Here is a 115,085-nt window from a genome sequence, read left to right as displayed (position 1 = left end):
GATCAGGTCGATCCAGTGCTTGACCTGCTGCGGAACGCCGAAGTTGTACATGGGCACCGCGAAGATGTAGGCGTCCGACTCGAGGAGTTCGTCGACGAGCCGCGCGGCGAGCGCGCCGGCCGACCGTTGTTCGTCCGTGCGGGCGTCCTCGGGCGTGATGCGACCCGCCACCGCCGCGGGCCAGACCGACGGCAGCGGATGACGCCCCAGGTCACGCCGGATGAACGCGGCGGCCGGGTGGGTCCGGCTCCACTCCTTCTGCACGACATCGGCGAGCGCCCGGCTCACCGACCCGTCCACGTGCAGGCTGGAATCCAGTCTGAAGAATTTCATCGCCTCGTCCTTCGTGATGATCAGTGGAACGAGCACGAGAACGACCCGTCTGTAGACTCACGCATCGTCTCCTGTCCCGTTGCACTCCTCCTGGTCCGGTTCGTCGCCTCCTTGACGGATGCCGAACGGGAAAGGTGACCGATGCACGTTGACGAGGGGTTGGCGCCGCAGTTCGAGGCCCAGCGCGATCACCTGCGCGCTGTCGCCTACCGGATGCTCGGATCGCTGGACGAGGCGGACGACGCCGTACAACTCGCATGGCTGCGGGCCGATCGGGCCGACCACCGCGAGATCGAGAACCTGGCAGCCTGGCTGACCGCAGTGGTGGCCCGGGTGTGCCTCGACATGCTGCGCAAGCGCCGCAGCCGTGCCGAGCAGCCTCTGACGACGGCGACCGACGCGCTCGTGGAACAGCGGGGCGGCACGGAGCCCGAGCACGAGGCCGTGCTGGCGGAGTCGGTCGGCCTCGCCCTCATGGTCGTCCTGCAGCGGCTCACGCCGGCCGAACGAGTCGCGTTCGTCCTCCATGACATGTTCGCCGTGCCCTTCGACGAGATCGCGACCGTGGTGGGGCGGTCCACAGTGGCGAGCAAGAAGCTCGCCAGCCGTGCCCGCAGCCGGGTCCGTGGGGTGGCGGCGATCGACGAGGCCGATCTCGCCCGGCACCACGCCGTCGTCGAGGCGTTTCTCATCGCCTCCCGCAGCGGCGACCTGAACACGCTGGTCACGCTGCTGGCGCCGGATGTCGTCCGGCGGGCCGACCGCTTCGCGGTGCCGGCCGGCACCGCCACCGACGTCCACGGCGCCCGTGCCGTCTCGGAGGAGACCCGGGTATTCGCCCACCGGGCCCGGTCCGCTGAGGTGGCGCTCGTGAACGGGACGCCGGGGATCGTCGTCGCGCCTGGCGGGCGACTCGTCGTGGTGCTGCGTGTGACCATCGAGCACGACCGGATCACCGAGATCGAGGTGATCGGCGACCCCCGCCGTCACGGCACGCTCGACCTGGGCACGGGACGGAACTGACCGTCGTCACGGCCGTAGGTTGCGGGCGGCGCACTCGACCGTCCGTGCGATGCGGCGCTGCCTCGTCTCCGGTCGCTTGGCCCTGGCGATCCACTCCAGCGCGGCCCGCTTGGCCGACCAGGAGAACGCGTCGAAGTTGCGGGCCGCGACCTTGTCGGCGGCGAGCAGGTCGCGCAGGTCGTCCGGGATCACGCCGTTCTGCGCGTCGGCGAGCACTGACCACGTGCCGGTCCGCTTCGCAAGGTCGACCGCGGCCCGGCCGTGAGGCGTCATGAGTCCCTGCGCGGTCAGCCGGTCCACGAGCTCCCTGTTGACCTTGCTCCACGCGCTGCGCGGGTTGCGCGGGGTGAAGCGCTGGCACCATGACTCGGCGTCGCGCTTGCGGGCCAGGCTGTCGATCCAGCCGAAGCAGAGCGCCTCCTCGATCGCCTCGCGGTGGCGGACGCTCGGGGTGGCGCTGCGCACGTGGTGGATCACGAGCCACATCTCGTCCGCGGTCTCACAGTTGTCCCGCAGCCACGCCCGCCAGTGCGCGCGGTCCGGCGCGTGGAACGTGCGCACGGCGGTCACGCCGTGGTCCTGGCGGCGAGCACCTCGAGGTAGTGCGGGTTGTGCATGACGCCCAGGACGTTGCCGAACGGGTCGACCACCGAGGCGGTGACGAAACCGGACCCGTCCCCGTGGTGGGTGATCGGCTGGTACTCGGTGGCGCCCATCGCGAGCAGCTTCTGGACCGTGCCCGCGAGGTCGTCGACGTGCCAGTGCATCACCGCGCCGCCCGGAGCGTTGCCTGCGCCGGCGGGTGCGTACCTGCGGTCGATGAAACCGAGCTCGTCCGCGTCGTCGCCGATGCGGAACTCCAGGTAGGCAGGCGGGGCGGGCGCAGCCGGGTAGGCGTAGTACGGCTCCACACCGAGCAGCTCGGTGTACCAGTCCCGCGCCGCGGCCAGGTCGTCCGCGTAGAAGCTGATGGTGGCGAATCCTCGGAACATCGGTGCTCCCTGGAGATCGAGATGGTGCCGGGTGGTGTCTCCACCGCGGTGAACGCCGTCATCATGCGGGGGTGAAGTGCTCATATCATGAGCACTTTTCCTGAGACGATTGCTTCATGCGCGCAGACCGGCTGGTGGCCACCCTCCTGCTGATGCAGGCACGTGGCCGGGTGACCGCGGCCGAGGTGGCGTCGGAGCTCGAGGTGTCGGTTGCCACCGCCCGCCGGGACCTCGAGGCGCTGTCCGCAGCAGGCGTCCCCGTCTACCCGCAGCCGGGACGCGGCGGTGGGTGGTCACTCGTCGGCGGCGCCCGCACCGACCTCACCGGCCTCACCTCGACCGAGGCGAGGGCCCTGTTCCTGCTCGCGGGCCCCGCGGCGTCCGTCGCACCGCCGGTGCGGTCGGCGTTGCGCAAACTCGTCCGGGCGCTGCCCGACACGTTCCGGGCCGACGCGGAGGCCGCGGCCGATGCCGTCGTGGTCGACTCGACGGGGTGGGGCGACCGCAACCGCGTACGCCCCGCGTTGGTCGACACGCTCCAGGACGCCGTCGTCCGCCGCCGCAAGATCTCCCTGGAGTACGAGAACCGCGCCCACCAGCGGACGCGCCGCGTCGTCGAGCCGTGGGGTCTGGTCGACAAGGACGACGTCTGGTATCTCGTCGCCGGCACCGAGAAGGGACAGCGGACGTTCCGCGTCGACCGGATCGGCGAGATGACCGTGACCGACGAGGTCGCCGAGCGCCCGGCCGACTTCGATCTGTCGCGCGAATGGGAACGGGTGGTCGACGAGGTCGAGCAGCACCGTTCGCTCCTCTCGGCGACACTGCTCATCTCCACACGCCTGGTGCCGGTCCTGCGCGACCGGTTCGGCCGGCACTGCGAGCCCCTGGACACCCGCGAAGACGGGCGCGTCCGTGTCCGCGTCGCAGCGCCGATGGCCGTGTCGATCGCACAGGAGCTCGCCGGCTGGGGTGCCATCGTCGAGGTCCTCGAACCCGACTCCGTCAAGGCCGAGCTCGCCCGCCTCGGCTCCGAACTCGTGGAGCGTTACGCGCAGCGGTGACGGCCAGGGGCGATCACCGGGGAGTCCGGCCGGAGATCGACAACCCCTCGTCCGAGGTGCGCACGGCCACGTCGACGAATCCGTGCTCCCGCATGGTCGCCTCGACCGGAGCGCACAGCCGCTCGGCCGCCCGGGGACCACCGGAGTCGTAGCAGAGGTGCAGGGCCCCGCCGGGGCGCAGCGCCGCACGCAGGATCGTCAGCTCGCGGATGGGTGCCCTGGTCCAGAACAGGTTGACGTTGATCGAGAACGCCGAGTCCAGACCGGCGGCGGGCACGTCCAGCTCCTCCAGAGACAGCGTGCGGACGCGCAGCCGTCCGGCCTCGACGTGCGCGGCGTTGCGCTCGGCCGTGCGCCGCGTGGCATGCCCACCGCACCCGACCCGGCACGGCCGCCTTCGACGGGCTCAATCGCGCGCCCCTACTGCTGAACCACGTCCTGGACGATCTCCATGCCGTTGCCGTCCTGGTCGCGGAACGCGAACATCGGAGGGACGCCCGGCCAGTTCAGGAGTTCGCCGACGTCCACACCGGCGGCGGTCAGCTCCCTGTACAGGGCGGCCGCGTCCGGGGTGGTGAACCGGACGCCGCACTCGCCACCGCTGGGCAGGCCGTCGTGCGCCTGGACGAGCGCGATCGACACCGCACCACCTGCCGGCGCGACCTCGATCCAACGGGAGCCGAGCTGCGGAAGCGGCATGTCCATGCGCTTCTCGAAGCCGAGGGTGCCGACGTAGAAGCCGATGGCCTTGTCCTGGTCGGTGACCGGGACACCGATGGTGTGGATGCCGGTGATGCGGCCGGAGGGCTGCTCGCTCATGGGTGCTGTCCTGTTCGGTCGGGTCGCACTCTCCTGGGTCAGCATGTAGACCACGGCTCCGGCCCGGAGTCATCGCTGCCCGGGGAAGTTTCTCGGTTCGGCGCCATTCCGCGATGTCGAGGCGTACGAATCCGGGTCCGGTGAAACGAATACGTATGCCACCTCCGCGACGTCCCGAGCAGCGCGAATGGTCGAAAAGTTCGATCAGTAGCGACGCAGGAGACGCCAGGTTGTCCGGCCAAATCTCCCGATTCAATTCGAGTGGAACTCATCACGGTCCCCGGCCGACGCCTGCGCTGCCCGCGTAAGGTCGGATCACCGGGAGGCCGGTGTGGGCGATGGGTTGAACTGGTCGACCGAGTGGTCCACCAGCATCATGTGGATCGTCGGAGTTTTCGTGGCCACGGCAATCGGTTGTGCCGTGATTGCTGCAGTCGTCACCCGCATCACGGTGTGGGGTCGGCAGTTCCGGCGTCTTGCCTTCCCGTACTTCTCCCCGCGAGGCGAGGCCGGGTGGCGCCCACTGCTCAGCGTGCTTCTCCTGTTGCTGCTGACCATCACCTCAGTACGCCTGAACGTCCTGCTCTCGTACCAGTCGAACGGCATGTACACGGCCCTACAGCAACTCGACGCCGGGGCTTTCGCCCGGTTTCTGGGGATTTTCGCCATCCTCGCCACGATCTACGTCGTGCAGGTGCTGCTCAGCTATTTCATCCAACAGCTGATCGTCATCCGCTGGCGCGTGTGGCTCAACGACCGCATCATCGGCGACTGGCTCAGCGATCGGGCATATCACCGCGGCCGGTTCACCCGCTCTGCTGTGGACAACCCGGATCAGCGCATTCAGGAGGACGTCGCATCGTTCCCCGACGACTCTGCGACACTCGCCGTCGGTGCAGTCGGGGCGCTGGTGTCGCTGGTGTCGTTCACGATCATCCTCTGGCAGCTCTCCGGGCCGTTGACGCTCTTCGGCACCGAGATCCCCCGGGCGATGACGTTCATCGCGTACGTCTACGTGATCATCGCCTCGGTGATCGCGTTCCGGGTCGGGCGCCCGCTGATCCGGCTGAGCTTCCTCAACGAGGGGTTCAACGCCTCGTTCCGGTACGCACTGGTGCGCGTCCGGGACAATTCGGAGAATGTCGCCTTCCACCGTGGCGAGGAGGTCGAGGGCAACACCCTGTCGTCACGCTTTCGTCCCGTGATCGACAACATGTGGGCGATCGTGCTGCGGACCGTGAAGTTCCAGGGCTTCAACCTGGCCATCAGCCAGGCGGCCGAGGTGGCCCCCGTGCTCATCCAGGCCCCGCGCTACTTCGCCGGGCAGGTGACGCTAGGCGACGTCCAGCAGACCGCCACCGCCTTCGGGCAGGTGCACGACTCCCTGTCGTTCTTCCGCAACGCCTACGACCAGTTCGCGAGCTACCGCGCCGTCCTCGACCGCCTGACCGGCCTGCTCGACGCCGACGCCGAGGCCCGCGCGCTGCCGTCGGTGTGGATCGAGGAGGGCGACGGCCTGGAAGTGCACGACCTCACCGTGCGCCTGCCCGACGAGCGGCTCCTGGTCGACTCGCTCGATCTCACGTTGACCACGGGCGACGCGCTGCTGGTCACCGGAGCGTCCGGCAGCGGGAAGACCACCCTGCTGCGCAGCATGGCCGACCTGTGGCCCTACGCCACCGGCGCCGTACGCCGCCCGCTCGGCGACGGCGCCCTGTTCCTGTCGCAGCAGCCGTACGTGCCGCTCGGGGGGCTGTCTACCGCACTGGCCTACCCGCAGCCGGCGGATCGGATCGACGACGAGCAGGCAGTCCGGGTGCTACGTCAGGTGCAGCTCCCCCATCTCATCGACCGGCGGGGCGACGAGGTCGACTGGGCCCGGGAGCTCTCTCCCGGCGAGCAGCAGCGACTCGGGTTCGCCCGCATCCTGATCATGCGTCCGCGGGTGGCGTTCCTCGACGAGGCCACGTCGGCCCTCGACGAAGGTCTCGAAAACACTCTTTACACCCTGCTGCGCGACGAGTTGCCCGACTGCGTCCTCGTCAGCGTCGGGCACCGGAACACGCTCGGCCAGTTCCACAGCGAGCGGCTCGAACTGCTCGGCGACGGCCGCTGGCAGGTCACCGCGCTGCACCCGTAGCCGAGCCGGTGCGTCTCCTGCACGTTCAGACTCCCACCGGGTCGGTTCGCGGCATGCCGTGGAGGCGGGCCGCGTCGGCGCCAGGGGGCGCGCCGAACATCCGGCGGTACTCCCGGCTGAACTGCGACGGGCTCCCGTAGCCCACGGCGTGCCCGACCCCGGCGACGTCGTGCGGCTCGGCGATCAGCCGGGCTCGCGCCTCCTGCAGCCTGATCTGCTTCTGGTACTGGATCGGCGTCATCGTGGTGACCGCGCGGAAATGGCGGTGGAACGACGTCACGCTCATCCCGGCGACGCGGGAGGCGTCCTCGACCCGGAACGGGTCGGCGTAGTTCTGCCGGATCCAGCGGATCGCCCGGCTGATCTGCGCCAGGCGGCTGTCCGCCAGACCGATCTGCCGGACCATCGCACCCTGCGCGCCGGTGATCAGCCGCCAGACGATCTCGCGCTCGATCGCCGCGCCCAGCACCGGTATGTCGGCCGGGCGGTCCAGCAGTCGTATCAGCCGGACGACAGGATCGAGCAACTCCTCCGAGGCCGCGCTGACCGCGATGCCCGGCGTGTCGGCCTGCCCGCGATCACCCGCCGTCTCCAACAGCAGACCGGCGATCAGGGCCGGCTCCAGCCGCAGCCCGAGCGCCACGTACGGCGCTTCGCTGACGTGGGCGGTCACCGGCAGCTCGACCGAAACCACGAGGTATTCGCCCGCTTTGTAGTCGTATACGGTGTCGCCGCAGATCGCCCGCTTCGCGCCCTGTGCGATCAAGGCGAAGACCGGGTCGGCGACGGCGGGCATGGGCTCGGTGACCGTCTCCGACGCCTTCACCACCACCGACGGCAGCACCGTCTGGTCGGCGTGCCGGTGCAGCAGCCGCTGCAACTCGGGAAGGAGGCCCATACGCCCGATGCTTCCAAGATTGGCAGGATCAGGCAAGAGATTGGAAGCATTGGCCTACCTCGTTCGGCCCGCGCGAGCTGTACTCGAGTCATGCCTCTCGACTCTTATGTCTCCCTCGGCCGATCCGGTCTGCGGGTCAGCCCGTTCACGCTCGGCGCCATGACCTTCGGGGAGGACAACGGCTGGGGCTGCACGCCCGAGGAAGCCGACTCGATGATGAGCGAGTACCTCGGCCGCGGCGGCAACTTCATCGACACCGCGAACATCTACACCAACGGCCACTCCGAGAAGATCGTCGGCGACTTCTTCGCCGCCCGGCCCGGGCAGCGCGACCGGGTGGTGATCGGCACCAAGTTCCTCGGCAACCTCTGGCCCGGCGACCCCAACGGCGGCGGCGCCGGCCGCAAGGCCATCGTCCAGCAGGCCGAGGAGTCGTTGCGGCGCCTGCGGATGGACTACATCGACATCTACTGGCTGCACAACTGGGACCGCACCGCGCCGATCGAAGAGACCATGCGCGCCCTCGACGACCTGGTCACCGCCGGGAAGATCCGCTACATCGGGCTCTCGGACCTGCCGGCGTGGAAGGTCACCGAGGCTCAGATGATCGCCGACTTCCGCGGCTGGAACCCGGCGATCGCCCTGCAGGTCGAGTACTCGCTGCTCGCCCGCACCGTCGAGGGTGAGTACATCCCGATGGCGCAGCAGTTGGGCCTGGGCGTGATGCCGTGGAGCCCGCTGCGCAACGGCTTCCTCTCCGGGAAGTTCTCCCGCAGGAGCACCGGCGCCGTCGACGCCCTGCGCACCGTCTTGGTCGGCGAACCGATGGAAGCGGACTACGACGTCATCGACGTCCTGGAGACGGTCGCGGCCGAAGCCGGTGTCTCACCGGCCGCCGCGGCGCTGTCCTGGGTCCACAACCGACCCGGCGTCACGTCGACGCTGATCGGCGCGCGCCGGATGGACCAGCTGACGACCAACCTCGACGCCGTCGACGTACGCCTGACCGAATCCCAGACCGAGGCACTCGACAAGGTGTCGACGCCGAGGCTGAACTTCCCCGCCGGCTACGCCAAGCTCTCGCTCGATCTCGCCTTCGCCGGAACGACGGTGGACGGTGTTCCCTCCGAGATGAGTCATCTGCTCAAGCAGAGCGCGGTCCGCTACTGAGCCGGCCGGGCTGCCGTCCGGGGTGCCTCCGGGCGTGATGCCAGGATCCAGCGGTGATCACCTGGACATCCCCGGCCCCGTCGCCTGTCGCCGGGCCACTGACGGGCGAGGACCGGGCCATCCTGGAGGGCTGCCTGGCCGAACAGCGCGCGACCTTGCTCAACGTGTGCGCAGGCCTGACCGCTCCGCAGCTCGCCGCACGCCCCGTGCCGCCGTCGACCCTGTCGCTGCTGGGGCTGGTTCGCCACATGGCCAAGGTCGAACGGATCTGGCTCAGGCAGCGGGTGGCCGGCCAGGACATACCGTCGCTGCACGGCGGCCCGGGCGACGACACGGACTTCCACCAGGCCGACCCGGCACGCGCCGAACAGGAGGTGCAGGCCTTGCGCGAGGAGTGGCGGCTGGCGGACGAGGCGGTTGCGGGGGCCCCGTTCACCCACGAGATCGACCTCCGGGGCGACGCGATGTCCTTGCGGATGGTCTACGTGCACCTGATCAGCGAGTACTCGAGGCACAACGGTCATGCGGATCTGCTGCGCCAGGTGCTCGACGGTGCGACCGGCCGCTGAGTCCGGCACGGCCACGCCTCACAGTTCTGATCGGCTCCCCCGTGGGGAGGGAGCACATCCCTCCCGCGGGGGAGGTCTCACGCCGCGCACGGGCGGATCGTCCTATCCGTGACGTCGAACGCGGCACGTGCGGTGACGACGCCGGTACCGGCCAGGGCGTCGCGGCCGATCCACGCGCTGGCCTGGGTGATGGCCGCCTGGTGCCTCGGCTTCGCCGCGGTGAACATCGCCTTCCAGGTCACCGGGCGGTTCGCGAGTGGCCCGTACGCCGACATGGCCGCCGGGCTCGCGGTGATGGACTGGATCGTCGTGGCCCTGAAGCTGCTCGGCGCCGCCGTCGCCATCCGGTCGGTGGTCGCGCGGCCCCCGACCGCGGTGTGCACGGTGCTCGTCTGGGGAGCGTTCGCACTGCTCGGTCTCTACTCGGCGGGCAACGTCGTCGAGCTGGCCGGCATGGTGGTCTCCGATCCGGAACGGATCGAGGTTCGTTCGCTGGCCTACCTCATCTTCTTTCTGGCCGGGGCGGCCGGATACGGTGCACTCGCCGTGTCCTACTCGCGCCGCACGCACGCCAGGCGCAGCCACGCGGTGCTCGGTGTCCTCGGCGCGCCTCTCGCGCTCGCCGCGCTGCTGATCGCCGCACCCGCGGCACTGGCAGCAATGGGCCTGCTCCCGAGCCCGTGAACGGCAACGCCTGTGCGTGCCGCTCCACCGGATCGCCGTCGTGACCTGCAAAGATGCGTGCCCCATGCCTTCGGCGCCCCGGCGGCCACCTGGCGTTCTCTTCCCGGCCGAACACGAGGCCTCGAGCCGACACGCGCCCGATTCTTGAACTATTCCAGAAAATAGGCCAGACTCCGGGATGTGCCAACGACCTCGGACTTCGAGCGCATGTTGCGCGGGGCTGCTCTGCGTGTGACGCGTCCTCGGGTAGCGGTGCTCTCCGCGGTGCACGACCATCCGCACGCCGACACCGCCTCGATCATCGGAATCGTCCGTGACGATCTCGGTGAGGTGTCCCATCAAGCCGTCTACGACGTTCTGAGCGCGCTGACCACTGCGGGCCTGGTGCGGCGCATCCAGCCGCCGGGCTCCTTGGTGCGTTACGAGGCGCGGGTCGGGGACAACCACCACCACGTCGTGTGCCGGTCGTGCGGTGCCATCGCAGATGTCGATTGCGCCGTCGGCACCACACCCTGCTTGACCGCGTCCGATGACCACGGCTTCGCGATCGACGAGGCCGAGGTCGTCTACAGGGGCCTGTGCCCCGAGTGCTCCACCGCAGCCCCCACCCTGTGATCCCGGAAGGAAGTCCCTTGTCTGACGAGCACGTCACTGTCGAGAGCAAGATGAACAAGGAGGAGGCGGAGGGCTGCCCGGTCCACGCCGGACGCCTTGGGCACCCGACCGAAGGCGCAGGCAACACCGACTGGTGGCCGAACCAGCTCAACCTGAAGATCCTCCGCAAGCACTCCGACGTCGCCAACCCGATGGACGCGGACTTCGACTACGCCGCGGAGTTCCAGACCGTTGATCTGAACGAGCTGGCCAAGGACGTCGACGAGATGCTCACGACGTCGCAGGACTGGTGGCCTGCCGACTTCGGCCACTACGGCGGGTTCATGATCCGCATGGCGTGGCACAGCGCGGGTACGTACCGCGTCGACGACGGCCGCGGTGGTGCGGGCGCCGGTATGCAGCGCTTCGCCCCGCTGAACAGCTGGCCGGACAACGGCAACCTCGACAAGGCGCGCCGTCTGCTGTGGCCGGTCAAGAAGAAGTACGGCCGCAAGATCTCCTGGGCCGACCTGCTGATCTTCACGGGCAACCGTGCCCTGGAGACCATGGGCTTCACGACCTTCGGCTTCGCCGGTGGCCGCGCCGACGTCTGGGAGCCGGACGAGGACGTCTACTGGGGACCGGAGCGCACCTGGCTCGGCGACGAGCGCTACACCGGTGACCGGGAGCTCGAGAAGCCGCTCGGCGCCGTGCAGATGGGCCTCATCTACGTCAACCCGGAGGGCCCAAACGGCAACCCGGACCCGCTGGCCTCGGCCCGCGACATCCGCGAGACGTTCGGCCGGATGGCGATGAACGACGAGGAGACCGTCGCGCTGATCGCCGGCGGCCACACCTTCGGCAAGACCCACGGCGCAGCCGACCCGGACAAGTACGTGGGCGCCGAGCCCGAGGGTGCCCCCCTCGAGGAGCAGGGCCTGGGCTGGAAGCAGAGCTTCGGCACCGGCAAGGGCCGTGACGTGATCACCAGCGGTCTCGAGGTCACCTGGACGTCCACCCCGACGCGGTGGAGCAACGGCTTCTTCGACAACCTGTTCGGCTACGAGTGGGAGCTGACCAAGAGCCCCGCCGGGGCCTACCAGTGGCAGCCGAAGGACGGCGCAGGCGCCAACACCATCCCCGACCCGGAGGACGGCACGCTCAACCGTCCCCCGACGATGCTGACCTCGGACCTGGCGCTGCGGGTCGACCCGGTCTACGAGCAGATCTCGCGGCGTTTCCACGAGAACCCGGACCAGCTCGCTGACGCGTTCGCCCGGGCCTGGTACAAGCTGACGCACCGCGACATGGGCCCGATCCAGCGCTACCTCGGCCCGCTGGTCCCGCAGGAGGAGCTGCTCTGGCAGGACCCGGTCCCGGCCGTGGACCACGAGCTCGTCGACGCCTCGGACGTCGCCGCGCTCAAGCAGAAGATCCTCGACTCGGGCCTGTCGGTCTCGCAGCTCGTCTCCGCAGCATGGGCGTCGGCCTCGACGTTCCGCGGCAGCGATAAGCGCGGCGGGGCGAACGGTGGCCGCATCCGCCTCGAGCCCCAGCGCGAGTGGGAGGTCAACGACCCCGACCAGCTGGCTCAGGTACTGCGCGCTCTGGAGAGCATCCAGCAGGAGTTCAACTCCTCCGCGACCGGCGGCAAGAAGGTCTCCATCGCCGACCTCGTCGTGCTCGGTGGCGTCGCTGCGGTGGAGAAGGCCGCGAAGGACGCCGGCCACGACGTCCAGGTGCCGTTCACGCCGGGACGGACCGACGCGTCGCAGGAGAAGACCGATGTGGACTCCTTCTCCCACCTCGAGCCGACCGCCGACGGTTTCCGCAACTACCGCGGAAAGGGGCACCGCCTGCCGGGCGAGTACCTGCTCGTCGACCGGGCGAACCTGCTGAACCTGACCGCGCCCGAGATGACGGTGCTGGTGGGCGGCCTGCGGGTGCTCGGCGCGAACACCGGCCAGTCCACAGTGGGCGTCCTCACCGACAAGCCCGGCACGCTGACCAACGACTTCTTCACCAACCTGCTCGACATGGGCACGGAGTGGAAGTCGGTGGCGGGCGACGAGGACACCTTCGAGGCCCACGACCGCGCCACGGGCGCGGTCAAGTGGACCGGTAGCCGCGTCGACCTCGTCTTCGGCTCGAACTCCGAGCTGCGCGCGGTCGCCGAGGTCTACGCGAGCGACGACGCCAAGGAGAAGTTCGTGCGCGACTTCGTGGCCGCGTTCGACAAGGTCATGAACCTCGACCGCTACGACATCGCCTGATCTTCGGGTGATCTGCGAGGGGCCCTCAGGAGACTCTCCTGAGGGCCCTTCGCACGTTCACTAGTGATGAGTGTGTGGGTCGAAACCCTCGGGCGCACGGTCGAGGAACGAGGTGACGGAACTGATCAGGCCGTCCGCATCGATCACCATCACATCGGTCCCGGTGGCGAACGACTTCCCCTCGCCGGTGACGATCTCCCACTTCAGCCGGGCACGATCGTTGTGGGTCTGCGGATTCTCCCGAGCGTGGAACGTCGCTGGGCCGACGTGGTCGATGAACTGCGTACGGAAGCCCGTCAGCGCAGCCGGTCCGCTCAGAACGCCGACCGGCGCGGTGTACTGCACGTCGTCGATGAAGGTCATCGACGCGAGCCGCTGCTGGTCCTCCGCCGTATCGGCATTCCAGAACGCGACGTAACGCTCGACGGCCTGCTCGTTGCGAGTGCTGGATGCCACGGTCGTGTCGGTCATGTGATGTCTCCTCTGCCGAAGGTGCTCCTACGCGGCCGCAACCGCTCCATCGAGCGTGGAGCGACGATCGACGCCTGTCGATGACCTGCGAGATCATTGCCACGCAACGTCCCTGCGCGGCAGCCTGGCGGCATGACCGCCACCACCGAACCGGTCGGGACGTTGGTTCGCCGCTGGCGGGAACGTCGCCGTCGTTCACAGCTGGACCTGTCACTTGCGGCGAACGTCTCGGCCAGGCATCTGAGCTGCATCGAGACGGGACGCGCGAGCCCGAGCCGCGAGATGATCGCGCGACTCTGCGAGGAGCTCGACGTTCCGCTCCGAGATCGCAACGCGTTCTACCTGGCCGCAGGCTTCGCCCCGGTGTACGCCGAACGCGCCTTCGCCGACCTCGGCGAAGCACGTGCCGCGGTCGAGTACGTACTCGCCGGCCATGAACCCAACCCCGCACTCGCCGTGAACGTGCACTGGGAGCTGCTGGCCGCCAACCGCGCCGCGTCCGCATTCCTCGGTGATGTGGCGCCCGAGCTCACCACGCCGCCGATCAACGTCCTGAGGGCGACATTGCACCCTGGCGGGCTCTCCACACGGATCCGCAATCTCGCACAGTGGCGGGCCCACATTCTGCGTCGAGTCCGCCGGCAGCTGGAGCGGACGGCATCGCCCCGCCTCGCCGAGCTGTTGGCCGAGCTGGAGAGCTACCCCGTGCCGAACGGCGTTGCCGCCTCGGACGCAGGTAGGGGTCGGGCGGGTGACCTCGTGATGCCGATGCAGATCTCGTCCGAATACGGCGACCTCGCATTGCTGTACACGATGACGGTGTTCGGCTCACCGCGAGACGTGACCCTCGACGAGATCGCAATCGAGACCTTCTTCCCGGCCGACGCCGGCACCGCGGCCGCACTCCGGGCCATGGCCACGACGCGCGGATGACACGCGGAAACGGAGTTGGACATCCTCGGTTCGAGACGTCAGGTCTGGAGCTGCGTGCGAGAGCTGATGCCCAGCTTCCGGAACACCTTTTTCAGGTGCCACTCGACGGTACGAGCGCTGATGAAGAGCCGAGCAGCGATCTCGGGATTCGTCAGGCCCTGACGCACGAGGCGGGCGATCTGGGCTTCCTGGGCGGTGAGCTCGCTGCTGATCTCGAGATTCCGCTTGCGGACCTGCTCGCCCGTGGCCAGGAGTTCGCGTCCTGCGCGCGCGGCGAACGCCTCGGCACCCATCGTCGTGAACATCGCGTGGGCGGTGCGCAGCTGCTCGCGCGCATCCACCCGGCGATGCCCGCGGCGCAGCCATTCGCCGTAGAGGAGATGGGCGCGGGCGAGCTCGCTGCGGATGCGGGTGCGGCCCAGCCGCTCGATCGCCTCGCGGTAGTCGCTCTCGGCAGCCGCGCCGTCGAGCACCAGCGCCCGCGTGCGGGCCGCGAGACCCAGCGCCCAGTCTGCGCCGCACGCTCGGCTCAGGTCGCTGAGCCGTTGAAGAGCGGCGGTGGCGCGCTCGGCCTGCCCGCAGCGGACTGCTCCCTCGACGAGCTCGGCCAGCGTTCCCCGGATCAAGAACCCGTTCTCCCACGGACACGCCTCCGTGACCTTCGTGGCCAGTGCCAGCGCCTCCCCGGGCCGGCCCATGCTGTTGTGCAGCACGGCCGCTCCCCATGTCATGAAGCTCAGCCCGACTCCATCGCCCCGGCGAAGCACTCCCCCACGGGCCATGTTGATCAGGTCGTCCACCTCGGCCTCGCGGCCCTGCCATGCGGCGAGTACCGCGGCGCCGTGGGGAAAGAACGGGCTCCCCGTCGCGTCACTGACAGCCGCGAGCTCCGCGAGCAGCGACGCGGCTGCGGCCAGCTCGCCGGTGAGCACGTGCAAGAGGATGCGTGAGGTCAGCGCGATGGGAAGTTCGCTGAGCGCCCCGGCCTCCCGGGCGAGCTGAACGTGACGGGCAGCGAGCACGTCCCAGGTCTCATCGTCCCCCAACTCCCCAGCGGTCCATTGGGCGTGGACGAACCAGCGCAGCCCGTCCTCCTCGGCCGTGCCCGGGCGGCGGAAGGCGAGCAGCACCCGCTTCAGCTCCGAGACCCCGGCGGCGGGACCCTCGGTGTACCGCATCGCCAGGCCGTCGAGCAGAAGATCGGCCGGTCGAGGAGGCTGCGCAGCGGGAGGCGCCGACCGTGCCGCCTCGGCCACCTCACACAGACTGACGCCGGCCGATGGGCCGGCAAGCTTCGCGGCCCACAGCGCATCGAGGTAGGTGTCGCGTGCCAGCCGCACATCGAGCGGCTCGAGCTGTTTGGCGGCCTCGAGCAGCAGAAGGGGGACTTTGCTGTCGCGATTGGTCGTGAACGCGATCTGGGCACACAGCACGTCGGCGTGGGCGCGCTGCAGCCGGTCGAGCGGCCCCGCCATCGCGACGGACAGCAGCTCCAGGGCGACGTCAGCGGCCCCGGCCTGATGAGTGGCCTGCGCCGCGGCCAGCGCCCGGGCGGCCCGGCGGGCAGGCTCGATCGTCAGCTGGACGGCCCGTTCCAGGAAAGCGGCCGCAGCGGACAAGCCACCCCGTGCACGCGCCCTCCCGGCGGACCGCTCGAGATCCGCGGCGACGTCCTCGTCAGGCCCGGACGCCGCCTGGGCACGGTGCCAGGCACGGCGATCCGGGTCGGCGTCGGGATCGATCGCCTCGGCCAGCGCCCGGTGCGCGATGCGCCGCTCCTCGACGGAGGCCGTTCGGTAGATCGTCGAGCGCAGCAGCGGGTGCCGGAAGCGGGCTCGCGTGCCGATCTCGAAGAGTCCGGCCGCCGACGCCGGTCCCGCAGCCTCAGGATTGATGCCGAGCAGCTCGGTGGCCCGCCATACCAGCAACGGGTCGCCGAGCGGCTCCGCCGCCGCGACCAGCAACAGCATGCGGGTTTCGACCGGGAGCGGTGTCAGCTGTCTGTGGAAGCTCTCCTCGATCCGCCTCGGGAGCGGCGCAGCCGACCCGAACCCGCAGGTCAGCTCCGCGAGAGTCAACCCGCGTGGCAGCTCGAGCAGCGCCAGCGGGTTGCCTCGGGTTTCGGCGATGATCCGGTCTCGCACCCGCTCGTCCACGAGCCCTGGTAACGCGGAGCGCAGCAACTCCCGCGCCTCGACGTCGGGCAATCCCGCAACCACCAGCTCCGGCAGGGTGGACGACGGCTCCTCGTCCGGCGCTCCCCGTGACCCGAACACCAGCGCCACCGACTCGGCGACAAGCCGCCGTGCAACGAACGCAAACACCTGTGCAGAGGCGCGGTCGAGCCACTGCGCGTCGTCGACCACGCAGACCAGTGGCTGCTCCCTGGCGACCTCGGCAAGCAGCCCGAGCACTGCCAAACCGACGAGCAACCGGTCCGGCGCTCGCCCGGCCACCAGCCCGAACGTGATGCCGAGTGCCTCACGCTGCGGATCGGGCAACCGCCCGAGCCGATGCAGCATCGGTGCGCACAGCTGATGCAGCCCGGCGAAGGCCACCTCCATCTCCGACTGGACGCCGGCGGCGCGCTCCACCCGGCAGTCCACCGCCTGGGCGACCATGTAGTCCAGCAAAGCCGTCTTGCCCACGCCCGGCTCGCCACGGACCACCAACGCCCGGCTCTGACCTGCCCGAACGGCCATCAACAGCCGGTCGAGCACCTCACACTCGGCATGCCGGTTCCGCAGCATCGGACAGGACCTCGACTGTGCAGCTCGTCATCGCACCACCTCGACAGCGGCGGCCGCCGATCGGGCCGCCACAACCGAGCGTAAAGAGAATTCGCGCTGCAAGGCGCCGGTAATGCCAGGTGTATACCGACCTGCCGATTTGTCACCGACAATCGGTTGCTCGACAGCGATGAATCCACGGCCCGCCGGCGGTCAGTACTCCAGCGCACGTCCACTGACCCCCGGAGGAGTCCATGATCGACCTGACACCGGCCTGTCGCCGGATGATCGACCTGCTGGCAGGGGTCACCGACGACCAGCTCGGCCTTCCCAGCCCGTGCACCGAGTACACCGTCGGCGACCTCATCGAGCATGTCGACCAGGTGTCTCACGGCTTCAGCACGCTCGGGCATCACGGCACAGGCTCCGAGGCGGCGGCCACGCACTTCGGCCCCGGTTGGCGGGATGCCGTCGCACAGCACGTGCAGGAGCTCGGCAAGGCATGGGACGACCCGGTGGCCTGGCAGGGCAGCACCACCCTGTCGGGCCTGGAGCTGTCCAACGAGGTGTGGGGCAAGATCGCTCTCACCGAGCTGGTCGTGCACGGCTGGGACATCGCCAAGGCGACCGGCCGGCCCTTCGACCTGCCGGAACCCACGCTTCGAGCCTGCCTTGACCATGTGGCCGTATTCGTCCCGAAAGCGCCGGTCCCGGCCCTGTGGGATTCACCGGTGGACGTCGAGCCCGGCGCCACGCTGATCGAACGTATCGTGGCGATCACCGGCCGAACCCCGTAGTCCGCCACCGGCCATTCGCCCTAGGGTGCTCCCGCGCATCCTGGAACGCTGATCGCCACTGCGTGGTTGTAGCAGGTTCGGTACTACTGCCTGCACCACCTTCGCTTTCGATCCGCCGAATCCGATGGTGGGTAGTACGGAGATCTCCGACGAGGCCACCTCGTCGGGCTGTGCTGGACGTCGGCAAATGATAAGTAAGCTGCCACTGTGAGCCCCCTCTCTGACCCACAGGAAATTGACAAAAAGGGACGAACAACACGTCCGTTCCGATTCGGCGTCGGTGTACTGAAGCCCGGATCGCGGTCGGACTTCCAGGGCACGGCACGGCGGGCCGAGGAGCTCGGCTACGACATTCTGCAGATGCCCGACCACCTCGGAATGCCGGCGCCGTTCCCGGCCTTGGTGTCCGCTGCCGAGGTCACCTCGATCCGCCTGGGCACCTTCGTGCTCAACACCAGCTTCTACCGCCCCGCGTTGCTCGCACGAGACATCGCCGACACCGACCAGCTCACCGACGGGCGACTGGAACTCGGACTCGGCACCGGCTACCAGCAAGCCGAGTTCGAGGCGGCCGAGCTACCGTTCCCCAGCGGCGGAAAGCGCATCGACCACCTGGAACACACCATCCGGGAGCTTCGCCGCCTGTTCGCCTCGGACGACCACGTGCCCGCGGTCCGTCAGAAGCCGATTCCGCCACTACTGATCGCCGGCACCGGCGACCGCATGCTTCGCCTCGCGGCACGGGAAGCCGACATCGTCGGGTTTCCCCTCACCGCCGGTATCAAGCCGGGCACCGAGCCGGAGAAGGCCCTTGCCGAAAGGGTCGAGTTCCTCCGCGATGCCGCGGGTGAACGTGCCGACGACCTGGAGCTCAACCTGTTCATCGCCACTGTGACAGTGGCGCCTGACAAACCCGACCTCGCGCTGTTGCAGAAGGTTCTTCCCAGCTTCAGCGACGAGCAGATCCTGCAGCTGCCCAGCGTTCTCGTCGGCTCGGAACAGCAAATCGCGGAAAAGCTGCAGCACTATCGTGAGACCTACGGAATCAGCTATTTCGCGACCGTGGACGACAGCATGGAAGCGTTCGCCAAGGTGATCCCCCACGTGCGCTGACGACCGGCGGTGGGGCTGCCGCGTCTCACGGTGGCCCCCCGCCGCGACATCGATACGTGTCGGCGCCGGTGAGCTCCACCCGCTCAACGGCCCGGCGATGAACCCGGCCACGCGACGTCGTCGATCCCGAGCCACGGCGCGGCTGCCACGGCCGTGGGCGTGAGCCCGGCGAACTCCTTGACCTCGCGGTGGAGATGGGACTGGTCGACGTAGCCGCTCTCGGCGGCGACGTCGGCGGCGGCGTGACCCGCCGCAAGAAGGTGGGCGGCGCGGTCGAACCGCACCAGCCGGGCGGCGCGTTTGGGCGTGATGCCGAGCTGGGACCGGAATCGGGACCACAGGCGTTTGCGGCTCCAGCCGACCGCGTCCGCCAGGCCGTCGACCCGCACCCGGCCGCGGCTCGTGAGCGTCCGGTGCCATGTGTAGGCGACCTCTGGATCGACCGCTGCAGGGTTGCCCAGGCGTCGGGCGAGGATTTCCGTCGCGATCGTGAACCGCTCGTCCCACGAGGCGGCCGCGCACAGCCTCTCCTCGGCACGCCCGGCGTCGCGGCCCCAGACATCTTCCAGCGATACCACCATGCTGCTGAGCTCGGTGGTTGCGCCGAGCACCGTGGCCGCAACGGCCGGCTCCAGCCGGATCTGGAGACAGTCGACCCTCGCCCGGCCGCCTGCCCGAAGATCGCCCGGGAGGAGTCCGACGACGACGCTGCCGCGCTGCTGCCGGCCGTTGATGTCGTAGACGGGGCCTTCTCCCTGGCTCAGATCGATGAGAAGGGTGACGGACGGGTGCGCCACCATGGCGATGTTCCCGAACGCGGGGACCCGTTGGCGGAACCCTGCCATGCTGATCCCCGGCAGCCGAGCTGACGGGCGCGGAACTGCGACGTCCACGTCCGACCACGACCAGCCAGGTGGCGTCATGCTCGACAGCACATGGCCAGGTTAAGCGTCAGGGATCACGGGCAGGTGTCAGCGCTCGTTGCAGTGAAGCCCAGCAGCAGTGTGCTGGTGGTCTCGGGCTCTTCGAAGATGGGCACGTGCCCGACGCCGGGCAGCAGCTCGACCCGCGCGCCCGGCACCGCGTCGTACTGATGTGCCGAGGCCGGGTCCCAGCGCGGGTCGGCCATGCCGAAGAGCACCAGCACGGGGACGTCGAGGGCGGCGAGACGCGACGGCACGCTCCGCTCGGCGATGTACGCGCGGTTCCCCCGCAACACCGACCGCATCGCGCGGTACGTCGTGCCCCGCAGCTCGGCGACCACGTCGTCCGGGACATCCACCGGGCGGGCGCACGTCGCGTTGATTCCTCTGCGCGTCGTCGCGTCCGAACGCCTCGACCACAGCAGCGGACCGAGAGGCGGGGCCATCAGGGCCCGGAGGATGAGCGGTTGCGGGAGAATCGCATCGACACTCGGGCCGGTGCTGATCAGCGCGAGCGACGTCACCAGGTCGGGGCGCTGTTCGGCGAGAGCGGTGGCGACGTAGCCGCCGCTGGAATGCCCGACCACGGTGACGGGACGCAGACCGAGTCCGTCGAGGAGCGCCGCTACCCTGGCCGCCTGCGCCGGCACGTCATACGACGGCGGGGGCGGCGACTGGCCACAGCCCGGGAGGTCGACCCGGATGACGTGATGGTGGGCGGCGAGTGCCGGGACCACCGGTTTCCAGGAGCCGCTCGAGGCCCCCGATCCGTGGATGAGTAACAGCGGCGGCGCCTGCCGCGAGCCGTCGCGGACCACGTGCATCGCGTGCGAGTGCTCACCGTCGTGCTCAGCCATGCCGGAGAGGTTGCACGGGCTGCCGGCTATCGGTCTTGGACAAATGTCGTCGCGCGGGTTCCGCTCTGTTCAGTCCAGCAGCCGGAGTAAGCCGTGAGCGCGTTGATGGGCGTCGGGGAGTTGCTCGGGACACTCGGTGGCCGCGGCAAGAGCGGCGAGGACACGGTGGACCACGCAGGCCACGAAAGTCTCATGGCCGGCGGAGCTGATCGCGTGGTCCTTGAGCCGTTGGGCGATGGCCGGGTTGCCGTGAACGGGATGTGCGGGCGCCTGTAGCAGCGCGACGAGATCGATGACTCGGGTTCCTCTGCCGAAGCCTTCCAGGTCGATCACCGCCGAGAGTCCGTCTCGGCGGAACAACATGTTCCGGAGGGTGAGGTCGCCGTGCACGAAGTCGCCGGTGGGCAGCGCCGGCACCGGACGGGTGATCAACCCCAGAGCCTGACGCGCGAGGGGTAGCACGCTCGGGTGGAATGCGAACTCGGCGATGCCACCGTTGAGGAATGCGGTGATCATGGTCGACCAGTCGCGTACCGGCGCCGGATGCACCCGGGCGTGCAGGTCGACGGCGTCCAACACGTGCGGGAGGGTGTCGAGGTCGAGCGTTGTGCGAGGACGGCCGGCACGGAACTCGGTCAGTAGATAACTCCGGTCCCCGTCGAGGTGCCCGGTGGCCGGGATCGCAGGGGTGGGGTAACCCATGGCGCGCAGTCGCTCGACGACCTCGATCATCCGGGTCAGCTGGTCTGCCCACCACGCCCCACTCTTGATCTTGAGTACCGCCCGCGTCCCGGTCCGGCCGAGCAGATGCACCGGATCTCCGCCGCCGCCGGCCAGGTGCCCCAGCACGGTCCACTGTCCGCCGGTGTCGCGGCCCACGACGTCGAGATCGGCGGCGTCCACACGAGGTGACCGTTGGCCGTGGGCCGTCGGTGCGTGCACCTGAAGCAACCGGTAGCCCTGCTTGGCCGCGGCCCGCCGGGTCGGGTAGCCCGTGCCGTCGAGCCAGGTGTGCAACGAGTCGGCACCCATGGCCTGCTTGACCACCAGCCAGCCGGCACCCCCCGGGACCAGACGGGCCAGCCACTCCAGCAGGAACCGATGCAGCGCCTCCTTACCGACCTTGATAGGAGGGTTGCTGAACAGACCATCGAAACGCAGAGCGGCCGGCACTTGCTCCGGCGCCGCCGCGATCACGTTCGACACCCCGAGGGTGGCTGCGTTGAGGCGGGCCAACCCCAACGCCCGCTCGTTGATGTCGACCGCCCAGACCCCGGCCCGAGGTTGCCGGCGAGCCAACGTCACCGCGATCGGCCCATACCCTGCCCCCAGATCCACCACCGACGTGTGCGCCGCCGGGCGTGGTGCGTGCCGCAGCAGCACGAGGGTTCCCGGATCGACCCGCTGAGCACCGAAGACCCCGGTTGCGGTCGCCAACTCGGCCGTGATGTCCGGCAACCGAAGGTGCACCACACCTCGCCGCATCGGCGACGACGGCCGCCGTTCCCAGTACGCCCCACCCACGATGTGCTATTTCCCACGACGAACGGCGCTCCTGCAACCCAAAATCCGCGTCCCTCGTCGGGCACAGGCGCTAGTCGGCAGCCGAGCCGCGCATTTGTTTCACGGTGCCTCACGCCGAAAGCGGATCGGCAACGTCACGGGACCCGCGATTCCCGTCGCCGGCCGCCACGTCGGGTCGCCGTCGAGCTCGATCGGCCCGAGCCTGCGGGCCAGCAGCGGCAACGCCTCGGCCATCTCGACGCGGGTGAGGTGAGCCCCCAGGCAGTAGTGGATTCCCCCGCCGAACGTCAGCAGCGGCCGTCGGCTGGCGGTGATGTCGAACCGGTCCGCGTCGGCACCGAACACAGCCGGGTCCGTGTTACCGGCGGTCGCGAACAGCGACAGATGGCTGTCGGCCGGAATCGCGACGCCGTCGACCTCGAGATCCTCGGTCGCGATCCGGCTGTTGAGCGGGCTCGTCGGCGCGACCCGGATCACCTCGTCCACGGCCTGCGCGGCCAGCTCCGGCTGCCGGGCGAGCAGGGCCCATTGCTCGGGGTGGCGCAGGAACATCGCGATCGCGTTGCCGATCTGGTGGCTCGTGGTGTCCTGGCCGGCGAAGAGCAGCGCTGTCACCATCGTTCGCAGCTCTTCGGTGCTGAGGCGGCTGCCGTCGGCCTCCGCCGCGATCAGTGCGGACAGCAGGTCGCCCGTTGGCCGCGCGCGCCGTTCGGCGAGCAGCTCGTCGGTGGCCGCGTGCAGGCCGGCGAGCGCCGCCTCGATCCGCTCCAAGTTGTCCGCGACCGTGAAGCTGAAAGCCAGGCCGAGATCGTTGGCCCAGCCGCGGAACGCGTCGTGCTGCTCGCGCGGAACGCCGAGCAGCTCACAGATGACGCGGGCCGGGTACGGGTCGGCGAACGCCTCCATGAAGTCCACGCGCCCGGCGTCCAGGAAGCTGTCGACGAGCTCGTTGGCGATCTCGATCATCCGGGGCCGCAGCTCGGCGATCGCGCGTGGCGTGAACGCCCGGCTCACGAGGCGGCGCAGCCGGGTGTGATCGTCGCCCTCGACACTCAAGATGACGGAGTTCATCCACTCCACCAAGGGCCCCTCGGTGAGCCCCTGGGCGGTGAGGATCCGGTAGGTGCCCTGACGCAGCCGGCGGTCGGCGAGCAGCTCTGCGAGCTTGTCGTACCGCAGCACGGCGAAGCCGATCGGCGTTCGTGCGCACCAGTGCGCTGCGCGGGCCGCCGTGACCTCGGCGCCGTCCGGACGGAACGCCGGATCCATGATGTCGAGGTAGGGCAACACAGGCGAAACGGCGGGGGTCGTCAAAGTCGTGTCTCCTCACGCAATCATGATCTTGCGGACCGCCCGCATGCCCGTCCCCTCGGCGACGAACGTCGGCAGCGACCACTGCCCTCAGTGACGAGAAAACGGCAGTGGTCGGAGCGGCTTACGGCAGTGCAATGCCCGATTTCTCTCGCGCCGATCGAGGGGTGATCCCGATTTGTTCCATATCGCCGCGAGAAGTGGCGACGCTGCCACGGGTGGGGACACACCGGACGTCACGAGGTCCGCGCTTTCCGCGCCGGATGGTGCCGAGAACGTGACCGGTATGCCACCCTGAGCATACCCCGCTCCGAGGAAGCCCTCGGCCCGATTACCAGCGTGACTGCACATCATCGACCGCCCGTCCTGGCACGGAACTGACATTACCGGCGACATGAAAATGACCCCCGGACCGATCGTCCGGAGGCCATTTTCGCTGGTGGTAGAGGTAGGGCTCGAGCCCGACGACCTCGTGGTTATCAATACGAGACGCCCGTCTTCGACCCCTCGCTTTCACGTGTGCAGCCGATCGATCGGCACGGTTCGTCGCTTTTGCCGTCCAGGTCGTACCGCCCGGCGAACTGCAACCACCGCGGCTGGCGAATGAGCACGATCGTCAGGTATTCAGTTTGCAATGCCGCCCTCCAGCACCCTCGCACTGACCCGTACTCAGAGGTGAGGTGCAGCGGGATTCATCTGTCAACCGGTGCCACTCGTCATGTCCGCGAGCTGTTTTCGACGCGGGCGTGCCAGAGGTCGTCCTGGACACCGGCTTTTCCCCAAAGACGGGCGACTCCGTCCGGCCCGAGGTCGTCGAGCGGGATCAGGAGCCGCTCGTAGAGCACGTCGGCGAACTCCTCGACACTGCTGACCGTCCAGGACTCCCTGCTGTTTGCGCTGAGCCGCCGCACCGTGCGTGACAGCAGCAGGAGGGTGGCGTCCGCGACGGGACGAGCGGCGATCAGCGTGGTGACATAACCAGAGTCGGGCGATGTCGACAGCTCGTGCGAGCGGCCGGCGAACTCGGCGAGTTGGCGCGGGCGGAGCCTGAAGTCGTAGGACGCGACCGTGCGGCCGGGATGGTGGTGGAATCGCCAGGTGTCCGAGCCCAGCCGCTCCAGCCGATGCTGCAGGCTCTGCGGCGCTCGTCCGCCTAGCCGATTGCAGACTGATTGCACGAAAGCAGACGGCCGCCCCTTTCGGCCTGTGTCGTGAGCACGCTCCCGACGCGGGCGACCGGCCGTGGTGACCAGCTACGAGCCTGCACGACGCCCTCGACCGAGCGGTTGAGCCGCGAGAATGTCTCAGTGGGAACGGCACAAGATGTCAGTTGGCGGGCGCACCAACCTCCCTCCGAAACTCACAGCCCTGTCGTCAGATCAGTCGAACGAGAGCCGGCAACGGACCGACTCGCCCACTGCGGGCGAGCTGCTGTCATTCGAATGTCGATTCACACGGCAGGCCGTGGACCGACCGAATGGCCGATGACTACGGGCTGGCTTACGCCTACCGTGACCCTCTCACCCAGAACCCCTGTACGACGCCAGGGGGTAGCCATGCTGTTCGCTTTGTTCGTCATCAGCCTGATAGTTGCCGCCATCCACCTGTTCCGGGATACGCATCCCCGGACGTCGAGCCGCATCGCCGAGATCATTCTGCTGTGGCTCCTGGTCATCCTCGTCGGCGTAGGCGGCGTGCTCACCTTCGTCGCACACACCGTTTATGCCGACACCACCGCAGCATCAATCGGCTGGCCCGCCGGCAACCCCTTCCAGACCGAGGTGGCGGTGGCCAACCTCGCCATCGGCGTGCTGGGCATTCTCTGCTACTGGCTCCGTGAGCAGTTCTGGCTTGCCACCGTAATCGGTTGCGCCGTATGGCTGCTCGGCGACGCCGTCGTCCACATCCACCAGATCATCGTCGCCGACAACTGGGCCCCCAATAACGCCGGACCGGCGCTGTACACCGACATCGCCATCCCACTCATCCTCATCACGTTGCTGGTGATCGCACGGCGGCACGCTCGAAGCCAGGCAGGCGCCAGAGTCGGGTAGGAGCCGCCCACAGAGCTCCTGTCGCAGGTGTTCGCGTCGGAGGTCGGCACCGCCCTCGACGCGCCGAACGTCCCTCGCAGCTTCCGAAGGATCGCCGCCGCCGGCGGCCTCACGGCGAAGGAGCGGACGCCACGAGAGCCGCGGCACAGCTTTGTGTCACTCCTCTTCGACGACGGCATGCCGATCGGGCAGATCTCGCGGCTGGTCGGCCACAGCGGGTCAGCGCCGGTGCCTGGCGCCCGGATCGCGACGCTCAGGGCGGTGTCACGAACCGGCCTTGCGCAGTCCGGCTGGGCGGTTCATCAGCAGATACACCCCGAACCCCACGATGAGGCCGGCCACCCAGCTGTAGTCATAGACCGGCTTGAGGACCGGGATCAGCCCGCCGGAGGGGAACGGCCCACTGCCGGCCGCCGAGTAGGCCCCGCCGACCGCGACCACCGCGCCGACCACGGTGGCGACCACTGCGCGCAGGTCCCAGCCCGAGGTGAACCAGTAGCGTCCACTCTCGGAGTACAGCTCGGCGAGCTCGATCTGGCGGCGGTTGATCACCCAGTACCCCGCGATCAGCACCCCCGCGACCGACGCCAGCACACCGCCGTAGAAACCCAGCCAGGTGAAGATGTAGGTCTTCGGGTCCGACACCAGGTGCCACGGCTGAATCACGATGCCGATCACCCCGGTGAGCAGGCCCGCGGTGCGGAAGTTCAGCACCCGGGGTAGCGCGTTGGAGAAGTCGTAGGACGGGCTCACCACGTTCGCCGCGACGTTCGCCGAGATCGTCGCCAACACCGCCATGATCAGACCGATGATCACCGCGACCGGGCTGGTGAACTTGCTGGCCACCTCGACCGGATCCCAGATCGCCTGGCCGTAGAGCACGATCGTCCCGGACGTGACCACGATGGAGATCATCGAGATGAACGCCATCGTGGTGGGCAGGCCATAGAGCTGGCCAAGAGCCTGGGTGCGCTGACTGCCCCCGAAGCGGGTGAAGTCGGGCATGTTCAGCGACAGCGTGGCCCAGAACGCGATCATGCCCATGAGCGAGGGGGCGAAGACCGTCCAGAAGCCCGGACCCCAGCCGAGCCTGGACGGTTCGGCGAAGATCGGGCCGAATCCGCCGACCTTCACCACGACCCAGATCATCAACCCGAGGAAGCCCACCGACACCAGCGGTGCGGCCCAGTTCTCGAAGCGGCGGAGGGCATCGATTCCCCGCCAGATCAAGGCCATCTGCACGACCCAGAACACGGCGAAGGACAACCACATCGTCCACGGCTGACCACCGAACCCCGCGGCGTGCAACCACGAATCCCCGGCCAGTGCGCCGACGATCACGAAGATCGCCTGACCGCCGACCCAGGTCTGGATCCCGAACCAGCCACAGGCGATGAACGCCCGCAACAAGGCCGGCAGGTTCGCACCCCGCACCCCGTAGAACGCCCGGGCGAACACCGGGAACGGGATGCCGTACTTCGTGCCCGCGTGGCTGTTCAGCAGCATCGGCACCAGCACGATGAGGTTGGCCAGCGTGATCGTTCCGAACGCCTGCAACCAGTTCATCCCCAGCGCGACCAGCCCGGAGGCCAGCAGGTAGCTGGGGATGTTGTGCGCCATACCCATCCACAGCGCGGCGTAGTTGTAGGTCGTCCAGGTCCGCTTGGACAGCTCGGTGGGCAGTAGCTCGGAGTTCGCGTAGCGGCCTCCGGCCAGCGCGCTCCGGTCGGCGAGGTCAACCCGCCCATCCGGGTTGACGGCCTGCGATCCGAACACATCGGTCATAGCAATAGGACTCCTTGTCTCGCAGGGCTCGCCAAAGCGTTAGTTCCGCAGAGCACGCCGAAACTCCTTCCAGGCAGCGTTGCCATTCCGGTGGCAGAGCGCCATAGCCCGCGGGAAGGATCCGACACCGGAGGGTGCGTTCACACCGCTCAAACCAGTTGACATCCCACGGCGGTCGCGGCACCGGCACACAACACTCTTGCCAGGAATTTACCGCCCCACCACGCCTCTCAACTAGTTACTGAGGGATCTCAGCAAGTTGTTGCCAGAACCAAGGGCTTGGTCTCTGTGGCCGGATTATGGTGTTTCGGTGCGCCGCCCAAATCCTCGCCGAGGAGCCGCATACTCGGGGCACGTCAAGAAGCACGGACCGAGCCGGCGTTATCGCATTGAGCTCGGTCCCGACCCGCTGTCGGGGCGCCGGCTCACGAAGGGAAGTTTCCCGACCAAACGGGCCGCGCAGGGCAGCTGCGCCGAGGCGCGCTCTCGCTTGTCCAGCGCGGGCCGCTCGTCCGTTCGGCACGAAAGACCGTCGGGGACTTCCTGGAGGAATGGATTGCCTTCCGCCAGGTCGATATGAAGCCGCCAGCCTGGCGCGATTACCGGGATCACCTCGACGCCGATGCGCTACCCGTTGTCAGCGCGACGCCGCTACGCGAGCTGGACACGATCCGGCTCAACCTGCTCTGCGTGCACCTCCTGCAGCAAGGGCGGCGGCACGCCGATCGGGACGGGCTGATGTTCGCCTACTGCCGGGCCGAGCTGGCGGCCGGGCGTGAGCCGACGGCGAAGGCGGCCGCTGCGGCGGGCGGAATGACCTACGACGGCGGACGCAAGGCACTGACCCGATACCGCCGCGCGCAGGTTCCCCGCCAGCACGACGGCGGGTCGGCACCCAAGACCATCCGGAACGTGCACGTCATGCTGCACGGCGCCTTCGCCGATCCGTCCGTTGGAATCTGCTTCCACGCAACCCGGCGACCGACGCCCGCCCGCGGCGTGTACGGCGACGCAGGCCCCTGATCTGGTCAGCCGCGGAGCTACGCCGTTTCGTCGCCCACGCGCGCTCGGATCCGTAGTCAGCGCTGTGGCTGCTCGTCTGCACGACCGGGCCGGCGCAGCGAGCTGGCCCGGCGGCGCCGATCCGACCTCGATCTCGACGACGGACGGCTCAGCTCCAGAGAGACTCGGGTGGTGGTCGGCGGGTACGCCACGGACTCGGACGGCAAGTCCGACCACGGCCGGCGGACGCTCGCGCTCGACCCGGTCACGCTGGAGGCGCTGCGTGAGCACGTCCAGCGCTGGGAGGAGTGGAAGCGGGAGTTCGGCCACGACGGCGTGCACCTGTTCTGTCACCCCGACGGCCGCCGATCCATCCGGACACGGTCACCGCCTGGTTCGGCACAGTTACGCCACTGCCGCCCTGCGCGCCGGTCGTCGGGATGGCGGTCACCTTAACTGGGTGAGGCTCATTGCGGTCGGAACGGCTTCGGTGGCCGAGGGGCTATGTCTCATCCACGCCACGGTCGGCCCGTCGGCGCTACACGCTCCGCTCAAGCGGGCCGAGAACGCAGGCCAGAGTCGTCCACATGAGCTGGAGGAACGCGTGGCGGAATCAGCACAGCCGGGCGGAGTCGCCCCGCAGGCGGACGGGAAAACAGACGAAACCCAGGCAGCGAAAGCACCAATGTGGGGACCGCTGCTGATCGGCCTCCTCATCGCCCTCGTCATGGTGACCATCATGGCGACGACCTACATCTCGGCGAACCATGCTGTCGTCGCTCACAACCTGCCCTGGGGAGTCACCGGGTCGTCGCCGTTGACCACCGAGGTGCAGCAGAGCGTCAGTCTCGACATCCACCAGTACGCGAACCAGGGCGACCTGGAGAACGCAGCCAATCACGCCGAGATCTATGGCGGATTCGTCCCGCAAACCAACACTCTGATCATCAACGTCGCGGCGAGCCTGTGGGCTCCGTTCGTGATGCCCGAGGCATACCTGAAGGCGGCCGAGCAGCAGGGGGTGAAGCTACATGTGACGCCGATCAACCTTCTCCCTCCGGAAGACCCCGAGGGGGTAGTCCCCGGACTCGCCCTGTTCGTCCTGCTGGTGGCCGGCTACCTCGGGTCCACGTTTGCGATGCAGCGCACCAAGATGGCGACGGCCCACCGCCGCGTTACGGCACTGTTCGGCTACTCGATCGTGGTCGCTCTCGTCGTCGATCTGATCGCCGGCCCGATCCTCGGGGCATACCCAGATGTGGGCAGCAACTTTTGGAAGCTTTGGCCGGCGTTCGCGTTGATCTGCTTCGCCGTCGCGCTGCTTGCTGCAACGTTGCAGAGTCTGATCGGTCCGCTCGGCACGCTGGTGACAGTCATCGTCGTCGTCTTCGTCGGCAACCCCTCAACTGGCGGCGGGAACGGGGTCGCGTACCTGCCTCCGTTCTGGCAGGACATCGGGGTCGTGCTGCCGCCGCGAAACGGCCTCTACCTGATCCGCAACATCCTGTATTTCCACGGCAACAGCATCACGCAGCCGCTCATCGTCCTCGGAATCTATGTCCTGGTCGGAGCAGCGCTCGTGATCTTCTTCTCCTGGGGCAACGTGCTCTGGTGGCGAGGGGATGAGCGCAAGGGCGGCAAGAAACCACACGAGACCATCAGCCCACAGGAGGAGACCGGGACCGCCGCCATCCCGCCGGGCTGAGGGCCACGAAACGACCTGTAAGAACCGCCATGGTCGTGCGGCTGCACTGTCTGCAGCGCGAGGACCGGCCGGGTGGCCCTGTCCGACCGGTTCGCAGCGATGTGGTTGCTTGCTGCGACGACCGGCATGCGGCGCTCGGAATTGCCCGGCGCGGATCGGGAGCTGCTCGACCTCGACGGGGCAAACCTCGCGATCGAGGGACACCCGCGTGATGGTGGCCGGCCAGACGATCGACTCCGACGGCAAGTCGAATGCCGGGGTCCGGCAGATCTCCCTCGACCCGTACACCGTCAAACCGTCCGGAACGAGGTCTGCGAGTTCGTCGGAGACGTCATCCACCCGTCCGACCCGGGTCGGTGCATCAGCGCCCCGAGGCCTCTGGCACCTGGGCCGTGGCCCCGACTACCTGGCCGATGTTGCCCAAATTGTGTTGCTTCGCTCCGGTACAGCACACGTTCAAGATCGCCTGTAGACCTCCTGGTCACGGCCTCCGGCCAGAAGCCAACGAAGGTAGATCTCGTTCACCGCCTCGTACTTGGCTGGCGTGAGATAGATCGTTGAATTGCCGTCGGTGACTCGCACAATGTCGCCGTCGGCCCCCTCCGGCGCACGTTCGCCCATCGGGTTCTGCAAGAGTCTGTCGACATCGATCTGACTCATCTGTGTTCTGTACCTGTCCATGAGGGGGTCGGGTCGGGAGGCGACCGCAGGGGGCACAGCCGCCCCCGGCCCCGGTCGGCGATTGATGCAACGCTCAACATTCACAGTGCCGGAACGTGTCCGGCGGGGCAGTACCGACGAGGACGTCGTGGGTGCCTCTTGGGGACACGGGCCTACCCGGTCGCCGCCAGGCCCCGACTACCCGAACGTCCTAGTCGTCCGATTCGGTGGAGACTGTCCCCATGCGTTTGTGCGCGCGCTCCGCGTCGCTCCATGGTTACGTCGAGCTCGCTGGGTCACTCGGACTGGACCCCGCGCGCCTTCTGGCCGACGTCGGGCTGACCGTGGCCGATCTCGCCGTCCCGGACAGATGGGTACCCGCGGCCGCCGTCGCGAGGGTGCTGGAGCTGTCGGCCGCGGGGTCCCCTCGGCGGGATTTCGGCGTACGACTGGCTCAGCTGCGCCGGCTGTCGTCGCTCGGTCCGCTGAGCGTGGTGCTGCGCGAGGAGCCCAACCTGCGGAGCGCCCTGCACCTGCTGATCCGGTACGAGCACAGCTACAACGAGACGATCCGGGTCACCCTGACCGAGTCCGAGCGTCTGGCCACGCTGTCGCTGTGGCTGGAGATGGGGGAACCCGCACCGACCCGGCAGGCACTCGAGCTGGCGACGGCCGCACTGGTTCGCCTCGTCCGGTTGTTGAGGGAACCGCACTGGCAGGCGCTGGCCGTCTGCTTCACCCACCCGCCTCCTGCAGACACAACGACGCACCGGCGGCTGCTGGGCCCCACCCTGCGCTTCGATCACGAGTTCACCGGCCTCGTCTTCTCTGTGAGCGAACTGAACTCGACCAACGCGCTGGCCAGCCCGGACGATCCGCTCCTACGCACCTACACCCGCCGGTTGCTGCAGTTGATCCCGCGGCCGCGTAGCGCGGACCTCGTCGACCGGGTCCGGGAGCTGGTGCAGGTCCTGCTGCCGGTGGGACGGTGCACCATGCCGCAGGTCGCCCGCGAGCTCGGGATGACCAAGCGGACGCTGCACCGGCGCCTCGAGGCACAGGCGCTGAGCTTCGCCGACATCGTCACCAGCACGAGGCGAGGTCTGGCCGAGCGCTACCTTGCTGTCGGCCGCTACACCGTCACCGACGTCTCCGAGCTGTTGGGTTTCGCCGCGCCGAGTGCGTTCTCCCGCTGGTTCCGGACACAGTTCGGCGTCAGCCCCACCGCGTGGCGCGAGGCCGCCACGAGTGTCACGGCGAACTGACGCCTCACGAGGCCACTGGCCGGGCGCCGTCGCGGAACCCCCAGCGAGCCGCGCCGGACGGCGCGCAACCGGCCGAAGCCCTGGACCGTGGACGAGCTGACGACGTGGCTACGGGCTGCACGTACGCGACCCTCTCGCTCGACAGCGGCGTCGATGCCAAGATCGTCAGCAACCGGATCGGTCACCCGCACGAGGCATCACGGTCCAGATCTACGGGCACGCTCGACCGGTAGTCACAGATCTGGTCGCAATATGAAAATGGCCCCCGGACTAATCGTCCGGGGGCCATTTCCGCTGGTAGCGGGGGTAGGATTCGAACCTACGACCTCTGGGTTATGAGCCCAGCGAGCTACCGAGCTGCTCCACCCCGCGTTGCCATGTTGCTGTCTTGCATTAAGGACAGTACACCCCCCGGAAACCTGCCTGCATCGGGGGGGTCCCCCTACGGCCACCGCCCCGCCTGCCTGGTGAGGCCGACGGGGCGGTGGGTGGGACCAGCGGAAATCAGCCGCCCGGGCCGGGCGGTGGCGGGGCAGCCGGTGGTGCTGACGTCGCTGCCGAGCCAGCGCTCGCCTGCGCCTGCTGGAACTGCTGCACCGCGTTGTCCAGCGCCTGCAGCGCCTGGCCCTGCGCCGCGAAGTCACCGCTCTGGTTCGCCGCCCGGAGCTGGTTGATCGCGCTCTGGATCGACGCCGCGGCCGCAGCGACCTGCGGGTTGGCCGACGGCGCAGAAGGCCCACCAGGTGTGCCGCCTTGCTGCGGCGCTGGTGGCGCGCCGCCTGCGGCCGGCGGTGCTACCGCTGCCCCCGCTCCGGCCCCGAACACCTGATCCAGCGCCACGGACAGGTTCGCGTCATAGCCGACCCGACCGTTGTACGACACGAGCACTCTTGCCAGCTGTGGGTAGCTGGACTGCTGGTTGGCTCGTTCGATGTAGACCGGTTCGACGAAGAGCAGCCCGCCGGCCACCGGGAGGGTGAGCAGGTTTCCGTACTCGACGGTGCTCTGCCCACCCCGCGATAGCAGGCCTAGGTCCTGGCTGACGTTCGGTGAACCGACGAACTGCGTCTGCACCTGTTGCGGGCCTAGCGTCTGTGTGTCAGGTGGTAGCTGCAGCACCGTGATCTTGCCGTAGTTGGCCGGATCGGAACTCGCCGTCACGTAGGCCGAGAGGATGTCCCGGTTGCGGAACACGAGGGCGCTCGTGAGCTGGAAGGTGGGCGTGTTGTTCTGTTGCCCACCGGCTCCTGGTTCGCCCGCCAGGATGTAGTACGGCGGCTGTGGAGCGCCGCCTGCGCCGCCCCCACCTGGCACGGTCGGGTCGGACGGGACGTCCCAGAACGACACGTTGCCGTAGAACTCGAGCGGGTTGTCCACGTGGTAGCGCGTCAGTAGCTCGCGCTGCACCTTGAACTGGTCCTCCGGGTACCGGAAATGCGCTCTCAGATCCGGGCTGATGGCCGACGCGGGCTGCACCGTGCCCGGGAAGGTCTTCATCCAGGTCTGCAGCACCGGGTCGGACTCGTCGAAGGCGTACAGCGTGACCGTGCCGTCGTAGGCGTCGACGGTGGCCTTCACGGAGTTGCGCAGGTAGCTGATGTCCTTGTCGGTCTGCGGTCGTTGCAGCGCCTGCTGCGCATCGGCCGTGGCCTGACCCAGCCCCATCCGTTCCGCGTACGGGTAGTTCTGCAGCGTGGTGTAGCCGTCGACGATCCACTCGATGCGCCCGTTGACCACGGCCGGGTAGGGGTCGCTGTCCGTGGTGAGCCACGGCGCCACCGCCTGCACCCGGTCGCGGGGGTCACGGACGTACATGATCTTCGAGTTCTGGTTGATCGAGTTGTTGAACAGGATGTTGCGCTCGCCGTAGAACAGCGAGAAGACCAGCCGGTTCACGAAGCTGCCGAGCGGTACGCCGCCCTTGCCGTGGTACGTGTAGCTCTGCGTGTCGGAGTCGTACTCCCGCGGCGCCCCGCCGGGGTCGGCACCGACGATCGAGTAGCCGTCGATCAGTTCGCCGTAGTAGATGCGCGGTTCGGTGACGCGCAGGCTCGGCGGGATGCTCTGCGACTCGTTGTTGGTGATGTCGATGCTGGTGAAGTTGGGCAGGCCGCCCTGCCCACCCGCCTCGTCCAGCACGGCGTTCACCTGGTTGGCCGGGGCCACCACGATCCCGTTGCCGTGGGTGTAGACGAGCCGGCGGTTGATCCAGTCGGTCTGGTTGCCCGTGAGGCCTGCGCTGTTCAGCTCACGAGCGGCGACGATGTAGTCCTGGGTCTTCCCGTCGATGTTGTAGCGGTCGATGTCGAGCTTCTGCGGGAAGCCGTAGAAGGTGCGTCGCTGCTGCAGCTGGGTGAACGTGTCGCCCACCTTGGCCGGGTCGAGCAGCCGGATGTTCGACACCGTCGCGGAGTCGTTGCGGACCTCCGCGGGGGTGGCGTCCGAGGTGCCGCTGTAGGGAACCTCGGTGACCTTGTCGTCCGTGAGGCCGAAGGCCTGCCGGGTGGCCGCGATGTTGCGCTCGATCGGGACCGCCTCGCGCTCGTTGGCGTTGGGCGAGACGACGAACTGCTGCAGCACCTGCGGCCACGCCGCGCCGATCAGCACGCTGGACAGGATCAGCAGCACGACGGCGATCGCGGGCAACTGCAGGTTGCGGCGGAAGACCGCGGCGAAGAAAGCGGCAGCACAGATGAGCGAGATGAACAGGAGGATCAGCTTCGCCGGCATCACCGCGTTGAGATCGGTGTAGGTGGCGCCGGTGAAGATGTCGCTGCGGTTGCTGAAGAGCAGCTCGTAGCGGTCGAGGTAGTAGGCGACCGCCTTCAGCAGCACGAAAACGCCGGCGAGAATCGCCAGCTGAGCACGAGCAGCCGCCGAGACCTGCCCGGACCTGCCACTGAGCCGGATGCCGCCGAAGATGTAGTGGGTGATCAGCGAGACCACGAAGCAGATGGCCACGGCGACGAACAGCCAGTCCAGCACGTACCGGTAGAACGGCAGCTGGAACGCGTAGAAGCCGACGTCGATGCCGAACTCGGGGTCGGTGACGCCGAACGGCGTGGAGTTGATGAACTGCTGGACGGTCTGCCAGTCGCCCTGTGCCGCGAGCCCGGCGATGACGCCGATGATCAGCGGGATGCCGATCGCGAACAACCGCAGCCGCTGGATGATCACCGTGCGGTAGCGGGCGATCGGATCCTCAGGCCCGCTGACGGGAACGAAGACAGGGCGTGAGCGATAGGCGATCCACAGTGACAGCGCCACCAGGCCGCCGATCAGCAGCCCGCCCACGAGGAACTGCACGATCTGCGTGAACAGAACGGTGGCGAAGACGCCCCGGTAGCCGACCTCCCCGAACCACAGCCAGTCGACGTAGAAGTTGATCAGGCGCGAGCCACCGAGGAGCAGCAGTACCACGATTCCCGCCAGGATGAGCAGGATCCGGGTACGGCGGCTCAACGTAGGGGCTCCCACCGGGGGCCGCATGGCCACAGGGCACGCTCCAGTCTTCGTGGGTCGGGCGCCGGGCGGATACGACGGGTCCGCTGCCGCGACGACCTGCTCGATCGCCTCCTGCAGCCGGCTCGACTATGCGCCCTGCTCACCCAACTCTACGGACGGGGTGTGGAGTTCCCGTTCGGGCCTAGATTGTTCTGTTCGTCCGATTCAGGCTGCGGCCGTGCAGGAGGGCGCCGGACGCCCCGTCGCCAGCGCATCGAGGCCGTTCAGAGCGTCCTGAAGGGTCGCGACACGGACGAGCTCCAACCCGGCGGGCGCGTTCGCCTCGGCCTCACCGCAGTTGTCGGCGGGCACGAGGAACACGGTGGCCCCCGCGTCCCGCGCGGCCCGCATCTTGAACGGGATGCCGCCGATCGGGCCGACCTGCCCGTCGGGGGTGATCGTCCCCGTCCCGGCGATGAAACGGCCGTCGGTGAGCCCGCCCGGCGTCAGCTTGTCGATCACGGCGAGCGCGAACATGAGCCCGGCCGACGGGCCACCGATGTCGCCGAGGCTGATCTTGATGTCGCCGGTGCGCGGCTCGATCCCGGGCCGGACGCCGAGCAGGCCCTGCGGCCGATCCGGACTCGAACCGAGCACGACGTCCGCGTCGTGCTCCTGGCCCGCCCGCTTGTAGGTGATCGTGACGGACTGTCCGGGCGTGGTCGTCGACAGCGCGCCGGACACCGCGGCCGGCGTGTCGACGGGGTGCCCCGACACCGCGACGATCTCGTCGCCGGGCTCGAGCCTGCCCTGCGCAGGCGAGTTCGGCACGAGGTCGGTCACCACCACCCGCGTGGGCAGGCGCAGCTCGGTGAGCGCGGCGACCTCGGCGTTGGCCTCCGAGGCCGCGAACTGCTCCGTGTTCTCCTGCTGCACCTGCTCGTCGCTCTTCTCCGGCGGGAAGACCTCGCTGCGTGGCACGACCTGGCGGTTGCCGTCCGCCCAGAGGCCCAGCGTCGCGAACAGCGTGAGCCTGTCGGTCACCGAGACCGTGGTCATGTTCAAGTGCCCGGTCGTCGGATAGGCCTGCAGTCCGTCGACCGCGACGACCGGCTGCCCACCGACGTCGCCGAGCGTGTCGTACGTCGGACCTGGACCGAGCGCCACCATCGGCACGGGCACCGTCGCGGCGAGCACCGCGAGCGCCAGCGCGAGCATGCCTGCGGCGACGAGGTTCCACGTCCGGCGGTTCACAATCTGGAAGCCTATGGGGACCTGTTTCGACGCCCTCGGACGGTCTGTGCTGCGCCGTCGGGCGGCGCATCGACGCCTGTCAATTTGTGCTGAATGCGAACAGCTCAGCTTGGGCGATCCGCGTACCGTGGTGACATGAGCGATACCCCGTTCGGATTCGGGCCGTCCGACCGCGACCGTGATGACAAGGAGAACGAGCGCGGCCGAGAGCCGGAGCGCCCGAACAACGGGCCGCAGGATCCGTTCGGCTTCGGCAACCTCCCGGGGATGCCACCCGGTGGCTTCCCCGGGCTCCCCGGCTTGCCCGGAATGCCGGGCATGCCCGGAGGTGCAGGCGGGTTCGACGTCAGCCAGCTCGGCCAGATGCTCACGCAGCTCGGGCAGATGCTCAGCCAGGCGCAGAACACCGGCGGGGGCCCCGTCAACTACGACCTCGCCGCGCAGCTCGCCCAGCAGCGACTCGCCGCCACCACGTCCTCGCTCACCGAGGCGCAGCGCGCCGCCGTCGCCGACGCGGTGAAGCTCGCCGAGCTGTGGCTCGATCCGGCCACCGAGTTCCCCGCCGGGGCCGTCGAGACCAAGGCCTGGTCGGCGAGCGAGTGGGTCACCGCGAGCATGCCCACCTGGAAGCGGCTGTGCGATCCGGTCGCGCAGCGCGTGTCCGGGTCGTGGGTGGAGGCGATCCCCGAGGAGGCGCGTTCCGCCGCCGGCCCGATGCTGGCGATGCTCGGTCAGATGGGCGGGCTCGCCTTCGGTAGCCAGCTCGGCGGTGGGCTGGCGCAGCTCGCCGCGGAGGTGGTCTCCTCCACCGACATCGGCGTTCCCGTCGGTCCCGACCGGGTCGCGGCTCTGCTGCCCGAGAACATCGAGAAGTTCACGAAGGACCTCGACCGCCCCGCCAGCGAGGTCATGATCTTCCTTGCTGCCCGTGAGGCGGCGCACCACCGGCTGTTCGCCCACGTGCCGTGGCTCAAGGAGCGGCTTCTGGGCACCGTCGAGGAGTACGCGCGGGGCATCCGGGTCGACACGTCTCGCATCGAGGAGCTGGCCAGGGGCATCGACCCGTCGAACCCGGCCGCCATCGAAGAGGCCATGCAGTCGGGGATGTTCGAGCCCGAGACCACCCCGGAGCAGGAGGCGGCCCTGGCTCGCCTCGAGACGCTCCTCGCGCTGATCGAGGGCTGGGTCGACGCCGTGGTCGCCGACGCCGTAGGAGCTCGGCTCCCCGGGGCCGACGCCCTGCGCGAGACGCTGCGCAGGCGCCGCGCCTCGGGCGGGCCTGCCGAGCAGACCTTCGCCACGGTGGTCGGACTCGAGCTGCGGCCCCGCCGGTTGCGGGCCGCCGCGGAGCTCTGGCGGCTCCTCGGCGAGCAGCGCGGGATCGCAGGCCGTGACGCACTGTGGGCGCACCCGGACCTCATCCCGTCCGCCGACGACCTCGACGACCCTGCCGGTTTCGTGGGTCGGGACGAGCTCGGCGATCCGATCGCGGAGCTGGAGAAGCTGGCGAACCGGGCAGGCGCCGAGGACCCCCAGCAGAAGCGCTCCGAGAAGTCCGAGGGCACCGACAGCACCGACAGCGCCGACGACACCGGCACCCCGGATTCCGACGGGCCGGAGCCCGAGGGCCCGAAGCCCACCGCCTGATCCTGGGCTTCTCGCAGACCCGTCGCCACCGCACGGCCACGGTGGTGAGGGGTCAGCCGGTGGCCGCCTCCGGCTCTGCCTCGGGCTCCTCGCCGTCGATTCCGAGCATGCCCAGGCCGGCGGCGGCGGAGAGTCCCTCGAGGTAGCCCATGGCGCGTTCCGCACGCGGGTAGCGGTGCACCCACGCCCAGAACCGGGTGTCGTGGCCCGGCTCGAGCAGGTGCGCGAGCTCATGGATCAACACGTAGTCGACCACCCAGCTGGGGACGTCCCGCAGCCGCTCGCTGATCCGGATCGTGGCGTCCGCGGGGGTGCATGACGCCCAGCGCGTGCGCATCGGGGGCACCCAGCGCACCGTGTGGGGCTCGGCGCGTCCGTCGAGGTAGCGGCGAGACAGTTCCATGCTCCGCCGTCGCAGCTCGGCGTCGCCTTTGCGGGCCGGTGAGCGGCGACGCGCCTCGCTGCGCTCGAGCCGGCGCACCATCTCGTCGACCCAGCGTCGTTCCTCCGAGTCGCTCATCCAGCCAGGGATGAAGACGATCACGGTGTCGCCTTCACGGCGTGCACTGACCATGCGCCGTCGGCGGTCACTGCGCCGGACCTCGATGACCGCGGGCTGCGCCATCACTCCAGCCTAGGCCCCGCCGACGGGTCGGCGCGTCACCCGATGTTGTCCACAGGGCCGCCTCACCCTGTGGACAGCTCGCTGCGGCGGATCTTTCCGGAGGTCACCATCGGGGTATGACGACCGCAACCCGCCCGTCGCCGTCCGTGATGCTCCGTCTCTCCCCGTATCGGTCGGTTCTCGCACTGGGCCCCCGTGCCCGGTTGCTCGGCCTCGATCCGGCCACGGCTTTTGCCCTCGACGATCTCCCGCCGGCGCTGGCCGCGATGGTCGACGAGCTCGACGCCCCGGCCGAGCAGAACGAGCTCGTCGAGCGGGCCGTCCGGCGTGGGGCCGACGCGGCCGAGGCCCACGCCCTGGTGCGCGAGCTCGTCGCGGCGGGCGTGCTCATCGACACCACCGTCCTGGAGCGCACGGCCCGGCACCGCGCGGAGAGCACTGTCGTCGTCATCGGGGACGGGCCGCTCGCCGTCGGTGTCGTCCTCGGGCTGGCACAGGAGGGCGTCGGCACGGTGCACGTGGAGACCAGCGGGCCGGTGCTCGCCGCCGACCTCGGCACCGGCTACGTCGACGACGACCGCGGCTCCGACCGGCTCCGGGCCACCAGGGCGGCGCTGCGGAGGCTCTGTCCTGGCACCGGCACGGGCCCACCAGGGCAGCGGCTGACAGCCGACCTGGTCGTCCTCACCGACTTCCTCACCCACGACCCGGAGCGGGTGGCGCAGCTGCACGCCACCGGCACCGCCCATCTCTCCGCCCGGGTACGCGACGGCGTCGGCGTGGTCGGGCCGCTCGTCCTGCCCGGTCGCACCGCCTGTCTTCGCTGCCTCGAACGGCAACGCTGCGCCCACGACCCCGGCTGGCCTGCGGTCGCTGCGCAGCTGGTCGGCCGGCAGGGCCGCGCCGACCCTGCGACGATCCGCGCAACCGCCGCCCTCGCCGCTGCGCAGGCCCTCGCCGCGCTCGACACGGCGGCGGGCGGAGGTGGTCCCCCTCCCACCCTCGATACGACACTGGAGCTCGACACCACCGCGGGCACGCTGCTCCGGCGCGCCTGGTCGCCCCAACCCGGCTGCGGATGCGGCGCGATCACCGACTGATGTGACGGGAGATGGAGAGGGCAACATGCGCGCAAGGGGGAGATCGGGACACAATCAAGGAGTGAACGAGTCCGCGAGCCCGCCGTCGGACGGCGTCCGGCCGGGCACGCCGGGGATCCCCGGCGAAGGCGTACCGGCAACCGGGAGTGTCTGGTCGCCATCCGCTGCAGCAGTGCCGGTCGTGACCGCGAGGCCGGCCCCCGAGGAACCAGCGTGACCGACATCCCGCGGCGAACAGCGGCACGCACGGCCAAGCTCGCCAGTCTCCCGCTCGGTGTGGCCGGACGGGCCGCAGCAGGGTGGGGTCGCAGGCTCGTAGGGGGCGACGGCGAGGAGATCTCGGCCCAGCTGATGGCGAAGAGCGCCGAGCAACTCTTCGCCGTGCTCGGCGAGCTCAAGGGCGGAGCGATGAAGTTCGGCCAGGCCCTGAGCGTGTTCGAGGCCGCCATCCCCGACGAGTACGCGGCACCGTTTCGCGAGTCGCTGGTCAAGCTGCAGTCCGCGGCGCCCCCGATGCCCGCGTCCGACGTGCACCGGATGCTGGCCGAACAGTTCGGCCGGGGCTGGCGCGGCCGGTTCCAGGACTTCGACGACACACCGGCCGCCGCCGCGAGCATCGGCCAGGTCCACCGGGCGATCTGGCGGGACGGGCGCGAGGTGGCCGTCAAGGTGCAGTACCCCGGCGCGGAGGAGGCGCTGCGTTCGGACCTGCGCCAGCTGTCGCGGATGAGCAGACTGATGCAGCCGCTCGTACCCGGGCTGGAGATCAAGCCGCTGATCGCCGAGCTGCGCGAACGGATGGAGGAGGAGCTGGACTACCGCGACGAAGCGGAGAACCAGCGCATCTTCGCCGCGGCGTTCGACGGCGACGACAAGGTCAAGGTGCCACGTGTGGTGGCATCGGCACCCCGGGCGATGGTCACGGAGTGGGTCACGGGGCAGAAGCTCTCCGACGTCATCCGCGGCGGGTCGCAGGAGAAGCGCAACCAGGCTGCGGCCCTGCTCGCCGAGTTCCACTACTCCGCACCGGCACGCGTTGGCCTGCTGCACGCCGACCCGCACCCCGGCAACTTCCAGGTCCTCGATGACGGCAGGCTTCTGGTCATCGACTACGGCGCCGTGGCGCGCCTGCCGGAGGGCCTCCCCCGGCCGTTGTCGGTGATGGTCCGGCTCGCGCTGGAGGACAAGCCCGGGGAGCTCCTCACGCTCCTGCGCGACAACGGTTTCGTTCGGCCCGGGTCGCCACTGCGTGCCGAGGACGCCGTGACGTACCTGGCGCCGTTCACCGAGCCCCTGCGCACCGACACGTTCCACTTCACCCGCCGCTGGCTCCAGCGGCAGGCCGAACGGGTGGGCGACCTGCGCAGTCCCGACTTCAACACGGGCCGGGAGCTCAACCTGCCACCCCAGTACCTGCTCGTGCACCGCGTCACGATGGGCACCCTCGGGGTGCTGTGCCAGCTCGACGCCGAGGTCCCGCTCCGCGGGATCGTGCGGCACTGGCAGCCGTGGATCTTCGACGCCAAGGACGAGTCGGCAGGCCGCCACCTCTGAACCCCGCCCCCGGTCCCGCCGATGGTGTGGGACGAGCCGGGCCGGGTTCAGAGATGGACGGAAATGCATGCGGACGCCGACGACGTCCCGGCCGCGTCCGGCCGGGGCGCCGTCGTCACCGTGCGGCGCTTATCGGAGAGCGCCGCGGAGCCCGCTCACCGCGGTTCCGGAACCGCGGTGGAGCGGGGCAGCACCAGCGTCGGCGCGCGCGAGTTCGGCGCGCCGGGCGGCGAAGCCGGCGAGCGAGGCCCACCGGCGACCCGCCGTGAGCCGGCGGGCTAGTGCGTAGTCACGGGCAGCCTGTTCGGCCTCCCGCTGTCGGGATCGGGCAAGGGCTTCGTGGAGCAACATCTCAGTTCCCTCTCGGTGCAGGACCACGGGTCGCGGAAGCGCGTGTGCGGCCGGCGGCATGAAGTCGGTCATCGGAATCGGTCTCCTTCGGTGTGGCCCTCGGAGGGCCAACGGGGTGGGGCAGATCAGGCGGACACAGCCGCAGCGAACTCGCGGTCGCGGGCCAGTGCGGCCTTGCTCGGGCGGCCTCGAGGCCTCTTGCGCGGAATGACGACCCCGCGCAGGAAGATCTCACCGCCCCAGACGCCCCATGGCTCCTCCCGGCGCAGGGCCCCGGCCAGGCACTCGGCCTGGATCGGGCACTGCGCGCAGAGGGACTTCGCCAACTCCAGCTCGGCCGGAGCCTCGGCGAACCACAGGTCCGCGTCGCCGGAGCGACACGGCAGGTCAGACCCCGTACGCGGCGCCGCGTCGAGGAGAGACCCCATCCCGGCGACTGTCTCGCCACCGAGCTGTTCGGAACTGATCACTCCGCCGTCCAACGGAGCTGATCGGACTAGCACCTCAACCTCCTGAGTGATGTGGTCAGGCAGGACAAACAAAAAGGCCGCGGATCCCGGTGTGGGTCCGCGGCCTTGGTTCTTCGGGCCGGTGGCGAGGTCGCCTACGTTTGGCGACACTCCACTTCGGACACACCTGTGCTGTTATCGGTCGGGCTGACACCCTTGTTCTTGTCAAAGACGCCGAGCGCCGGGATCTGCTGCCACACGCGCGCGGAGCGGTGCAGGGAGCCCATGGTGATCACAGACCCGGCTCGCACACGGGTGCCGTAGATCCCGGCGAGGTCGCGCGTCATCGTGATCATTCGGAACACCCCCTTCGCGGGCGAAGTCGCAGCAGAAGACGGGCTGGTGAGGTCCGTCGGCGGATACGTTAGAGACACCCGGACAGACCGCACAACTGATTTACGGGGAACTTTTTGGATCAACTATCTGCGACGTCCAGGTCGGCCACGAGCGCGAGCACAGCCGGTCCGTAGCGATCGAGCTTGCGCGCGCCGATACCGGGGATCCGCACCAGCGCCGCGTTGTCGGTGGGCCGCTGCTCGGCGATCGCAGTGAGGGTGGCGTCGGTGAAGACCACATAGGCCGGAACCTGCTGCTCACGCGCCTCTTCGCTGCGCCAGCCGCGGAGCCGGTCGAGCAGCTCGACGTCCACATCGGACGGACACTCTGTACACCGGCGCATCTTCAGCGCGTCGGCCCCCATCAGCGGCGAGCCGCACACCCGGCAGCGTGGCCGCGGGCCACCGCGGCTCGATCCGTTCGCTATGCGCGAAGCCGAGTGCTCCTCAGGAATCAGCCCATAGAGGAAACGGCTGCGCCTCCGCCGTCGTGGACCACCGGGCTGGCGGGACAGCGCCCACGACAGGGCGAGCCGGCGACGGGCCCGCGTGATGCCGACGTAGAGCAGCCTGCGCTCCTCCTCGATCGCCTCGTCGTCGCCGTCGGCGTGCTGGATCGGGAGCGTGCCGTCGACGAGCCCGACGAGGAACACGACATCCCACTCCAAGCCCTTCGCGGCGTGCAGCGACGCCAGCGTGACGCCCTGCACGGTGGGCGGATGGGCGGCGTCGGCCCTCGTCTCGAGCTCGGCGGCGAACCGGCGCACGTCGGCCTCGGGCTCCACCGCCACGAGCTCCTCCGCGAGCTCGACGATCGCGAGCAGCGACTCCCACTGTGCCCGTTGCGTGGCACCACCGGGCGGCTCCGGGGTGAGCCCGACGGGAGCCAGGATCGCGCGGACGGCGTCGATGAGCGGGACGTCGTCGCCTGCCCGCCCGGGCGCGGCGACACGGAGCGCGGTCATCGCGCGCCGCACCTCCGGGCGGGAGAAGAACCGCTCGCCCCCACGGACCTGGTACGGCACGCCGACGTCGGTGAGCGCCTGCTCGTAGACCTCGGACTGAGCGTTGATCCGGAAGAGCACCGCGATCTCGGCGGCCGGGGTGCCGTCGGCGACGAGCCGCTTGATCTGCGCGGCCACGGCGGCGGCCTCGGCCGGCTCGTCGTCGTACTCGGCGAAGTCAGGCTCCGGCCCGGGCGGAAGCTGCCCGATCAGCCGCAGCCGGGTGCCCGCGACGCGCCCACGGGCGGAGCCGATCAGCGTGTTGGCGGCGGAGACGACCTGCGGGGTGGACCGGTAGTCGCGCTGCAGCCGCACGACGGCCGCTTCCGGGAAGCGGCGCGGGAAGTCGAGCAGGTAGCGGGGGCTGGCGCCGGCGAAGGTGTAGATCGTCTGGTTGGCATCGCCCACCACCGTGAGGTCGTCGCGCTCCCCCAGCCACGCGTCGAGCACGCGCTGCTGCAACGGCGTGACGTCCTGGTACTCGTCGACGACGAAGCAGCGGTAGCGGTCGCGGAACTCCTCCGCCACCGGGCCGTGCTCCTCCAGCGCCGCGGCGGTGTGCAGCAGCAGGTCGTCGAAGTCGAGCAGCTCGGCGCGGTTCTTCAGCTCCTCGTAGCCGGCGTACACGGCGGCCACCTGCTCGGCGGGCCCCGGTGTGTCCCGGCGCAGCTTCGCGACAGCTGCCGCGTACCCGTCCGGGGTGACGAGGCTCGCCTTCGCCCACTCGATCTCACCGGCGAGGTCACGCAGCGACGCGGCATCGGTGCCCGCCTTCACACGGGCGGCCGCCTGCCCGACGATCCGCACCTTGCCTTCGACCAGCTGCCACTGGTCGCCGCCGACCACCCGCGGCCAGAAATAGCGGAGCTGGCGCAGCGCGGCCGCGTGGAACGTGCGTGCCTGAACGCCCGCAACCCCGAGCGCCCGCAGCCGCGTGCGCATCTCCCCCGCCGCCCGGGCCGTGAAGGTGACGGCGAGGACCTGACCCGGCGCCACATGGCCGGTGCGCGCGAGATGCGCGATGCGCCGGGTGATGGTGCGGGTCTTGCCCGTGCCCGCGCCTGCCAGCACGCAGACCGGCCCCCGTGGTGCGGTGACCGCCGCGAGCTGCTCGTCGTCGAGGCCGGACTCCGGGGCGTCGGGGACGAGGCGCGCGCTCACCCGACCATCCTGACACCCGGGGAAGACAGAACGGGCGCCGGTCGTTCTACCGGCATGGCTGAGGTGACGATGTACTCGACGACGTGGTGCGGCTACTGCCGCCGGCTCAAGCTACAGATGGATCAGGCCGGCATCGCTTACACCGAGGTCGACATCGAGCGGGACCCTGAGGCGGCCCGGTTCGTGGAGGGGGTCAACGGCGGCAACCAGACCGTCCCCACGGTGGTCTTCGCTGACGGCACCGCACTGACCAACCCCCCGTTCGCGGTGGTGGCGGAGAAGCTGGCCGACCTGGCGGCATAAGGCGAGCACCGCACACATCTTGCTGCCACTGCACACACCGTCGATGGTGTGTGCAGTGGCACTTGCATGTGTGCCATGTACTTGTGCATTCGCTCAGTAGCCGAAGCGCGACCGTAGGCGGGTTGCTACCGGGGTGAAGTCGGCCAGGTCGACCCAGGTCCATCGGACCATCGCCAGGCCCTCGGCGCGTAGGGCGTCCTCGCGGCGCTTCTCCTCCACGAGGACATCAGCGGGATCAGTGCCTGCGACGCGGCCGTACTTCACGAGGCCGTCGAACTCGCCGACCGTGCACAGCTCCGGCCAGCCGAAGTCGACGCGGCCGATGAATCCGCCGTCTCCGGACCGCCGTACCTCCCACTGCAGCACCGGATCGGGCAGCCCCGCTGCGACGATCGCGATCCTGCTCCGAGACTCCCCGACGCTCTCGCTCCGCCCGTCCGCGAATGCGGCGACCCGCCGTGCGCCCGGAGTACCCGGCCAGCGGCGGGCGCGTTCGAGAACGGTGTGGAGGGCCGCCCGGTCGACCCGATCGATGCGTCTGAGTGACAGCGCGGCGTCGGCCAGTACCACCGACTTCTCGAACGGGAGCGTGCGCGCCAGGTCGATGACGGTGCGGGCGAGCGACGTGACCTTCAGCCCGGCGATCAGAACGACCTCGTCAGGGTCCAGCCCAGCAGTGTGCACGTGGACCCGTGCGCCCGAGCGGCCGCCCGTGCGCCGTGACCTGGTGACGTGCACGCGGTCCAGACGGACCGCCCAGATGGGGAGCCGGTGCAGCACCGCCGCCGAGATATGGCTGACGACGGCGTCGTGCGACAGAACCTCCATCGCGGCGCGGGTCTGGAGAACGTGCCTCACGACGACGTCGTCCGGCGCGGGCCCACGCAGGTAGGCCCCGCGCCGGACGGGCGTGAGCTCTCCGACCCGGACGAGTCGGCGCACCTCGTCGTCCGCGAACCCCGCAGCGAGCATCTGAGAACGGCGATGCAGTTCAGGCAACTCCACGAGGAAAAGCCTGGCGAACAAACCCGACGAGGGAGGCCAAACGTACGAACCTGTGGACAACCCAGTCCGCACACACGCTCCCGTCTCCGCACACACCGTCCGCAATGTGTGCCGACCGCACGCCATATGTGCCGTCGGCTGCGCGGTCAGGTCAGGGCTGCCCAGCTTTCCAGCATTGATCTTGCTATCGAGACCTGGCCTGGTAGGAGGAGTCGCCTCGTCGGTTCCTGTTGTTCGGCGCTCCAGTCGCCGTGGTCCAGTGCAGCGCGCAGCTCTTCGCGGGTCACCCACATCGCCTCGGCGATCTCGCCGTCGGCGGGCACCAGGGGGATGTCGGGGTCGGCGAGGGCGTGGAACCCCACCATGAGCGAACGCGGGAAGGGCCAGGCCTGGCTGCCCAGGTACTGGACGTCCCGGACCGCGGCCCCGACCTCCTCGTGGATCTCCCGCATCACGCACGCCTCGAGCGACTCGCCCGCCTCGACGAACCCGGCGAGCACCGAGAACCGGCCCTCGGGCCAGACCGGCTGCCGCGCGAGCAGCACCTGATCCGCCCCGTCGTGGACGAGGCAGATCACGGCGGGGTCGGTGCGGGGGTACTCCTCGTGGCCACTCGCCTCGCAGACCCGGTGCCAACCGGCGTGGCCGGGGTGCATCGGCGAGCCGTCACGGGCGCAGAAGCGCGCGGCGTCATGCCAGTTCAGGACGGCGACGGCGCCGGTGAGCAGGCCGGCGCCGAGAGCGTCGAGCGCGGCTCCGGCGGTGCGCAGGTCGGCCCATTCGGCGGGGTCGTCTCCCGCGGCGAGGTCGGGCTGCCCGCGCTCCGCCCAGTACTGCACGTCGTCGGCCTCGCCGAGCAGCACAGCGTTCTCGGGCGGAGCGTCGCCCGTGGTGGGGCGCGTACGCAGGCGGGCGACCTGGTCGCGCACGGAGTCCCACGGCCCCGTGGGTGGTTGCCCGCCGCCCCAGTCGACGGGAGTGCGGCCCTTGTCGTCCACGACGACGAGCTGCGCCGCGTGCCAGCCCCGTAGCTGGCGCTCGACGTCGGTGCGCAGCGGCTCGTCGCGCAGCACGGCCGACCGGGAGAGGATGGGCGGGGCGAGCAGCCGGAAGCCGGCGAACGCGGTCATCAGTCGGAGATCCCCCCGAGCGCCCGTACGCCGGCCCCGATCACGTCCGCGTCGCCGACGACGACCCCGGTGAACGCGGCGGGTGCCAAGAACTCCAGTGCCGCCTCGGCCACCTGTGCCGTGGTGACCGACTCCAGCCGCGCGGGGTGGGCGCGCAACCAGTCGATACCGAGCCCGTCGGCGGCAAGCGCGGCGAGCGTGGAGGCCAGGCCGCCCTGGTTGTCCAGGGAGATCAGCAGCGATCCCACCGCGTAGCTGCGGGCGGCTTCGACCTCGGCGTCGGTGGGCGGAACCGCGGTGATCCTGCCCAGCTCGTAGCGGGTCTCGAGCAGCGCGGCGGCGGTGACGTTGCTCGCCACGTCGGTCTCGACGCCGAGCACGGCTCCCTGCGGGACGAACTCGATGCCGGAGTGGGCGCCGTAGGTGTAGCCCTTGTCCTCGCGGATGTTCTCCATCAGGCGGGAGGAGAAGTAGCCGCCGAACACGAGGTTGGCCAGCTGGAGCGCCGCGTAGCGCGGATCGTGGCGGCGCAGCGCGGGCGCCGACAGCCGCAGCTGCGACTGCACGGATCCCGCGCGGTGCACGAGCTGCAGGTCGTCGGCCCGGATGGCAGGCGGTGGGGAGAGCTCGCGGGCCACGGCCTCCGACGTCCAGCCGCCGAGCGCCTTCTCGACCTGCGCGATCGCCGCGCTGGTGTCGATGTCGCCGACGAGCGTGAGGATCGATCCCCGCGGCACGAGCGACGCGGCCTGTAGAGCGCGCACCTCCTCGGCCGTGACGGCCGTGACCTCCTCCCCCGTGGGCATCTCGCGGGTGATCGGGTGGTCGCCGAACCGCTTGCGCTGCAACGCCTCCCGGGCGATCGTGCGCGGCTGGGAACGGGCCAGCGAGATCCGCTCGACGAGACGGGCGCGCTCGCGCGTCACCTCGGCGTCGGGGTGCGTGGCCCCGGTGAGGACGTCGCCCAGTACCGCGAGGAGATCGGGCAGGCCGTCAGCGAGCCCGTGGCCGCCGACCTGGAGACGTTCCGGGTCGACGTTCACGCCGAGATCGGCTCCGACGGCTGCCAACTCGTCGTCGATGCCGACGCGGTCCCGTGTGGTGGTGCCGGTGAGGAGCGTGGACGCCAGCAGCTCGCTCACCGCCGGGTGCGTGGGCTCGTCGCCTGCGAACGGGACGCGTAGCCGCAGCTCGACCATCGGCACGCCCGGGCGGTGTGCGACGAGGACCCGGAGCCCCGAGTCGAGGGTGCGCTCCTCCACGTCGGGAAGTGGAACGGCGCGGGTGGGGCCGAGAGGCGGCAGCGGGCGGGGGCCGGCGGCGGTGCGGCCGATCTCCTCCGCGCTGCGGTGGCGGGGATTTTCGCCGGGGACGGCCTGCCCGGGGGTGTGCTGCTCGGTGGCGGTCATTTCGTGCCTTCCTGGGCGGCTGTCGGCTCGACGAGCAGGACACCGCGCCCCGACGAGCGCAGCGCCTCCGCAGCCGCGCGCACGTGCTCGGGCGTGACGGCGGCGAGCCGGTCGGGCAGCTCGACGGCGATCTCGGCGCGGCCGTACAGCAGCTCGCGGGCGCCGAGGCCGAGCATCCGGTACATCACGCGGTCGTTCTCCTGGTGCAGGCCTGCCGACCAGCGGGCCACCTGCCGGGCGAGCTCCTCGGTGCTCGGTCCCTCTGCGGCGAGCTTGTCGAGCTCCTCGTCGACGGCGGCGAGCACGCGGTCGGGGTCGACGTTCGCGGGGTGCACCGCGGTGATCGTGAACGTGTCGGGATCGCGGGCGTCGAGCGGGCCCATCAGCCCGGCACCGGCCGAGACGTCGGTGACGAGCCCGTCGACGTGCACGAGCCGCCGCTGTAGCCGGGCAGCCTCGCCCGCGCCGAGCACGGAGCCCAGCAGCGCGTGGCCGAGGTAGCCCTCGAGGTCGGCACCCGGGTCGGGGAGCCGGTAGCCGAGGGCGAAGGCGGGCAGCGGGGCGTGGGCGTCGGTGACGACCTGGCGGCGCTCACCGGTGGGAAGCGGCTCCGCGAACGACCGGCGGACCGGGGCGGGCCGGGCCGGGATGTCCCCGAAGTGCTTCTCGACCAGCCGCAGCGCCTCGTCGACGTCCAGGTAGCCGGCCACGGTCACCTGGATGTTGCCCGGCGAGTAGTAGGTGTCGAAGAAGGCGGCGGCGTCCTCGACCGAGGCCTGCTCCAGCTCGGAGAAGTCGCCGTAGCCGTTGTGGGCGTTGGGGAAGGTGTCGTAGAGGACCGGCGGCAGCAGGATCCACGGGAACCCGCCGTAGGGCCGGTTCAGGACGTTGAGCCGGATCTCCTCCTTGACGACGTCGACCTGGTTGCGCAGGTTCTCGTCCGTCAGCTTCGGGGCCCGGAACCGGTCGGCCTCGAGGAACAGCGCCCGCTCCAGAGCCGCGGCCGGCAGTACCTCGAAGTAGTCGGTGTAGTCCTGGTGCGTGGAGCCGTTGAACACTCCGCCCGAACCCTGCACGTGCCGGAAATGGGCGAGCTTCTCCAGGCTCTCGCTGCCCTGGAACATCAGATGCTCGAACAGGTGCGCGAACCCGGTGCGCCCTTCCGGCTCCGAGCGGAAACCGACGTCGACGTGCACCGCGACGCCGACGACGGGGGTGGCGGGATCCGGGACGACCAGGACCCGCATGCCATTGGGCAGCGTCGTCCTGTGTAGCTCTACGGCAGGCACGCCCCGAATCTAGTCGGAGGTGGCGGCGACCCGCTCGGACGCAGTGATCGCATTCGGCAGCATGAGCGCGGCCAGCGCCCAGCCCAGCAAAGCGGCGATGACCGGCATGCCGGTCCAGAACTCCACGATCGTGGGCAGCCTGCCCGTGGTGACCGCCGCCGTCCCGATGTAGACCGCCCACGTGACGAGCGCCGCGAGCGCGCCGAACAGCCAGAAAGCGGCACGCCGGTCGGCGCTCGGACGCAGCCACAGCGCCAGCAGGTCGACGAGGACGCCAGCGGCGACGATCGCGATCGGGATGGTGAAACGCTCGAACGACATGAGGACGGCGGAGATCAGCGCCGCGATCGCGAACCCGATCGTCGCTGTGCCGACGGGCAGGTGCCAGCGCCGGGCGAGCAGGAGCAGGGGCGCGAGCAGCACGAGGCCGGTGAGCACGATGCGCGTGGCGAGCATTCCGGAGTTGCCGTCCTCGACGCTGGAGAACATGGCCACGACCCCGGAAGGGGACATCAGCAGCGCATTTCCGTAGGTGAGGAACAGCAGCACGAGGCTCGTGGCGAACGACAGCGTGAGCACGGCGGGGAGCAGCGCCCGCAGCGACGGCCGCGCGGGGAGATCCGGATCGGACCACGCGGCGCGCAGCGGGCTCGTGAGGATGACGACCATGCTGCCGATCAGGCCCAGGTGGCTGGGGCTGAAGAAGATGTTGGTGGTGGTCTCGATGCCGATCACCTCGTGCCACACCAGGTCGGCACCGCCGGACACCGCGAACACCGGCAGCGCCACGATCGTCATCCCGTAGCCGCCCGGAACCGCGGCGATGCCGCGCCTGCCCTCCTGCACGTGGCCCCACACCGTCCACAGGATCCAGCCGGCCGTGACCGCGAACCCGCTGTAGAAGACCGCGTGCCACGGCGTGAAGAAGCTTTCGAGCTGCGGAAAGGTGGAGTGAGCGTAGGCGTCGAGGAACAGGCCGAGAGTGAACCACACCGACAGCACGGTGGTGACGACGTTGGTGCGCATCGAGGCCCGCGGGCGCGCCTCACCCGAGTTGCGCAAGAGATACCAGGTCGGCTGTGTCCCCACCGTCGTCGCCATGCGATCAGCTTGACAGGAGCGCGATCCGTCCGGAATGCGGGTTTCCCCACCGTTCACGAACGGTCACAGCGGATCCTCAGCGAACGCGCCGAGCAGGCCGGTGCCTTCACGGCAGTCGACGTACTCGAAGGAGGCCTCGCCGGCCCTCACCACCGACACCTCGTGGTAGAGCCGCAGGCGGGCCGCCGGCCCGAGCGTCGAGAGGTAGCGCATGGCGGCGCCGAAGATCGCGACGTGCGTGTGGTGCGACTCCGCCCAGCGCTCCAGCGCGTCCAAGCTGCGCCAATAGCTCATCCCGAACGTCCGGTCGACGGGCTCGCCACTCGCGAGGACAGTCAGGTACCGGTTGCTGAAGCACCCGATCGCGCGGCCGTTGTCGCGCAGGAACTCCATCCCTGTCCGCAGCACCGGTTCGACGTCCTGCAGGTACATCGCACGCTCAGAGCCGTCGGCACCGGTCCAGTCCTGTCCGGACCGGATGAGGCAGATGCCCTCGTGCGGCCGGATCCGCACCCGCCCGCCGTCGCGCTCGACGACCGGGGCGCCGCCGGGCGCGAGCGCGTCGGTCTGCGACAGCGGGATCCGGTCGCGCATCCCGCCCCAGTAACCGTGCTCCTGCACCTCTGCGCTCCAGCCGTCGGCGAGCACGGCGACGCCCTCCGGTCGGCCAAGCGAGGAGAAGAGGGTCTCGTAGCTCTCGACCGTGGGCCGCAGCACCTCGGCCCATCGCCCGTGGCCGTCGCGCACCGCGTCGCCGAGCCATGACTCGCGGTGCGCCGCGAACCACCGCTCGAATGCCGCTGGGTCGTCCCAGTACGCGATCGAGACGACGTCGGTCGTGCCGTCGGGGGCGGTCTCCTGGGCGCGGTCGTGGTGACCGGGGCCGTCGGCGCCCACGAACGCGCTGTCGAGCACATCGAACGCGCTCGCGGGCCGCTCGCCGCGGAACTGCAGGCCGAGGTAGGCCATCACGACCTGGCGCACCTGCGGCCGCGACCGCGCGACGAACGACGGATACGGCGGGGCGTAGTCGTCGGGGACGCGGCGCGGGCGGGTGCGGTCGGTGATCAGGTGACCGGGGATGGCGGACTCCACGTCACAGCTCCGCGTGAGCCCGGGTGGCGGCGAGCGGAAGCTCCGCCTCGATCTCCACGCCCGGCGCGGCGAACGGAACGACGCGGTCGCCAGGGGTCTTGTTGAGCAGCAGGCGCGTGACGTCGGGACGGGCGTAGTGCCCTGCCGGGTCCGCTGCGGCCTTGGCCAGCGAGATCATGCCGAGGTCGAGGTCGGCGTAGACGAGCCCGTCGGCGTCCGGCGCGAGCGACTCGTGCATCTGCTGTCCGTCCGGCGCGAAGATCCGGGCGTAACCGCCGCCGGCCTGCAGCAGCGCACGCTTGGTGTCGTCGGTGCACATGAGCTCGACCATCTCGGCCGACACCGTCGCGCACGGGGCGACGACGAAGCAGCTGCCTTCGACGGCGTAGATCCGGCTCGCCGAGGTGTTCACCTCCGGGCCGAGCGCGTACGCGGCACCCGGGTAGACCGAGAAGCTCGGCCATGCCCCGATGTGAACCTGCTCGTTCTGCGCGTACATCGCGTACTTCGACAGCGGCTGCAGATGCTCCCAGCAGCAGAGCCCACCGAGCCGGCCGAGCGCCGTGTCGTACACGGACAGGTCGCTGCCGTCCCCCTCGCCGAAGACGGTGCGCTCGACGTGGGTGGGCTTGAGCTTGCGGCGCTTCGCGATCGTCTCGCCGTCGGGCCCGATCATCCACTGCGAGATGTAGAGGCTTCCGCCCTGGCGCTCCGAGAGACCCATCACGACCGTGATCCCGTGCTCGCGGGCCGCCGCGGCCAGCCGCTCGGCCTGCGGCGTGCCGTAGGCCAGGGAGTTGTCGTGATAGCGCTGGAAGAACTGCAGGCCCCAGGCAGGCGAGTCGAGCCAGATGAACCAGGGGTAGCCGGGGAGCCAGGTCTCCGGGAAGCCGATGAGCTGCGCCCCGTTCGCGGCAGCCTCCCCGATCAGGGACACCGCCTTGTCCACTCCGGCGTCCAGGTCGAGGAAGGCGGGCGCGACCTGCACGGCGGCGGCGCGGAAGCGCGGGTGCTCGATGCTCATGCCGGGGAAGAGTGCCGAGTCCGGCGGCCCCGTGATGGTTCGTGTGTGTCCGTTGTCTTGACTCTGCGGCGCACTGTCTTGCCCGGCCTCGCGCACCTCCCTACCGTCGGATCATGGCGCGGGTGTTGACCACCGAGACGGTGCACGCACGCGAACGGCTGGAGTACTGGAACGAGGCCGTCTCGGACGCCTACGTGCGGCTCACCTGCGACGCCCCGGGCCGCGACGTCGTCGGCGACATCCGGGTCGACTCCCTCGCCACCCTGGAGCTCTCCCGCGTCACGGCCACGGCGCAGCACGTGCGGCGCACGCCGTCGCTCATCGCGACCGCGGCCGAGGACTACTTCCTGGTGAGCATCCAGACCGAGGGCGTCGGCGCAATCGTGCAGGACGGGCGCACCGCGATGCTGCAGCCGGGCGACTTCGCGCTCTACGACTCGACCCGTCCGTACGAGCTGCGCTTCGACTCCGACTTTCAGCAGTACGTGCTCATGCTTCCCGGTCCGACGCTGCGGTCGCAGCTGCGCACCGCACCGGAGCTCACGGCGCGCGGGGTCAACGGCTCACGCGGAGCCGGCCACCTGATGATCGAGATGATCCGCACTCTCGCCGCCGACATCGGGGTGCTCGAACCGGCCGCCGCGGCGGCGGTCGCACAGAGTGTCGAGCACATCGTCGTGGCAGGCCTCAGCTCCCCGCCCCGGACGCGCCCGTGCCGGAACCCGAGCTGGCGGCGCGCCGCGAGCAGATCAAGGCATGCGTCCGTGCCCGGCTGCGCGACCCGGGCCTCACCGTCGCCGCCATCGCAGCCGGGCTGCACACGTCGGTGAGCACCCTGCACCGCGCGTTCGCCGGGGAACCGTGCTCGCTCTCGGAGTGGATCTGGGCGCAACGGCTGGACGCGGTGCGCACCGATCTCTGCGCCCCCTCGCTGCGCCACCGCACGATCAGCGACCTCGCGTTCTCGTGGGGGTTCGTCGATGCCTCGCACTTCAGCCGGGCCTTCAAGGCACGGTTCGGCTGCACGGCCCGCGACGTCCGCCTCGGTCAGGCCGGGGGCAGCACCACGAACTGGCGCAACGACAGATCGAGGTAGGTGACCGGCCCGCGCGGGCCAGGCGTGTGGTCGACGTTGATGCCGGTCTCGGGCAGGCCGAGGAGCTTGTAGCCGTCGAGCAGCCGGGTGGTGGCGTTCCAGAACACCCCCGTGCCGGTATAGGCGTCGATGAACGCCGTGGCGGCGGTCTCGTCGGCGGCGCACACGGTGGCGGCGAGCCCGGACGTCTCCCGCGCCGCGGTGATGGCGGCGTCGACCGGCCCGTCGACCGCCGCGACCGTGACGTGGGACTCCGCGCCGGAGTCGAGCGCCCACTCGTGGCCAAGGGAGTGCTCGTACGGAGGAAGGCTCGGCGTGATCTCCCTGGCCTCGAGCGCGGCTTCGGCCACGGGCCACAGCCGGTCGTACGCAGGGCGGTCGATCAGGAGCAGGTTGAGCCGGTTGCAGACACCGAGCCGGTCGGTGCTCTCGGTGACCAGCCGCGTCACGTCTGCCTCGTCGGCGCTGGCGTCGAGGTAGAGGACGCCGCCGCCGTCGGCGTGGGCGAGCACCCGTGTGCCGGCGGCCGCGCCGAGCGTGGAGAGCTTGCGGGTGACCTCGCCGCTGCCGCGCACCACCACCAGCGGCACGAGATCGGGCAGCCCGACCAGCGCCTCCGCGCCCGCGTGCCCCGGCGTCGGGACGAGCTGCACGGCGCCAGCCGGAACACCGTGCCGCTCGAGCGCGGGCGCGATGACGAGATCGACGAGAGCACGGGCCGACCCGAGCGCTGCCGACCCCGTGCGCAGCACCGCCGCGCTGCGCGCCTTGAGCACCTGCGAGGCGACGTCGATTGTGACGTTCGGGCGCGCCTCGAACACCGCGCCGATGACGCCGACCGGCACGCGCCGCTCGAACACGCGCTCACCGCTCGGCAGGGTCCTGACCTCGCGCTGCAGGGGCGGCTCCGGCGTGCTCGCGAGCACCTCCAGCTGGTGGGCGATGTCGGCGAGCCGCTCGGGACCGAGGCGCAGCCGGTCGAGCAGGCCGGCGGCCATCCCGTTCCGCTCGGCGGCCTCGACGTCCGCGGCGTTGGCGGCGAGAAGCTCGGCGCTGCGCTCCCGGATGAGCTCCGCTGCCGTGCGCAGCGCAGCATCGACGGCCGCGGCGCCCGCCGCCCGGACGCCCGGTGCCGCCGCGGCGGCGCGCAGGGCGGCCTCTCGCACGGCAAGGGCCTCGGGTGTCTCGGTTGATGCTGCGGTGCCGGTACTCACGAGGAAAGGTTGCCACGCGGGGGTACCGGGATTCACCCGGCCCGAGCGAACGACGGATCCGCCATGGTTCATGGCACGAAATGCCGTTCGTCCGATTGTGGGCCACACCAACCGTGTTGACCTGAACCCGAGGTGAGGTTGCACGATTCTCTGTGTGACCACAGCCGCCGCGCCCAGCGCCGTCCGCACCGAGCTGTTCGGACCTGACCGTCGTGCCACCACCATCGGCATCGTCCTGCTGATCAGCCTGGTGGCGTTCGAGTCGATGGGCGTCGGCACGGCCATGCCCGCGCTCGTCGCCGACATCGGCGCCGTGTCCCTCTACGCATGGCCCTTCGTCGCGTTCATGGCCGCCGCCGTGTTCGCCACGGTGCTCGGTGGCCGGTGGTGTGACCGAGCCGGCCCGCGGGTCCCGCTGGTCGCGGCGCCGCTGCTGTTCGGCCTCGGCCTGCTCGTCGCCGGCACGGCCACCGGAATGACCCAGCTGCTCATCGGACGTGTGCTGCAGGGGCTCGGCGCCGGCACGCAGGCGGTGGCCGTGTACGTCCTGGTCGCGGCCGTCTACCCCGAGCGGGCCCGGCCGGCCGTCTTCGGGCTGATCTCCTCGGCCTGGGTGCTGCCCGCGCTGCTCGGCCCGCCCATCTCGGGCCTCGTTACCGAGACGGTGTCGTGGCACTGGGTGTTCCTCGGTCTGGTGCCGTTCGTGCTGCTGGCCGTTGCCCTCGTCGTCCCGGCCGTGCGCCGGCTGGAGCCGCCCGACCCGGAGCGTGAGGTCACCCCGGCACGACGCGGGCTCGTGCTCGGCGCGCTGGGCGCCGCGGCCGGTGTCGCCGCGCTCAGCTGGGCCTCCCAGCACGGCGGCGTGGTCGCCGCGGTCGTGGCCGGGATCGCGATCGTGGTGCTGGCCCCGGCGCTGATTCGCCTGTTCCCTCGTGGGGTGTTCCGCGCCGGGCGCGGGATCCCGACCGTCGTGCTCTCGCGCGGCCTGCTCGCCGGGATCTTCTTCACCGTCAACGCGTACCTGCCGCTGATGCTCAACGGCACCCACGGCTGGTCGCTGGCGATGGCGGGTGTCCCGCTGATCGTGGGGTCGCTCGGGTGGTCGGCGGCATCGGCGTGGCAGGGACGGCACCCGGACCTCTCCCGCACCGTCCTGCTGCGCATCGGCTTCCTCCTGCTCGCGGTGGGAACGGCAGGCATGCTGCTCGTCGCGCCGTCGTGGGGGCTGCCGTGGCTCGCGCTCCCGTTCTGGGTGGTCGCCGGGACCGGGATGGGGCTGGGCTTCTCGTCGATGTCCTTCCTGCTCCTGCAGCAGTCGGCGGCGGGTGAGGTCGGCTTCCACTCGTCGGCGGCCCAGATCGCGGACCAGCTCACCACCGCGGCGATGATCGGGGCGGGCGGTGCGCTGCTCGCGCTGCTCGGCACGCCGGCGGCGGCACTACCGTTGCTGGTCGCCGTGCTGACCGCGATGGCCGTGCTGGGCACCCTGGTGGCCGGCCGAGCCTCGGCCCCGCGCTGAGGTCGAGTGGGTTTGGCCCCCGCGACATGGACACACGCCGCTGTTCCGCGGGTCGTGATTCAGCGATACGTGTCCATGTCGCGCCGGTCAGGGTCGGTCAGGGCTGACGCGGCTCGTGCGCCGGCGAGTCGCCGGGCACAGGCGGAGCACCAGCCGGCGGGGTGCCCGGCGGAACCGGCGCAACACCACCAGGCGGGGCGCCCGGCGGGACCGGCGCAACGCCACCCGGCGGCGTGACTGGCGGGACCGGCGGCGCACCGGCGGGCGGGGTCTCCGGCCACACGGACGAAACGCCGGCCGGTGGGGTCTCCGGCGGGGCCGGCGGCGCGTCGGCGCGACCCGGCGACCGTGACCACGGCGAGGTGGGCTCCTGGTCCGCCCCGTACGGGACGCGGCCCCCCGCGGAAGCGGCATCAGCGGGGGGCATCGCCAGCAGCGGAATGCAGATGAGCGCGAGCAGCGCGGCCGCGAGGAGAAGCCAGGCGCCCGCACCGAAGACGACGACGGGGTGGAATCCACCGTCCGAACCGTCCCTCACGGCCGCCGCGGCATTGCTGGCAAGGGTGAACAGCTCGATCCAGATGATCCAAACGCTGCCGACGAGCAGTCCCACGGCCCCGATGCCGGCGATCCGGGCCAGCACGTGGTCACCCGATCTGCGTACGGAGAGCAGCAGCAGGATCGCGGCCACTGCTGCCAGCCCCGCAGCCACGACGACCGGAATGCCGAGCGGAGCGGCGCCCGGAGGGTTCGACATCCCCGGGGCGCCCACGATGCTGACGGCCCACCCGGTGGTGAAGACGACCGTGCCGCCGGGGAGGCCGAAGTCGTAGCGACGCACCGAGAGTGCCAGGAAGGTTCCGCCCACGGCGAGCGCCGCCGCCACCACCAGCAACGCCGCGGCGATCAGACGCGGAGCCCCGAGATTGGGGGTTGGCGGGCCGGTCTGCGGGTGTGCGTACGGCCCCGACATCGGTCGAGTGTCGCAGGCGGGGCCGTGACCGGCAAAGTTTGAGGAACTCAGGAGCGGTGCGGCAGCCTCGCCGGCGTCGAGGGCGGAGGCACCACGGGGCCGACGTCGCCGTCGGGTGCGACGTCCAGGTCGACGATCACCGGAGCGTGGTCGCTCGGCCCGCTGCCCTTGCGTGCCTTGCGGTCCACCCAGGTGGCCGCGACGCGCCCGGCCGGGTCGGCGCCGGCGAGCACGAGGTCGATACGCATCCCGAGGTCCTTGTGGAACCGGCCGGCGCGGTAGTCCCAGTAGGTGAACACGCGCTCGGTCGGCCACCGATCGCGTACCACGTCGTGCAGCCCGCGGCCCTTGATCTCCGCCAGCGCCTTGCGCTCGGCGGGCGTCACGTGCGTGGAATCGACGAACAGCGATGGGTCCCACACGTCGTCGTCGGTGGGGGCGATGTTCATGTCCCCCGCGATGACGGCCGTGGCCGGCGCGCCGATCGACTCACGCAACGCCGCGAGCCACTCCAGCTTGTAGAGGTAGTGCGGGTCCTCGGGAGTGCGCCCATTCGGCACGTACACCGAGGTGACCCGCAGGCCGTCGCAGGTGGCGGTGATCGCCCGTGCTTCGGCGGGCGACTCGGGCGCCGGGAACCGCGGCTCGCCGGGCAGCCCGCGCATCACGTCGTCGAGCCCGACGCGGGAGAGCAGCGCCACGCCGTTCCAGCGGCCCTCCCCGTAGTGGGCCACGGCGTAGCCGCGCTCTGCGAGCGGTTCGGCGAACGACTCGGCGAATGCCTCGTCGGAGAGCTTCGTCTCCTGCAGGCAGACGACGTCGGGGGCGCGCTCGTCCAGCCACGGCAGCAGCCGGGGCAGCCGGGAGAGGGCGGAGTTCACGTTCCACGTAGCCAGACGCACCTCGGGGAGGCTACCGTGATCGAGTTTGTACGATGCCCGAACAAAAGGAGTCGGCGATGCCGCAGCCCACTCGCGAGGACCGCTTCAGCTTCGGACTCTGGACAGTGGGCTGGCCCGCCCGCGACCCGTTCGGCGACGCCACCCGGCCTGCACTCGACCCGGTGGAGACCGTGCACAAGCTCTCCGACCTGGGGGCGTGGGGCGTCACCTTCCACGACGACGACCTCATCCCCTTCGGTGCCGACGCGGCCGAGCGCGACCGCATCGTCACGCGCTTCAAGGCCGCTCTGAGCGAGACCGGGCTGGTCGTCCCGATGATGACCACCAACCTGTTCACCCACCCTGTCTTCAAGGACGGCGCGTTCACCAGCAACGACCGGGGCGTGCGCCGCTTCGCGCTGCGCAAGGTGATCCGCAACCTCGACCTCGCCGCCGAGCTCGGTGCGAAGACCTACGTGTTCTGGGGCGGTCGTGAGGGCGCCGAGGTCGACTCGGGCAAGGACATCGCCGCCGCGCTCGACCGCTACCGCGAGGGCATCGACCTGCTCGCCGCGTACGTCAAGGAGCAGGGCTACGGCATCCGTTTCGCCATCGAGCCCAAGCCGAACGAGCCCCGGGGCGACATACTGCTGCCCACCCTCGGCCACGCGCTCGCGTTCATCGCCGAGCTGGAGCACAGCGACATCGTGGGTGTGAACCCCGAGGTCGGCCACGAGCAGATGGCCGGGCTCAACTACACCGCGGGCATCGCCCAGGCGCTGTGGGCGGGCAAGCTCTTCCACATCGACCTGAACGGCCAGCGCGGCATCAAGTACGACCAGGACCTCGTGTTCGGCCACGGCGACCTGCTCAACGCGTTCTCCACGGTCGACCTGCTGGAGAACGGCGCTCCCGGAGGCGGCCCGCGCTACGACGGCCCGCGCCACTTCGACTACAAGCCGCTGCGCACCGAGGACGTCGAGGGCGTCTGGGCGTCGGCGGCGGCCAACATGAGCACCTACCTGCTGCTCAAGGAGCGCGCCGCGGCGTTCCGGGCCGACCCGGAGGTCGCCGAGGCACTCGCCGTGTCCGGCGTGGCCGACCTCGCGAAGCCCACGCTGAACGCGGGCGAGACCGTGGCCGACCTGAAGGCCGACCGCTCCGCATACGAGGACTACGACGCCGTCAAGGCGGGCGAGCGTGGCTACGGCTTCGTGCGCCTCAACCAGCTGGCGGTGGAGCACCTGCTGGGCGCTCGGTCATGAATCTCGTCGCGGGTGTCGATTCGTCGACGCAGTCGTCGACCGTCGTGATCCGCGACGCGACGACGGGCGAACTGATCCGCTCCGGCCGGGCACCACATCCGCCCGGCACGGAGGTCGATCCGAACGCGTGGTGGGACGCCCTACAGGGCGCGATCACCGACGCGGGAGGTCTCGATGGCGTCGAGGCGATGGCCGTTGCCGGGCAGCAGCACGGCATGGTCTGCCTCGACGCCGACGGCGAGGTCGTGCGGCCCGCGCTGTTGTGGAACGACACCCGTTCCGCAGGCGCGGCCGCCGACCTCGTCGCCGAGCTGGGTGCGAAGGAGTGGGCCGCGGCAACGGGCCTCGTGCCGGTGGCGTCGTTCACGGTCACGAAGCTGCGCTGGCTCGCCACCCATGAGCCGGAGAACGCCGCTGCCACGGCTGCGGTGTGCCTTCCACACGACTGGCTCACCTGGAAGCTGCGGGGCACCGGGGTACTGACCGACCTCGTCACCGACCGCAGCGACGCGAGCGGCACCGGCTACTTCTCCGGCACCACCGGGGAGTACCGGCCTGACCTGCTGGAACGCGCGCTCGGACGCTCGGACGTGATCCTCCCGCGGGTGCTCGGGCCTGCCGAGCCCGCGGGCCGGACACCGGACGGCGTGCTGCTGGGCCCGGGGGCGGGCGACAACGCTTCGGCGGCGCTCGGCCTGGCCGCCGAACGCGGTGACGTGGTGATCTCCATCGGCACGTCGGGCGTGGTCTCCGCGGTGACCACCACGACCACGGCCGACGAGACCGCGATCATCGCCGGCTTCGCCTCGGCCACCGGCGAGCACCTGCCGCTCGTCTGCACTCTCAACGCCGCACGGGTGCTCGACGCCACGGCACGGATGCTCGGCGTGGACCACGCTGAGCTCTCCCGACTCGCGCTGTCCGCTCCGGCCGGGGCGGACGGGCTGGTGCTCGTGCCGTACCTGGAGGGCGAGCGCACGCCCAACCGGCCGGATGCCACCGGCGCGCTGCATGGGCTCACGCTCGCCAACTCCACGCCCGCCCACATCGCCCGTGCCGCCGTCGAGGGCTTGCTCTGCGGTCTCGCCGACGCACTGGACGCGCTGGTCGCGGCCGGGGTGCCGGTGCAGCGGGCGTTGCTCGTGGGCGGCGGGGCACGGTCGGACGCGGTGGCCCGCATCGCGCCAGCGGTGCTCGGCCGGCCGGTGCTGCTGCCCACCCCAGGCGACTACGTGGCCGACGGCGCGGCCCGGCAGGCGGCGTGGGTGCTGGCAGGCACGTCCGCTCCTCCGCGCTGGGCCGCGGCCGACACCGTCACGTTCGAGGCGGAGCCGACGCCTGCGGTGCGCGAGCGGTACGCGCAGGTCCGCGAGCTGACGGCGCACCAACTCGCGTGAGCACGCCCCCCGGCGGGACGGCTGACCCGCACCTATCCGGCGGGCAACTCGCGGGGTGGGAGCGGGCGACCGGTGGGCCGGGGCGCGGCCACGGGGCCGGGCAGCACACGGTGCGGCGGCACAACCTGGCGCTCGTGCTGCGGGAGGTCGCCGGGCCGCTCCCGGTGTCGCGGGCGGCGGTCGCGGCCCGCACGGGGCTCACGCGCGGCACCGTGTCGTCGCTGGTGGAAGAGCTGATCTCGGCCCGGCTCGTCACGGAGCTCGCCGCCGCCCGCGGTGCCACCGGACGACCGGCGAGCCCGTTGCAGCTCGATCCCTCCGGCCCGGCCGGGCTGGGCGTCGAGATCGGAGTGGACGCCGTCGGCGCCTGTGTCGTGGACCTGACCGGGGCCGTACGCGCCCGCCGGGTGGCCCACTCGGACCACCGGGACGAGCTGCCCGCCGCCGGGCTCGCGACGGCCGAAGCGCTCGCCGCGGAGGTGGTCGCCGAGGCTGGGCTGCCGATCGCCGGGGCGGCGGTCGCGCTGCCCGGCGTCGTCGGGGCGGACGGCGTGCTCGAGCGGGCGCCGAACCTGCCCCGGTGGGTGGACGTCGCGGTGGGCGAGGAACTCGGCGGGCGCCTCGGGCTGCCCGTCCAGGCCGGGAACGAGGCCGACCTGGCCGCGCTGGCCGAGCTGTGGTCGGGCGGCCCGGCCGACGCCGTCCACGTCTCGGGCGGGATCGGGGTGGGCGCGGGCATCCTGCTGGGCGGACGGCTCTTCCGCGGGGCGAGTGGCCGGGCAGGCGAGATCGGCCACGTCGTCGTCGAGCCGGACGGCAGGCCGTGCACCTGCGGTGGCCGCGGCTGTCTCGAGACCGTGGCAGGCCTGACGGCCCTGCTGCGCGCTGCCGGCACGGCCGACCTGGAGGATCTGGTCGCCGTCCGTCCCCCGGACGTGCTCGCGGCCGTCGGACGGGCGCTGGGGGTGGCTCTGGCCGGGGCCGTCAACCTTCTCGACGTGCCCGCGGTGGTGCTGGGTGGCATCTACCCGCGGTGCGGAGAGCCGCTGCTCAACGCGGTGCGCGCCGAACTGGCCGTGCGGGTCGTCTCCCGCCCGGCCGTCGACGTCCGGTTCTCCGCACTCGGCGCGGACGCAGCCCTGCGCGGCGCCGCCACGGCGGTGGTGCACGACCTGCTGGCCGACCCCATGATCGTCGCGAGATCGGCGCATCCGCCCTTATCGGGGCGCTGACACGGATCTCGTGGCGATCACTGTGCGCGCGGCAGCACCCGGATGCCGTCCGCTCTGATCGTGCTCGGGTCGGCGGCCACGCCCGTCAGCACGACGACGTCACCGACCACCGGCTTCTGCGACAGCGCGGCCACGTCCGCGGTGACGGTGAGCCCGTCGATCGAGGTCAGGGTGGCGCGGTCCCCGGTCAGTGCAGTGACGGTGCCGACGACCCGGGCCTGCGGAGTCCACACCGCACGGGCCGTGGCGGTCGCGCCCGTCCCCTGCACCTGGACGACGACGCGCTCACCGGTCTGCAGGTCGCCCAGCCCGCTGTTCTGCCCGCCGCGGACGCGGGTGTCGCCGTCGGTGCGCAGCGAGCGCTGACCGCTGCCGTCGACGTTCACCACGAGGGTGCCGTCGGCGACCGAGGCGACGGTGCCGGTGAGCACTGGCGCGTCCCCCATGCCACGCGGACCGTGCTCATCGCCACGACCGCCGGGGGCGCTGAACCGGTCGCCGTGCCCCCACGGGCCCCAGCCGGGACCGCCGTCGCCCCACGGCCCCTCCCCCGGCCCGCCCGGGCCCTGCCAGGGCGCGCCCCAGTTGCCGCGCTCGCCGACCGGGCCGATGCGGTCGAAGCCGCGGTGCCGGTCAGGAACCAGGAGCGCCGCCGCCACACCCCCGGCGACAAGGACGGCCACGATCACGGCGCCGATGATCACGCCACGGCTGCGCAGCCGGGACCGCCAGGGACGGCGCGAGGCGGGCCCATCGGCAGGCGGTGGGGGGCTCTGCGGCGGCGGGTTCTGGACGGTGGGGGGTTCGGTCGGATTGGTCACGATTCCTCCTCGGATCGAATCGGCACCACCGACGGTCGCGGCGCATGCTGAACCGGGGCTGAAGCCGGACCACACCTTCAGCCGATCTTCAGCGGGTCAGCTGGACGGTCAGCGCAGAATGGGACGATGACCGCGCGCGTACTCGTGGTGGAGGACGCCGAGGCGATCCGGACCGCGGTGCTCGCCGGGCTCGCCGAAGCGGGCTTCGTGGCGCGCGGGCGCGCCGACGGGCGCGCGCTGGAGGAAGAACTCGAAGCCTTCCGGCCCGACCTCGTGGTGCTCGACATCATGCTTCCCGGACGCGACGGTTTCGCCCTGCTCGACCTGGTGCGCCGGCACAGCGACGCCGGAGTCGTGATGCTTACCGCCCGGGACGCCGTGGACGATCGCCTGCGTGGTCTGCACGGCGGAGCCGACGACTACGTCGTGAAGCCGTTCGCGCTGGCAGAGCTGGTCGCACGGGTCACAGCCGTGCTCCGCCGGACGGGACGCACGCCGTCCACCGTGGAGGTCGGCGACCTCCTGGTCGACGCCACTGCGGGCTCGGTGCGGCGCGGCGGCGTCGCGATCGAGCTGACCGCCACGGAACTGCGCCTGCTCGACTACCTCGCGGCGCAACGCGGCCGGGTCGTCAGCAAGGCGCAGATCCTCACCCGCGTGTGGGGCTACACCGACTACGACCCGAACCTGGTGGAGGTGCACGTCTCGGCCCTGCGCCGCAAGCTGGGCGAGCCGCGGCTGGTGCACACCGTGCGGGGCCTCGGGTACGTGCTACGGACCGCCCCGGCCACAGATGCAGGCGGGGACCGGCCGGAGGCGCCCACGTGAGGGGCAGGCCACCCGCCGGGTCCCGATTGCGCACCGTCTCCCTCCGCCGGCGGGTCACGGCGCTGAGCATGCTGGTGCTGGCCGCGGTGCTGGTGGTCGTCACCGTGCTCACCGACGTCGTGTTCGCCGCCCAGACCCGCGCCGGCCTGCGCGACGAGCTCACCGTCCGGGCCGCACTGGCCGGCCAGCTCGTGGCGCAAGGGGTGCCGTCGCAGGACGTGGCCCGGCGCGTCGAGGCACCCGGGGTCCGGGCCGTCGTGGTCGCACCCGACGGTCATGTGTACGACGGCGACGCGGACGAGGACGAACCCTCCGGACCGCCGTGGCGGCACGGGCCGGGCGAACGCGGGTTCCCCGGCCGCTGGGGCGGCGGCCAGGGCGAGGACCGCGGGCGCGGCGACCAGGTGCTGCAGCAGCCGCTGGCCGACGGGTCACGGCTGACGCTCGTGGCCGACGCCGGCCCGAGCACCGCGGCGCAGAACCTACTGCGGCGCACGCTGTTGCTGCTCAGCCTCGGGGCACTGGCCGTCGCCGGGGTCGTCACGCTGCTCACCACCCGGGTCGCGCTCGCCCCACTCGACTCGATGACCGCACTGGCCCGCTCGATCACCCGTGGCGACCGCGGCCGCAGGCTCGCCCCGTCGCGCACCGACACGGAGCTGGGGCGCACCGCGTCCGCGTTCGACGCGATGCTCGACGAGCTGGAGGGCGCCGAGGCCGCGGCGCGCGCGTCCGAGGCACGCACCCGGCAGTTCGTCGCCGACGCCGCCCACGAGCTGCGCACCCCGCTGGCCGGAGTGCAGGCCGTGGCCGAGGCCTCGATCGCCCCCCACCTCGACGGCGAAGAACGCGACCGGCTGAACCTGCTGCTGCTGCGGGAGAGCCGCCGAGCGGCCCGGCTGGTGGACGACCTGCTCGCGCTGGCCCGGATCGACGCCGGGATCGAGCTCCGCCGAGAACCGGTGGACCTGCTGGATCTGGCCCGCACGGAGGCGGAACGGGTGCAGCTGCTCGCGCCCGACCGGACGATCGAGGTGACCGGCGAGGCCGTCGTCGTGCCGGGTGACGCCGCGCGGCTCGGCCAGGTGCTCGGCAATCTTCTCGACAACGCACGGCGCCACACCCCCGCGGGCGGCCGCATCACCGTCGCCGTGACGGCGGCCGCCTACGCGACGGTGCTGGTGACCGATACCGGCCCCGGAGTGCCCCCCGCCGACCGGGAACGGATCTTCGACCGGCTCGTCCGCCTGGACGAGGCACGCACGAGCGACGACGGCGGCGCCGGGCTCGGACTCGCGATCGCCCGCGGGATCGCGTGGGCCCACGGGGGTGACGTGCGCTGTGTCGATCCCCCCGCCGGTACGGGCGCGGCGTTCGCCCTCACCCTCCCCAGAGGATAGGAGGGAGATCAGCGCTCGTCGGGCAGCGTCGCCTTGCGGACGTAGAGCAGCCGGTCCCCGCGCTCCAGGGCGTCGACGGCCGAGGCGTCGACGCGGAAGAGGTTGTCGCCCCGGACCACGCCGAGCACGATGTCGGGCAGGTGCCGCGGCGACCCGCCGACCTCCGACTCCTCGACCGGACGCTCGCTGATGGCGAACCCGGCGTCCGGGGTCAGCAGGTCCTCCACCACATCGACGACGCTCGGGGTGGTGGTGGCCATGCCCAGCAGGCGCCCGGCCGTCTCCGCGGAGACGATCACCGAGTTGGCACCGGACTGGCGCAGCAGGTGCACGTTCTCCGACTCCCGCACCGCCGCCACGATCCGGACGTCCGGTGCGAGCTCGCGGGCCGTGAGGGTGACCAGCACCGCCGTGTCGTCGCGGTTGGTGGCCACCACGATCGCCGATGCCTGCTGCAGGCCGGCGATCCGCAGCACGCTGGAGCGGGTGGCGTTGCCGGTGACCGTCACCAGCCCCAGCGCCGACGCCTGGTCGAGGCGCGTGCGGTCGGTGTCGACGACGACGATGTCCTTGGGCTCTGCCCCGTCCCCCAGCAGGGTCTCGACGGCGGCCCGGCCCTTCGTGCCGTAACCGACGACGACGGTGTGGTCGCGCACGCGGGACCTCCAGCGTTCGATGCGAACTGACTGCCGGGAACGCTCGGTGAGCAGCTCCACGGTGGTGCCGACCAGCACGATGAGGAACAGCAGCCGCAGCGGTGTGATGACCAGCGTCGTCAGCAGGCGTGCTTCCGGCGTGACGGGGACGATGTCGCCGTATCCGGTGGTCGACAGCGACACGGTGGCGTAGTAGAAGGCGTCACCCAGCGAGATCGGGGTGGTGCTGTTGTTGTCGACGTACCCGTCGCCGCTGAAGTAGACGACCAGCGCAGCAGCGGCCAGTGCCCCGAACGCGATGGCGAGCCTGCGGAGCAGCGACACCACCGGGCTGGCGGAGGTGTCGGGCATCCGGATGAGCCCCACCAGCGAGGGGTCGGCCAGCGGCCGGCGCCGATCGGTCACGGCGCGGAGAGTAGCCGCAGGAGGTGGGGGCACGCTCGGCGACCGACCCCGCCGTGTCCAGGGTCATCGTGCTGCTAGGGGACGATCCGCCGACGCGAGGACGACCGCGACATGCGGCATCGGGTCGTCCGTGCGCGGGCACATCGCACGTCGCCGGGCTGCATGACGTCCACCGAATCGTGCCCTCTAGGACGTCTCCTCGACCATCCCGGACTCCGCGGCGCCCGCCCTGAGCTCGTCGAGTCCGAACGCCGCCACCGGGTCCAGGGCCCCGCTGCCCCGCACTCCGTGCTCGGCGGCCCGGCCCGCCGCCCAGGCCAGCAGGTTCGCGGTGAGCGCATACGCGTCGGGCGCGACCAGGCGGGTACGGGCGAGCAGCGCGCCGGAGCCGTCGAACACCTCGGCCACGACGTGCGAGCGCATCCCCGCCAGTGCCTCCTCCGACGGTGCTTCCGACGCCGTGCGGGTGACGAGGCCGGCCACCGCGGCCAGCGCCCGCGCCGCGCCCGGTACGCGTCCGAGCAGCGGCGTGACCCGCGAGGCGACGTGCAGGGCCTGGCTCGCCGCGCCGAACCAGCCGAGGTAGACGTCCACCGTCTGCAGCCCGGGCGCACACCGCGGCAGCGCGAACTGCTCGCTGCCACCGATCGTCACACCCGGGCGCGGTCTGCCGGCCACGTCGAACGTGCGGAGCCGGGCGCCCGCGGGCTCGGTCCGCAGCTCGCCGTCGTGCCAGGCGTGGTTCTTCTCGAGCGCCATGCCCATCACCGAGCGGAGCGTGCCCCGCGAGAACGCCTGGCCACGTCCGCCGCCGAGGATGAAGTAGCCGACGTCGACGCGCGAGGCGGCGCCGCCCGCCGCCCGCAGCGCCAGCGCCCCCGCCAGCACGCCCGGCACGTAGTCGACACCGAACGCGGTGATCAGCGTCGCTCCCGACCGCTCCGCCTCGGGGCCGTACCGCTCGAACACCTCGCGGACGAACGTGGGCTCACCGGTGGAGTCCAGGTAGATCGCACCCGCAGCGACGGCGGCGGCCACGGCGGCCCTGCCGAGCTGCAGGAACGGTCCGACCGTGGTCACCAGAACGTCGCCCCGGCCCACGAGCGCGGCCACCGAGCTCTCCTCGGTGACGTCCGCGCGGCCGTCTCGAGGCCCCCGAGCCGCTCGGCGAGGGCGACGAGCCGCGCCGGGTCACGCCCCGCGAGCACCGGCCGCAGTCCCCGCTGCACCATCATCTGAGCCGTGCGCCGTCCCGTGTAGCCGGTGGCGCCGAACAGGACGATCCTCGCGGTCACGCCCGGACACTAGCGGCCGATCCCGCCCTTCCGTCCGGTCTCGGGATCATTCCTCCGCGTCGAGCGGGTTGGTCGCGATCCGTTCGGCGAGCCCGCTGCGCATCGCGGCCGCGGCCGTGCCGGCCGGCTTGCGGGCGGCCTGGTCGGCGAAGCACGCGGTGAACTCCTGTGCCAGGCCGGCGCGCGGGAAGGCCTCGAGCACCTCCGCCCGCAGCTTGCTCGGCACCACGATCGCACGGCCCGAGATGTCGATCCCGGTGGAGACCTCGAGGACGTGGCCCTCCGGGTCGATCGCCGGGTCCACCTCGGAGAGCATGTGCGCGACGATGATCTCCGCTGCCCGTTCGCGGCGGCGCACCGGCCAACCGGCCGCGGCAGCGAAGACCCAGGCGACGTGCCCACCCGCGTACTCGAAGTCGACCCGATGGCTGTCGAAGGCGTCCACCAGGCCGAGATCGTGAAGCATCGCCGCGACGTAGAGCAGCTCCTCGTCGACGGCGATGCCCTGGTCGCGGGCGTACCAGACGCCCCACAGGTAGGCGCGCACCGAGTGGTTCAGCAGGGCGGTCGAGCAGTACTGGGCGGCAACCTCGCGCGCCGCCACGGCCGCCGCCGAGTCGGGCACCGGAAGATCGATGAGCTGCACCCGCCCATCCTGCCGTGGATCCCGGTGCCTATGCCGTGATCGCCGGTACCGTGCCTGCGTGCCCCGATATGTCGCACTCCTGCGCGGGATCAACCTGGGCAAGGCCAAGCGGGTGGCGATGGCCGACCTGCGCGAGCTCCTCGGCGCCGTGGGTTACACGGACGTCCGCACTCACCTCAACAGCGGCAACGCGCTGTTCACCGGCGACGACGCCGATCCGGCCGATCACGCGGCGCGGATCGAGGCGGCCATCATCGAGCGGCTCGGACTCGACGTGCGGTGCGTCGTGCTCACCGCCGACGACCTGCGCGCGATCATCGACGGCAACCCGCTCGCCGACGTGGTGACGAACGGGTCGCGGATGATGGTGCACGTCCTGGAGCCGGCGCCCGGCCCGGCTCTGCTCGCCGAGCACGACCCGATCGCGCTCGACCCCGAGAACGCGCGGCTGGGTGAGCGCGTGATCTACCAGTGGTGTCCCGACGGCGTGATCGCCGCGCCGCCGGTCGGTTTCCCGGAGAAGCGCTTCCCCATCACAGCCACCGCCCGCAACTGGAACACGATGACGAGGCTCGTCGAACTTCTCTAGCCCACTACAGGTGGCTCAGAACGCCCAGTTGCTCCTCACGGTGCGTCGATCGATCCGTCGACGCTTCTGGGACGAGCACGGCCGCGCTCTGGTATCCGCCTCGACTCGCACCGATCACCACGTCCTGAGAAGGAACATCCGGGCCCATATGGCGTACCGCGACGCTGGCCGCCGCGCCGTCGATGAGGTACGGGCCGAGCACGAACGGCACCTGCGCGGTGACCTGCCGGCCGGAGTCCCGATCGTGGAACGGCATCGTCATGCGGTCGGATACGACGCGTTGTTGCACGACAACCGGCGACTCGCGGGCGGCATCGATGACAGTTGTCGTCCAGTCCTGCTTCGACATCTGGCTTCCGAAGAACACATTCGTTCCGGACCTGCCGACTGCCGGCTTTGCTACCAGCCGGTGACGGTCGTCGATCGCCTTGCTCAGCAATCTCTCCTGTGCGGCCGGATCGCCGTCCAGGCCCAGGCATGTGGTCCACGGGACGTGGGCGCGCACCAACGCGCGATCGGCTGCCGTGAGCAAGCCGGCATCACAATCCTCGTGAAGCCAGGCCAGGATCGCCTTCGACGAGATGAGCGCCGACTCCGTGCGCGGGAAGAACACGACCGTTCGGGCACGGTCGGCGCTTCTCAGCGCCGCGAGTCCGCCGCCGTCGTCCACGATGCGATCGCTGCCCCACCGGAGCAGCACGACGTCGACCGGCTCATCGGCGGCGAGCAGTCGACCAGCGGCGTCGAGGCGTAGGTCGGCCAGATCGGCCTGTACGACGTCGATACCCACCCGATGGGCATCGGCCAGAATGACCCGCGTGACCGTCTTGCCTCGCTGAACCGAACCGGTCTTTCTGTCGATCGCCCGATATGCGGGCATGAGCAGCCGGCCCGGGTGGCCATTCCCGTTCCCGGCTCGGAGTGTCCGGGCCAGCGCAGCGGAACGCGCGGTCACCGTGGAGGGCGGCGGGTGCATGCCGCTCTCCGGACACAGTTGGGCGTAGGCCTCCGCGAGTTTGGGCGTCGTTGTGCCGCCGCCGAGCCGGGTGCTGTTGTTGAACTCGAGAAGCCGGGGCCGCGCCTGCTCTATCAGGAGATCGGGGCGAGCGAACCGGGTGAGCTCTTCGGTCAGCAGCGGGCGATCACGATCCAGCAGGGGTAGCTCATAGGGAAATCGGAGTAGCTGGTGGAGATCGCCCAGCGTGGAGGCGCGGCGACGGCACGCGTCCACGGCCAGGTGCAACAGCCGGGCGGTGAGATACCCCAGGCCTCGGTAGTCCCGTTCTCCGATCACCATCGGCCGGAGCGGCTCCCAGCGTCTACCGTGCACTTCCCGGCGCGGGTGGGTTCTCCATCCGGTCGACGCCGAGCGGCGATTGAGGAACTCGCCCCGAAGCTCCGCGGGCAGCGAATCCCAGACATCGTGGATCGTGAAGTCGAGAAGCTCGTCGGACATGCTGTGACCTTTTCCCCAGGAAGACGACATCAGCGGGACGACGATTGCCCGGCGCCAGGGTCGTCGGCGGACCGGTCACGTGCACCGTCATAGAGCGAGAGCAGGAGCGAGTCACGTATCCGGCCCCGTTCGAAGTGGGACCGGAAGTGCGAGTCGTATTCCTTGAACCACTGCTCGGAGCCATGCAGAAAGAGGATGTCATGCGGCGCCATGTGCCTGATTGCCAACATGGCGACCGGGGCGACGGAGACCCGGAAATCCGAGTTCCGGACTGCACGCTCGTCGCAGTGGGGGTGGAACTGCCCAACCATCAGTCCCAACTCGACGGCGAAGCCCTTCAGATGTGCATACGCAGCATCCAGGCGCTCCCAGCCCTCGGGACCCAGGTGCGGCATGACTATCAGCCTGCTGTCGAGAAGTACCCCGCTCTTCCGGGATGGTCGGCCCGTGCTGCCGAAATCACTGATCTCGGCGCCCAGCTCGTTGATCAGTTCCTGCTCGCTGGATCCATCGATGTCGTATCGAATGCGGGCTTCCACAGCGTCCTGATCGAGTGCCCGTGGCATGAAGGGGCACACCGGCCCGGACCGTCCGACTCTGCGGTCGGCGACGGCGACATACTCTCGCAGCCATTCGTCGGCCAGCCCGAGGTACTCGTCGGAATGTTTCTCACCTGTGGTGGGGTGGCACTGCTCCGTCACGGAAACCCCCGGTTCCCTTGTGCTCGACGTGCCGCCGCTCATGCGTCCACCAGCCGGGTGGGGCCGGTTCGGGCGGCTCGGGACAGGTCGTTGTTGCTGACGCCGAGATGAATGCCGTGTTCGGCCATGGCGGCAAGGACGTGGGGGGCGAGGGCGGGGTCGGCCTGCGCCATTGCGGCCATGAGCCGCGAGTAGTGGCGCCGTTCGCGCAAGGCGTCGGTGGACAGGTCTGCAGGATGGTCACGTCCGACCAGTTCCATCCCGACCAGCAGTAGCGTGTCGAAGCGGACCGGGTCGGCGCCTGTCTCGGCGATGCGCCGGCGGGCGCTCCAGCAGGCAGAGGCCCAGACCGTGCCATCGGCGTGGGGGTCACTCCCGGGGCCGCCTTGGAAGTGGGCCATCGTCCAGCGGGAGTCGAGCTTGCGGCGTCGTTGCTCGGCGACAGGGACGTCGTGGCGGTGCCAGCCGTAGATGTCGGGAGTGCCCAGCAGGACCGCGGTGATGAAGTCGGCAGTGCCTTCGTCCAGTGCAGTCTTCTTGTTGGTATGCCGCCCGGGTGAGCGCAGCCGGTTGAGCCGGAAATCCGCGGTGTGCCGACACACGTGGTGGCCGGCTTCGTGGCAGATGATGGCGGGATTGTGGGTGGGCACGCGGAAATACCGGTCGACGCCGGGGCGGGCCACGAAGCCCGCGCCGCCACCCATATGCACCTCTCCGGCCGGGCTGGTCGCGTCCGGGTCGGCCCCCACCCCTTGGCCGGGCAGCCGGTAGTGCCCGCCACACCACGGGCGCCACTGCTCGTGCATTCCGATGCGAACCAGCAGATGCGGCAGCGGATGTCCCAGCAAACTGCTCACATACCGCAGCGCCCGCTGGGTGTGGAACGCCGTGTTGACCACTCCGAACGCCCGCGCCGCCCGCTCGGCCGCCGCATCGGCCCATGGACCACCTCCGGCGGAAGGATCGAACACCAACCGTCCGCTGCCGCCGGTGAACAACGCACCGTCGCGCTCGTCCCGGACCGTGGCCTCGCGCATCACCACCTGCGCCGGCCCGACCTCCAGGACATCCAACTCGACCTCTCCGAGCCGTCCCGGCCCGGCGCGCCCATCGGACGCTCCGTACCCGTCGGGGAGATAGACGGCCGCGCGAGTCATGTCAGCCCGGCGGGCGACAGCCCGAGATCGACCACGCCGCCGGTGCGACAACCACGATTGACATTCCCAAGCTGTTGCATCCATACCTCTCGTACAGGTGGTCGAAACTGGCTTCCGCCACAGGTGTGGCCAATATCGGCTACTTGCGAAGCCGCAGCGACGCCGCTTGCGACGCCAATGTTCGATCTGCTGCGGCCGGCGGTATCGGTGCATCGTGCTGAATCGGCCGCGCACGGCCTCCGCTCGGGGCGTGGACGATCCTGTTGCCGCTGAGAGGAGCGGCCCATACACCTGTCCACGATCTCGTCAGGTGATGCGAAGTTTCGCTTTGCTCCTCGCCCTGAACGTCTCGTGATCTTTTCGGTGTGCCGGTCGCTCCGAGCTACTCGGCATGACCCGCAGCGAAGGGCGCACTACTGATTGTCGTCCCCCCTGGTGACCCTCCATATGTTTACCCTTCCTTGGCTGACGTGCAAGTCGTTGCGCAGCCGGCGGGTATCGAACGCGCATTTGTCGGCAGCGATCGACGCCCGAACGGCGGTCCAGGCAACGCCGTGCGGGCGGCATGCGCCGGCACAAGCAAAAAGGTGGACATCTTTCAGGGAAGATCGTCCTGAAGCATCGGGAATCGGGCGTCGATCAGATGCTGAGCCCGCCCGCTACCGATGATTCAGAAAACTGAGGGGTTCTGGCTCACACCGGCACGGCCGGCACCGACAGCACGAGCTCTCGCAGCCCCGCGGCGTCGAGCAGGTCGACCGGTCGCAGCGTGACGTGATGCCGCACGAAGTGGAACGCCGCCCTCACCTGTTCCGGCCGGCATCCCGCCAGCGCTGCCCACGCCAGCCGGTACGCCGCCAGCTGCACCGCGAGCGCCGGCATCCGCGACTCGTCGGGCAGCGCGCCCGTCTTCCAGTCCACCACCGTGAAGCCGCCGTCCGGATCCGCGTACACGGCGTCGATCCGGCCGCGCACCGCGATGCCCGCCACCACCGTCTCGTAGGACACCTCGATCTCGACGGGCCGCCGGTCGGCCCATTCCGAACTGAGGAACGCCTCCTGCAGCTCCTCGAGCGCGTCGTCGGGAGCGGCGCCCTCGTCGGCCGCTCCGGGCAGCTCGTCGATGTCGAGCAGCTGCGCTGCCCCGAACCGCTGCTCCAGCCACGCATGGAACGCGGTGCCGCGGCGCGCGTGCGGATTCGGTGGAAGCGGGAGGGGCCGGCGCAACCGGGCAGCGAGCGCGGCGGGGTCGGCCGCAAGCTCGACCAGCTGGCTCACGGACACCTGCGGCGGCAGTACCGCGGTGGGCCGGGCCCGGGCCGCCGCTCGCTCAGCGAGAAGCACGTCCACGTCCGCGGCCCAGCCCTCGGGGTCGGCCGACTCCTCGTCCTCCGGGGGCTCGTCGGGCAGATCGGCGACCGCGTCGGCGGACGCCAGCAGCGCCAGCTGGGCCCCGGGCTCGACCGCCGCGGCCCTGGCGGACCGCACGTCGTGGAGATCGCGCAGAGCCGACCGCACGAGCGCCGCACCGGCGTGCACCGCCTCCGCTCGTGCCGCCAGCGGGTCGTCGGGCCAGAGCCCTGCCGGCTGCTCGATGCTCGCCGGGTTGACCTCATCCGGCCCCGGCTCCTCGGCCCAGTGCTCCGCCTCGTGGACCGCGGCGATCTCTTCGAGGAACTCCGAGGGCTGCCGCGGACGATCGCCTGCCGTGCCCCACCGGTGCCCCGACGCGAGGAGGACGTGCTCGGCGCGGGTGAGCGCCACGTAGAACAGCCGGCGCTCCTCGGTGAGCCGCCGGTCGTCGAGTGCCTCGGAGTGCGCCTTGAGGGCGTCCTCGAGCTGCTTGCGGTCGCCTCCCTCGGGAAGGTGGAGCTCGGGCAGGTCGGCCGAGTCGCCACGCAGCTCGACGGGCAGCTCGGCCGCGTTGGTCAGCCAGATGCCGCTGATCTTGCGTCCGGGGAAGACCTGCCCGACCAGGTGCGGAACGGCGACCACCGCCCACTCCAGTCCCTTCGCCGCGTGCACGGTGAGCACCTGCACGCGGTCCGGAGCAACCTCGACCTCGCCCGGCGTGAGCCCCTCCTCGGCCTTCTCGGCCGTCTCCAGGAAGTCCAGCAGCGCAGGCAGGGTGGCCACCTCGGCGCCGGAGGTGAAGTCGGCCACGACGTCGGCGAACGCGTCCAGGTGCGCGCGGCCGACCGGACCGGGACGCGCCATGCTCTCGGCGTCGAGCAGCAGCACCCGTTCGGCATCGGCCACGAGGTCGGTCAGCGGGGCGGCCGCCCTGGCCCGCAGCCAGCCGAGCTCACGCGCCAGCCGGGTGATCCGCTCGAAGCCCTCGGGCGTGTACCGCGCGGCGGGACCGGGATCGTCGAGCGCGTCGACGAGTCCGGCCTGTTCTGCCTGCTCACCCGGCAGCGCCCCGAGCGCCAGCTCGGCGGGAGAGAGCGGCCCGGGACGCGGGGGCTGCGCGGGGACGACCTCCCGCGCCCGTTGCCACAGCGCCGCGAGATCCGCGACGCCGAGCCTCCAGCGCGCCCCGGTGAGCAGCCGGACGGCCGCCGCACCGGCGAGCGGATCGGCGACCAGCCGCAGGGCGCTCACCAGGTCGCGCACCTCGGGCGTGTCCAGGAGCCCACCGAGCCCGACGACCTCCACCGGCAGCCCGCGGGCCCGCAGCGCCGCCGCGATGGGGTCCATGTCGACGCGCCGCCGCACCAGCACGGCCGACGTGGGCGGCTGCTCGCCGGCGTCCTCCGCGTGGCGCCACTGGTCGGCGATGCCATCGGCCATCCAGTCGATCTCGGAGGCGACGTCGGGGAGCAGCGCCACCCGCACGTGCCCGGCTCGCGCCGCAGGCCCGGCCCGCAGCTCCCCCACGCCGACCGCCCCCGGCGCGGAGCGCAGCGGCGCGGAGACCCTGTTGGCCAGCGCCAGCACCTCCGGCGGGTTGCGGAAGCTCGTGAGCAGCCCGTACTCGTCCGCCAGGCCGTCGGGGGCGGGGAAGTCGGCGCGGAACCTGACGAGGTTGCCTGCGCTGGCACCGCGCCAGCCGTAGATCGACTGGCAGGGGTCGCCCACGGCGGTGACAGCGGGCCCGTCGGCCCGCACCGGCTGCCCCTCGGGAGTGCCGAACAACGAACGCAGCAGCACGCGCTGGGCGTGCCCGGTGTCCTGGTACTCGTCGAGCAACACCGCCCGGTAGAGAGCCCGCTCGGCTGCGCCCACCTCGGGATGCTCGGCGGCGACGTGCGCGGCGATCGCGAGCTGGTCGGTGAAGTCGACGGCCCGCTCCGCCCGCTTGCGCGCTCCGAACGCCTCCACGAGCGGAAGCAGCGCGGCCCGCTGCCGCTGGGCGGCCACCCACCTCTGATAGGTCTGCGACGGCTCGGCCCGCTGTCGCTTGCCCGGCGGGGCCGCCGTGAGCACCGCCACCAGCCGCTCGGCGTGCAGCCGGACCGCCTCGGGGTCGACCAGGTGCTCTCCCAGCTCCCCGGCCAGCGCGAGCAGCCGCTCGGTCACGGTGGCCGGCACGAGGTCGACCTCGAGGTCGTCCGCCCAGCTCGTGACCACCCGGTGCGCGAGCTGCCACGACGCGGTCTGGCCGAGCAGGCGCGCTGCCGGCTCGGCGGGCAGCCGCAGCGCGTGCTCGGCCACCAGCCGCCCGGCGTAGGCGTGATAGGTGGAGACCGTGGGCTCGCCGGCCAGCACCGCCACCCGCCGCTCGCCACTCGGGTCGAGCTCGTCGAGCAGCCGGGAGCCTGCGAGGCGGCGCAGCCGGGACCGTACGCGCGCGCCGAGCTGCTGGGCGGCCTTGCGGGTGAACGTGAGGCCGAGCACCTGCTCCGGGAGCACCTCGCCGGTGGCGACGAGCCAGACGACCCGCGCCGCCATCGTCTCGGTCTTGCCCGCCCCTGCCCCGGCGACGACCAACGCCGGGCGGGCAGGAGCCGCGATCACCGCGGCCTGCTCATCGGTGGGCGGGGGCACCCCGAGCGCGACGGCCAGCGCGTGCGGGGTGAGCTCCACGTCCGTGTTCTACCCCAGCGCTCCGACACCCCAGGAGGCGGAGCCCCCCGCCGGGCCGAACGGGCCGCTCGTACGACTACGGGGCGGGGATGTCTGCCTTGTAGACGCGCACCCAGTCGACCTCGAGGTTGATCTCATCCGGGGTGGTGTCGTCCGGAGCCATGATCCAGTCCTTCTTGGGGCCCTGGTCCAGCTGGATCGTGAGGTGCATGGGTTTTGTCGGGATCACGGTCTTGTCTTTGTTCTCGTACTGCTTGACACCGTCGACGTACCAGGTGATCCGGTCGGGCAGCCATTCGAGCGCGAACGTGTGCCACTGCGAGAAGTCGCCGGGGATCGCTTTGCCGTTGACGGTGTCGTCGCCGTTCGCGTCGGCCCAGTGCGCCACGAAGTGCGCGAGATCCCGGTTCTCGCCCGGTACCTCCATGATGTCCAGCTCACCGTCCTCCGGCCACTTCTCGGAGTCGGGCCAGAGCAGGATCGCGGAGCCGAAGCCCCGGCCCTTCTCGGTGCGGACGCGGAACTCCCAGCGCCCGTAGAGCTGCCCGACGTTCTGGGACATGCCACCGGAGACGTCGTCCCTGGCGGTGATCTTGAGAGAGCCGTCGGACTGGCTGATCGCCTCCGGCCTGCGGTAGCCGTTGCCGAACCCGCCCACGCTGTCGTAGAGGGTCCAGTTCTTCAGGTCCACCTCGGAGCCGCTGAACTCGTCGCCCCCGGACGGTGCCCACTTGGTGTCCTTGCCTCCCGCCCCGGAGCCGCCGGACCCCGAACCCTCGCCGTGGCCGCCTCCGCGGCCCTGACTGGCTGCGGGCCGGGCGGACTCGGGCGCCGGGGTGGTGGTGGGGGCGGCCGTGGGAGTCGGAGCCACGGTGGTGGTCGGTAGCGCCTCGAACAGGTCGGGCGCGTCGTCGGGCGCGGCGGTGCTCGGCCCTGGGCCGCTCGCGCACGCCGCCAGCAGGACGGCAAGCCCGGCCCATACGACGAAGAACCGCATCCGTCTCGCCAACCGGGACACCGCACCTCCTGCGGCACGCCGGAGAAGGGAGCGATCGAGAGCGCCAGCGTGCTGGACGACCCTACCGGGAGTGGCGATCTTCCTCGAAGCACCCACCCAAGAGAGTCACATGGGCCCCTGATGCACCATTTACCTCACTGCGTGTGTCCAGGTCAGCGCGCCATTCGGTGGACGGGACTACGGCTGGGTGACTTGGCGGCCGGACCCATTGACAGGGCACGCGACCCGCACCGGGCAGCGGTCGCAGTCGGGGCCGATGCGGGCGATGAACTGCGCCCCTGACGTCTCGTCGGCGCAATGGCGCAGCACGTCCTCCCAGCGAGCGAGTTCGTTGTCGTCGAGCGGTGGCTGGACCGGCTCCTTCGCCTGCCCGTCGGCCTTCTGGTCGGCGAGATACACCAGCCGTGCTCCACCCGGGCGGGCCCCGGGCTCGAGCAGCTCGCCGAACGCACCGAGCGCTGCGGCGAGCTGATAGACGGCCAGCTGCGGATGCCCGGCGGCCACCCGCCCGCTCACAGCCGTACGGCCGGTCTTCACGTCGACCACCACGGGACGCCCGGCGGAGTCGACCTCGAGCCGGTCGACGCGCCCGCGCAGCCGAAGCCACGGCCCCACCGCGCCTGCCCCGTCGCCACCCGGTTCATCGCCCGCCAGGTCGAGCTGCACCGGCTGCTCGACGGCCAGCAGCCGCAACCCTTCGGCCCGGCTCGAACGCACCCAGCCGTCGAACGCCGCCAGCATTCCGCGCACCCTGGCGAGCTCCCGGCGGCCGTACCAGGGCGCTCCAGCGTCGAGGCGCGACCACGCCGAACGCAGCGCGCCCTCCAGCTCGGCGCCGTCGGCGCCTGCCGCGCTCGCCTGAACCAGGGCGTGCACGAGCGAACCCGTGACGGCGGCCAGCGCGCCCACCTCGCTGCCGCCGTGCCGCTCCAGCACCCACCGCAGCGGGCACCGGACGATCTTCTCCACGTCCGACGGCGACACCGGCACGATCTCCCCGGGCGTGCGCAGCGGGGCGTCGCTGGAGACGGGAACGAGCCCGTACCAGTCGTCGGGATGGGCGCCGGGTACACCGGCCGCGGCGAGCCGGGCGAGCTGGACGGCCGCACGGTGCCGCCGCTCGGCGACCGCGGGCTCGTCGCCGGTGTCCGGTTCGCACACGGCCCTGCGCAGCTCGCCCACAAGCTCGGCGAGCACGAGAGAGCGGCCGGGCCGGTGCACGGGCCGGTCGGCCTGGGTGGCCGGCACGGGGTCGAGCTCGTCGAGGAAGCGTGAGGGCTGCTCGTCCTCACCCTGGACGGCGCTGACCAGCAACGTGTGCCGCGCCCTCGTGCACGCGACGTAGAACAGGCGCCGTTCCTCGGCGAGCAGGGGCGCGAGCCGCGACACCGTCTCCCGGCCCGGCTCGGCCACGCCGGCGACGAGGTCGACCAGTCGCTCGTTGCCGAGCAGGCTGCCGCGCAGCCGCAGGTCGGGCCAGCTGCCCTCCTGCACCCCGGGCACGGCGACGACGTCCCACTCGCGCCCGCGTGCGGCGTGTGCCGTGAGCAGCGCGACCGCCTCGCCTCGGGGGGCCCGCGGAGCGAGCGTGTCGCTGGGGAGCTGCTGGTCGGCGAGGTATTCGAGGAAGCTCGCCACACCGGCCCCGGGTAGCCGGTCGGTGTGCCGCGCCGCGGCGTCGAACAGCGCGAGCACGGCGTCGAGATCGCGGTCGGCCGCCGCGCCGACCGGGCCGCCGCGCGCGCTCGCCTCGCTCCACCTCGGCCCCAGCCCGCAGGCCTGCCACACCCGCCAGAGCACCTCCTCCGCGCTCTCCCCGTCGCGGGCGGCGTGCCCGGCGACGGCGAGCAACGTGCCGACCCGGCGCAGCGGTGCCGTCTCCTGCGGCGGGAGCGCCACGAGTGGGTCGGGCCGCCCGCGCGCCGCCGACTGCAGCGCCTCGACCAGCAGGGGGTCGCTCCCGGACCGCTCGACGTCGACCGGGCGCGGGGGCTGTTCCGCGCCGGGGTCCGACACCGGCGCGGGAGCGGTGGGCCGGCTCCCGGCATGCAACCGCAGCAGCCCGCGCCGCAGCCTGCGCAGCCGCATCGGATCCGCCGACCCGAGCGGGGAGGTGAGCAGGGCGGTGGCCGCGTCGGCGTCCAGGTCGTCGGGACGGATGGCGCAGCGCAGCACCATCAGCAGCGGGACGGCGGCGGGTTGGCGGGCGAGCGGGAGCTCGTCGGGCGGCGCCGCGACCGGCACGCCTGCGGCCAGCAGCGCCCGCCGCAACGTGGGCAGGGACAGCCGGGTGGAGCGCGCCAGCACCGCCATGCGCGACCACGGAACGCCCTGGGTCAGGTGGGCGCGGCGCAGCTGGTCGGCCACCCAGCCCGCCTCCTGGGCCGCAGAGCCGAACACCCGCACCAGCACAGACCCCTCCGGCGCGTCGGGCTCGCCGGGGGGCGCGGACCGTGCACGCCCCTCACCGGAGCCGGGCAGCCTCGCGGCCAACCGCGTGGCGGCGGCCCGCACGGCGGGGGCACTGCGGTGGTCGACAGTGAGCACGACCGTCTCGGCGTCGACGGCTCGCAACCCGTCGGGGTCGGCGCCGCGGAAGGTGAGCACGGCCTGGTCCCGGTCGCCGGCGAGCAGGACGCTGCTCGCCGTGGCGCCCAGGGCGCGCACGAGCTCCATCTGCTGCGGATCGAGGTCCTGGGCGTCGTCGACGACCAGGTGGCGTACGCGCTCCCGCTCCGCCGCGAGCAGTTCGGGGTCGGACGCCAGTGCGTCCAGAGCCGCCGACACCAGCTCGGCGGCGTCGAGCGCGGGCGCGGTGGCCTGAGGCGCACCGCGGCCCGCGGCCCCGCGCAACAGGATCACGTGCTCGTACGTACGGAAGAACCGGCCTGCCGCTGCCCACTCGGCAACGTCGTGGCGCGTGCCCAGCTCGGTGAGCTCGTCCGGCCCGAGGCCGCGTTCGGCGGCTCGCAGCAGCAACTCCCGCAGCTCGGCGGCGAAGCCCGGCAGGCCGAGGGCGGGACGCAGCCGCACGGGCCAGCCCGAGTGGGCCACTCCCCCATGGTCCGGACCGGCGATCTCGCCCGCCAGCAGGTCGCGCACGACCGCGTCCTGTTCGGCGCTCGCCAGCAGCCGCGGTGGCGGGTCGCTGTGGCGTGCGGCGTGCAGCCGCAGCACCCCGAACGCGTAGGAGTGGACGGTGCGCACGAGCGACTCGCGCGAGGTGCGCTCGACCTCGCCGCCGTGGCCGTGGATCATGTCGCCGAGGCGCTCGCGCAGATCCCCCGCCGCCTGCCTGCTCCCGACCAGCACGAGCGTGCGCTCGGGATCGGCACCCGCCTCGATCCGTGCGGCGATGCTCGCCAGGAGAAGCGTGGTCTTGCCCGTGCCCGGCCCGCCGACCACCCGCAACGGCCCCGAGCCGTGGACGAGCACCCGCCGTGCGGCGTCGTCCCATACCAGCTCACCCGGCGCTACACGCGGCCTGCGGACGAGCCCCGGCGCGAGCGCTGCGGCCCCGGCGGGGCGATCAGGACGGGACACGCGAGCGATGCAACCACGGACCCCCGACGGAGAGACGGCGGGGAGGTCGGCTGGCACGATCAGGGGGTGACCACCGCGCCGCTCCACGTCCGCGCCTTCGGCCCCTCCGACGGGGTGCCCGTGCTCGCCCTCCACGGCGTCACCGGCCATTCCGCGCGCTGGCAGGTACTCGCCGACGCTCTTCCCGAGCTGCGGCTGATCGCGGTCGACCTACGCGGCCACGGGCGCTCCCCCTGGACGCCGCCATGGCACATCGAGCAGCACGTCACCGACGCACTGGCCGTGCTCGACGCCCTGGGGCTCGAGCGCGTCGCCGTCGCAGGCCACTCCTTCGGCGGCGCGATCGCCGTGCACCTGGCCCGCACCGCGCCGCAGCGGGTGGAGCGGTTGGTGCTGCTCGACCCGGCGATCGGCCTCGACCCCCAGGACATGCTCGAGACGGCCGAGGAGAGCCGCGCCGACCAGTCCTTCCCCGACCTCGCCGCTGCGCGGGCGGACCGGGCGCAGCGCTGGGAGGGCATCGCCGACGAGCTCGTCGAGGCAGAGCTCGCCGAGCACCTCGTGGCCGACGGCGACCGCTTCCGGTACCGCTACTGCGGTTCGGCCGTGGTCGTCGCCTGGAGCGAGATGGCCAGGGCGGCACTCACCCCGCCCGCCGGAACGCCCACGCTCCTGTTGCCGGCCACGAAGGCCGATTTCGTCAGCCCGTCCTGGGTGGACGCCTGCCGCGCCGAGCTGGGCGACGCACTCACCGTCACGGAGATCGACGCAGGCCACATGGTCTACCTGGAGCGCACCGCCGAGGTCGCCGACGCGATCCGCGCGTTCCTGACACCCTGAGCGCGTGGACGACGAGACCGTCGAGCGGGTGCGGGCCGTCGTGCTCGCGATCCCGCCGGGCGAGACGACGACCTACGGCGAGGTGGCCGCCCGTGCAGGCCTGCGCTCGCCCCGGCTCGTGGGCCGCATCCTCGCGATGGACGGCCACGACCTGCCCTGGCACCGGGTGCTCCGCGCGGACGGGACGTGTGCCCCGCACATCGCCGTGGAGCAGAGCGCCCGGCTCCGCGCCGAGGGCGTCCTGCTGGTGGACGGCCGCCTGCCCCGCCCGGCCCGTCGCGCCCGCTGACCGGCTCCTCCCGGCGCGACATGGTCACGTGTCGCTGTTCGGACGCGCGTGAATCAGCGACGTGTGTCCATGTCGCGGTCGAGGGCGTCGCAGGCGTCAGGCGGTGCGGGTGCTCGTGGTCAGTGCCGCGCGGTAGCGGTTCATGACCAGGTTCAGCACTGCGCTGTGGTCGGCCAGGGGCGCGGCGACCACGTCGGCGTCGCACTCGTCCAGATGCCGCTGGAAGAGTCCCGGCGCGAGCAGCCACGACGCCACCGCCACGCGCTGCGCGCCGCCGGCCCGCAGCGCGGCCACGGCCTCGCCCACCCGGGGTCCGCCGGTCGCGATGGTGGCGAGCGTGACGGGACGCCCGAGCGCGCGCCCGAGCCTGCGTGCCGCCTTCGCACCGTCGGCCTGGGCGTACGGGTCGCTGGACCCGGCCACGGCCAGCACCACGGCGTCGTCCGGGCCGGCACCGGCCTCGGCGAGCCGGTCGGCGGCCGCGGTGACCAGCGCGGGATCGGGGCCGAAGGCCTGGCCGAGCAGCACGTCCCGGCGGCCGGTGGCGGCGAGCTGCGCCGGCACGTCGACGCGCACGTGGTAGCCAGCGGCCAGGAACATCGGCACGACGACGCACGGGCCCGGCAGCTCGGCGAGCGCGTCGGCCGGGCTCGGCCTGCGCACGTCGACGAAACACGGCGCCACCCGCACTCCCAGCGCGGCGGCGGCCTGTGCCGCCACCCGCTCGGTGACGACCGCACCCGCCGGATCCCGCGTGCCGTGCGCGACCAGCAGGAGGTTCACCGGGATTCCCCGTTCAGGCAGTGGCCCCCGCCGGAGCTGGAACCGACGGCCGGGTCGAGGGCCAGCCGGTATCCCCGCTTGACCACGGTCTGCACGAGCTTCGGTTCGCCCAGCGCCGTGCGAAGTCGTGCCATCGCCGTCTCGACAGCGTGCTCGTCACCGCTCCCACCGGGGAGCGCCCGCAACAGCTCCGACCGCGCCACCACCCGGCCGGGCCGGCGGGCGAGCGCACGCAGCAGCGCCATCCCGGCGGGCTGCACACCTCGTAGCGCTCCGTCGACGAGCACGGCGTGCCCGCGCAGCTCCAGCCAGTGCCCTGCCACGGGGAGGCTGCGCACCCGCCCGGGCATCTCGGCCTCCAGGTGCCGCACCATGGCGCCCAGCCGTGAGCGGTGCGGCTGGACGGTGGGGACGTCGACGGCCTCCAGCGGTGCCGCGGTGACGGGACCGACGCACACCGACAGCACCGGACCCCGCAGGGCGGTGAGCAGCTCCTCGCGCAGCCCTCGCTCGGTGGCCCTGGCCAGCAGGCTTGCCGCGGCAGGGGCGCTGGTGAACGTCAGGACGTCGACGCAGGACGCCAGCACCCCGTCGATCAGCCGGTCGAGCGGCCCGATGTCGACGGGCGGCATCCAGCGGTAGACGGGGACCTCGATCACTTCCGAGCCCGCCACCGTGAGCGCCTCGACCACGTCGGGCAGGGGCTCGCCGTGCAGCTGGACGGCGATGCGCAGCCCGTCGACGCCGCGGCCGTCGCAGGCCCCGTCGAGCAGGTAGTCCAGCACCTCGGCGGACGACTCCGACGGCGGTGACCAGGTGTCCACCAGACCGGACGCGCGGATGGCGCCGCGCGCTTTCGGGCCACGGGCGATCAGCTTGCCGGAGCCGAGCGCGGCCAGAAGATCCTCACCGATCCCCCAGCCGTCGGCCGCCTCCACCCACCCCCGGAAGCCGATGCCGGTGGTGGCCACCGTGATGTCGGGCGGGCGGGCGATGAGGGCGCGCGTGGCGTCGGCGAGCTCCGTGTCGTCGGCCACCGGGACGATGCGCAACGCGGGACCGTGCTGCACGACGGCTCCCCGACGCTCCAGCATCGTGGCGAGCTCGTCGGCGCGGCGCGCGGCCGTGACGCCGATGGTGAAGCCCGCCAGAGGTGGCACCTCGGCGGGAGGAGAAATGGTGCTCACAGCGCTGCTCACGCTAGTCCGACCTCGAGCAGCCCGTCCGCGACCCGGACGGGGTAGACCGGCACGCTGATCCGTGGATCGTCCAGGCAGTGGCCGGTGACCAGGTCGAACACCTGCTTGTACACGGGCGATGCGACGGTGGCCACACCGCCGCGGTCGCCGACGATGCCGCGCGAGAGCACCGCGGCACCGGAGAACGGGTCGATGTTGCCGATGGCGTGCACGGCACCACTGTGGGTGCGGAAGAGGGCCACCTGCACATCGTCCAACAGGGCAGCGACGCCGCGCTCGGGCTGCAGCTGCTCGTACCGGCAGACCGCCCGCCACCGCAGTGCTGTGGTCGTCGAGATCTCCACCATGTCGGTCATGACTCCCCCTCCGCGGTCATCCCCGCACCCCCGGCATCCCCACGACGACCGGCTCCCGCGGTGCCGGCACCGGCTGCCCCCGTTCGGTCACGAAGCTGATCGTCGGGTCCGGCGCCTCGGGCGCGTTGACGAAGGAGACGAACCGTTCGAGCTTCGCCGGGTCCTCGAGCACGCCGCGCCACTCGTCGGCGTAGCCCTCGATGTGTGCCTCCATGGCCTCCTCCAGGTCGGCGCAGATCCCCAGGGAGTCGTCGACGATCACCGCGCGGAGGTGGTCGAGACCGCCCTCCATCGCCTCGATCCACGCCGCCGTGCGCTGCAGCCGGTCGGCGGTGCGGATGTAGAACATGAGGAACCTGTCGACCAGCCGCACGAGCGTCTCGGTGTCGAGGTCGGAGGCGAGCAGCTCGGCGTGGCGCGGGGTGAAGCCGCCGTTGCCGCCGACGTAGAGGTTCCAGCCCTGCTCGGTGGCGATGATCCCGAAGTCCTTCGACCGGGCCTCCGCACATTCCCGCGCACAGCCCGAGACGCCCGACTTGAACTTGTGCGGGGCCCGGAGCCCCCGGTAGCGCAACTCCAGTGCGACGGCGAGGCCCACCGAGTCCTGCTGGCCGTAGCGGCACCACGTGGTGCCCACGCAGGACTTCACCGTGCGCAGCGCCTTGCCGTAGGCGTGGCCGGACTCGAACCCCGCGTCCACCAGCCGGCGCCAGATCGCCGGGAGCTGCTCGACCCGCGCGCCGAACATATCGATCCGCTGGCCGCCGGTGATCTTCGTGTAGAGACCGAAGTCGCGGGCCACCTCACCGATCACGATCAGGCCCTCCGGCGTGATCTCGCCGCCCGGGATCCGCGGCACCACCGAGTACGTGCCGTTGCGCTGCAGGTTGGCCAGGAAGTGGTCGTTGGTGTCCTGCAGGACCGCCTGTTCGCCGTCGTGGACGTGGCCCCGGCCGAGCGACGCCAGTATCGACGCGACGGCGGGCTTGCAGATGTCGCAGCCGCGGCCCGTCCCGTGCTTCTCGACGAGCTCGGAGAACGTCCGGATCCCCGCACCTGCGACGATCTCGAACAGCTCGGCGCGGCTGTGGGCGAAGTGCTCGCACAGCGCCGTCGACAGCTCGACGCCCGCCTGGGCGAGCAGCTTCTTCAGGACCGGGACGCACGACCCGCAGCTCGTGCCGGCCCGGGTACACGCTTTGAGGGCGCCCACGTCGTGCGCCCCATTGCTGATCGCGCCGCAGATCGCTCCCTTGGTGACCGCGTTGCACGAGCAGATCTGCGCGGTGTCGGGCAACGCGTCGGCGCCCAGCTCCACCCCGCCGGGTGCGATCATCGCGACCGGATCGGCCGGCAGCGGGCTCCCGATGAGCGGGCGCAGCGTGGCGTACTTGGACGCGTCGCCGACCAGCACCCCGCCCAGCAGCGTCTGCGCGTCGTCGCTCACCACGAGCTTCGCGTAGGTGCCGGCAACCGGGTCGTTGACCACCACTTCCAGCGCACCGGCGCTGGTGGCGTGGGCGTCGCCGAAGCTCGCGACGTCGACGCCGAGCATCTTGAGCTGCGTGGACATGTCCAGGGCAGCCGCCGTCATCGTGGCGGACCCGCCGAGCAGCCGGTCGGCCACCACTTCGGCCATCGCGTACCCCGGCGCGACCAGGCCGTAGGTGCGGCCCTCCAGCGCCGCCACCTCACCGATCGCCCAGACGTGCTCGTCGGCGGTGCGGCACCGGCTGTCGACCAGCACCCCGCCGCGCTCACCCATCGGCAGGCCTGCCGCGCGGGCCAGCGCGTCGGCCGGCCGGACCCCGGCGGAGAACACCACGACGTCGGCGTCGAGCTCGACGCCGTCGGACAGGGTCGCGACGAGCCGGCCACGGTGCTCGGCGATCCCGGCGACCGACACCCCGCACCGGACGGCCAGGTCCTCGTTCTCCACGAGCCGCCGCAGCAGCGCTCCGCCGCCCTCGTCCACCTGCACCGGCATGAGTCGCGGAGCGATCTCGACGACCTGCGGCGAGAGCCCGAGCGATCGCAGCGCCCGTGCCGCCTCGAGCCCGAGCAGGCCACCCCCGACCACGACGGCCGACCTGCGGCCCGGCCGGCCTGCGGCCATGGCCTCGCGGGCGGCGGCCGTGATCGCGTCGAGGTCGTCGAGCGTGCGGTAGACGAAGCAGCCCGGCAGGTCACGCCCCGGGACGGGCGGCACGAACGGAACGGAGCCCGTGGCCAGCACGAGGGCGTCGTAGGGCAGTTCCCGGCCCGACGCGGTGCGCACGAGCCGCGCGTCGCGGTCCAGCTCGACGGCGGCGTCGCCGAGATGCAGGTCCACCAGCGGGTCGAGTACGGGCAGGGTCAGCTCCTCGGCGCTCACCCCGTCGACGTAGGACGAGAGCGCGACACGGTCGTAGGCCGGCCTGCGCTCCTCACCGAGCACCGTGATCCGCCAGGTTGCCTCGGTGTCGCGATCCCGCACGTCCTGGACCAGCCGGTGCCCGACCATCCCGTTGCCGACGACGACGAGATCGCGGCGGTTGACGCTGTTCATGCGGCTCCCTCCTCACGAACGGGGCTGATCACCGGCGGGTCGCTCTCGGCCAGCCACGCGCAGATCCCGCGGACCGTGTCGCCGCAGCTCCCGCACCCGGTGCCGGCGCGGGTGGCGCGGCTCAGCGCGGGGACGTCGGTGGCGCCCGCGCGCCACGCGGCGACGAGCGCGCCCTTGGTCACCGTGTTGCACCGGCAGACGACCGCGGATGCCGGGAGATGTCCGGGGTCGGCGGTCTCGGGTGCGCCGGGGAGCGCCCGGCCGAGCAGCAGGCCGAGCCGGTCGGCCGGGGCCGGCATGCCGGTGTCGTAGAACTGGATCATCGACGCGGCCGCGTCGGGAAGACCGATCATGGCGCCGCCCACCACACGGTCGCCGCGCAGGGCGAGGCTGGCGTAACGACCACCGACCGGGTCGGCGAAGCGCAGCACCTCGGCCCCCGGGCCGTCGAGGGCGCCCGGTTCGCCCACGGTGGCGAGATCGACGTCGCGGGCCTTGAGCCGGGTGACCGGCGGGGTGCCGCGATAACGGGCACCGGGATCCTCCGCGGTGAGCAGGTCGGCGAGCACGCCTGCCTGCTCCCAGCCGGGCTGCACGAGCCCGGCCGCCGCGCCGGAGTGCTGGGCGCAGTCGCCGATCGCGTGCACCCGCACGTCGGACGTCCCGAGGCGGTCGTCGACGAGCACCCCGCGGTCCACGGCGATGCCGGCATCGGCCGCGAGGCCCGTCTCGGCCCGCACCCCGGCCGCGACGACCAGCGCATCGGCGGTCACGAGCTCGTCCCCGGGCACGGCGGAACCGGTGCAGCGCAGCCCGGCGCCCGCTTCCCAGGCGACGGCGGTACGCCCGAGCAGCACGTCGACGCCGAGCCTGCGCAGCGTGCCGGCCAGCACCTCGCCGGCACCGCCGTCGAGCTGGCGTTCCATCAGGTGCGGCTTCGGGTGGACCAGCGTCACGTCCACGCCACGCGCGACCAGCCCGCGCGCCGCCTCGCACCCCAGCAGCCCGCCGCCGAGCACGGCGAACCGCGCTCCGGGACGAGCGAGGTCGATGATCCGCTCGCAGTCGGCGAGATCGCGGAAGGTGACGACGCTCGGATCCGCCATCCCGTCGATCGGGGGCAGCCAGGCGCGGCTGCCCGTGGCGAGCACGAGCTCGTCGTAGGGCACGTCACTGCCGGAGTCTGTGCGCACGATGCGGCGCTCGCGGTCGATCGCGGTGGCGGTGACGCCGGTACGCAGGTCGACCCGCAACCGAGCCGCCCATCCGGCCGGGTGCAGCTCCACCGCAGACGCCGAGAGTCCACCGGCCAGCACCGTGGACAGCAGCACACGGTTGTAGGCCGGGCGTGGCTCCGCGCCGAGAACGGTGAGCCGGACCCGGGCACCCTTGGGGTCCCGGCGCCGCACCTCCTCGACGAACCGGGCACCGACCATGCCGTGCCCGACCACGACCACGCGTCTGCTGCTGTGCCTGATGGTTCGCTCGCCAAGCTCGCTCACGCCACCCGACGGTAAGTAGGCCCAGTTACACCAGCGGGACCGTGCGTGACACATGCGTAAACCGGACCGCACATCGCCAGGTGACAGCCGTGAGCGAGGCACAGGTCACGACGCCCGTTCGAGGCGTACCGCGCACACCTTGAATTCCGGCATGCGGCTGATCGGGTCGAGGGCCGGGTTGGTGAGAAGGTTCGCGGCCTGCCCGGCGCCGAAGTGGAAGGGCAGGAACACGGTGTCCGGTCGCAGCGTCGGCACACAGCGCACCCTGGCCGTCGCCGTGCCCCGCCGGGACACCACCCGAGCCCACTCACCGTCGGCGAGGCCGGCACGGGCGGCCGTCTCCGGGTGCACCTCGACGAACGACTCCGGTGCGATCCCGGCAAGCTCCGGAACGCGCCGGGTCTGCGCTCCCGACTGGTAGTGCACCAGCACCCGGCCCGTCGTGGCCCGCAGCGGATGCTCGGCGTCGGGTAGCTCAGCGGCATCCGTGTGATCGACGGCCACAAACCGCGCCCGGCCGTCGGCGTGGGCGAACCGCTCGATGAACAACCGCGGGCTACCGGGATGGGCCCCCTCACCGGGCGGGCGCGCCGGACACGGCCAGTGCAGGGCCTCCCCCGCGTCAAGCCGGTCGTAGCTGATCCCGGAGTAGTCGGCCGGGCCGCCCGCCGAGGCCGCGCGCAGCTCGTCGAACACAGCACGCGGATCCGAAGGAAACCCAGCGGCACCCAACTCCGCCGCCAGCCCGGAGATCACCTCGAGGTCGGTACGCACACCCTCGGGTGGCCGCAGGGCACGGCGCCGCCGCAGCACCCTGCCCTCCAGGTTGGTCATCGTGCCCTCCTCCTCGGCCCACTGCGCCACCGGAAGCACGACGTCAGCGGCCATCGCCGTCTCGCCGGGCACGACATCGGCCACCACGAGCAGATCCAGCGCCGCGAGCCGCTCAGCCACCGCATTCCCGTCAGGCGCGGAAACCAGCAAGTTCGAGCCGAACACGAGCAGCGCGCGCGGACCGTCGGGACGCCCCAGCGCAGCGATCAACTCCGCCGCGCTGCGCCCCGGCCCGGGCAGCGCATCGGGCGCCACACCCCACACCCCGGCGACGTGCTCGCGGGCAGCCGGGTCGCTGATCGAGCGGTAGCCGGGAAGCTGATCGGACTTCTGGCCGTGCTCACGCCCACCCTGCCCGTTGCCCTGCCCCGTGATCGTCCCGAACCCCGACCCCGCACACCCCGGCAGGCCGAGCGCGAGCGCCAGGTTGATCCACGCAGTCACGGTGTCGACACCATGCGCATGCTGCTCCGCACCGCGCGCCGTCAGCACGTAACGCCGCGACGTCGACCCCAGCCAGCCCACCACCGTGCGCATATCGGCAGCCGAAACCCCGCAAACCCGTTCCGCCCGCTCGGGCCACCACCGCGCAGCCACCCGCCAGGCCTCGTCGAAACCCGAGGTGCGCTCGGCGAGGAAGCCCGTGTCCAGCCACCCGCCGGCGACGGCGGCATGCAGCATCCCCAGCGCCAACACCAGATCGGTGCCAGGCACCGGCTGCAGATGCAACCCACCAGACGCGATCGCCCGCTCAGCGGTCGGCGTCCGCCGCGGGTCGACCACCACGAGCCGCGCCCCACCCAGATGACCCATCAGCGGCGGCATCGTCTCCGCGACATTCGCCCCGGCAAGCACCACGACCTCGGCGTCATCCAGGTCAGTGACCGGAAACGGCAGCCCCCGATCGACACCGAAGGCACGGTTACCCGCAGCCGCGGCCGAGGACATGCAGAACCGGCCGTTGTAGTCGATCTGCGACGTGCCCAGCGCCACCCGAGCGAACTTGCCCAGCAGATAGGACTTCTCGTTGGTCAGACCGCCTGCGCCGAAGACCGCGACCGAGTCGGGGCCGTACTCGGCCCGCAGATCGGCCAGCCGCCGTCCTACGTACCCGAGCGCTCTGTCCCAGCCCACCGGCGCGAACCCGGCGGACCGTGACTCCCGCAGCAGCGGCGCCGTCAGCCGTTCCGGGTGGTCGAGCAGCGCGCCGGCCGTCCACCCCTTCTGACAGAGCCCTCCGCGGTTGGTCGGGAACTCGCGCGCGTCCACGTCGCCGGTGGGACCGACCCACTGCCCGCACTGCAACGCGCAGTACGGGCAGTGGGTGGCCACCTTCGTGGCCACTCCTGTCGATCCCCCCACGACCGGCAGCAGGCTCATACCCCGGCGTGCGCGAGCGGCGCGCTGGTGGTGGCGGGCGCGGCCGGACGCAGGTAGACGACGTACGTGACCGCCGTGCACACGACGTAGAAGGCGAGGAAGGACCAGAACGCGGGATCGCCGGACTTCGCGGTGAGGAACGACTCGCGGAACGCGAGGTTGATGAACAGCCCGCCCATGGCGCCGATCGCCCCGACGATGCCGATCACCGCGCCGGAGATCCGTCGGGCCCGCAGCAGGGCCGCTTCCTCGTCGGCTCCGGCCGCGATCGCCACGCGCGCCTGTCCGCGGAAGATCGCCGGGATCATCTTGTACGTCGAACCGTTGCCCAGCCCGCTGAACGCGAACAGCAGCACGAAACCGGCGGTGAACAGCCCGAGCGAGTGCATGGCCGAGGCCAGCAGAACCAGGCCGGCCGACACGGCCATCGCGATGAAGTTCCAGAACGTGATCCAGGCGCCCCCGTAGGAGTCGGCGAGCTTCCCGCCCCAGGGACGGATCACCGATCCGAGCAGCGGGCCGATGAACGTCACCGCCGCGGCCTGCAGCGGCGTGCGGCCGAACTGGTTCTGCAGCACCAGCCCGAACGCGAAGCTGAAGCCGATGAACGACCCGAACGTCCCGATGTAGAGCAGCGACATCACCCAGGTCTGGCGCTCCCGGATCGACTCCCGGAAGGCACCGGTGTCGTTGCGCACCGACGTCAGGTTGTCCATGTTCAGCGCGGCGAGCACGGCGGCCACCACGATCAGCGGAATGTAGATGCCCAGCAGGATTCGAGGCGCGCCCGCGCCGGCCGTTGCGATGATCAGCAGGCCGACGAGCTGGATCACCGGTACCCCGATGTTCCCGCCGCCTGCGTTGAGCCCGAGCGCCCACCCTTTCCGGGCGTCGGGAAAGAAAGTGTTGATATTCGTCATCGACGATGCGAAGTTGCCCCCGCCGACGCCGGCGACGGCGGCCGCCAGGAGGAACGTCGAAAATGATGTGCCCGGATGCATGATGATCGCGGCGAAGATCGTGGGAATCAGCAACAGCGCGGCGCTGATGATCGTCCAGTTCCGGCCACCGAAACGCGCGACGGCGAACGAGTAGGGCAGCCGCAACACCGACCCCACCAGCGTCGGCACCCCGACCAGGATGAATTTACCCGCCGCGTCGATGCCGTACTCCGGGCCCATGAACAACACCAGCACCGACCAGATCGACCAGATCGAGAAACCGATGTGCTCGCTGACGATCGAGTACCACAGGTTCCGGTTGGCGATTCTCGATCCAACTCGCTCCCAAAAGGCTGAATTCTCGGGCTCCCAATGATCGATCCACCGCCCAGCAAGCCCGAATCGGGCAGAATGTGCGTCAGGTGACGTCGTCACGCCAGGCCTCCGGGGGGCTCATCGAGGTGGTGTGGACGTCGCCGTCGAGCGGCGTCCGTGAAGGCGTCGCTGCCGTCGCAGCAACGCTAGGAAGAGCGCGTTACCGCCAATCGGTTCCGTGTGACATGAACGCAAAGCAGCGCTCACTGACCCCGGGCGCGGATGTGAGGCACAGTGCGTCTACCGACCGACGACCATGAACGGGCGCAGGTGCGCCCGTCGAAACCGCGGCGCCGCCACGGCAGATGGCGTATGGCCGCAGCCGTCACGGCCGCCACCGGCGCCGTTCTCTCCGGTTGCTCCTCGACCGAGCCGACGGAGATCCAGCTACCGCCGGTCACGAGCCCGTTGCACTCCGAGCTCGTCGCGGGGGTGAGCGGAGCTGGCACCATGCCCCACCTGGAGGCGCTGCAGCGCATCGCCGACAGCAACGGCGGCAACCGGGCCACACCCGGACCGGGCTACGACGCGAGCGTCGACTACGTGGCGGGCGTGCTGCGGGAGGCCGGGTTCGACGTGACCACGCCGACCTTCACGATGCGCCGCCGCGGTCAGGAGTTCACCGTCCGCAACGTGATCGCGCAGACGCGTACGGGCTCGCCCGACCACGTGGTGATGGCCGGAGCACACCTCGACTCCGTCCCGGAGGGCCCGGGGATCAACGACAACGCCACCGGCGTGGCCTCGCTACTGGAGATCGCCACCCGGATGGGTGGATCCCCGCCCATCACCAACGCCGTGCGCTTCGGTTTCTGGGGCGCCGAGGAGATCGACCTGAACGGGTCCACTGCCTATGTGGAGGCGCTCACGCCGGCGGAGCGGGACGCGATCGCGTTGTACATCAACATCGACATGGCGGCCTCGCCGAACGCCGGCTACTTCGTGAACGGCGGAGCCGCAGGTCGCGGTAGCCGCTCGGGCCCGCCCGGTTCTGCCACCGTGGGGCGTGTGCTGATGGAGGAGCTCACCGCCAAGGGCGTCGCGGCGGAGCTCGTCCGCTTCGACCGCGGCTCGGATCACGTCCCGTTCGTCGAGGCGAACATCCCCACCGGCGGCGTCTACGCCGGCGACGGGGAGACCAAGACGCCCGAGCAGGCCGCGGCCTGGGGCGGCGACGCCGATGTGGTCTTCGACGTCTGCTATCACCAGGCCTGCGACCGCATCGACACGATCAACCGCACCGCGCTCGACGACTTCACCGACGCCATGGCGGGCACGATCATCCGGTTCGCCACCTCGCGGGAGGTGCCGGCCCGCTGAGTGCGGGTGATCAGAGCAGGGGCGCGACCAGCCGGGCCACCCGCTCCAGCCCGGCCAGTGTGCGGATGGACGCCTCCGGGTGCTGGGCGTGCAGCGCGAGCCGGTGCAGCAGGCCGCGCAACAGCATCTGCGGCCACTCCGGCTGGTCGGCCCATCTCTGCAGGATGCCGTCGTCGGCACCGCCCCACGCCAGCGCGTCGACCACCACCACGGCGGCGGCCCACGCCTTCGGCCGCCAGGACGGTGTCAGCTCGATCAGCGCGGGTGTGCCGTCTTCGTCGAAGAGCACGGAGCCGAACAGCTCCGGGTGCACCACCTGCGGCTCGCTGCGGATGGGCGAGCGGTAGGGCGCCAGCCCGGTGAAGAGCTCCCCGCCCGTGGCGGGGTCCAGCACGAGCCTGCGCTCGCCGAACGCCGCCGCTGCCGAACGCGTCAGCAGGTCGTCGCGGCCGTCGAGCAGGGCCGGTCGGGGCAGCGATGCCGTGGCCGCGTGCAGCCGGCCGGCCACCTCGAGCACGGCGTCGTGCCGCGGCTCGATGGTGCCCGACACGAACCGGCAGGCGGCCCAGCCCGCAACGACCCACCGCCCGTCCGAGGAGCGGATCGGCCGAGCCAGGCGCAACCGCTCGACCTCGAGCCCGTCGAGCACACGGGCCGACCAGGCGGCCACCGCGTTGTCCGGAACCGGCCTCACGAGGACGTCTCCGCAGTGCCACGCCCGCCGACCTGCCCAGACGACCGGTCGTGGTTCCTCGTTCCCCACTCCGAAGGCGGTGCGCACGTGCTGCGGGAGAATCGTCCCGGCCATCGCGGTCTGCGGAAGGACGGGGACTCCTGTCACGCTCCGCACGCTACCTGCGCCCCGTCCGTCATCGGGGCCGCCACGCGGAGGGGAAACGGACGTCGTGGCAGCGATGTCGCGATCCCGGCCTACCCTCAGTCACGGGAGTCAGAGGACCGCGAACCACCGCCGCTGTCCGACTTCTGGGACGACTTCCCGTTCTCCGACGACTTGCCCGACGAGGACCGCTTGCTCGTGCCGGATCCACCGCGATCGTCGTCGGAGCCGCTGCTGCGCGAGCTACGACTCGACTCGCTGCGCTGCTCCGACCGATCCGACGACTTCCCCTGCGAACCCGACTCCCTGGACTGGGACTTCAGCCGCTGGGACTTGGACTGCGGAGACTTCGACGACTCCTCGTCGTTCCCGCTCCGTCCCGAACTCCCCGACCGGTCGCCGTCGCTGCTGCTGGAGCGAGCCGACTTCTGGGAGCCGCCGGACTCCCCGCTGCTGCGCAAGGCGGACGCGACCATCCCGAGCGCAGCCCGGGCCTTGCGCGCGTCGGAAGACGACCCTCCATCGCGATCGCCACCGCCGTCCGAGCTGCGCGATGCCGACGATCCGCCCCCTGACCTGCTGCGTGAGGACTCGCCATCGCTGCGCTCCTCGCCGGACCGCTTCGTGCTGCCGCGCTCGCCGCCGGAGCTGCTGCCCCCGTCGCGGTCGCTGTCGTCGCGGCGCTCATCTCCCTGGTCGTCGCCGCCGCTCCGGTCACCGACACTGAGCAACCCGCCGGACCGGCCGCTGCTGCTCCGGTCACCGTCGTCGTCACCGCCGCCGCTGCGGCTGCTGCCGCCGAGCAGGCCACCGGACCGGCTGCTGCTCCGTTCCTCTCCCGAGTCACCGCGTTCGTCGTTACCGCGGTCGTCGTAATTGCGGTCGCCGTCGTCGCCGCCGTTGCGTGAGACGACGCCGAGCAGCCCGCCCGAGCGGTTACCGCTCCGCTCGTTGCTGCTGCTCCGGGCGCTGTCGTTCCCGTCCTCGTTGTCGTTCCCGTCCCCGCCGCTATTCCGGTCGCCGAGACCGAGCAGCCCACCGGAGCGGTTGCCGCTGCTCCGGTCGCTGTCGTCGCGATCGCTGCCACTGCGGTCGTCGCTGCCCCGGCTACCGCCGGACCCGGAGCGCCCTTCGTCCGAGCCGCCTCCCCCGGCGCCGTCGACCACCTGGCTGACCCGCCGGATCAGGCCGCTGCCGCGCTCGCCGCCGGCCGAGGACCCACCGTTCCCGCTGTCCTCCCGAGCTTCGCCGGTGCGGCTCCCGCTGCTGCCGCGGCCGCCCCCGGAGTCCGAGTCGCGGGCGTCCTCAGCACGACTTCCGCCCCCGGCCAGTACGCCGCCGACCGAGCCGACCACCTCACCCACCACGCCGGAGCGAGCGCCACTGTCGCCACGAGCCCGATCGCTCTCGGCGCGGTCGGACCCGCTGTCGTCCCCGTCGGCAGCATCCCGCCCGGAATCGGCACGGCCACCATCGTCGGCGCGAGCGCCACCCCCGCCGAGCACACCGCCGACAGAGCCGACCACCTGACCGACAACGCCACCTGCGACCGACCGAGCACCACCGTCCCCGCCACCGGCACGATCGGTGCCGCTGCCGCCGCGGCTGCGCAGCGCGTCCGCGGCAGGTCCCCCGCCACGCGCTTCGCCGCGACCCGGCCTGGCGCTGTCGCGGGGGCCGTCGCCGCCGGTCACCAGATCCACCACCGTGCCGCCGACCTGCGCCAGCGGGCTCGATCCACCAGCGGGTGCCTGCGGGGTCCGATCGCCACCCGCGGACCGGCGGTCCGGGTCGTGGCTGTACTTCACCACGTCGTCGCCAGGACCACGGGGATCGGGCGGGCCGCCGGTGTGCGTGTCCTGCCGTTCCCGCTGCTGCCGCTCCTCACGGGCGAGCACGTCGGGTCTGTCGGGGGCCGCGCTCCGCTTCCGCTCGTCGCGCTCGTCGTCGCGGCGGTCGGTCCGGATGGCCTCGAGAACCAGGTTGCTCACCGCGGCCGTCTCCTGGCCGTCGTCGGGCAACGGCGTGCGCACGGCGCTCTTCACGCCTCGCTCGAGGTTCTCCAGTTCCTCGCGCTTCGCGTCGCGCTGGCGCAGGCGCAGGTCGCGCTGCTCGTCGAGCGCTGCAAGCACCAGCGCCTGCTCGGGCGAGCGCCGTGGCTCGGCCGGGGCGTCCTGCAAGGCCTTCTCGACGGCTTCGAGGTGCTGCTCGGTGACCTCCAGGTCGCCTTTCGTGCGGTCGAGCGAGCGGTAGGTGTCGATCTGGGACTGGAGCGTGGCCTTGCGGCGCTCGAGCAGCGCCTTGCGGTCCCGCAGCGCCTGCACGGGGGCGGGGGCCGCGGTCGCCTGGACCTCCTGCGGCAGCCGGCTCCAGGCCTCCTCGGTCTCGGCGATGGTGTCGAGCTGCCGGTTCACCGAGGTCAGGGTGACCTGGGCGCGAGCCGCCCACTCGGCCTCCGACTCCGGTCCGGGTACCGGCAGCGCGGACGTCGGAAGGGAGCCGACCGGCTCCGATGCCGTGACGGCGTAGCCGCCGGCCAGGAGCCCGGCAACCCCCAGCACCGCCACGGCCCGCCGCCTGCGCGTCGGCGATCCGGCCGGTCCGGCGCCACGGCCCCTCCCGGCCAGCACCCGCGTGATGCCACTGCGCAGTCGCGTGCTGTGCGTGGGGTCGGCGGCCGCGGGGACCGCCTCGACGTGGACGGTGCGCGGGGGCGCGTCAGCGCGCGGCTGCTCGTCGGCGGGTTCGATGAGCCACGGCAATGTCTCCGCCAGACGCGAACTCTGCTCGGACCGTAGCGACGCAGCCCGCCTGGCCTGCCGAGCAGCGGAGCGGTGCGCCGCCGAGCAGTAACGCCGGGCAGGACGCCCCGGAATGTCCTCGATCGCGATGTCGCACCCGGGCAGGGCGCAGAGTCTCGCGTTGTCGTCCACCAGTGCGACCCCCATCGCTGGATCGACGGACGGCGCACCTCAGCCCGGCGCCGCTCCGTCAGGCCACCGTTGGCGCACGCTCGCGCACCCCACGCCGCGGCACCGCAGGATCCGCCTTGATCATTTCAAGATCGGCACGGTACCTGGGGAGTCGATCTTTTGTCACTGCTCCATCCGGCGCTCAGCGCCAGCAAGTAGTCACTCTCCGTAGCTCATGGCTCAGCAGTCACAGAGCCGGCCCGAAACGACTGCGGCACCCGGGGCATTGCCCCGGGTGCCGCAGTCACGATCTGTGGACGAAGAGCCCGATCAGTACGTCGGGAGTGAGGGGTCGACCTGCTTGATCCACGCCAGCACGCCGCCGCCGACGTGCACGGCGTCCTTGAAGCCCGCCTTGTGCAGCGCGGCCAGCGACTCGGCGGAACGGGCACCCGACTTGCAGTGCAGTACCACCGGCTTGTCCTGCGGGATCTCCGACAGGGCCTCCCCCGACAGGATCCGGTCCTTCGGGATGAGCTTGGCGCCCGGGATGCTGACGATCTCGTACTCGTTCTGCTCGCGGACGTCGATCAGCGCGAAGTCCTTGCCCGCGTCGATCATCTCCTTGAGCTCGAGAGCCGTGATCGTGCTGCCCGCCGCGGCCGACTGCGCGTCGTCGGACACCACGCCGCAGAACGCGTCGTAGTCGATGAGCTCGGTGATCTTCGGAGAGTTCGGGTCCTTGCGGATCTTGATGGTGCGGTAGCTCATCTCGAGGGCGTCGTACACCATCAGGCGCCCGAGCAGGGGCTCGCCGATGCCGGTGATCAGTTTGATGGCCTCGTTGACCATGATCGAGCCGATCGACGCGCACAGCACGCCCAGCACACCGCCCTCGGCGCACGAGGGCACCATTCCGGGCGGCGGGGGCTCGGGGTAGAGGTCACGGTAGTTCAGGCCCTTGCCGTTCGGGGCGTCGTCCCAGAACACCGAGGCCTGGCCCTCGAAGCGGAAGATCGAGCCCCACACGTACGGCTTGCCGAGCAGCACCGCGGCGTCGTTGACCAGGTACCGGGTGGCGAAGTTGTCGGTGCCGTCGAGGATGAGGTCGTAGTCGCGGAAGATGTCGAGCACGTTCGACGAGTCGAGCCGCGTCTCGTGCAGCCGCACCTCGACGAACGGGTTGATCTCCTTGATGGAGTCGCGCGCCGACTCGGCCTTCGAGCGGCCGACGTCGGACTGGCCGTGGATGACCTGGCGCTGCAGGTTCGACTCGTCGACCACGTCGAACTCGACGATGCCGAGCGTGCCCACACCCGCCGCGGCCAGGTACAACAGCGCGGGGCTACCGAGCCCACCGGCCCCGACCACCAGGACCTTCGCGTTCTTCAGCCGCTTCTGACCGGCCATCCCGACATCCGGGATGATGAGGTGGCGGCTGTAGCGCTCCACCTCCTCCTTGGTCAGCTCGGCGGCCGGCTCAACGAGCGGCGGAAGCGCCATGGTTCGAACTCCTCGGTTCGTCGTGCGTGATCGGTGATTCCCGTCTTGTGACAACGTCACGACCGGGTGCTGTCTTCCCGGTGTCCAGCCTGCCACCGACCGGCCTCCACCGCGTCCCACATGCCCGCAACGGCCTGGGCAACGGCGGCCGGGGCCTCGATCTGCGCGACGTGGCCGACGCCGGGGAGCAGCAGCAACCGCGCTCCCCGCATGACGGACACCGTGCGCCGGGCGAGCCGGGGCGCCATGAGCTTGTCCCGGTCCCCCCACACCACGAGCGTCGGAGCCTGCACCCGGGCGGCCCTCGCCCACAGCGACTCGCCGTACAGCCAGCTCGCCACCATCGCCTTACCAGTGAGCTCCGTGGCCTCCTGCGCCCATTCCAGGCGGGCACGCGCCTCGAACTCTTCGGCCGCCTCGGCGAGCCGGTGCTCCGACGCCGCGTTCGGGTCGCCGAAGCACAACCGGACCATCTGCTCGGCACGGTCACGGGCGTTCGGCACCGTCATTCCCGCCCTGGCCCATCTGCCGATCCCGGGCAGCAGCGCAAGCAGCATCCGGGGGTCCGAGACCCGCCGCGGGTCGGGCCTGCGGTCCGGCATCGCCGGAGAGATCAGGGTGAGCGTGCGGACGAGCTCCGGGCGCCGTGCCGCCACGGTGAGCGCGATGGCGCCGCCGAAGGAGTTGCCGAGCAGATGGACCGGACGGCCGCGCCCGGCCAGGAAGCACAGCAGCGCGTCGGCATGCCCTGCCGGGCTGTAGTCGCGCGAGGCGAGCGGGCGGGACAGCCCGAATCCGGGCAGGTCAATGGCGGTGCCCGCGGCCCGGGTGCGCAGGAGGCCCGCGACATCCGTCCAGTTGGTGGCCGAACCGGAGAGCCCGTGGACATACACGGCGTCGACGTCGTCCGGGCCCGGTGTCTCGCGCACGTGCAGCGTCACGCCGCCGGATGTGACTTCGCGGCCCGGCCACGGCCCTCGGCGCGGATCCCGCGCGGGCATCGTGGCGGGGTCGGCCAGCGGGAGTCCGTCCGGGACCACCCGGGCGGGGGTCGCCCGGGTAACGAGCGGGCGAACAAGTGCGTACACGGCGGAGGACACGAGTCGAGCAATACCTGACGGGCCCCGCCGTGGCCACCCCAGATCAGGGCGGCTCTACCGGTGGAGGGGGCAGAACAGCCCGAGTGCCATACCCCCCGCTGGTATTTTCGGATCAATGGCGCTACCCAATCGGCCCCCAGCCGTTGTACGGACGTGAGCGAGGGGAGGCGGCGGATGAACGCAGCGTTGCGACTGTCGGGTTACACGGCAGTGCTGGCGCTGGTCTTCGCAGCGGCATGGGGCGTCGGTGCGGCCGTTGGCGCGCCCGCCACCGCGCCCCCGGCTGCGGCTCCCGTGGCATCTGCCGTTCCCCACGCCGGCATGGGAGCCGGCACCGCCGGCGGACACGCCCACTCGCGCGGCGCCGATGAGGTCGACTCCGCAGGCCTCGTGGCGACGGCGGCCGGCTACACGTTCGTCCCCAAGCTCACGACCTATCGGCCCGGGGTGCCCTCGGAGCTCGCCTTCACGATCACCGGTTCGGACCGCAGGCCTGTCACCAGGTTCGACGACGAGCACGAGAAGCAGATGCACCTCATCCTCGTGCGCCGCGACAGCGCCTGGTTCCAGCACCTGCACCCCACGCTCGGCCCCGACGGGGTCTGGCGCGTGCCGCTCATACTCCCCGTGCCCGGGATCTACCGCATGTACGCCGACTTCGCCCCCACCGGCGGACCCCCGCTCGTGCTCGGCACCGACCTGTTCGCGCCGGGCGACTTCGACCCGATCGCGTTCCCCCCGTCCCGGGTGGCGCAGGTGGGCGGCTACCAGGTGCGTCTCGACGGCGAGCTCGTCCCCGGCAGCCCCTCGCAGATCTTCGCCACGGTCAGCCGGGACGGTGCCGCCGTCACCGACCTCGAGCCCTACCTGGGCGCCTTCGGCCACCTCGTCGCCCTGCGCCAGAGCGACCTCACGTACCTGCACGTCCATCCCGACGCCGCCACCCCGGCTCCCACCGACCGCTCCGGACCGGGCATCGCCTTCACCACCGAGGTGCCCTCGGCCGGCACCTACCGGCTCTACCTCGACTTCCGGCACGCAGGCATCGTCCGCACCGCGGAGTTCACCGTCACGACGAGGGAGGTGCCGTGAGCGAGCTCTCGAGACAGCCCCGCCGGCGCGGCGAGGAACTGCGATGAGTGCCACCGCGGAGGACGCGGCCACCGTCGCAGCTCCTGCGGAGATCCGCCGGATCGAGCTGAGCATCGGGGGCATGACCTGCGTGTCCTGCGCCAGCCGGGTCGAGCGCAAGCTCAACAAGCTCGACGGTGTCACGGCCTGGGTCAACTACGCCACGGAGAAGGCGCGCGTCGACTACCCGGCCGAACTGGAGACTGCGCAGCTGGTGGCGCAGGTGGAGGCGGCCGGCTACACCGCGCGGATTCCCTCCCCGTCGTCCGAGCCCGGGGCACCGCCGGCGGAGGGCACCGACCCGGCGCGAGCACTGCGCCGGCGGCTGGTGCTGTCCACGGCCCTCGCCGTACCCGTGATCGCGCTCGCGATGGTGCCGGCGCTGCAGTTCACCTACTGGCAGTGGATCTCGCTGACGCTCGCCGCGCCCGTCGTGGCCTGGGGTGCGTGGCCCTTCCACCGTGCGGCCTTGGCCAACCTGCGCCACGGCGCCGCCACGATGGACACGCTCGTGTCGATGGGCACGCTCGCCGCGCTGGGCTGGTCCGTGTACGCGTTGCTGCTCGGCACGGCGGGCGTCCCGGGTATGACCCACCCGTTCACCCTCACCGTCGCGCCCGGGGGCGGGGCCGGCGCGATCTACCTCGAAGTCGCGGCGGGGGTCACGACCTTCATCCTCGCCGGGCGCTACATCGAGGCCCGCTCCAAGCGCCGGGCGGGGGCGGCCTTGCGGGCGCTGCTCGACCTGGGCGCGAAGGACGTCGCCGTGCTCCGGGCCGGGTCCGAGGTTCGAGTCCCGATCGACCTGCTCGCCGTCGGCGATCGCTTCGTCGTGCGGCCGGGCGAGACGATCGCCACGGACGGCGCGGTGGAGGACGGTAGCTCCGCCGTCGACGCCTCGATGGTCACCGGGGAGTCCGTGCCGGTCGAGGTGCGGCCCGGCGACACCGTGGTCGGCGGCTGCGTCAACGCCGGGGGCCGGCTCGTCGTGCGGGCCACGCGCGTGGGCGCCGACACCCAGCTGGCGAGAATGGCCCGGCTCGTCGAGGACGCGCAGAACGGCAAGGCGGAGATGCAGCGCCTCGCCGACCGTGTCTCCGGGTACTTCGTTCCGGTCGTGATCGCCGTCGCTGCGGGGACGCTGGGGTTCTGGCTGGGCACGGGCGGCGGCGCAGCAGCCGCATTCACCGCGGCGGTCGCCGTGCTGATCATCGCCTGCCCCTGCGCGTTGGGGTTGGCCACGCCAACGGCGCTGCTGGTCGGCACCGGACGCGGCGCGCAGCTCGGCATCCTGATCAAAGGCCCCGAGGTGCTGGAGTCGACCCGCCGCGTCGACACCGTGCTGCTGGACAAGACCGGAACGGTCACCACCGGCGTCATGGAGATGCGCGCGGTACGCACCACGGACGGCGTGGACGCCGACACCGCACTGCGTCTCGCCGGGGCCGTCGAGGCCGCTTCCGAGCATCCGATCGGCCGGGCGATCGCCGCGGCCGCCGAGGCCGCCACCGGGCCGCTCCCCGGGGTCGCCGAGTTCGACAGCCTTCCCGGGCTCGGCGTCCGCGGCGTGGTCGCCGAACTCGTCACCAACGACACCGCGGAGGAGGTGGTGGCGCACGCGGTGCTCGTCGGCAGGCCGTCGCTGCTCGCGGAGCACGACATCGCGCTGCCCGCCGACCTCGTGACAGCTCAGGGGAAGGCCGAGGGCGAGGGCCACACGGCCGTCGCGGTGGCCTGGGACGGCGTCGCGCGAGCACTCATCCTCGTCGGCGACACAGTCCGGCCCACCAGCGCGGACGCGGTGCGCGGGCTGCAGGCGCTGGGGCTCACGGTGATGGTGGTCAGCGGCGACAACACGGCCGTGGCCCGGGCCGTAGCAGCCGATGTGGGCATCGAGGCCGACGCGGTGATCGCCGAGGTGGCGCCGGAGGACAAGACCGCGGTAGTGCAACGGCTGCGAGGCGAGGGCAAGGTGGTCGCCATGGTCGGCGACGGCGTCAACGATGCGGCCGCGCTCGCCGCCGCCGACCTCGGACTCGCCATGGGCACGGGCACCGACGTGGCGATCGAGGCGAGCGACCTCACCCTTGTGCGCGGCGACCTGTTGGCCGCCGTCGACGCGATCCGGCTGTCCCGGAGCACGCTCGCGGTGATCAAGGGCAACCTCTTCTGGGCGCTCGCTTACAACGTCGCAGCGCTGCCGCTGGCTGCGGCCGGATTGCTCAATCCGATGATCGCGGGTGCCACGATGGCACTCAGCTCGGTCTTCGTGGTGACCAACAGCCTGCGGTTGCGTAGTTTTCGGCCTACCCACCGGTAGGGTGTGCACTCCGCCCAGCAGGGTGGACGAACGGAGGGGATCCGCATGTCCGAGACGTCGGCGCCGGTGCAGCGCGGTAGCCGGTTGTCCCGCACAGCCCGGCGGGCCCAGCTGCTGGTGGCCGCCCGTGACGTGTTCGCCGCCCACGGCTACCACGCGGCCGCGATGGACGACATCGCCGAGCGGGCCGGCGTCAGCAAGCCCGTGCTCTACCAGCACTTCCCCGGCAAACTCGAGCTCTACCGCGCGCTGCTCACCACGTACGCCGACGAGTTGGTCGGCCGCGTGCAGCAGGCCATCGGGGGCACCACCGACAACCAGGAGCGCGTCGACGCCGCGGTCGCGGCGTACTTCGACTTCGTGGCGGGCGAGGGCCAGGCCTACCGTCTGATCTTCGAGTCCGACCTGCGCGGCGAGCCGGAGGCCGCGGCGGTGGTGGAGACCGCCCTCACCCGCTGCATCGACATCGTGGCCGAAGCCGTCACCACCGACGCCGGCCTCGACACACCCCGCGCCCGCATGCTGGCCGTGGGCCTCGTCGGGCTCAGCCAAGTGGCAGCGCAGTACTGGCTCGACTCCGACCAGGCGGTGCCCCGCGACGAGGCCGTCGCGCTGATGTCCAGCCTGGCTTGGCGCGGCCTCGCCGGCTTCCCGCTGGTACAGAGCTGACCAGGAGCGGTGCCCGCCCCGCACGTCCTCCGTAGGCCCGCGATCGACGTTTCGGGCCCGGCAGCGGCATATGACGCCGTCCTCGACCCCGAAACGATGATCACCCACCGAGGCCGCACCACCAGCCAGCCCCAGAGACCGGAGCACCGGTGATCAACGTCTCGGGCCGGCGGCGGGGCGGGCGCGGTCCTCGGTTCCGAACCGGTGATCACAGGCGCGTGGCCGGCCTCTGACAGGTGGCGCCGGCCCCTGATCACTCCTGGGGGCCTGGCAGCGGCACGGGGCGGGGTTCGCCGGCGCCAATCCCGGTGGCCCATGGTTGGCTGCCCGGGCGCGCGAGCGCCCCCATGATCGACACTTCGGGCCCGGCAGCGGCACATAGTGCCGTCCTCGACCCCAAAGCGGTGATCACCCGCCGAAGCCGCGCCGCCCGCCAGCCCCGGGGACCTCAAGACCCCGCGACCCGTGATCAACGACTCGGGCCTGGCAGCGGCACGGGGCGGGGTTCGCCGGCGCCAGTCGGCATCCATCCCGGTGGCCCATGGTTGGCTGCCCGGGCGCGCGAGCGCCCCCATGATCGACACTTCGGGCCCGGCAGCGGCACATAGTGCCGTCCGCGACCCCAAAGCGGTGATCACCCGCCGAAGCCGCGCCGCCCGCCAGCCCCGGGGACCTGGAGACCCCGCGACCCGTGATCAACGACTCGGGCCCGGCAGCGGCACGGGACGAGGTTCGCCGTGCCGAACCGGCGATCACCCCGCGGGTGGCCCGTTGGTCGGCGGTCGGGAGGCGGCCCTGTCCCACGATCAGGGTCCGGGGCCCGGCAGTGGCGCCCGGGCACGGTTTCGCGGTCTCGAACCGGCGACGTCGGGAGCCCTGTGGTTGGCCGCCCCGAGAGCCCTCGAGTGCTCATGATCATCACTTCGGGCCCGGCAGCAGCGCATGCTGCCGTCCGCGACCCCAAAGCGATGATCACCCACCGAGGCCGGGCCACCCGCCAACCCAGGCGACCTGTACCGCCCATGATCAACGACTCGGGCCTGGCAGCAGCGCACCGCGCGGTCCTCGGCACCCAAACGATGATCACGGAGCCGAGTACCCGACCAGCCCTCGGACAGGTAGCGCCTGCCCATGATCACCGGTTGGTCGGGCGGTGGCTCAGGCCCGGGTCGCGGTCCCGAACCGGCGACGATCCCAATGGCCGCGGGTTGGCCGCCCCGATGGCCGTCAGAAGGCCATGATCGACACTTCGGACCTGGCAACGGCACATGGTGCCGTCCTCGACCCCAAAGCGATGATCACCCCGCCGGAGCCGCGCCGCCCGCCAGCCCCGGCGACCTGCGCCGCCCATGATCAACGACTCGGACCCGGCAGCAGTGCACCGCGCGGTCCTCGGCACCACAATGATGATCATGGAGCCGTGCGTCTGGCCAGCTTCGGAGGGGCGGAGCCAACCCAAGATCACTGCCCCGGGCTCCGCAGGGACACAGGGCTGGGGTTCGCGAGGCCGCACAGTCGGCCGCCCCGGGGGCGCTCGCCGGCCCATGATCGACACTTCGAGCCCGGGAGCAGCGCATGCTGCCGTTCTCGACCCCAAAGCGATGATCACCCGCCGAAGCCGCCCCGCCGCCAGCACCGGGGACCTGGAGACCTCGGGACCCGTGATCAACGACTCGGGCCCGGCAGCGGCACGGAGCGGGCTTCGCGGGTGCCGCACCGGCCACCATCCTGGTGGCCCACAGTCGGCCGCCCCGGGGCGCTCGCCTGCCCATGATCGACACTTCGGGCCCGGGAGCAGCGCATGCTGCCGTTCTCGACCCCAAAGCGATGATCACCCACCGAGGCCGCACCACCCGCCAGCCCCGGGGACCTGGAGACCTCGGGACCCGTGACCAACGACTCGGGCCCGGCCGCGGCACGGAGCGGGCTTCGCGGGTGCCGCACCGACGGTCACCCACGGGGTGGCGCACGTGGCGGGCAGGGCGGCTCGTCCATGATCAGTGCCCAGGGCTCAACCGCGGCACGACATGCGGTTGACGGTCCCGAACCGGCAACCATCCCGGTGGCCCCGCGGGCGGCCGCCCCGGGGCGCTCGCGTGCCCATGATCGACACTTCGGGCCCGGCAGCAGCGCATGCTGCCGTTCGCGGTACCGAAGCGATGATCAACCTCGGCGACCTCGCCCTCCGGCGCCCCGCACCACGAAACCCCGAGTTCCCCACTTCCGCGTGGGAGTCGGCCCCCGGCCACGCGAGTCGCCCGTTCCCCGTGCGGAAGTCGCCCCCGGCCACGCGAGTCGCCCGTTCCCCGTGCGGAAGTCGCCCCCGGCCACGCGAGTCGCCCGTTCCCCGTGCGGAAGTCGCCCCCGGCCACGCGAGTCGCCCGCCTCTCGCGCCCGAGTCGCCCCAGAGCCCGCGAGTCTCCCGCCCCGTACCCTCGCCGGCTCAGTGCCGGGCGATCACGCGGTCGATGAGGCCGTAGTCGGCTGCCTCCCGCGCGGTGAACCATCGGTCGCGGTCGAAGTCCGCCTCGACCCGCTCGAGGGGCTGGCCGCTATGGCGGGCGGTGAGTTCGGCGATCCGGCGCTTGAGGACGGTCAGCATCCCGGCCCGGATCACGATGTCGGACTCGGTGCCGCCCGCGCCGCCCGACGGCTGGTGCATCATCACGTCGGCGTGCGGAAGGGCGAGCCGCTTGCCGGGGGCGCCCGCGGTGAGCAGGAACTGTCCCATCGAGGCTGCCATGCCTGTGGCCACAGTGGACACATCGGGCTCGATGGCGTGCATCGTGTCGTAGACCGCCAGGCCCGCGAAGACCGAGCCTCCTGGCGAGTTGATGTAGAGCGTGATGTCCTCGGTCGGGTCCTCGGCGGCGAGCAGGAGGAGTTGCGCGACGACCTTCGTGGCGACCGCGTCGTCGATCTCGCCGCGGAGCAGCACGATCCGTTCCTGTAGAAGCCGGTCGTACACCGAGTCGTCGAGGGTGAGTGCTCCGTTCGAAGTGGTCATGGCGGCGGACGCTAACGGCGGTGGTGGGTCCCTCGGTCGTTTCTTCACGGCGGGCGAAAACCTTCGCCCACAGCGAACACGCAGGTGAGCGGGGTGCGGCGGCTCAGTGGGCCGCGGGCACCGCCCCTGCCGCCAGCGCCCTGATCCGTCCGGCCACCCCGGCGGCCCGTTCCACGGGCAGCATGTGGCCCGCCTCGGGGAAGATCGTCAGCCCGGCCGACGGCAGCGCGGACGCGATGCGCCGGGTGGCCGCTACCGGCGTGAGCCGATCCTGGGCCCCCACGAGCACCGCCGTCGGGATCGGCGCGAACGCCTCCAGGGCGGCGTCCCGCTCGTGGGCCTCCAGGGTGGGCCGGAAGCCGGACATCGTGAGCGGGCGGCAGGCCGCAATCATCTCGCTGGTGATCCGCCGGGCCTCAGGGCTCGCGTCGGGCCCCAGCAGCAGTCGGCGCAGCGCGGGCGCGAGCAGCCAGCGGTGGCCCAGTCGCGGCCGCGTGCACCACGGACGTGACGCGTACAGCCGCTCCTCCAGCGGACGCCAGAACGTCCTCGCCGGCAACGGGATGCCGGGCACACGGCCGGCAAGACCGCCGCTGGCGGTGGACACCAGCGCGATCCCGGCGGCGCGTTCCACAATGGACGGATGCCGCTCGGCCAGCGCCATCAGCGTCATGCCGCCCATCGAGTGGCCTGCGAGCACCAGCGGGCCGTGCGGTGCGACCGCGGCGATCACGGCGGCGAGGTCGTCGGCAAGCTGCTCGATGGTCATCGAGGCCGGGTCCACGGCGGCGGACCATCCGTGGCCCCGGTGGTCGTAGCGGACGACCCGGACCGGGCCCGGCCCCTGGACCAGCAACCGGGCGACCGGTCCCCATAGGCGGACGTCCAGCGTCCAGCCGTGGGCGAGAACGACGGTGACCGGCGCGTCGGCCGGACCGTCGAGTTCGACGTTGAGGACCGCGCCGTCGGCTGCCGGTACGGATCGCCGTATGGACATCAGAGGAGATGCGCCTTCCGCCAGAGAGCTTCCGTAGGCCCACCGATGATGCCTTGCTCGCGCAGGAACGGCACCAGTTTGCGGGCCGACCAGCGCAGCATCGCCTGATGGTGTGGGTTCTGCAGTGCGACTTCGTGCCCGGTGCGCGGGTCGATTCCCACGGACAGGTAGACGTCGCGGTGGATCAGGTTGCGGGCGACGACGAACGCAACCCGGGCGGAGAGGTAGCGGGCGAGAGCGCGCTGCGGGGCGTTCGCGTGCGGCATGATCCGCATGAGCTCCTCGCGGGCGTAGCGGACGTGCCGCGCCTCCTCCGTCACGTGGATCTTGTTGACCATCCGGGTCAGCGGCTGCACCGTGTCGTCGCGCATGGCCTCGCGTTGCAGCTGGTCGAGGATCTCCTCGACGAACAGCGTGCCGGCGAACATCGCGGGCCCGGTGGCGACCGTCTTGAACAGCCTGCCGAGCTCGTGGGTGAGGCGGCGGGGCGCGTAGTCGGGCACGCCGTAGCGCTCGGCCATCTTCGCGAACATCACGGAGTGCCTGCACTCGTCGGCGATCTCGACGAGCGCGTACTGGATGTGCCGACGGCGCGGGTCGCGGTCGTAGGAGTACCGCAGCAGCATCTGCATGAGGATCATCTCGAACCAGATGCCGATGCGGGCGATGCTGCACAGCTCGTGCACCGAGAGGGTGCGCCGCTGCTCCTCGCTGAGGCCTTCCCACAGCTCGGTGCCGTAGAGCGACACCCGGTGCGGCGGGATGCCCCACGCTCCGTCGACGAGCGGAGCGTCCCAGTCGATGTCGATGCCCGGCTCGTAGGAGTGGTCCAGCGACGAGCGGAGCAACCGTTCGGCGGTGGCCTCCCGGTCGCTACGGGCTTTCACGTTCACGACGCGCTCCTCTCGGTGGCAGGGGCGGTGGTGTCGGGGCTGGTGGCGGGGACGGTCATGCGGCCGGTCAGCCTGCGCACGAGACCCGCGGCGACCGGCGAGCCGTCGAAGTGGCCCGCGGCGGCGCGCCTGCGGATGCGCCGTGCGACGACGGACCCGAGGGGGCCCGGTAGGTGCCGCCCGACCCACAGCTCGATGGCCCCACCGGGGGTGCACGCGGTCTCCCGGCGCGGCCTGGCCGCGGTGAGCGCCCGCAGCACGGTGGCCACGACGTCCTCGACCTCTTCGCGGCGCACCTGACCCTCCAGCGCCAGGCCGACCTGCCTGCCCGCGTCGTGGATCGGGGTGCGGACGTAGCCGGGACAGACGGTGGTGACGTGCAGGTCGCTGCCGTACTCGAGCCGCAGCGCGTCGGCGTAGGCCGTCATCCCCCGCTTGGCCACGCTGTAGGCGGACACGAACGGCAGCGTCAGGTAGGCCAGCTCACTGGCGACGAAGACCACCCGGCCCTTGCGGCCGCCACGTGTGGCGCGCCCGTCGAGCAGGGCGGGCAGCGCGGCCGCGGTGACCCGCCAGGCGCCGAGCAGGTTGACGTCGATCACCCGGAGGGCGTCGGGGGCGAGGGCCCCGCCCGCGTCGTTCGGGGTGCCGATGCCGGCGAAGTGCACCACGGCGTCGAGGCCGCCGAGTCGTTGCACGGCCTCCGCGACGGCCCGCGAGACAGCGGAGTCGTCGGTGATGTCGCAGGCGATGGTGTGCTCGTCGCCGATCACGTCGAGCCCGATGACCTGCACGCCCCGCTCGCGCAGGCGAGCGACCACCGGGGAGGCCAGGCCCCCCGCGGCACCGGTGACGATCACCCGGTCGCCTGCGCCGATGCCCTGCCCAGCGCTCGCTGACGTCCCGGTAGCGGCCATCGTGCCCCCCTCGGCGGTTGCTGTTACCGACGGTAACTGTTACCACTGGTACGGTGCCTCGCAACGAGCCCGCTGTCAAGCGCGCACCCCGGCCGGACCGGCAGTTGCGCCGCGCCGAACGACGTGCGGAGATGGTCGCGGCAGCGATCGACGCCGTCCGCACGCTCGGGCCCGGCGTCTCCGTCGCCGAGATCGCCGCACAGGCGGGAATCACGAAACCCGTGCTCTACCGGCACTTCACCGATCGCGCCGACCTGCAGCGCGCCGTCGGACAGGAGGCGGCCGCGCACCTGATGGCGCGGATGGCCCCGGAGCTGGACCCGGACCGCGAGCCCGTCGAGCTGATCCGCGGGGTCGTCGACGCGTTCCTCGCCGGCATCGAGGACGAGCCCGAGCTCTGGCGGTTCGTCGTCCATCACCCGATCGAACGGGCGCCGGGTGCCGAGGTCGTCGACGACGCACGTGAGCAGATCGCGCGGATGCTGACCGCAATCCTCGGGGAGCGGCTGCGCGGCCTCGGCCTGGATTCCGGCGGCGCGGAGGCGTGGGCGCAGGGCCTCGTGGGGATGGTGCAGAGCGCAGGTGACTGGTGGCTCGATCGGCGCACGATGAGCCGGCGTGCCCTCACCGACTACCTGACCACCCTGATCTGGGGTGGGGTGTCCGGCGTGCTCGGCGCGGCGTCCGACGCGCCGTCGCCACTCCGGCTGATCCCGCGGGTGGACGACGAACGCGATCACGGGGGACGCCGTGGCTGACGACCACGACGAGGGCTACCGCGGGCCCGCGATACTCAGCGTCGACGGGCGTGACCTGCCGGTGCAGGTGGTGCTCGACGCTCGGCACGAGCCGCAGGACGGCCGCCTGCACTGGTTCGGAAGGGCCGTGCTCGACGCCGCGGCCGACCCTGAGCTGCACAGCGCACTCACCACGGCGACGAGCCGCATCGAACTGCGTGTCGGGGACGAGCGCCGGGCCGCCGCCAGGATCGGCGACGTCGATCCGTGGGGTCGTTACCGGGTGACGGGGCTGGGGACGCCCCCGTTTCCGCTCGACGAGTCGCCCCTCGACGAGGACTGACTCGGCCGCGAGCCCGAGGTGGAGCGCGCGGCCGGTCGCGGCGGCTCAGCCGATCGCGAAGCCCACGCGCCCAGCGGTGGCGGGCGCGATCTCGACGTAGGCGATCTGCGAGGAGCGCACCAGGTAACGGCGGCCCTTGTCGTCGACGAGCCGCAGGAGCCCGTCGTCACTCTTCAGCGCGTCGTCGACCAGAGCCTGGACCTCGTCCGGCGTCTGGTCGCTGGACACCACGAGCTCGCGCGCGCTCTCCGCGATGCCGATCTTGACCTCCACCGGTTGACCTCCTGGTCACGTTGTCGAACTGGCCTGGCCAAGGCTAGTGCAGCAATCAGGCACGAGCCGCCACGGGCGCTCCGCCCTCGGCGAACGAGGGCGGAGAACGCTAGTTCAGCCCGAGCTTGGCCATCCGCTTGCCGTGGTTGAACTGCAGCCGCCGCAGCAGGGCGGCGAGGCCGGAGAGATCACCGGAGCCGGTGACGATGAATTCGGCGAGCTCGTCGCGTTCGGCAACGATGCTCTGCGCCTGCGTGACGGCCTCACCGAGCAACCGCCTGCCCCAGAGGGCGAGCCGGTCGTGCACCTGCCTGCTGCTCGCGCACGCCGCCCTGACCTCGCGCTCGGCGAACGCGCTGTGCCCGGTATCGGCGAGGACCTGCTGCACCAACTCCCCCGTGGGTCCGGGGAGCCAACCGCCGATCTCGCGGTAGAAGTCGGCCGCGAGCCCGTCGCCGAGGTAAGCCTTGACCAGCGACTCGAGCCACGTTCGGGGTGCGGTGGACGCGTGGTAGGCGTCCCACTGCGCCACGAAGGGGCGCATGGCGTCGTCGATCGGTACGTCGAGCCCGCGTAGATGCTCCTCGAGCATCCGGAAGTGTCCGATCTCCGCGGCCGCCATGGCCGACAGCGCAGCCCGCCCACTGAGCGTCGGCGCGGTGCGGGCGTCCTCGGCCAACCGGTCGAACGCGGAGAGCTCGCCGTAGGCCAGCACGCCGAGCAGGTCGATCGTCGCCTGCCCCGCTCCGGCGGGTTCCGTCGCCCGCGCAGTCACCATGCGCTGAGCCTAGAGGTCAAGCGACTCCATCGGGCGGTGTACGTCACCGTTACCGGTCGGCGCGCCGGACTGCCCCCCGCGACGGGCACCCGGTAAGATGTCAGCAGCGCAGCGCCCAGATGGGTGCGCGTCTAGCCGCGGCCCACCGACCGCAGCTCCCATTTCACGGGGAGCAGCAGCGGAGCCGCAACGACCTGGTGCGTGCAGCGCCTCGTCGGTTCTCCCGTCAGTGCGCGCTGTGACCCGCACGGAACAGCGCTGCCGACGGTCGATGAGCCGGCCCCGGCTTCTGTGCGCGGAGAGAGGCGATCATCCTGACCGTTCAGAACGACACATCCGGCGAGTCCCCCGAGAACTCCGCAGAAATCTCCACAGAAGCCGCCGCCGTCGACGAGGTCGTCGACGCGCACCCGCTCCGGGCCGGCGCGCCCGTTCGACCCGACTCCCCCACGTTCGCCGAGCTCGGGGTGCGCCCGGAGATCGTGCGAGCGCTGGCCGAGGCCGGCATCGAGCGCACGTTCGCCATCCAGGAGCTCACGCTCCCGCTCGCACTGGCTGGCGACGACATCATCGGCCAGGCCCGCACCGGCATGGGCAAGACGCTCGGATTCGGAGTTCCGCTCCTGCAGCGCCTCGTCCCGCCTGCTGAGCAGCCCGCTGCCGACGCCGACGGAGAGGCCGCCGACCGCACGAAGGACGTGCCCCAGGCGCTTGTCGTGGTGCCCACGCGCGAGCTGTGCGTGCAGGTCGCCAAGGACATCGCCGACGCGGGCAAGCACCTCGGCGTGCGCGTCACCGCGATCTACGGCGGCCGTGCCTACGAGCCGCAGCTGGCCGCCCTGCGCAAGGGCGTCGACGTCGTGGTCGGCACGCCCGGCCGCCTGCTCGACCTGGCCGAACAGCGCCACCTCGTGCTCGGACGCGTGAACGCGCTCGTGCTCGACGAGGCCGACGAGATGCTGGACCTGGGCTTCCTGCCCGACGTCGAGCGCATCATGCGGATGCTGCCCGAGAAGCGGCACACCATGCTGTTCTCCGCCACCATGCCCGGCCCGATCATCGCCCTGTCGCGGGCGTTCCTGAACCGGCCCACGCACATCCGGGCGGAGGAGGCCGATCAGGGCTCCATCCACGAGCGCACGCGGCAGCTGGTCTACCGCGCCCACGCGATGGACAAGGTCGAGCTGCTCACGCGCGTGCTCCAGGCCGACGAGCGCGGTCTCACCATGATCTTCGCGCGCACCAAGCGCACGGTGCAGCGCGTGGCCGACGACCTGGCGGAGCGCGGCTTCGCGGCCGCGGCCGTCCACGGCGACCTGGGCCAGGGCGCCCGTGAGCAGGCCCTTCGCGCGTTCCGGTCGGGCAAGGTCGACGTACTGGTGGCCACCGACGTCGCAGCGCGCGGTATCGACGTCTCCGATGTCACGCACGTGGTCAACTACCAGTGCCCGGAGGACTCCAAGACCTACGTGCACCGGATCGGCCGCACCGGCCGCGCCGGCAAGGAGGGCGTGGCGGTCACGCTGGTCGACTGGGACGAGATCCCGCGCTGGAAGCTCATCAGCGACGAGCTCGCCCTCGACATGCCGGAGCCCGTCGAGACCTACTCGACGTCCGACCACCTGTACTCCGACCTCACCATCCCGACCAGTGCCACGGGTCGGCTGCCCCGCTCCAAGCGCACCCGCGCCGGGCTGGACGCCGAGTACGTCGACACCGAGGGCGACCACCACGGCAGCCGGAAGCGCAACGACCGGTCCCGTGGCCGCGGGCGGTCCGGCCCCGCAGGCGACGGCGTGGCCGAGGCGCCGCGGCCGCGCCGCGTCCGCACCCGCAGCAGGGCCGGTGTCACGATCGGTGGCAGCGACTCCGCCGCCGAGGCCGGCACCGCCACCGAGGCGGCTGCCACCCAGCCGTCGGGCACCGGTCCGGACAACGCTGCCGGTCCGCGCAGCGAGAACGACCGCCCGCGCCGTCGCCGTCGGCGTGGGGGTGCCCGCCGTCGGGACAACGCCGACGGCGGTGAGACATCGGCAGCGGACACCGCCGCCGCCAGCTGACCGGGGCCCAGGTGCCTCTCCAGCCCAGGGAGCGGCTGCGGTCACCGCAGCCGCAACGGGTGCGCCTGCCGCCCGAGCGGCGTCGCCGTGGCGACGTCGTGGCGGCGGCGGTGCTGGCCCTGCTGCTCGTCGTCGCCGGGGTCGTCGTGTGGCGCACCAGCGGCGTCGAGGGCACCACCGACGTGCCGGCCGCCACCCCGATCGCGCCTCCGCCACCGGCGATCGGCGTGCCGGCCGGCTTCACGGAGGCGTGGAGGGCGCCCAGCGGCGCCACCGACCATCCCGTCGTTGCCGGTCCGGCCGTGATCACGGCTGACGGCTCCGAGGTCGTCGGCCGCACGGCGACCACGGGGGCCGAGAGCTGGAGCTACACCCGCAGCCGCCGGCTCTGCACGGTCGGCTCCGGCTTCCCCGAGGGCAGGACGGGACGGGTCCTCGCGCTCTACGACAGCAACACAGGCTGGTGCAGCGAGCTCACCGCCCTGAGCCCGGAGACCGGCACGCGCATCGGCGCGAGCAACCCCGACCTGAAGCAGGGCACCAGGCTCCTGGCCGACCGCACGTACGTGCTCGGCACGGGGACTGACTACCTGGAGGTCTGGCGCAGCGACCTCGTACGCACCCTGGAGTACGGCCACGTCGTCACGCCCGCGCAGCCGGCCCGGCAGCCGCGGCCGGACTGCACCTACGGCTCGGCCGCGGTCGCCTTCGGCCGCATCGGCGTCATCGAGCGCTGCCCGGGGGAATCGACCGATCGGCTCACCGTGCTCACCGCCGATGGTCAGGACGGCGCGGAGACCCCGCAGGTGCAGTACTCCATGCCGCTTCCCACCGCCGGAGCGACGCTGGTGGCGCTGTCGGAAGGCCGAGCGGCGGTCGCTCTGCCGGGCCCTCCGCGCCTGCTCCTGCTCGACGCCGCCGGAGTGCAGGTCGGCCTGATCCCCCTCGCCGTCCCGGACGCCGACCTCACGGCCGACGCCACCGCCCCGACCGCGACGATCGGCACCACCCAGGGCACCACCAACGGCACGGACGGGCAGGACGACCGCGTCTACTGGTGGACCGGTTCCCGCACGATCGCTCTGAACGGC

Annotated in this window: 100 protein-coding genes and 1 tRNA gene (2 of these 101 only partly in view); 41 read left to right on the top strand and 60 right to left on the bottom strand. The window is 71.4% G+C overall.

The window, feature by feature from the left end:
* Positions 1-333: the 5' portion of an FMN-dependent NADH-azoreductase gene (locus ACQPZQ_RS05985; RefSeq protein ID WP_433292836.1), read on the bottom strand. It extends 321 nt beyond the left edge of the window; the window shows 333 of its 654 coding nt (coding positions 1-333); its start codon is at positions 331-333; the stop codon falls past the left edge of the window.
* A gap of 141 nt (positions 334-474) precedes the next feature.
* Between ACQPZQ_RS05985 and ACQPZQ_RS05980 the strand changes: the two genes are divergently transcribed.
* Positions 475-1,356 carry a sigma-70 family RNA polymerase sigma factor gene (locus ACQPZQ_RS05980; protein ID WP_433292834.1) on the top strand — a complete coding sequence of 294 codons (882 nt, stop codon included), beginning with the start codon at positions 475-477 and terminating at the stop codon, positions 1,354-1,356.
* A 6-nt stretch (positions 1,357-1,362) separates the two neighbouring features.
* Here ACQPZQ_RS05980 and ACQPZQ_RS05975 read toward each other — a convergent pair whose 3' ends face one another.
* Together ACQPZQ_RS05975 and ACQPZQ_RS05970 are read right to left on the bottom strand one after the other, a co-directional pair.
* Positions 1,363-1,926, bottom strand: a complete 564-nt coding sequence (locus tag ACQPZQ_RS05975; RefSeq protein WP_433292832.1) for a YdeI/OmpD-associated family protein — start codon at positions 1,924-1,926, stop codon at positions 1,363-1,365.
* A complete protein-coding gene (locus ACQPZQ_RS05970) occupies positions 1,923-2,348 on the bottom strand; it encodes a VOC family protein (protein ID WP_433292830.1) in 426 nt (141 codons plus the stop codon). Before ACQPZQ_RS05970 ends, ACQPZQ_RS05975 begins: the two co-directional genes overlap by 4 nt.
* A 116-nt stretch (positions 2,349-2,464) precedes the next feature.
* On the opposite strand from ACQPZQ_RS05970, the gene ACQPZQ_RS05965 reads away from it, so the two are divergent.
* The gene (locus tag ACQPZQ_RS05965) at positions 2,465-3,412 is read left to right on the top strand and encodes a helix-turn-helix transcriptional regulator (protein WP_433292828.1); all 948 of its coding nucleotides are present in this window, start codon (positions 2,465-2,467) and stop codon (positions 3,410-3,412) included.
* A 13-nt stretch (positions 3,413-3,425) separates the two neighbouring features.
* Here ACQPZQ_RS05965 and ACQPZQ_RS05960 read toward each other — a convergent pair whose 3' ends face one another.
* Complete coding sequence (locus ACQPZQ_RS05960; RefSeq protein WP_433292826.1) at positions 3,426-3,689, bottom strand: hypothetical protein; 264 nt, start codon at positions 3,687-3,689, stop codon at positions 3,426-3,428.
* A gap of 143 nt (positions 3,690-3,832) precedes the next feature.
* Positions 3,833-4,231 carry a VOC family protein gene (locus tag ACQPZQ_RS05955; protein WP_433292824.1) on the bottom strand — a complete coding sequence of 133 codons (399 nt, stop codon included), beginning with the start codon at positions 4,229-4,231 and terminating at the stop codon, positions 3,833-3,835.
* Between the two features lie 331 nt (positions 4,232-4,562).
* Here ACQPZQ_RS05955 and ACQPZQ_RS05950 point away from each other — a divergent pair, with 331 nt between their 5' ends.
* The gene (locus ACQPZQ_RS05950) at positions 4,563-6,371 is read left to right on the top strand and encodes an ABC transporter ATP-binding protein/permease (RefSeq protein WP_433292822.1); all 1,809 of its coding nucleotides are present in this window, start codon (positions 4,563-4,565) and stop codon (positions 6,369-6,371) included.
* A 25-nt stretch (positions 6,372-6,396) separates the two neighbouring features.
* Here ACQPZQ_RS05950 and ACQPZQ_RS05945 read toward each other — a convergent pair whose 3' ends face one another.
* Entirely contained in the window at positions 6,397-7,269 is an 873-nt protein-coding gene (locus tag ACQPZQ_RS05945) for an AraC family transcriptional regulator N-terminal domain-containing protein (RefSeq protein ID WP_433292820.1), read from the bottom strand.
* 90 nt (positions 7,270-7,359) lie between these two features.
* Here ACQPZQ_RS05945 and ACQPZQ_RS05940 point away from each other — a divergent pair, with 90 nt between their 5' ends.
* The 5 genes from ACQPZQ_RS05940 (at position 7,360) to katG (ending at position 12,559) form a co-directional block, all read left to right on the top strand.
* The gene (locus tag ACQPZQ_RS05940) at positions 7,360-8,439 is read left to right on the top strand and encodes an aldo/keto reductase (protein ID WP_433292818.1); all 1,080 of its coding nucleotides are present in this window, start codon (positions 7,360-7,362) and stop codon (positions 8,437-8,439) included.
* A 53-nt stretch (positions 8,440-8,492) separates the two neighbouring features.
* Complete coding sequence (locus ACQPZQ_RS05935) at positions 8,493-9,008, top strand: DinB family protein (protein WP_433292816.1); 516 nt, start codon at positions 8,493-8,495, stop codon at positions 9,006-9,008.
* Between the two features lie 108 nt (positions 9,009-9,116).
* Positions 9,117-9,692 (top strand): hypothetical protein, encoded by a 576-nt coding sequence (locus ACQPZQ_RS05930; protein WP_433292814.1) that lies wholly within the window; start codon positions 9,117-9,119, stop codon positions 9,690-9,692.
* A gap of 180 nt (positions 9,693-9,872) precedes the next feature.
* Positions 9,873-10,307, top strand: coding sequence for a Fur family transcriptional regulator (locus tag ACQPZQ_RS05925; RefSeq protein ID WP_433292812.1), 435 nt, complete (start codon positions 9,873-9,875; stop codon positions 10,305-10,307).
* 50 nt (positions 10,308-10,357) lie between these two features.
* Entirely contained in the window at positions 10,358-12,559 is a 2,202-nt protein-coding gene (gene katG, locus ACQPZQ_RS05920) for a catalase/peroxidase HPI (protein WP_433299043.1), read from the top strand.
* A 60-nt stretch (positions 12,560-12,619) separates the two neighbouring features.
* On the opposite strand, the gene ACQPZQ_RS05915 is transcribed toward katG, so the two are convergent.
* Entirely contained in the window at positions 12,620-13,030 is a 411-nt protein-coding gene (locus tag ACQPZQ_RS05915) for a nuclear transport factor 2 family protein (RefSeq protein WP_433292810.1), read from the bottom strand.
* A 132-nt stretch (positions 13,031-13,162) separates the two neighbouring features.
* On the opposite strand from ACQPZQ_RS05915, the gene ACQPZQ_RS05910 reads away from it, so the two are divergent.
* On the top strand, positions 13,163-13,963 hold the full coding sequence (locus ACQPZQ_RS05910) for a helix-turn-helix domain-containing protein (protein ID WP_433292808.1): 801 nt from the start codon (positions 13,163-13,165) through the stop codon (positions 13,961-13,963).
* A 38-nt stretch (positions 13,964-14,001) separates the two neighbouring features.
* Here ACQPZQ_RS05910 and ACQPZQ_RS05905 read toward each other — a convergent pair whose 3' ends face one another.
* A complete protein-coding gene (locus ACQPZQ_RS05905) occupies positions 14,002-16,713 on the bottom strand; it encodes an ATP-binding protein (protein WP_433292806.1) in 2,712 nt (903 codons plus the stop codon).
* Between the two features lie 233 nt (positions 16,714-16,946).
* Here ACQPZQ_RS05905 and ACQPZQ_RS05900 point away from each other — a divergent pair, with 233 nt between their 5' ends.
* Positions 16,947-17,489, top strand: a complete 543-nt coding sequence (locus ACQPZQ_RS05900; protein ID WP_433292804.1) for a TIGR03086 family metal-binding protein — start codon at positions 16,947-16,949, stop codon at positions 17,487-17,489.
* 207 nt (positions 17,490-17,696) lie between these two features.
* Positions 17,697-18,602 carry an LLM class F420-dependent oxidoreductase gene (locus ACQPZQ_RS05895; protein ID WP_433292802.1) on the top strand — a complete coding sequence of 302 codons (906 nt, stop codon included), beginning with the start codon at positions 17,697-17,699 and terminating at the stop codon, positions 18,600-18,602.
* A gap of 83 nt (positions 18,603-18,685) precedes the next feature.
* Here the strand turns inward: ACQPZQ_RS05895 and ACQPZQ_RS05890 are convergent, their stop codons facing one another.
* The 5 genes from ACQPZQ_RS05890 to ACQPZQ_RS05870 all read right to left on the bottom strand — a co-directional run bounded on the left by ACQPZQ_RS05890 (position 18,686) and on the right by ACQPZQ_RS05870 (position 24,395).
* Entirely contained in the window at positions 18,686-19,447 is a 762-nt protein-coding gene (locus ACQPZQ_RS05890; RefSeq protein WP_433292800.1) for a helix-turn-helix domain-containing protein, read from the bottom strand.
* A 113-nt stretch (positions 19,448-19,560) separates the two neighbouring features.
* Positions 19,561-20,382 (bottom strand): alpha/beta fold hydrolase, encoded by an 822-nt coding sequence (locus ACQPZQ_RS05885; protein WP_433292798.1) that lies wholly within the window; start codon positions 20,380-20,382, stop codon positions 19,561-19,563.
* A 69-nt stretch (positions 20,383-20,451) separates the two neighbouring features.
* Complete coding sequence (locus ACQPZQ_RS05880; RefSeq protein WP_433292796.1) at positions 20,452-21,852, bottom strand: methyltransferase; 1,401 nt, start codon at positions 21,850-21,852, stop codon at positions 20,452-20,454.
* Positions 21,853-22,005: 153 nt separating this feature from the next.
* Positions 22,006-23,220: a cytochrome P450 gene (locus tag ACQPZQ_RS05875; protein ID WP_433292794.1), complete on the bottom strand. Its 1,215-nt coding sequence runs from the start codon at positions 23,218-23,220 to the stop codon at positions 22,006-22,008.
* 713 nt (positions 23,221-23,933) lie between these two features.
* Positions 23,934-24,395, bottom strand: coding sequence for an arylamine N-acetyltransferase (locus ACQPZQ_RS05870; protein ID WP_433292792.1), 462 nt, complete (start codon positions 24,393-24,395; stop codon positions 23,934-23,936).
* A gap of 378 nt (positions 24,396-24,773) precedes the next feature.
* On the opposite strand from ACQPZQ_RS05870, the gene ACQPZQ_RS05865 reads away from it, so the two are divergent.
* Positions 24,774-25,271 (top strand): DUF6790 family protein, encoded by a 498-nt coding sequence (locus ACQPZQ_RS05865; RefSeq protein WP_433292790.1) that lies wholly within the window; start codon positions 24,774-24,776, stop codon positions 25,269-25,271.
* A 264-nt stretch (positions 25,272-25,535) separates the two neighbouring features.
* Here the strand turns inward: ACQPZQ_RS05865 and ACQPZQ_RS05860 are convergent, their stop codons facing one another.
* Positions 25,536-27,056: an NCS1 family nucleobase:cation symporter-1 gene (locus ACQPZQ_RS05860; RefSeq protein ID WP_433292788.1), complete on the bottom strand. Its 1,521-nt coding sequence runs from the start codon at positions 27,054-27,056 to the stop codon at positions 25,536-25,538.
* 576 nt (positions 27,057-27,632) lie between these two features.
* Here ACQPZQ_RS05860 and ACQPZQ_RS05855 point away from each other — a divergent pair.
* From ACQPZQ_RS05855 to ACQPZQ_RS05845, 3 genes are all read left to right on the top strand, one after another.
* Entirely contained in the window at positions 27,633-28,079 is a 447-nt protein-coding gene (locus ACQPZQ_RS05855; RefSeq protein WP_433292786.1) for a hypothetical protein, read from the top strand.
* A gap of 171 nt (positions 28,080-28,250) precedes the next feature.
* Positions 28,251-28,514: a hypothetical protein gene (locus ACQPZQ_RS05850; protein WP_433292784.1), complete on the top strand. Its 264-nt coding sequence runs from the start codon at positions 28,251-28,253 to the stop codon at positions 28,512-28,514.
* 4 nt (positions 28,515-28,518) lie between these two features.
* Positions 28,519-29,763: a hypothetical protein gene (locus ACQPZQ_RS05845; protein WP_433292782.1), complete on the top strand. Its 1,245-nt coding sequence runs from the start codon at positions 28,519-28,521 to the stop codon at positions 29,761-29,763.
* Positions 29,764-30,219: 456 nt separating this feature from the next.
* Here the strand turns inward: ACQPZQ_RS05845 and ACQPZQ_RS05840 are convergent, their stop codons facing one another.
* Positions 30,220-30,423, bottom strand: coding sequence for a hypothetical protein (locus ACQPZQ_RS05840; RefSeq protein WP_433292780.1), 204 nt, complete (start codon positions 30,421-30,423; stop codon positions 30,220-30,222).
* A 242-nt stretch (positions 30,424-30,665) separates the two neighbouring features.
* Here ACQPZQ_RS05840 and ACQPZQ_RS05835 point away from each other — a divergent pair, with 242 nt between their 5' ends.
* Positions 30,666-31,688, top strand: coding sequence for an AraC family transcriptional regulator (locus ACQPZQ_RS05835; protein ID WP_433292778.1), 1,023 nt, complete (start codon positions 30,666-30,668; stop codon positions 31,686-31,688).
* Between the two features lie 295 nt (positions 31,689-31,983).
* On the opposite strand, the gene ACQPZQ_RS05830 is transcribed toward ACQPZQ_RS05835, so the two are convergent.
* The 3 genes from ACQPZQ_RS05830 to ACQPZQ_RS05820 form a co-directional block, all read right to left on the bottom strand.
* Positions 31,984-32,060 (bottom strand) — tRNA-Met (locus ACQPZQ_RS05830).
* A 132-nt stretch (positions 32,061-32,192) separates the two neighbouring features.
* Complete coding sequence (locus ACQPZQ_RS05825; protein WP_433292776.1) at positions 32,193-35,177, bottom strand: UPF0182 family protein; 2,985 nt, start codon at positions 35,175-35,177, stop codon at positions 32,193-32,195.
* Positions 35,178-35,357: 180 nt separating this feature from the next.
* Positions 35,358-36,386, bottom strand: a complete 1,029-nt coding sequence (locus ACQPZQ_RS05820; RefSeq protein WP_433292774.1) for a YlbL family protein — start codon at positions 36,384-36,386, stop codon at positions 35,358-35,360.
* Between the two features lie 135 nt (positions 36,387-36,521).
* Between ACQPZQ_RS05820 and ACQPZQ_RS05815 the strand changes: the two genes are divergently transcribed.
* Complete coding sequence (locus ACQPZQ_RS05815) at positions 36,522-38,033, top strand: zinc-dependent metalloprotease (protein WP_433292772.1); 1,512 nt, start codon at positions 36,522-36,524, stop codon at positions 38,031-38,033.
* Positions 38,034-38,085: 52 nt separating this feature from the next.
* On the opposite strand, the gene ACQPZQ_RS05810 is transcribed toward ACQPZQ_RS05815, so the two are convergent.
* On the bottom strand, positions 38,086-38,658 hold the full coding sequence (locus ACQPZQ_RS05810; RefSeq protein WP_433292770.1) for a M48 metallopeptidase family protein: 573 nt from the start codon (positions 38,656-38,658) through the stop codon (positions 38,086-38,088).
* 116 nt (positions 38,659-38,774) lie between these two features.
* On the opposite strand from ACQPZQ_RS05810, the gene ACQPZQ_RS05805 reads away from it, so the two are divergent.
* From ACQPZQ_RS05805 to ACQPZQ_RS05795, 3 genes are all read left to right on the top strand, one after another.
* A complete protein-coding gene (locus ACQPZQ_RS05805) occupies positions 38,775-39,758 on the top strand; it encodes a TOMM precursor leader peptide-binding protein (RefSeq protein WP_433292768.1) in 984 nt (327 codons plus the stop codon).
* Positions 39,759-39,971: 213 nt separating this feature from the next.
* Entirely contained in the window at positions 39,972-41,312 is a 1,341-nt protein-coding gene (locus ACQPZQ_RS05800) for an ABC1 kinase family protein (protein ID WP_433292766.1), read from the top strand.
* 63 nt (positions 41,313-41,375) lie between these two features.
* Positions 41,376-41,594, top strand: a complete 219-nt coding sequence (locus tag ACQPZQ_RS05795; protein WP_433292764.1) for a hypothetical protein — start codon at positions 41,376-41,378, stop codon at positions 41,592-41,594.
* Between the two features lie 194 nt (positions 41,595-41,788).
* Here ACQPZQ_RS05795 and ACQPZQ_RS05790 read toward each other — a convergent pair whose 3' ends face one another.
* The 3 genes from ACQPZQ_RS05790 to ACQPZQ_RS05780 form a co-directional block, all read right to left on the bottom strand.
* Complete coding sequence (locus tag ACQPZQ_RS05790; protein ID WP_379660400.1) at positions 41,789-42,166, bottom strand: WhiB family transcriptional regulator; 378 nt, start codon at positions 42,164-42,166, stop codon at positions 41,789-41,791.
* Positions 42,167-42,267: 101 nt separating this feature from the next.
* Positions 42,268-42,468 carry a hypothetical protein gene (locus tag ACQPZQ_RS05785; RefSeq protein ID WP_433292762.1) on the bottom strand — a complete coding sequence of 67 codons (201 nt, stop codon included), beginning with the start codon at positions 42,466-42,468 and terminating at the stop codon, positions 42,268-42,270.
* A gap of 119 nt (positions 42,469-42,587) precedes the next feature.
* Positions 42,588-44,672, bottom strand: coding sequence for an ATP-dependent DNA helicase UvrD2 (locus tag ACQPZQ_RS05780; RefSeq protein WP_433292760.1), 2,085 nt, complete (start codon positions 44,670-44,672; stop codon positions 42,588-42,590).
* A 54-nt stretch (positions 44,673-44,726) separates the two neighbouring features.
* On the opposite strand from ACQPZQ_RS05780, the gene ACQPZQ_RS05775 reads away from it, so the two are divergent.
* Positions 44,727-44,975 (top strand): mycoredoxin, encoded by a 249-nt coding sequence (locus ACQPZQ_RS05775; protein ID WP_241034998.1) that lies wholly within the window; start codon positions 44,727-44,729, stop codon positions 44,973-44,975.
* A 93-nt stretch (positions 44,976-45,068) separates the two neighbouring features.
* On the opposite strand, the gene ACQPZQ_RS05770 is transcribed toward ACQPZQ_RS05775, so the two are convergent.
* The 7 genes from ACQPZQ_RS05770 to ACQPZQ_RS05740 all read right to left on the bottom strand — a co-directional run bounded on the left by ACQPZQ_RS05770 (position 45,069) and on the right by ACQPZQ_RS05740 (position 53,028).
* Complete coding sequence (locus ACQPZQ_RS05770; RefSeq protein WP_433292758.1) at positions 45,069-45,980, bottom strand: type IV toxin-antitoxin system AbiEi family antitoxin domain-containing protein; 912 nt, start codon at positions 45,978-45,980, stop codon at positions 45,069-45,071.
* A gap of 146 nt (positions 45,981-46,126) precedes the next feature.
* Positions 46,127-47,110 carry an NAD(+) diphosphatase gene (gene nudC / locus ACQPZQ_RS05765; RefSeq protein ID WP_433292756.1) on the bottom strand — a complete coding sequence of 328 codons (984 nt, stop codon included), beginning with the start codon at positions 47,108-47,110 and terminating at the stop codon, positions 46,127-46,129.
* Entirely contained in the window at positions 47,110-48,519 is a 1,410-nt protein-coding gene (locus tag ACQPZQ_RS05760; RefSeq protein WP_433292754.1) for a M16 family metallopeptidase, read from the bottom strand. The genes nudC and ACQPZQ_RS05760 overlap by 1 nt, the downstream gene beginning before the upstream one ends.
* Positions 48,516-49,766, bottom strand: coding sequence for a M16 family metallopeptidase (locus ACQPZQ_RS05755; RefSeq protein WP_433299041.1), 1,251 nt, complete (start codon positions 49,764-49,766; stop codon positions 48,516-48,518). Before ACQPZQ_RS05755 ends, ACQPZQ_RS05760 begins: the two co-directional genes overlap by 4 nt.
* Positions 49,767-49,817: 51 nt before the next feature.
* Positions 49,818-50,909 (bottom strand): hypothetical protein, encoded by a 1,092-nt coding sequence (locus ACQPZQ_RS05750; RefSeq protein WP_433292752.1) that lies wholly within the window; start codon positions 50,907-50,909, stop codon positions 49,818-49,820.
* A gap of 63 nt (positions 50,910-50,972) precedes the next feature.
* Positions 50,973-52,004 (bottom strand): phenylacetaldoxime dehydratase family protein, encoded by a 1,032-nt coding sequence (locus tag ACQPZQ_RS05745; protein ID WP_433292750.1) that lies wholly within the window; start codon positions 52,002-52,004, stop codon positions 50,973-50,975.
* Between the two features lies 1 nt (position 52,005).
* Positions 52,006-53,028, bottom strand: coding sequence for a carbon-nitrogen hydrolase family protein (locus ACQPZQ_RS05740; RefSeq protein WP_433292748.1), 1,023 nt, complete (start codon positions 53,026-53,028; stop codon positions 52,006-52,008).
* A gap of 113 nt (positions 53,029-53,141) precedes the next feature.
* On the opposite strand from ACQPZQ_RS05740, the gene ACQPZQ_RS05735 reads away from it, so the two are divergent.
* Both ACQPZQ_RS05735 and ACQPZQ_RS05730 read left to right on the top strand, forming a co-directional pair.
* A complete protein-coding gene (locus ACQPZQ_RS05735) occupies positions 53,142-53,858 on the top strand; it encodes a cupin domain-containing protein (RefSeq protein WP_433292746.1) in 717 nt (238 codons plus the stop codon).
* Entirely contained in the window at positions 53,855-54,124 is a 270-nt protein-coding gene (locus tag ACQPZQ_RS05730; RefSeq protein WP_433292744.1) for a helix-turn-helix domain-containing protein, read from the top strand. Before ACQPZQ_RS05735 ends, ACQPZQ_RS05730 begins: the two co-directional genes overlap by 4 nt.
* Here ACQPZQ_RS05730 and ACQPZQ_RS05725 read toward each other — a convergent pair.
* On the bottom strand, positions 54,076-55,338 hold the full coding sequence (locus ACQPZQ_RS05725; RefSeq protein ID WP_433292742.1) for an aldehyde dehydrogenase family protein: 1,263 nt from the start codon (positions 55,336-55,338) through the stop codon (positions 54,076-54,078). The two genes, ACQPZQ_RS05730 and ACQPZQ_RS05725, sit on opposite strands and share 49 nt — an antisense overlap.
* Before the next feature lie 154 nt (positions 55,339-55,492).
* Here ACQPZQ_RS05725 and ACQPZQ_RS05720 point away from each other — a divergent pair, with 154 nt between their 5' ends.
* Positions 55,493-56,857: an MFS transporter gene (locus ACQPZQ_RS05720; RefSeq protein WP_433292740.1), complete on the top strand. Its 1,365-nt coding sequence runs from the start codon at positions 55,493-55,495 to the stop codon at positions 56,855-56,857.
* A 97-nt stretch (positions 56,858-56,954) separates the two neighbouring features.
* Here the strand turns inward: ACQPZQ_RS05720 and ACQPZQ_RS05715 are convergent, their stop codons facing one another.
* Both ACQPZQ_RS05715 and ACQPZQ_RS05710 read right to left on the bottom strand, forming a co-directional pair.
* Positions 56,955-57,830 (bottom strand): hypothetical protein, encoded by an 876-nt coding sequence (locus ACQPZQ_RS05715; protein WP_433292738.1) that lies wholly within the window; start codon positions 57,828-57,830, stop codon positions 56,955-56,957.
* A 47-nt stretch (positions 57,831-57,877) separates the two neighbouring features.
* Entirely contained in the window at positions 57,878-58,732 is an 855-nt protein-coding gene (locus tag ACQPZQ_RS05710; protein ID WP_433292736.1) for an exodeoxyribonuclease III, read from the bottom strand.
* 56 nt (positions 58,733-58,788) lie between these two features.
* Between ACQPZQ_RS05710 and xylA the strand changes: the two genes are divergently transcribed.
* From xylA to ACQPZQ_RS05695, 3 genes are read left to right on the top strand one after another with little or no spacing between them, the layout of a single operon-like run.
* On the top strand, positions 58,789-59,976 hold the full coding sequence (gene xylA / locus ACQPZQ_RS05705; RefSeq protein WP_433292734.1) for a xylose isomerase: 1,188 nt from the start codon (positions 58,789-58,791) through the stop codon (positions 59,974-59,976).
* A complete protein-coding gene (gene xylB, locus ACQPZQ_RS05700) occupies positions 59,973-61,373 on the top strand; it encodes a xylulokinase (protein WP_433292732.1) in 1,401 nt (466 codons plus the stop codon). Before xylA ends, xylB begins: the two co-directional genes overlap by 4 nt.
* Entirely contained in the window at positions 61,370-62,605 is a 1,236-nt protein-coding gene (locus ACQPZQ_RS05695; RefSeq protein WP_433292730.1) for an ROK family transcriptional regulator, read from the top strand. Before xylB ends, ACQPZQ_RS05695 begins: the two co-directional genes overlap by 4 nt.
* Positions 62,606-62,622: 17 nt before the next feature.
* Here the strand turns inward: ACQPZQ_RS05695 and ACQPZQ_RS05690 are convergent, their stop codons facing one another.
* Positions 62,623-63,426 carry a hypothetical protein gene (locus tag ACQPZQ_RS05690; RefSeq protein ID WP_433292728.1) on the bottom strand — a complete coding sequence of 268 codons (804 nt, stop codon included), beginning with the start codon at positions 63,424-63,426 and terminating at the stop codon, positions 62,623-62,625.
* A 126-nt stretch (positions 63,427-63,552) separates the two neighbouring features.
* Here ACQPZQ_RS05690 and ACQPZQ_RS05685 point away from each other — a divergent pair, with 126 nt between their 5' ends.
* Together ACQPZQ_RS05685 and ACQPZQ_RS05680 are read left to right on the top strand one after the other, a co-directional pair.
* Positions 63,553-64,254 (top strand): response regulator transcription factor, encoded by a 702-nt coding sequence (locus ACQPZQ_RS05685; protein ID WP_433292726.1) that lies wholly within the window; start codon positions 63,553-63,555, stop codon positions 64,252-64,254.
* Positions 64,251-65,654 carry a HAMP domain-containing sensor histidine kinase gene (locus tag ACQPZQ_RS05680; RefSeq protein WP_433292724.1) on the top strand — a complete coding sequence of 468 codons (1,404 nt, stop codon included), beginning with the start codon at positions 64,251-64,253 and terminating at the stop codon, positions 65,652-65,654. Before ACQPZQ_RS05685 ends, ACQPZQ_RS05680 begins: the two co-directional genes overlap by 4 nt.
* 8 nt (positions 65,655-65,662) lie before the next feature.
* On the opposite strand, the gene ACQPZQ_RS05675 is transcribed toward ACQPZQ_RS05680, so the two are convergent.
* The 4 genes from ACQPZQ_RS05675 to ACQPZQ_RS05660 form a co-directional block, all read right to left on the bottom strand.
* Positions 65,663-66,661, bottom strand: coding sequence for a potassium channel family protein (locus ACQPZQ_RS05675; protein WP_433299039.1), 999 nt, complete (start codon positions 66,659-66,661; stop codon positions 65,663-65,665).
* Positions 66,662-66,901: 240 nt separating this feature from the next.
* On the bottom strand, positions 66,902-67,828 hold the full coding sequence (locus tag ACQPZQ_RS05670) for a hypothetical protein (protein ID WP_433292722.1): 927 nt from the start codon (positions 67,826-67,828) through the stop codon (positions 66,902-66,904).
* The gene (locus ACQPZQ_RS05665) at positions 67,792-68,010 is read right to left on the bottom strand and encodes a hypothetical protein (protein WP_433292720.1); all 219 of its coding nucleotides are present in this window, start codon (positions 68,008-68,010) and stop codon (positions 67,792-67,794) included. The genes ACQPZQ_RS05670 and ACQPZQ_RS05665 overlap by 37 nt, the downstream gene beginning before the upstream one ends.
* A 46-nt stretch (positions 68,011-68,056) precedes the next feature.
* Positions 68,057-68,656 carry an HD domain-containing protein gene (locus ACQPZQ_RS05660; RefSeq protein WP_433292718.1) on the bottom strand — a complete coding sequence of 200 codons (600 nt, stop codon included), beginning with the start codon at positions 68,654-68,656 and terminating at the stop codon, positions 68,057-68,059.
* Positions 68,657-68,714: 58 nt separating this feature from the next.
* Here ACQPZQ_RS05660 and ACQPZQ_RS05655 point away from each other — a divergent pair, with 58 nt between their 5' ends.
* Positions 68,715-69,245: a DUF1697 domain-containing protein gene (locus tag ACQPZQ_RS05655; RefSeq protein ID WP_433292716.1), complete on the top strand. Its 531-nt coding sequence runs from the start codon at positions 68,715-68,717 to the stop codon at positions 69,243-69,245.
* A 4-nt stretch (positions 69,246-69,249) separates the two neighbouring features.
* On the opposite strand, the gene ACQPZQ_RS05650 is transcribed toward ACQPZQ_RS05655, so the two are convergent.
* The 6 genes from ACQPZQ_RS05650 to ACQPZQ_RS05625 all read right to left on the bottom strand — a co-directional run bounded on the left by ACQPZQ_RS05650 (position 69,250) and on the right by ACQPZQ_RS05625 (position 81,149).
* Positions 69,250-70,701 carry a hypothetical protein gene (locus ACQPZQ_RS05650; RefSeq protein WP_433292714.1) on the bottom strand — a complete coding sequence of 484 codons (1,452 nt, stop codon included), beginning with the start codon at positions 70,699-70,701 and terminating at the stop codon, positions 69,250-69,252.
* 29 nt (positions 70,702-70,730) lie between these two features.
* The gene (locus ACQPZQ_RS05645; protein ID WP_433292712.1) at positions 70,731-71,444 is read right to left on the bottom strand and encodes a DUF6875 domain-containing protein; all 714 of its coding nucleotides are present in this window, start codon (positions 71,442-71,444) and stop codon (positions 70,731-70,733) included.
* Positions 71,441-72,559 carry a hypothetical protein gene (locus ACQPZQ_RS05640; protein ID WP_433292710.1) on the bottom strand — a complete coding sequence of 373 codons (1,119 nt, stop codon included), beginning with the start codon at positions 72,557-72,559 and terminating at the stop codon, positions 71,441-71,443. The genes ACQPZQ_RS05645 and ACQPZQ_RS05640 overlap by 4 nt, the downstream gene beginning before the upstream one ends.
* 693 nt (positions 72,560-73,252) lie before the next feature.
* Positions 73,253-76,588: a UvrD-helicase domain-containing protein gene (locus ACQPZQ_RS05635; RefSeq protein WP_433292708.1), complete on the bottom strand. Its 3,336-nt coding sequence runs from the start codon at positions 76,586-76,588 to the stop codon at positions 73,253-73,255.
* A 76-nt stretch (positions 76,589-76,664) separates the two neighbouring features.
* Positions 76,665-77,606 (bottom strand): family 16 glycosylhydrolase, encoded by a 942-nt coding sequence (locus ACQPZQ_RS05630; RefSeq protein WP_433292706.1) that lies wholly within the window; start codon positions 77,604-77,606, stop codon positions 76,665-76,667.
* Positions 77,607-77,783: 177 nt separating this feature from the next.
* Positions 77,784-81,149 (bottom strand): ATP-dependent helicase, encoded by a 3,366-nt coding sequence (locus ACQPZQ_RS05625; protein ID WP_433292704.1) that lies wholly within the window; start codon positions 81,147-81,149, stop codon positions 77,784-77,786.
* Between the two features lie 66 nt (positions 81,150-81,215).
* Between ACQPZQ_RS05625 and ACQPZQ_RS05620 the strand changes: the two genes are divergently transcribed.
* Positions 81,216-81,989, top strand: coding sequence for an alpha/beta fold hydrolase (locus ACQPZQ_RS05620; protein ID WP_433292702.1), 774 nt, complete (start codon positions 81,216-81,218; stop codon positions 81,987-81,989).
* A gap of 4 nt (positions 81,990-81,993) precedes the next feature.
* The gene (locus ACQPZQ_RS05615; RefSeq protein WP_433292700.1) at positions 81,994-82,278 is read left to right on the top strand and encodes an MGMT family protein; all 285 of its coding nucleotides are present in this window, start codon (positions 81,994-81,996) and stop codon (positions 82,276-82,278) included.
* A 96-nt stretch (positions 82,279-82,374) separates the two neighbouring features.
* Here the strand turns inward: ACQPZQ_RS05615 and ACQPZQ_RS05610 are convergent, their stop codons facing one another.
* The 7 genes from ACQPZQ_RS05610 to ACQPZQ_RS05580 form a co-directional block, all read right to left on the bottom strand.
* Positions 82,375-83,061 (bottom strand): sirohydrochlorin chelatase, encoded by a 687-nt coding sequence (locus ACQPZQ_RS05610; RefSeq protein WP_433292698.1) that lies wholly within the window; start codon positions 83,059-83,061, stop codon positions 82,375-82,377.
* Positions 83,058-84,260 (bottom strand): uroporphyrinogen-III synthase, encoded by a 1,203-nt coding sequence (locus ACQPZQ_RS05605; protein ID WP_433292696.1) that lies wholly within the window; start codon positions 84,258-84,260, stop codon positions 83,058-83,060. Before ACQPZQ_RS05605 ends, ACQPZQ_RS05610 begins: the two co-directional genes overlap by 4 nt.
* Positions 84,257-84,616, bottom strand: a complete 360-nt coding sequence (gene nirD, locus ACQPZQ_RS05600; RefSeq protein WP_433292694.1) for a nitrite reductase small subunit NirD — start codon at positions 84,614-84,616, stop codon at positions 84,257-84,259. Before nirD ends, ACQPZQ_RS05605 begins: the two co-directional genes overlap by 4 nt.
* Before the next feature lie 16 nt (positions 84,617-84,632).
* Positions 84,633-87,164 (bottom strand): nitrite reductase large subunit NirB, encoded by a 2,532-nt coding sequence (gene nirB, locus ACQPZQ_RS05595; RefSeq protein ID WP_433292692.1) that lies wholly within the window; start codon positions 87,162-87,164, stop codon positions 84,633-84,635.
* A complete protein-coding gene (locus ACQPZQ_RS05590) occupies positions 87,161-88,666 on the bottom strand; it encodes an FAD-dependent oxidoreductase (RefSeq protein ID WP_433292690.1) in 1,506 nt (501 codons plus the stop codon). The genes nirB and ACQPZQ_RS05590 overlap by 4 nt, the downstream gene beginning before the upstream one ends.
* Before the next feature lie 105 nt (positions 88,667-88,771).
* The gene (locus ACQPZQ_RS05585; RefSeq protein WP_433292688.1) at positions 88,772-90,844 is read right to left on the bottom strand and encodes a molybdopterin oxidoreductase family protein; all 2,073 of its coding nucleotides are present in this window, start codon (positions 90,842-90,844) and stop codon (positions 88,772-88,774) included.
* Positions 90,845-90,876: 32 nt separating this feature from the next.
* A complete protein-coding gene (locus tag ACQPZQ_RS05580; protein WP_433292686.1) occupies positions 90,877-92,061 on the bottom strand; it encodes a nitrate/nitrite transporter in 1,185 nt (394 codons plus the stop codon).
* On the opposite strand from ACQPZQ_RS05580, the gene ACQPZQ_RS05575 reads away from it, so the two are divergent.
* Together ACQPZQ_RS05575 and ACQPZQ_RS05570 are read left to right on the top strand one after the other, a co-directional pair.
* Positions 92,060-92,197: a hypothetical protein gene (locus ACQPZQ_RS05575; protein WP_433292684.1), complete on the top strand. Its 138-nt coding sequence runs from the start codon at positions 92,060-92,062 to the stop codon at positions 92,195-92,197. The two genes, ACQPZQ_RS05580 and ACQPZQ_RS05575, sit on opposite strands and share 2 nt — an antisense overlap.
* A gap of 311 nt (positions 92,198-92,508) precedes the next feature.
* A complete protein-coding gene (locus ACQPZQ_RS05570) occupies positions 92,509-93,516 on the top strand; it encodes a M28 family metallopeptidase (protein WP_433292682.1) in 1,008 nt (335 codons plus the stop codon).
* A 10-nt stretch (positions 93,517-93,526) separates the two neighbouring features.
* On the opposite strand, the gene ACQPZQ_RS05565 is transcribed toward ACQPZQ_RS05570, so the two are convergent.
* From ACQPZQ_RS05565 to ACQPZQ_RS05550, 4 genes are all read right to left on the bottom strand, one after another.
* Positions 93,527-94,357: a TIGR02569 family protein gene (locus tag ACQPZQ_RS05565; protein ID WP_433292680.1), complete on the bottom strand. Its 831-nt coding sequence runs from the start codon at positions 94,355-94,357 to the stop codon at positions 93,527-93,529.
* 95 nt (positions 94,358-94,452) lie between these two features.
* Entirely contained in the window at positions 94,453-97,302 is a 2,850-nt protein-coding gene (locus tag ACQPZQ_RS05560) for a hypothetical protein (RefSeq protein ID WP_433292678.1), read from the bottom strand.
* 294 nt (positions 97,303-97,596) lie between these two features.
* Positions 97,597-98,769 (bottom strand): adenylyltransferase/sulfurtransferase MoeZ, encoded by a 1,173-nt coding sequence (gene moeZ, locus ACQPZQ_RS05555; protein ID WP_241038910.1) that lies wholly within the window; start codon positions 98,767-98,769, stop codon positions 97,597-97,599.
* A gap of 56 nt (positions 98,770-98,825) precedes the next feature.
* The gene (locus ACQPZQ_RS05550) at positions 98,826-99,869 is read right to left on the bottom strand and encodes an alpha/beta fold hydrolase (protein WP_433292676.1); all 1,044 of its coding nucleotides are present in this window, start codon (positions 99,867-99,869) and stop codon (positions 98,826-98,828) included.
* Between the two features lie 174 nt (positions 99,870-100,043).
* Between ACQPZQ_RS05550 and ACQPZQ_RS05545 the strand changes: the two genes are divergently transcribed.
* The 3 genes from ACQPZQ_RS05545 to ACQPZQ_RS05535 are packed head-to-tail and all read left to right on the top strand — an operon-like array spanning position 100,044 to position 103,989.
* The gene (locus ACQPZQ_RS05545; RefSeq protein ID WP_433292674.1) at positions 100,044-100,961 is read left to right on the top strand and encodes a hypothetical protein; all 918 of its coding nucleotides are present in this window, start codon (positions 100,044-100,046) and stop codon (positions 100,959-100,961) included.
* A 43-nt stretch (positions 100,962-101,004) separates the two neighbouring features.
* Positions 101,005-103,320, top strand: coding sequence for a heavy metal translocating P-type ATPase (locus tag ACQPZQ_RS05540; RefSeq protein ID WP_433292672.1), 2,316 nt, complete (start codon positions 101,005-101,007; stop codon positions 103,318-103,320).
* Positions 103,321-103,365: 45 nt separating this feature from the next.
* On the top strand, positions 103,366-103,989 hold the full coding sequence (locus ACQPZQ_RS05535; RefSeq protein ID WP_433292670.1) for a TetR/AcrR family transcriptional regulator: 624 nt from the start codon (positions 103,366-103,368) through the stop codon (positions 103,987-103,989).
* 2,443 nt (positions 103,990-106,432) lie between these two features.
* Here ACQPZQ_RS05535 and ACQPZQ_RS05530 read toward each other — a convergent pair.
* The 4 genes from ACQPZQ_RS05530 to ACQPZQ_RS05515 form a co-directional block, all read right to left on the bottom strand.
* Positions 106,433-106,996 carry an ATP-dependent Clp protease proteolytic subunit gene (locus ACQPZQ_RS05530; RefSeq protein WP_433292668.1) on the bottom strand — a complete coding sequence of 188 codons (564 nt, stop codon included), beginning with the start codon at positions 106,994-106,996 and terminating at the stop codon, positions 106,433-106,435.
* 103 nt (positions 106,997-107,099) lie between these two features.
* On the bottom strand, positions 107,100-107,993 hold the full coding sequence (locus tag ACQPZQ_RS05525; RefSeq protein ID WP_433292666.1) for an alpha/beta fold hydrolase: 894 nt from the start codon (positions 107,991-107,993) through the stop codon (positions 107,100-107,102).
* On the bottom strand, positions 107,993-108,886 hold the full coding sequence (locus ACQPZQ_RS05520; RefSeq protein WP_433292664.1) for an AurF N-oxygenase family protein: 894 nt from the start codon (positions 108,884-108,886) through the stop codon (positions 107,993-107,995). Before ACQPZQ_RS05520 ends, ACQPZQ_RS05525 begins: the two co-directional genes overlap by 1 nt.
* A complete protein-coding gene (locus ACQPZQ_RS05515) occupies positions 108,883-109,803 on the bottom strand; it encodes an SDR family NAD(P)-dependent oxidoreductase (protein ID WP_433292662.1) in 921 nt (306 codons plus the stop codon). Before ACQPZQ_RS05515 ends, ACQPZQ_RS05520 begins: the two co-directional genes overlap by 4 nt.
* Positions 109,804-109,856: 53 nt before the next feature.
* Here ACQPZQ_RS05515 and ACQPZQ_RS05510 point away from each other — a divergent pair, with 53 nt between their 5' ends.
* Positions 109,857-110,561: a TetR/AcrR family transcriptional regulator gene (locus ACQPZQ_RS05510; protein WP_433292660.1), complete on the top strand. Its 705-nt coding sequence runs from the start codon at positions 109,857-109,859 to the stop codon at positions 110,559-110,561.
* Entirely contained in the window at positions 110,554-110,883 is a 330-nt protein-coding gene (locus tag ACQPZQ_RS05505) for a DUF4873 domain-containing protein (RefSeq protein ID WP_433292658.1), read from the top strand. The genes ACQPZQ_RS05510 and ACQPZQ_RS05505 overlap by 8 nt, the downstream gene beginning before the upstream one ends.
* Before the next feature lie 45 nt (positions 110,884-110,928).
* Here the strand turns inward: ACQPZQ_RS05505 and ACQPZQ_RS05500 are convergent, their stop codons facing one another.
* Together ACQPZQ_RS05500 and ACQPZQ_RS05495 are read right to left on the bottom strand one after the other, a co-directional pair.
* Positions 110,929-111,156 (bottom strand): DUF3107 domain-containing protein, encoded by a 228-nt coding sequence (locus ACQPZQ_RS05500; protein WP_241038874.1) that lies wholly within the window; start codon positions 111,154-111,156, stop codon positions 110,929-110,931.
* Between the two features lie 109 nt (positions 111,157-111,265).
* A complete protein-coding gene (locus ACQPZQ_RS05495; RefSeq protein WP_241038873.1) occupies positions 111,266-111,934 on the bottom strand; it encodes a ferritin-like fold-containing protein in 669 nt (222 codons plus the stop codon).
* A gap of 311 nt (positions 111,935-112,245) precedes the next feature.
* Here ACQPZQ_RS05495 and ACQPZQ_RS05490 point away from each other — a divergent pair, with 311 nt between their 5' ends.
* Both ACQPZQ_RS05490 and ACQPZQ_RS05485 read left to right on the top strand, forming a co-directional pair.
* Positions 112,246-113,994 carry a DEAD/DEAH box helicase gene (locus tag ACQPZQ_RS05490; protein ID WP_433299037.1) on the top strand — a complete coding sequence of 583 codons (1,749 nt, stop codon included), beginning with the start codon at positions 112,246-112,248 and terminating at the stop codon, positions 113,992-113,994.
* 11 nt (positions 113,995-114,005) lie between these two features.
* Positions 114,006-115,085, top strand: the 5' portion of a protein-coding gene (locus tag ACQPZQ_RS05485) for an Rv3212 family protein (protein WP_433292656.1). The gene runs 243 nt beyond the window's last position; the window shows 1,080 of its 1,323 coding nt (coding positions 1-1,080); the start codon lies at positions 114,006-114,008; the stop codon falls past the right edge of the window.

The sequence above is a fragment of the Pseudonocardia sp. CA-142604 genome, from assembly GCF_050948475.1.
In the GTDB taxonomy this organism is placed as follows: Bacteria; Actinomycetota; Actinomycetes; order Mycobacteriales; family Pseudonocardiaceae; genus Pseudonocardia; species Pseudonocardia alaniniphila.
Note: the sequence above shows the minus strand (reverse complement) of the source record. Positions and strands in the feature narration are given on the sequence as shown.

What these genes read in the sequence shown, in the direction of transcription:
- ACQPZQ_RS05980 (WP_433292834.1), top strand. Translation starts at nt 475, where the DNA reads ATGCACGTTGACGAGGGGTTGGCGCCGCAGTTCGAGGCCCAGCGCGAT.
- ACQPZQ_RS05970 (WP_433292830.1), bottom strand. Translation starts at nt 2,348, where the DNA reads ATGTTCCGAGGATTCGCCACCATCAGCTTCTACGCGGACGACCTGGCC.
- ACQPZQ_RS05965 (WP_433292828.1), top strand. Translation starts at nt 2,465, where the DNA reads ATGCGCGCAGACCGGCTGGTGGCCACCCTCCTGCTGATGCAGGCACGT.
- ACQPZQ_RS05955 (WP_433292824.1), bottom strand. Translation starts at nt 4,231, where the DNA reads ATGAGCGAGCAGCCCTCCGGCCGCATCACCGGCATCCACACCATCGGT.
- ACQPZQ_RS05945 (WP_433292820.1), bottom strand. Translation starts at nt 7,269, where the DNA reads ATGGGCCTCCTTCCCGAGTTGCAGCGGCTGCTGCACCGGCACGCCGAC.
- ACQPZQ_RS05940 (WP_433292818.1), top strand. Translation starts at nt 7,360, where the DNA reads ATGCCTCTCGACTCTTATGTCTCCCTCGGCCGATCCGGTCTGCGGGTC.
- katG (WP_433299043.1), top strand. Translation starts at nt 10,358, where the DNA reads ATGAACAAGGAGGAGGCGGAGGGCTGCCCGGTCCACGCCGGACGCCTT.
- ACQPZQ_RS05915 (WP_433292810.1), bottom strand. Translation starts at nt 13,030, where the DNA reads ATGACCGACACGACCGTGGCATCCAGCACTCGCAACGAGCAGGCCGTC.
- ACQPZQ_RS05910 (WP_433292808.1), top strand. Translation starts at nt 13,163, where the DNA reads ATGACCGCCACCACCGAACCGGTCGGGACGTTGGTTCGCCGCTGGCGG.
- ACQPZQ_RS05905 (WP_433292806.1), bottom strand. Translation starts at nt 16,713, where the DNA reads ATGCTGCGGAACCGGCATGCCGAGTGTGAGGTGCTCGACCGGCTGTTG.
- ACQPZQ_RS05900 (WP_433292804.1), top strand. Translation starts at nt 16,947, where the DNA reads ATGATCGACCTGACACCGGCCTGTCGCCGGATGATCGACCTGCTGGCA.
- ACQPZQ_RS05890 (WP_433292800.1), bottom strand. Translation starts at nt 19,447, where the DNA reads ATGGCAGGGTTCCGCCAACGGGTCCCCGCGTTCGGGAACATCGCCATG.
- ACQPZQ_RS05885 (WP_433292798.1), bottom strand. Translation starts at nt 20,382, where the DNA reads ATGGCTGAGCACGACGGTGAGCACTCGCACGCGATGCACGTGGTCCGC.
- ACQPZQ_RS05865 (WP_433292790.1), top strand. Translation starts at nt 24,774, where the DNA reads ATGCTGTTCGCTTTGTTCGTCATCAGCCTGATAGTTGCCGCCATCCAC.
- ACQPZQ_RS05860 (WP_433292788.1), bottom strand. Translation starts at nt 27,056, where the DNA reads ATGACCGATGTGTTCGGATCGCAGGCCGTCAACCCGGATGGGCGGGTT.
- ACQPZQ_RS05855 (WP_433292786.1), top strand. Translation starts at nt 27,633, where the DNA reads ATGAAGCCGCCAGCCTGGCGCGATTACCGGGATCACCTCGACGCCGAT.
- ACQPZQ_RS05840 (WP_433292780.1), bottom strand. Translation starts at nt 30,423, where the DNA reads ATGAGTCAGATCGATGTCGACAGACTCTTGCAGAACCCGATGGGCGAA.
- ACQPZQ_RS05835 (WP_433292778.1), top strand. Translation starts at nt 30,666, where the DNA reads ATGCGTTTGTGCGCGCGCTCCGCGTCGCTCCATGGTTACGTCGAGCTC.
- ACQPZQ_RS05825 (WP_433292776.1), bottom strand. Translation starts at nt 35,177, where the DNA reads ATGCGGCCCCCGGTGGGAGCCCCTACGTTGAGCCGCCGTACCCGGATC.
- ACQPZQ_RS05815 (WP_433292772.1), top strand. Translation starts at nt 36,522, where the DNA reads ATGAGCGATACCCCGTTCGGATTCGGGCCGTCCGACCGCGACCGTGAT.
- ACQPZQ_RS05810 (WP_433292770.1), bottom strand. Translation starts at nt 38,658, where the DNA reads ATGGCGCAGCCCGCGGTCATCGAGGTCCGGCGCAGTGACCGCCGACGG.
- ACQPZQ_RS05805 (WP_433292768.1), top strand. Translation starts at nt 38,775, where the DNA reads ATGACGACCGCAACCCGCCCGTCGCCGTCCGTGATGCTCCGTCTCTCC.
- ACQPZQ_RS05795 (WP_433292764.1), top strand. Translation starts at nt 41,376, where the DNA reads ATGCATGCGGACGCCGACGACGTCCCGGCCGCGTCCGGCCGGGGCGCC.
- ACQPZQ_RS05785 (WP_433292762.1), bottom strand. Translation starts at nt 42,468, where the DNA reads ATGATCACGATGACGCGCGACCTCGCCGGGATCTACGGCACCCGTGTG.
- ACQPZQ_RS05775 (WP_241034998.1), top strand. Translation starts at nt 44,727, where the DNA reads ATGGCTGAGGTGACGATGTACTCGACGACGTGGTGCGGCTACTGCCGC.
- nudC (WP_433292756.1), bottom strand. Translation starts at nt 47,110, where the DNA reads ATGACCGCGTTCGCCGGCTTCCGGCTGCTCGCCCCGCCCATCCTCTCC.
- ACQPZQ_RS05760 (WP_433292754.1), bottom strand. Translation starts at nt 48,519, where the DNA reads ATGACCGCCACCGAGCAGCACACCCCCGGGCAGGCCGTCCCCGGCGAA.
- ACQPZQ_RS05755 (WP_433299041.1), bottom strand. Translation starts at nt 49,766, where the DNA reads ATGCGGGTCCTGGTCGTCCCGGATCCCGCCACCCCCGTCGTCGGCGTC.
- ACQPZQ_RS05750 (WP_433292752.1), bottom strand. Translation starts at nt 50,909, where the DNA reads ATGGCGACGACGGTGGGGACACAGCCGACCTGGTATCTCTTGCGCAAC.
- ACQPZQ_RS05740 (WP_433292748.1), bottom strand. Translation starts at nt 53,028, where the DNA reads ATGAGCATCGAGCACCCGCGCTTCCGCGCCGCCGCCGTGCAGGTCGCG.
- ACQPZQ_RS05735 (WP_433292746.1), top strand. Translation starts at nt 53,142, where the DNA reads ATGGCGCGGGTGTTGACCACCGAGACGGTGCACGCACGCGAACGGCTG.
- ACQPZQ_RS05715 (WP_433292738.1), bottom strand. Translation starts at nt 57,830, where the DNA reads ATGTCGGGGCCGTACGCACACCCGCAGACCGGCCCGCCAACCCCCAAT.
- xylA (WP_433292734.1), top strand. Translation starts at nt 58,789, where the DNA reads ATGCCGCAGCCCACTCGCGAGGACCGCTTCAGCTTCGGACTCTGGACA.
- xylB (WP_433292732.1), top strand. Translation starts at nt 59,973, where the DNA reads ATGAATCTCGTCGCGGGTGTCGATTCGTCGACGCAGTCGTCGACCGTC.
- ACQPZQ_RS05685 (WP_433292726.1), top strand. Translation starts at nt 63,553, where the DNA reads ATGACCGCGCGCGTACTCGTGGTGGAGGACGCCGAGGCGATCCGGACC.
- ACQPZQ_RS05675 (WP_433299039.1), bottom strand. Translation starts at nt 66,661, where the DNA reads ATGCCCGACACCTCCGCCAGCCCGGTGGTGTCGCTGCTCCGCAGGCTC.
- ACQPZQ_RS05650 (WP_433292714.1), bottom strand. Translation starts at nt 70,701, where the DNA reads ATGTCCGACGAGCTTCTCGACTTCACGATCCACGATGTCTGGGATTCG.
- ACQPZQ_RS05645 (WP_433292712.1), bottom strand. Translation starts at nt 71,444, where the DNA reads ATGAGCGGCGGCACGTCGAGCACAAGGGAACCGGGGGTTTCCGTGACG.
- ACQPZQ_RS05640 (WP_433292710.1), bottom strand. Translation starts at nt 72,559, where the DNA reads ATGACTCGCGCGGCCGTCTATCTCCCCGACGGGTACGGAGCGTCCGAT.
- nirD (WP_433292694.1), bottom strand. Translation starts at nt 84,616, where the DNA reads ATGACCGACATGGTGGAGATCTCGACGACCACAGCACTGCGGTGGCGG.
- nirB (WP_433292692.1), bottom strand. Translation starts at nt 87,164, where the DNA reads ATGAACAGCGTCAACCGCCGCGATCTCGTCGTCGTCGGCAACGGGATG.
- ACQPZQ_RS05575 (WP_433292684.1), top strand. Translation starts at nt 92,060, where the DNA reads ATGAACAACACCAGCACCGACCAGATCGACCAGATCGAGAAACCGATG.
- ACQPZQ_RS05580 (WP_433292686.1), bottom strand. Translation starts at nt 92,061, where the DNA reads ATGGGCCCGGAGTACGGCATCGACGCGGCGGGTAAATTCATCCTGGTC.
- ACQPZQ_RS05570 (WP_433292682.1), top strand. Translation starts at nt 92,509, where the DNA reads ATGGCCGCAGCCGTCACGGCCGCCACCGGCGCCGTTCTCTCCGGTTGC.
- ACQPZQ_RS05560 (WP_433292678.1), bottom strand. Translation starts at nt 97,302, where the DNA reads ATGGGGGTCGCACTGGTGGACGACAACGCGAGACTCTGCGCCCTGCCC.
- moeZ (WP_241038910.1), bottom strand. Translation starts at nt 98,769, where the DNA reads ATGGCGCTTCCGCCGCTCGTTGAGCCGGCCGCCGAGCTGACCAAGGAG.
- ACQPZQ_RS05545 (WP_433292674.1), top strand. Translation starts at nt 100,044, where the DNA reads ATGAACGCAGCGTTGCGACTGTCGGGTTACACGGCAGTGCTGGCGCTG.
- ACQPZQ_RS05540 (WP_433292672.1), top strand. Translation starts at nt 101,005, where the DNA reads ATGAGTGCCACCGCGGAGGACGCGGCCACCGTCGCAGCTCCTGCGGAG.
- ACQPZQ_RS05535 (WP_433292670.1), top strand. Translation starts at nt 103,366, where the DNA reads ATGTCCGAGACGTCGGCGCCGGTGCAGCGCGGTAGCCGGTTGTCCCGC.
- ACQPZQ_RS05530 (WP_433292668.1), bottom strand. Translation starts at nt 106,996, where the DNA reads ATGACCACTTCGAACGGAGCACTCACCCTCGACGACTCGGTGTACGAC.
- ACQPZQ_RS05525 (WP_433292666.1), bottom strand. Translation starts at nt 107,993, where the DNA reads ATGTCCATACGGCGATCCGTACCGGCAGCCGACGGCGCGGTCCTCAAC.
- ACQPZQ_RS05515 (WP_433292662.1), bottom strand. Translation starts at nt 109,803, where the DNA reads ATGGCCGCTACCGGGACGTCAGCGAGCGCTGGGCAGGGCATCGGCGCA.
- ACQPZQ_RS05495 (WP_241038873.1), bottom strand. Translation starts at nt 111,934, where the DNA reads ATGGTGACTGCGCGGGCGACGGAACCCGCCGGAGCGGGGCAGGCGACG.